At 64.9% G+C, this 111,443-nt stretch carries 106 protein-coding genes and 2 pseudogenes (1 of these 108 only partly in view); 41 read left to right on the top strand and 67 right to left on the bottom strand.

What is annotated here, in order from left to right:
* Positions 1–8: 8 nt before the first annotated feature.
* From AC2JAJ_RS12630 to AC2JAJ_RS12595, 8 genes are all read right to left on the bottom strand, one after another.
* Positions 9–260: a hypothetical protein gene (locus tag AC2JAJ_RS12630; protein ID WP_221386285.1), complete on the bottom strand. Its 252-nt coding sequence runs from the start codon at positions 258–260 to the stop codon at positions 9–11.
* 115 nt (positions 261–375) lie between these two features.
* Entirely contained in the window at positions 376–1,047 is a 672-nt protein-coding gene (locus AC2JAJ_RS12625; protein WP_486415605.1) for a TetR/AcrR family transcriptional regulator, read from the bottom strand.
* A gap of 69 nt (positions 1,048–1,116) precedes the next feature.
* Positions 1,117–1,347 (bottom strand): hypothetical protein, encoded by a 231-nt coding sequence (locus AC2JAJ_RS12620; RefSeq protein ID WP_473696506.1) that lies wholly within the window; start codon positions 1,345–1,347, stop codon positions 1,117–1,119.
* 73 nt (positions 1,348–1,420) lie between these two features.
* Complete coding sequence (locus tag AC2JAJ_RS12615; RefSeq protein WP_486415606.1) at positions 1,421–2,746, bottom strand: S8 family serine peptidase; 1,326 nt, start codon at positions 2,744–2,746, stop codon at positions 1,421–1,423.
* Positions 2,747–2,786: 40 nt separating this feature from the next.
* Positions 2,787–4,370, bottom strand: coding sequence for an esterase/lipase family protein (locus AC2JAJ_RS12610; protein WP_501053144.1), 1,584 nt, complete (start codon positions 4,368–4,370; stop codon positions 2,787–2,789).
* Between the two features lie 56 nt (positions 4,371–4,426).
* Complete coding sequence (locus AC2JAJ_RS12605) at positions 4,427–5,158, bottom strand: AfsR/SARP family transcriptional regulator (protein ID WP_486415608.1); 732 nt, start codon at positions 5,156–5,158, stop codon at positions 4,427–4,429.
* 223 nt (positions 5,159–5,381) lie between these two features.
* Positions 5,382–6,044 carry a hypothetical protein gene (locus AC2JAJ_RS12600; protein ID WP_486415609.1) on the bottom strand — a complete coding sequence of 221 codons (663 nt, stop codon included), beginning with the start codon at positions 6,042–6,044 and terminating at the stop codon, positions 5,382–5,384.
* 2 nt (positions 6,045–6,046) lie between these two features.
* Positions 6,047–7,000, bottom strand: a complete 954-nt coding sequence (locus AC2JAJ_RS12595; RefSeq protein WP_486415610.1) for a hypothetical protein — start codon at positions 6,998–7,000, stop codon at positions 6,047–6,049.
* A 238-nt stretch (positions 7,001–7,238) separates the two neighbouring features.
* Between AC2JAJ_RS12595 and AC2JAJ_RS12590 the strand changes: the two genes are divergently transcribed.
* Positions 7,239–7,520: a hypothetical protein gene (locus AC2JAJ_RS12590; protein WP_486415611.1), complete on the top strand. Its 282-nt coding sequence runs from the start codon at positions 7,239–7,241 to the stop codon at positions 7,518–7,520.
* On the opposite strand, the gene AC2JAJ_RS12585 is transcribed toward AC2JAJ_RS12590, so the two are convergent.
* The 4 genes from AC2JAJ_RS12585 to pdhA (AC2JAJ_RS12570) all read right to left on the bottom strand — a co-directional run bounded on the left by AC2JAJ_RS12585 (position 7,517) and on the right by pdhA (AC2JAJ_RS12570) (position 12,820).
* On the bottom strand, positions 7,517–8,746 hold the full coding sequence (locus AC2JAJ_RS12585) for an acyltransferase family protein (RefSeq protein ID WP_486415612.1): 1,230 nt from the start codon (positions 8,744–8,746) through the stop codon (positions 7,517–7,519). The two genes, AC2JAJ_RS12590 and AC2JAJ_RS12585, sit on opposite strands and share 4 nt — an antisense overlap.
* 239 nt (positions 8,747–8,985) lie before the next feature.
* Positions 8,986–10,461, bottom strand: coding sequence for a dihydrolipoamide acetyltransferase family protein (locus tag AC2JAJ_RS12580; RefSeq protein WP_486415613.1), 1,476 nt, complete (start codon positions 10,459–10,461; stop codon positions 8,986–8,988).
* Between the two features lie 2 nt (positions 10,462–10,463).
* Complete coding sequence (locus AC2JAJ_RS12575) at positions 10,464–11,591, bottom strand: alpha-ketoacid dehydrogenase subunit beta (protein ID WP_486415614.1); 1,128 nt, start codon at positions 11,589–11,591, stop codon at positions 10,464–10,466.
* Positions 11,588–12,820 (bottom strand): pyruvate dehydrogenase (acetyl-transferring) E1 component subunit alpha, encoded by a 1,233-nt coding sequence (pdhA, locus tag AC2JAJ_RS12570; protein ID WP_486415615.1) that lies wholly within the window; start codon positions 12,818–12,820, stop codon positions 11,588–11,590. Before pdhA (AC2JAJ_RS12570) ends, AC2JAJ_RS12575 begins: the two co-directional genes overlap by 4 nt.
* A gap of 347 nt (positions 12,821–13,167) precedes the next feature.
* On the opposite strand from pdhA (AC2JAJ_RS12570), the gene AC2JAJ_RS12565 reads away from it, so the two are divergent.
* Entirely contained in the window at positions 13,168–13,512 is a 345-nt protein-coding gene (locus AC2JAJ_RS12565) for an Hpt domain-containing protein (RefSeq protein WP_486415616.1), read from the top strand.
* A 33-nt stretch (positions 13,513–13,545) separates the two neighbouring features.
* Here the strand turns inward: AC2JAJ_RS12565 and AC2JAJ_RS12560 are convergent.
* Positions 13,546–13,914 (bottom strand): annotated as a pseudogene (locus tag AC2JAJ_RS12560) (response regulator transcription factor); the annotation flags it as partial.
* A gap of 245 nt (positions 13,915–14,159) precedes the next feature.
* On the opposite strand from AC2JAJ_RS12560, the gene AC2JAJ_RS12555 reads away from it, so the two are divergent.
* Positions 14,160–14,624, top strand: a complete 465-nt coding sequence (locus AC2JAJ_RS12555) for an Lrp/AsnC family transcriptional regulator (protein WP_221386269.1) — start codon at positions 14,160–14,162, stop codon at positions 14,622–14,624.
* A gap of 24 nt (positions 14,625–14,648) precedes the next feature.
* Here the strand turns inward: AC2JAJ_RS12555 and AC2JAJ_RS12550 are convergent, their stop codons facing one another.
* On the bottom strand, positions 14,649–15,581 hold the full coding sequence (locus AC2JAJ_RS12550; protein WP_486415617.1) for a lipid kinase: 933 nt from the start codon (positions 15,579–15,581) through the stop codon (positions 14,649–14,651).
* 306 nt (positions 15,582–15,887) lie between these two features.
* Between AC2JAJ_RS12550 and AC2JAJ_RS12545 the strand changes: the two genes are divergently transcribed.
* Complete coding sequence (locus AC2JAJ_RS12545; protein WP_501053143.1) at positions 15,888–17,054, top strand: EAL domain-containing protein; 1,167 nt, start codon at positions 15,888–15,890, stop codon at positions 17,052–17,054.
* An 86-nt stretch (positions 17,055–17,140) separates the two neighbouring features.
* Positions 17,141–17,722 (top strand): NADPH-dependent FMN reductase, encoded by a 582-nt coding sequence (locus AC2JAJ_RS12540; protein ID WP_486415619.1) that lies wholly within the window; start codon positions 17,141–17,143, stop codon positions 17,720–17,722.
* A 99-nt stretch (positions 17,723–17,821) separates the two neighbouring features.
* Here AC2JAJ_RS12540 and AC2JAJ_RS12535 read toward each other — a convergent pair whose 3' ends face one another.
* The 15 genes and pseudogenes from AC2JAJ_RS12535 to AC2JAJ_RS12465 all read right to left on the bottom strand — a co-directional run bounded on the left by AC2JAJ_RS12535 (position 17,822) and on the right by AC2JAJ_RS12465 (position 36,385).
* The gene (locus AC2JAJ_RS12535) at positions 17,822–18,220 is read right to left on the bottom strand and encodes a hypothetical protein (RefSeq protein WP_486415620.1); all 399 of its coding nucleotides are present in this window, start codon (positions 18,218–18,220) and stop codon (positions 17,822–17,824) included.
* Entirely contained in the window at positions 18,217–19,458 is a 1,242-nt protein-coding gene (locus AC2JAJ_RS12530) for a serine/threonine-protein kinase (protein ID WP_486415621.1), read from the bottom strand. The genes AC2JAJ_RS12535 and AC2JAJ_RS12530 overlap by 4 nt, the downstream gene beginning before the upstream one ends.
* A gap of 79 nt (positions 19,459–19,537) precedes the next feature.
* Entirely contained in the window at positions 19,538–20,707 is a 1,170-nt protein-coding gene (locus AC2JAJ_RS12525; protein WP_486415622.1) for a MinD/ParA family ATP-binding protein, read from the bottom strand.
* Between the two features lie 241 nt (positions 20,708–20,948).
* Positions 20,949–21,866 carry a peptidoglycan DD-metalloendopeptidase family protein gene (locus AC2JAJ_RS12520; RefSeq protein WP_501053142.1) on the bottom strand — a complete coding sequence of 306 codons (918 nt, stop codon included), beginning with the start codon at positions 21,864–21,866 and terminating at the stop codon, positions 20,949–20,951.
* 247 nt (positions 21,867–22,113) lie between these two features.
* Positions 22,114–22,305 (bottom strand): annotated as a pseudogene (locus tag AC2JAJ_RS12515) (SGNH hydrolase domain-containing protein); the annotation flags it as partial.
* A gap of 914 nt (positions 22,306–23,219) precedes the next feature.
* Entirely contained in the window at positions 23,220–23,378 is a 159-nt protein-coding gene (locus AC2JAJ_RS12510) for a hypothetical protein (protein ID WP_486415624.1), read from the bottom strand.
* Positions 23,379–23,664: 286 nt separating this feature from the next.
* Entirely contained in the window at positions 23,665–24,495 is an 831-nt protein-coding gene (locus AC2JAJ_RS12505; RefSeq protein WP_486415625.1) for an MBL fold metallo-hydrolase, read from the bottom strand.
* A 1,488-nt stretch (positions 24,496–25,983) separates the two neighbouring features.
* Positions 25,984–27,060, bottom strand: coding sequence for an acyltransferase family protein (locus AC2JAJ_RS12500; protein ID WP_486415626.1), 1,077 nt, complete (start codon positions 27,058–27,060; stop codon positions 25,984–25,986).
* A 210-nt stretch (positions 27,061–27,270) separates the two neighbouring features.
* Entirely contained in the window at positions 27,271–28,782 is a 1,512-nt protein-coding gene (locus tag AC2JAJ_RS12495) for a tyrosine-protein kinase domain-containing protein (RefSeq protein ID WP_486415627.1), read from the bottom strand.
* A gap of 890 nt (positions 28,783–29,672) precedes the next feature.
* On the bottom strand, positions 29,673–30,905 hold the full coding sequence (locus AC2JAJ_RS12490; RefSeq protein WP_501053141.1) for an MATE family efflux transporter: 1,233 nt from the start codon (positions 30,903–30,905) through the stop codon (positions 29,673–29,675).
* The gene (locus tag AC2JAJ_RS12485) at positions 30,902–31,822 is read right to left on the bottom strand and encodes a glycosyltransferase (RefSeq protein ID WP_486415630.1); all 921 of its coding nucleotides are present in this window, start codon (positions 31,820–31,822) and stop codon (positions 30,902–30,904) included. The genes AC2JAJ_RS12490 and AC2JAJ_RS12485 overlap by 4 nt, the downstream gene beginning before the upstream one ends.
* A gap of 269 nt (positions 31,823–32,091) precedes the next feature.
* Positions 32,092–33,330, bottom strand: a complete 1,239-nt coding sequence (locus AC2JAJ_RS12480) for an O-antigen ligase family protein (protein ID WP_501053140.1) — start codon at positions 33,328–33,330, stop codon at positions 32,092–32,094.
* A 29-nt stretch (positions 33,331–33,359) separates the two neighbouring features.
* A complete protein-coding gene (locus AC2JAJ_RS12475) occupies positions 33,360–34,316 on the bottom strand; it encodes a polysaccharide pyruvyl transferase family protein (RefSeq protein ID WP_486415632.1) in 957 nt (318 codons plus the stop codon).
* 118 nt (positions 34,317–34,434) lie between these two features.
* Positions 34,435–35,505: a glycosyltransferase gene (locus tag AC2JAJ_RS12470; RefSeq protein ID WP_501053139.1), complete on the bottom strand. Its 1,071-nt coding sequence runs from the start codon at positions 35,503–35,505 to the stop codon at positions 34,435–34,437.
* 67 nt (positions 35,506–35,572) lie between these two features.
* Positions 35,573–36,385, bottom strand: a complete 813-nt coding sequence (locus AC2JAJ_RS12465) for a WecB/TagA/CpsF family glycosyltransferase (protein ID WP_486415633.1) — start codon at positions 36,383–36,385, stop codon at positions 35,573–35,575.
* Between the two features lie 317 nt (positions 36,386–36,702).
* On the opposite strand from AC2JAJ_RS12465, the gene gmd reads away from it, so the two are divergent.
* From gmd to AC2JAJ_RS12435, 6 genes are all read left to right on the top strand, one after another.
* Positions 36,703–37,731, top strand: a complete 1,029-nt coding sequence (gene gmd / locus AC2JAJ_RS12460; protein WP_486415634.1) for a GDP-mannose 4,6-dehydratase — start codon at positions 36,703–36,705, stop codon at positions 37,729–37,731.
* A complete protein-coding gene (locus AC2JAJ_RS12455; RefSeq protein ID WP_486415635.1) occupies positions 37,731–38,702 on the top strand; it encodes a GDP-L-fucose synthase family protein in 972 nt (323 codons plus the stop codon). Before gmd ends, AC2JAJ_RS12455 begins: the two co-directional genes overlap by 1 nt.
* 46 nt (positions 38,703–38,748) lie before the next feature.
* The gene (locus tag AC2JAJ_RS12450) at positions 38,749–40,185 is read left to right on the top strand and encodes a sugar transferase (RefSeq protein WP_486415636.1); all 1,437 of its coding nucleotides are present in this window, start codon (positions 38,749–38,751) and stop codon (positions 40,183–40,185) included.
* A 199-nt stretch (positions 40,186–40,384) separates the two neighbouring features.
* Positions 40,385–42,247 carry a DUF4012 domain-containing protein gene (locus AC2JAJ_RS12445; RefSeq protein ID WP_486415637.1) on the top strand — a complete coding sequence of 621 codons (1,863 nt, stop codon included), beginning with the start codon at positions 40,385–40,387 and terminating at the stop codon, positions 42,245–42,247.
* 177 nt (positions 42,248–42,424) lie between these two features.
* Positions 42,425–43,024: an LPXTG cell wall anchor domain-containing protein gene (locus tag AC2JAJ_RS12440; protein ID WP_486415638.1), complete on the top strand. Its 600-nt coding sequence runs from the start codon at positions 42,425–42,427 to the stop codon at positions 43,022–43,024.
* Between the two features lie 175 nt (positions 43,025–43,199).
* Positions 43,200–43,733 carry a VanZ family protein gene (locus AC2JAJ_RS12435; RefSeq protein ID WP_486415639.1) on the top strand — a complete coding sequence of 178 codons (534 nt, stop codon included), beginning with the start codon at positions 43,200–43,202 and terminating at the stop codon, positions 43,731–43,733.
* 9 nt (positions 43,734–43,742) lie between these two features.
* Here AC2JAJ_RS12435 and galU read toward each other — a convergent pair whose 3' ends face one another.
* The 3 genes from galU to AC2JAJ_RS12420 all read right to left on the bottom strand — a co-directional run bounded on the left by galU (position 43,743) and on the right by AC2JAJ_RS12420 (position 49,294).
* The gene (gene galU / locus AC2JAJ_RS12430) at positions 43,743–44,633 is read right to left on the bottom strand and encodes a UTP--glucose-1-phosphate uridylyltransferase GalU (protein ID WP_221386241.1); all 891 of its coding nucleotides are present in this window, start codon (positions 44,631–44,633) and stop codon (positions 43,743–43,745) included.
* Between the two features lie 84 nt (positions 44,634–44,717).
* On the bottom strand, positions 44,718–47,561 hold the full coding sequence (locus AC2JAJ_RS12425) for an FAD-binding and (Fe-S)-binding domain-containing protein (RefSeq protein ID WP_486415640.1): 2,844 nt from the start codon (positions 47,559–47,561) through the stop codon (positions 44,718–44,720).
* Positions 47,561–49,294: an L-lactate permease gene (locus AC2JAJ_RS12420; RefSeq protein ID WP_486415641.1), complete on the bottom strand. Its 1,734-nt coding sequence runs from the start codon at positions 49,292–49,294 to the stop codon at positions 47,561–47,563. Before AC2JAJ_RS12420 ends, AC2JAJ_RS12425 begins: the two co-directional genes overlap by 1 nt.
* Before the next feature lie 163 nt (positions 49,295–49,457).
* Here AC2JAJ_RS12420 and AC2JAJ_RS12415 point away from each other — a divergent pair, with 163 nt between their 5' ends.
* Positions 49,458–50,150, top strand: coding sequence for a GntR family transcriptional regulator (locus tag AC2JAJ_RS12415; protein WP_486415642.1), 693 nt, complete (start codon positions 49,458–49,460; stop codon positions 50,148–50,150).
* Positions 50,151–50,155: 5 nt separating this feature from the next.
* Here AC2JAJ_RS12415 and AC2JAJ_RS12410 read toward each other — a convergent pair whose 3' ends face one another.
* The 3 genes from AC2JAJ_RS12410 to AC2JAJ_RS12400 all read right to left on the bottom strand — a co-directional run bounded on the left by AC2JAJ_RS12410 (position 50,156) and on the right by AC2JAJ_RS12400 (position 54,229).
* Positions 50,156–50,881 (bottom strand): FadR/GntR family transcriptional regulator, encoded by a 726-nt coding sequence (locus AC2JAJ_RS12410; RefSeq protein ID WP_486415643.1) that lies wholly within the window; start codon positions 50,879–50,881, stop codon positions 50,156–50,158.
* A 98-nt stretch (positions 50,882–50,979) separates the two neighbouring features.
* Positions 50,980–52,350: an FAD-binding oxidoreductase gene (locus AC2JAJ_RS12405; RefSeq protein ID WP_486416693.1), complete on the bottom strand. Its 1,371-nt coding sequence runs from the start codon at positions 52,348–52,350 to the stop codon at positions 50,980–50,982.
* The gene (locus tag AC2JAJ_RS12400; RefSeq protein WP_501053138.1) at positions 52,274–54,229 is read right to left on the bottom strand and encodes an L-lactate permease; all 1,956 of its coding nucleotides are present in this window, start codon (positions 54,227–54,229) and stop codon (positions 52,274–52,276) included. Before AC2JAJ_RS12400 ends, AC2JAJ_RS12405 begins: the two co-directional genes overlap by 77 nt.
* 227 nt (positions 54,230–54,456) lie before the next feature.
* Here AC2JAJ_RS12400 and aceB point away from each other — a divergent pair, with 227 nt between their 5' ends.
* Complete coding sequence (aceB, locus tag AC2JAJ_RS12395; protein ID WP_486415644.1) at positions 54,457–56,073, top strand: malate synthase A; 1,617 nt, start codon at positions 54,457–54,459, stop codon at positions 56,071–56,073.
* A 137-nt stretch (positions 56,074–56,210) separates the two neighbouring features.
* On the opposite strand, the gene AC2JAJ_RS12390 is transcribed toward aceB, so the two are convergent.
* From AC2JAJ_RS12390 to paaA, 7 genes are all read right to left on the bottom strand, one after another.
* Positions 56,211–58,319, bottom strand: a complete 2,109-nt coding sequence (locus AC2JAJ_RS12390) for an excalibur calcium-binding domain-containing protein (RefSeq protein ID WP_501053137.1) — start codon at positions 58,317–58,319, stop codon at positions 56,211–56,213.
* Positions 58,320–58,620: 301 nt separating this feature from the next.
* Positions 58,621–59,409 carry an enoyl-CoA hydratase/isomerase family protein gene (locus AC2JAJ_RS12385; RefSeq protein WP_486415647.1) on the bottom strand — a complete coding sequence of 263 codons (789 nt, stop codon included), beginning with the start codon at positions 59,407–59,409 and terminating at the stop codon, positions 58,621–58,623.
* Positions 59,410–59,433: 24 nt separating this feature from the next.
* Positions 59,434–60,660, bottom strand: coding sequence for a 1,2-phenylacetyl-CoA epoxidase subunit PaaE (gene paaE / locus AC2JAJ_RS12380; protein WP_486415648.1), 1,227 nt, complete (start codon positions 60,658–60,660; stop codon positions 59,434–59,436).
* A gap of 9 nt (positions 60,661–60,669) precedes the next feature.
* Positions 60,670–61,176 carry a 1,2-phenylacetyl-CoA epoxidase subunit PaaD gene (gene paaD, locus AC2JAJ_RS12375; RefSeq protein WP_486416694.1) on the bottom strand — a complete coding sequence of 169 codons (507 nt, stop codon included), beginning with the start codon at positions 61,174–61,176 and terminating at the stop codon, positions 60,670–60,672.
* A 5-nt stretch (positions 61,177–61,181) separates the two neighbouring features.
* Entirely contained in the window at positions 61,182–62,024 is an 843-nt protein-coding gene (gene paaC, locus AC2JAJ_RS12370; protein WP_486415649.1) for a 1,2-phenylacetyl-CoA epoxidase subunit PaaC, read from the bottom strand.
* Positions 62,021–62,413 (bottom strand): 1,2-phenylacetyl-CoA epoxidase subunit PaaB, encoded by a 393-nt coding sequence (gene paaB, locus AC2JAJ_RS12365; RefSeq protein ID WP_486415650.1) that lies wholly within the window; start codon positions 62,411–62,413, stop codon positions 62,021–62,023. Before paaB ends, paaC begins: the two co-directional genes overlap by 4 nt.
* Positions 62,410–63,417 carry a 1,2-phenylacetyl-CoA epoxidase subunit PaaA gene (gene paaA / locus AC2JAJ_RS12360; protein WP_486415651.1) on the bottom strand — a complete coding sequence of 336 codons (1,008 nt, stop codon included), beginning with the start codon at positions 63,415–63,417 and terminating at the stop codon, positions 62,410–62,412. The genes paaB and paaA overlap by 4 nt, the downstream gene beginning before the upstream one ends.
* Before the next feature lie 414 nt (positions 63,418–63,831).
* Here paaA and AC2JAJ_RS12355 point away from each other — a divergent pair, with 414 nt between their 5' ends.
* The 7 genes from AC2JAJ_RS12355 to AC2JAJ_RS12325 all read left to right on the top strand — a co-directional run bounded on the left by AC2JAJ_RS12355 (position 63,832) and on the right by AC2JAJ_RS12325 (position 70,596).
* Positions 63,832–64,518 (top strand): GDSL-type esterase/lipase family protein, encoded by a 687-nt coding sequence (locus AC2JAJ_RS12355; RefSeq protein WP_501053136.1) that lies wholly within the window; start codon positions 63,832–63,834, stop codon positions 64,516–64,518.
* A 190-nt stretch (positions 64,519–64,708) separates the two neighbouring features.
* Positions 64,709–65,677 carry a metallophosphoesterase gene (locus AC2JAJ_RS12350; protein ID WP_486415653.1) on the top strand — a complete coding sequence of 323 codons (969 nt, stop codon included), beginning with the start codon at positions 64,709–64,711 and terminating at the stop codon, positions 65,675–65,677.
* Between the two features lie 213 nt (positions 65,678–65,890).
* The gene (locus AC2JAJ_RS12345; RefSeq protein ID WP_486416695.1) at positions 65,891–66,781 is read left to right on the top strand and encodes an aldo/keto reductase; all 891 of its coding nucleotides are present in this window, start codon (positions 65,891–65,893) and stop codon (positions 66,779–66,781) included.
* A gap of 2 nt (positions 66,782–66,783) precedes the next feature.
* Entirely contained in the window at positions 66,784–67,812 is a 1,029-nt protein-coding gene (locus AC2JAJ_RS12340; RefSeq protein WP_486415654.1) for an aldo/keto reductase, read from the top strand.
* A gap of 32 nt (positions 67,813–67,844) precedes the next feature.
* Entirely contained in the window at positions 67,845–68,675 is an 831-nt protein-coding gene (locus AC2JAJ_RS12335) for an oxidoreductase (RefSeq protein ID WP_486415655.1), read from the top strand.
* Between the two features lie 194 nt (positions 68,676–68,869).
* Complete coding sequence (locus tag AC2JAJ_RS12330; protein ID WP_221386225.1) at positions 68,870–69,127, top strand: SHOCT domain-containing protein; 258 nt, start codon at positions 68,870–68,872, stop codon at positions 69,125–69,127.
* Positions 69,127–70,596 carry a multicopper oxidase family protein gene (locus AC2JAJ_RS12325; RefSeq protein WP_486415656.1) on the top strand — a complete coding sequence of 490 codons (1,470 nt, stop codon included), beginning with the start codon at positions 69,127–69,129 and terminating at the stop codon, positions 70,594–70,596. Before AC2JAJ_RS12330 ends, AC2JAJ_RS12325 begins: the two co-directional genes overlap by 1 nt.
* Before the next feature lie 81 nt (positions 70,597–70,677).
* Here AC2JAJ_RS12325 and AC2JAJ_RS12320 read toward each other — a convergent pair whose 3' ends face one another.
* On the bottom strand, positions 70,678–70,866 hold the full coding sequence (locus AC2JAJ_RS12320; RefSeq protein ID WP_486415657.1) for a DUF6480 family protein: 189 nt from the start codon (positions 70,864–70,866) through the stop codon (positions 70,678–70,680).
* A gap of 116 nt (positions 70,867–70,982) precedes the next feature.
* On the opposite strand from AC2JAJ_RS12320, the gene AC2JAJ_RS12315 reads away from it, so the two are divergent.
* Positions 70,983–71,132, top strand: a complete 150-nt coding sequence (locus AC2JAJ_RS12315) for a hypothetical protein (RefSeq protein ID WP_486415658.1) — start codon at positions 70,983–70,985, stop codon at positions 71,130–71,132.
* Positions 71,133–71,297: 165 nt separating this feature from the next.
* Here AC2JAJ_RS12315 and AC2JAJ_RS12310 read toward each other — a convergent pair whose 3' ends face one another.
* From AC2JAJ_RS12310 to AC2JAJ_RS12300, 3 genes are read right to left on the bottom strand one after another with little or no spacing between them, the layout of a single operon-like run.
* Positions 71,298–72,056, bottom strand: a complete 759-nt coding sequence (locus AC2JAJ_RS12310; protein ID WP_501053135.1) for a hypothetical protein — start codon at positions 72,054–72,056, stop codon at positions 71,298–71,300.
* Positions 72,057–72,070: 14 nt separating this feature from the next.
* The gene (locus tag AC2JAJ_RS12305) at positions 72,071–72,817 is read right to left on the bottom strand and encodes an ion transporter (protein WP_486415660.1); all 747 of its coding nucleotides are present in this window, start codon (positions 72,815–72,817) and stop codon (positions 72,071–72,073) included.
* A gap of 15 nt (positions 72,818–72,832) precedes the next feature.
* Positions 72,833–74,074, bottom strand: coding sequence for a cation:proton antiporter domain-containing protein (locus tag AC2JAJ_RS12300; protein ID WP_486415661.1), 1,242 nt, complete (start codon positions 74,072–74,074; stop codon positions 72,833–72,835).
* 174 nt (positions 74,075–74,248) lie between these two features.
* On the opposite strand from AC2JAJ_RS12300, the gene AC2JAJ_RS12295 reads away from it, so the two are divergent.
* The 3 genes from AC2JAJ_RS12295 (at position 74,249) to AC2JAJ_RS12285 (ending at position 76,866) form a co-directional block, all read left to right on the top strand.
* The gene (locus tag AC2JAJ_RS12295) at positions 74,249–75,124 is read left to right on the top strand and encodes a potassium channel family protein (RefSeq protein ID WP_486415662.1); all 876 of its coding nucleotides are present in this window, start codon (positions 74,249–74,251) and stop codon (positions 75,122–75,124) included.
* Positions 75,125–75,198: 74 nt separating this feature from the next.
* Positions 75,199–76,281 (top strand): YihY/virulence factor BrkB family protein, encoded by a 1,083-nt coding sequence (locus AC2JAJ_RS12290; RefSeq protein WP_486415663.1) that lies wholly within the window; start codon positions 75,199–75,201, stop codon positions 76,279–76,281.
* A gap of 150 nt (positions 76,282–76,431) precedes the next feature.
* Entirely contained in the window at positions 76,432–76,866 is a 435-nt protein-coding gene (locus AC2JAJ_RS12285; protein WP_486415664.1) for a hypothetical protein, read from the top strand.
* A gap of 153 nt (positions 76,867–77,019) precedes the next feature.
* On the opposite strand, the gene AC2JAJ_RS12280 is transcribed toward AC2JAJ_RS12285, so the two are convergent.
* The 6 genes from AC2JAJ_RS12280 to AC2JAJ_RS12255 form a co-directional block, all read right to left on the bottom strand.
* Positions 77,020–77,553, bottom strand: a complete 534-nt coding sequence (locus AC2JAJ_RS12280) for a DinB family protein (protein WP_486415665.1) — start codon at positions 77,551–77,553, stop codon at positions 77,020–77,022.
* Positions 77,554–77,647: 94 nt separating this feature from the next.
* On the bottom strand, positions 77,648–78,952 hold the full coding sequence (locus AC2JAJ_RS12275; protein ID WP_486415666.1) for an FAD-dependent oxidoreductase: 1,305 nt from the start codon (positions 78,950–78,952) through the stop codon (positions 77,648–77,650).
* Between the two features lie 12 nt (positions 78,953–78,964).
* Positions 78,965–79,111 (bottom strand): hypothetical protein, encoded by a 147-nt coding sequence (locus AC2JAJ_RS12270; protein WP_486415667.1) that lies wholly within the window; start codon positions 79,109–79,111, stop codon positions 78,965–78,967.
* Positions 79,112–79,160: 49 nt separating this feature from the next.
* A complete protein-coding gene (locus AC2JAJ_RS12265) occupies positions 79,161–79,571 on the bottom strand; it encodes an arsenate reductase ArsC (protein ID WP_486415668.1) in 411 nt (136 codons plus the stop codon).
* Positions 79,568–80,269, bottom strand: coding sequence for an aquaporin (locus AC2JAJ_RS12260; RefSeq protein ID WP_221386219.1), 702 nt, complete (start codon positions 80,267–80,269; stop codon positions 79,568–79,570). The genes AC2JAJ_RS12265 and AC2JAJ_RS12260 overlap by 4 nt, the downstream gene beginning before the upstream one ends.
* Complete coding sequence (locus tag AC2JAJ_RS12255; protein ID WP_486415669.1) at positions 80,266–80,616, bottom strand: metalloregulator ArsR/SmtB family transcription factor; 351 nt, start codon at positions 80,614–80,616, stop codon at positions 80,266–80,268. Before AC2JAJ_RS12255 ends, AC2JAJ_RS12260 begins: the two co-directional genes overlap by 4 nt.
* A gap of 119 nt (positions 80,617–80,735) precedes the next feature.
* Between AC2JAJ_RS12255 and map the strand changes: the two genes are divergently transcribed.
* Entirely contained in the window at positions 80,736–81,509 is a 774-nt protein-coding gene (gene map, locus AC2JAJ_RS12250; protein ID WP_486415670.1) for a type I methionyl aminopeptidase, read from the top strand.
* Here map and AC2JAJ_RS12245 read toward each other — a convergent pair whose 3' ends face one another.
* Complete coding sequence (locus AC2JAJ_RS12245) at positions 81,510–82,028, bottom strand: GNAT family N-acetyltransferase (RefSeq protein WP_486415671.1); 519 nt, start codon at positions 82,026–82,028, stop codon at positions 81,510–81,512.
* A 134-nt stretch (positions 82,029–82,162) separates the two neighbouring features.
* On the opposite strand from AC2JAJ_RS12245, the gene AC2JAJ_RS12240 reads away from it, so the two are divergent.
* On the top strand, positions 82,163–82,612 hold the full coding sequence (locus AC2JAJ_RS12240; RefSeq protein WP_486415672.1) for a hypothetical protein: 450 nt from the start codon (positions 82,163–82,165) through the stop codon (positions 82,610–82,612).
* On the opposite strand, the gene AC2JAJ_RS12235 is transcribed toward AC2JAJ_RS12240, so the two are convergent.
* The 4 genes from AC2JAJ_RS12235 to AC2JAJ_RS12220 all read right to left on the bottom strand — a co-directional run bounded on the left by AC2JAJ_RS12235 (position 82,581) and on the right by AC2JAJ_RS12220 (position 88,868).
* A complete protein-coding gene (locus tag AC2JAJ_RS12235; RefSeq protein WP_486415673.1) occupies positions 82,581–84,557 on the bottom strand; it encodes an APC family permease in 1,977 nt (658 codons plus the stop codon). The genes AC2JAJ_RS12240 and AC2JAJ_RS12235 overlap by 32 nt on opposite strands.
* A 141-nt stretch (positions 84,558–84,698) precedes the next feature.
* Complete coding sequence (locus tag AC2JAJ_RS12230; protein WP_486415674.1) at positions 84,699–85,382, bottom strand: response regulator; 684 nt, start codon at positions 85,380–85,382, stop codon at positions 84,699–84,701.
* Complete coding sequence (locus tag AC2JAJ_RS12225; RefSeq protein WP_486415675.1) at positions 85,379–87,952, bottom strand: DUF4118 domain-containing protein; 2,574 nt, start codon at positions 87,950–87,952, stop codon at positions 85,379–85,381. The genes AC2JAJ_RS12230 and AC2JAJ_RS12225 overlap by 4 nt, the downstream gene beginning before the upstream one ends.
* A gap of 460 nt (positions 87,953–88,412) precedes the next feature.
* The gene (locus AC2JAJ_RS12220) at positions 88,413–88,868 is read right to left on the bottom strand and encodes a universal stress protein (protein WP_486415676.1); all 456 of its coding nucleotides are present in this window, start codon (positions 88,866–88,868) and stop codon (positions 88,413–88,415) included.
* Positions 88,869–89,086: 218 nt separating this feature from the next.
* Between AC2JAJ_RS12220 and AC2JAJ_RS12215 the strand changes: the two genes are divergently transcribed.
* Together AC2JAJ_RS12215 and AC2JAJ_RS12210 are read left to right on the top strand one after the other, a co-directional pair.
* The gene (locus AC2JAJ_RS12215; protein WP_486415677.1) at positions 89,087–89,554 is read left to right on the top strand and encodes an Hsp20/alpha crystallin family protein; all 468 of its coding nucleotides are present in this window, start codon (positions 89,087–89,089) and stop codon (positions 89,552–89,554) included.
* A gap of 80 nt (positions 89,555–89,634) precedes the next feature.
* Positions 89,635–91,020: an MBL fold metallo-hydrolase RNA specificity domain-containing protein gene (locus AC2JAJ_RS12210; protein ID WP_486415678.1), complete on the top strand. Its 1,386-nt coding sequence runs from the start codon at positions 89,635–89,637 to the stop codon at positions 91,018–91,020.
* A gap of 29 nt (positions 91,021–91,049) precedes the next feature.
* Here AC2JAJ_RS12210 and AC2JAJ_RS12205 read toward each other — a convergent pair whose 3' ends face one another.
* Positions 91,050–93,014 carry a hypothetical protein gene (locus AC2JAJ_RS12205; protein WP_486415679.1) on the bottom strand — a complete coding sequence of 655 codons (1,965 nt, stop codon included), beginning with the start codon at positions 93,012–93,014 and terminating at the stop codon, positions 91,050–91,052.
* A gap of 172 nt (positions 93,015–93,186) precedes the next feature.
* Between AC2JAJ_RS12205 and AC2JAJ_RS12200 the strand changes: the two genes are divergently transcribed.
* The 8 genes from AC2JAJ_RS12200 to AC2JAJ_RS12165 all read left to right on the top strand — a co-directional run bounded on the left by AC2JAJ_RS12200 (position 93,187) and on the right by AC2JAJ_RS12165 (position 102,209).
* Positions 93,187–93,933 carry an ABC transporter permease gene (locus tag AC2JAJ_RS12200; RefSeq protein ID WP_486415680.1) on the top strand — a complete coding sequence of 249 codons (747 nt, stop codon included), beginning with the start codon at positions 93,187–93,189 and terminating at the stop codon, positions 93,931–93,933.
* A gap of 151 nt (positions 93,934–94,084) precedes the next feature.
* Positions 94,085–95,383 carry a TrkH family potassium uptake protein gene (locus AC2JAJ_RS12195; RefSeq protein ID WP_486415681.1) on the top strand — a complete coding sequence of 433 codons (1,299 nt, stop codon included), beginning with the start codon at positions 94,085–94,087 and terminating at the stop codon, positions 95,381–95,383.
* Between the two features lie 46 nt (positions 95,384–95,429).
* Entirely contained in the window at positions 95,430–96,542 is a 1,113-nt protein-coding gene (locus tag AC2JAJ_RS12190; RefSeq protein ID WP_501053134.1) for an FAD-dependent monooxygenase, read from the top strand.
* A 2-nt stretch (positions 96,543–96,544) separates the two neighbouring features.
* Positions 96,545–97,750, top strand: coding sequence for a cation:proton antiporter domain-containing protein (locus AC2JAJ_RS12185; protein WP_486415682.1), 1,206 nt, complete (start codon positions 96,545–96,547; stop codon positions 97,748–97,750).
* On the top strand, positions 97,743–99,191 hold the full coding sequence (locus AC2JAJ_RS12180; protein ID WP_486415683.1) for an amino acid permease: 1,449 nt from the start codon (positions 97,743–97,745) through the stop codon (positions 99,189–99,191). The genes AC2JAJ_RS12185 and AC2JAJ_RS12180 overlap by 8 nt, the downstream gene beginning before the upstream one ends.
* Positions 99,188–100,372: an FAD-dependent monooxygenase gene (locus tag AC2JAJ_RS12175; RefSeq protein WP_501053133.1), complete on the top strand. Its 1,185-nt coding sequence runs from the start codon at positions 99,188–99,190 to the stop codon at positions 100,370–100,372. The genes AC2JAJ_RS12180 and AC2JAJ_RS12175 overlap by 4 nt, the downstream gene beginning before the upstream one ends.
* 62 nt (positions 100,373–100,434) lie before the next feature.
* Positions 100,435–100,923 (top strand): CBS domain-containing protein, encoded by a 489-nt coding sequence (locus tag AC2JAJ_RS12170; RefSeq protein WP_486415686.1) that lies wholly within the window; start codon positions 100,435–100,437, stop codon positions 100,921–100,923.
* Positions 100,920–102,209, top strand: coding sequence for an ArsB/NhaD family transporter (locus AC2JAJ_RS12165; RefSeq protein WP_486415687.1), 1,290 nt, complete (start codon positions 100,920–100,922; stop codon positions 102,207–102,209). Before AC2JAJ_RS12170 ends, AC2JAJ_RS12165 begins: the two co-directional genes overlap by 4 nt.
* 36 nt (positions 102,210–102,245) lie before the next feature.
* Here AC2JAJ_RS12165 and AC2JAJ_RS12160 read toward each other — a convergent pair whose 3' ends face one another.
* A complete protein-coding gene (locus tag AC2JAJ_RS12160) occupies positions 102,246–102,791 on the bottom strand; it encodes a YceI family protein (RefSeq protein ID WP_486415688.1) in 546 nt (181 codons plus the stop codon).
* A gap of 227 nt (positions 102,792–103,018) precedes the next feature.
* Here AC2JAJ_RS12160 and AC2JAJ_RS12155 point away from each other — a divergent pair, with 227 nt between their 5' ends.
* The 3 genes from AC2JAJ_RS12155 (at position 103,019) to AC2JAJ_RS12145 (ending at position 104,764) form a co-directional block, all read left to right on the top strand.
* The gene (locus tag AC2JAJ_RS12155) at positions 103,019–103,414 is read left to right on the top strand and encodes a DUF1622 domain-containing protein (protein ID WP_486415689.1); all 396 of its coding nucleotides are present in this window, start codon (positions 103,019–103,021) and stop codon (positions 103,412–103,414) included.
* A gap of 100 nt (positions 103,415–103,514) precedes the next feature.
* A complete protein-coding gene (locus tag AC2JAJ_RS12150) occupies positions 103,515–103,940 on the top strand; it encodes a hypothetical protein (RefSeq protein WP_308287885.1) in 426 nt (141 codons plus the stop codon).
* A gap of 77 nt (positions 103,941–104,017) precedes the next feature.
* Positions 104,018–104,764: a CDP-alcohol phosphatidyltransferase family protein gene (locus AC2JAJ_RS12145; RefSeq protein WP_486415690.1), complete on the top strand. Its 747-nt coding sequence runs from the start codon at positions 104,018–104,020 to the stop codon at positions 104,762–104,764.
* Here AC2JAJ_RS12145 and crcB (AC2JAJ_RS12140) read toward each other — a convergent pair.
* From crcB (AC2JAJ_RS12140) to AC2JAJ_RS12125, 4 genes are all read right to left on the bottom strand, one after another.
* Positions 104,761–105,138 carry a fluoride efflux transporter CrcB gene (crcB, locus tag AC2JAJ_RS12140; protein ID WP_486415691.1) on the bottom strand — a complete coding sequence of 126 codons (378 nt, stop codon included), beginning with the start codon at positions 105,136–105,138 and terminating at the stop codon, positions 104,761–104,763. The genes AC2JAJ_RS12145 and crcB (AC2JAJ_RS12140) overlap by 4 nt on opposite strands.
* Positions 105,135–105,635 (bottom strand): fluoride efflux transporter CrcB, encoded by a 501-nt coding sequence (gene crcB / locus AC2JAJ_RS12135; protein ID WP_486415692.1) that lies wholly within the window; start codon positions 105,633–105,635, stop codon positions 105,135–105,137. The genes crcB (AC2JAJ_RS12140) and crcB (AC2JAJ_RS12135) overlap by 4 nt, the downstream gene beginning before the upstream one ends.
* Complete coding sequence (locus AC2JAJ_RS12130) at positions 105,635–106,183, bottom strand: universal stress protein (RefSeq protein ID WP_486415693.1); 549 nt, start codon at positions 106,181–106,183, stop codon at positions 105,635–105,637. Before AC2JAJ_RS12130 ends, crcB (AC2JAJ_RS12135) begins: the two co-directional genes overlap by 1 nt.
* Positions 106,184–106,265: 82 nt before the next feature.
* Positions 106,266–106,937 (bottom strand): haloacid dehalogenase type II, encoded by a 672-nt coding sequence (locus AC2JAJ_RS12125; protein ID WP_486415694.1) that lies wholly within the window; start codon positions 106,935–106,937, stop codon positions 106,266–106,268.
* A gap of 246 nt (positions 106,938–107,183) precedes the next feature.
* Between AC2JAJ_RS12125 and AC2JAJ_RS12120 the strand changes: the two genes are divergently transcribed.
* Positions 107,184–107,594, top strand: a complete 411-nt coding sequence (locus AC2JAJ_RS12120; protein ID WP_486415695.1) for a hypothetical protein — start codon at positions 107,184–107,186, stop codon at positions 107,592–107,594.
* A gap of 58 nt (positions 107,595–107,652) precedes the next feature.
* Positions 107,653–108,060, top strand: a complete 408-nt coding sequence (locus tag AC2JAJ_RS12115) for a four-helix bundle copper-binding protein (protein ID WP_486415696.1) — start codon at positions 107,653–107,655, stop codon at positions 108,058–108,060.
* A 111-nt stretch (positions 108,061–108,171) separates the two neighbouring features.
* Here AC2JAJ_RS12115 and AC2JAJ_RS12110 read toward each other — a convergent pair whose 3' ends face one another.
* The 4 genes in view from AC2JAJ_RS12110 to pdhA (AC2JAJ_RS12095) are tightly spaced (at most 47 nt apart) and all read right to left on the bottom strand, a layout consistent with a single transcriptional unit that may run on beyond the window.
* Entirely contained in the window at positions 108,172–108,414 is a 243-nt protein-coding gene (locus AC2JAJ_RS12110) for an acyl carrier protein (RefSeq protein WP_486415697.1), read from the bottom strand.
* A 47-nt stretch (positions 108,415–108,461) separates the two neighbouring features.
* A complete protein-coding gene (locus AC2JAJ_RS12105; RefSeq protein ID WP_486415698.1) occupies positions 108,462–109,871 on the bottom strand; it encodes a dihydrolipoamide acetyltransferase family protein in 1,410 nt (469 codons plus the stop codon).
* Positions 109,868–110,845 carry an alpha-ketoacid dehydrogenase subunit beta gene (locus AC2JAJ_RS12100; RefSeq protein WP_486415699.1) on the bottom strand — a complete coding sequence of 326 codons (978 nt, stop codon included), beginning with the start codon at positions 110,843–110,845 and terminating at the stop codon, positions 109,868–109,870. The genes AC2JAJ_RS12105 and AC2JAJ_RS12100 overlap by 4 nt, the downstream gene beginning before the upstream one ends.
* A protein-coding gene (gene pdhA, locus AC2JAJ_RS12095; protein ID WP_486415700.1) for a pyruvate dehydrogenase (acetyl-transferring) E1 component subunit alpha crosses the window boundary here: on the bottom strand, positions 110,842–111,443 show its 3' portion. It continues 469 nt past the right edge of the window; the window shows 602 of its 1,071 coding nt (coding positions 470–1,071); its start codon lies beyond the right edge, outside the window — the gene reads right to left on this strand; its stop codon occupies positions 110,842–110,844. Before pdhA (AC2JAJ_RS12095) ends, AC2JAJ_RS12100 begins: the two co-directional genes overlap by 4 nt.

Below are 111,443 nucleotides of genomic sequence, written 5' to 3'. Positions count from 1 at the left end.
GTGCAGTCTCAGACCAGGCCCGGGTAGCTGGCCAGGATGTAGTCCGCGGCCGCGGGTCCTTTCATGCGAAGGCACTGCCCGGGATCCATGCGCTGGCGCATAGCAGCCCAAAACACGTCCTCTGCCTGCGGCGCCGTGCTGGAGACGTAGCACCAGCTGGTGTACAGGCCGTAGAAGGAGTCATCGTCGAGTGCCCGGTCGTACTCCGGATCATGGAAGGTTGCTTCCTGGAGGAACTGGTCGAACTGCGAGTGTGCCATGGTGGTTTCTTTCAACAAGGTGCATTGTTCGCCGTGCGGCTACAGCGGTTTTGAACTTGGCGGGAGCAGCGGTTCCCGGCGCGGAGGCCGCCGGTGAAGCACATGTCAGCAGGTGCTATTTATCCGGTTGAAGGCCAATGGCGGCGCTGCCATCGGCGAGGGTTGCGGCACCTCCGTGGTGGGAGATGAGGGCGGCGGCCATACGTTTGGCCAGCACAGCCGCCTCCTTGTCTCCTTCGACCGCTGAGATGATGGAGCCTTTTGTCAGGATGTGGCAGGAACGGGCAAAGACCTCGGGCTGTTCAAGGCCCGCTTGCTCGGCGAGCGTTCGCATGAAAGCCCTTACCTGGGCCAAGTAGCTGACGGACGCCTGTCCCAGGGTATGTGTGGGCCCCATCTCCAGCATGGTTTTGACGAAGGCGCAGGCCTGGAAGTCATCTTGCCGGAACCACCCGTCAAGGACGTCGAAGATTATCAGCACCTGCGCCGTCGGGTCGTCGGATCTCCGCCGGCATTCGGCGATGATCGCCTCCACAGTGAGGTCTTGGTGGCAATGTTCCAGGAAGGCCAGAACCAGTTCATCCTTCGAGGAGAAGTGGCCGTAGAACGTGGCCTTGGCCACCCCGGCGCGCAGAATCAGTTCTGATATACCCACATCGCGGATGCCACGCTGCCCGAATAACTCGTAAGCGGCCGCCAGTATGCGCTCCCGGGCACCGGCGGATGCCGGCCGTGGAGGCCCGGAACTGGCTATCGGATCAGCTAAAGAGCCTGTGGAGTGTCCCATTCCCCGGACTCTACACGAAAAACCAGACAGACCGGTCGGTACGGGCCGTTGTGAAAAACCGTTTTCCGGCTACTGGATGTCTTCGTCCGGGGGCGGGAGCTGGTAGCCCAGCTCCTCGTCCACGGACTGCACTCCGCTCACGGACTTCAGGTCCTGCAGGCTGTCATCCGGGGCGGAACCGGTGATGAAGCCCATCGCCAGGACCTGTTCCACCTGCATGCCGCGGGCGCGCAGCGCGTCCGCGACATCGGCGATGGCGGACAGGTAATCCTGGTGCACCGTTACATTGATGTTGACCATTCCTCAGGATATTCCTCTTCGCGTCGCAGGCGGTTCCTATCAGCCGTCCCTAAGGCGGCCGTACACGCGGCTCCTACACAGGGGCGATGACCAGGCCGGAGCCAACGTCCAGCGACGGTGCAATGAGCCGGTCGCATTCCTGGACCAGCGAGGACCAGAGTTCCCGTCCGCGGAAGCCAGTGGCCTGCGCCCAGAGGGCGGCAACGCCGGCGGCGTGCGGGGTGGCCATGCTGGTGCCGCTGATGCTCCGGTACCGGGTGGGCATGGGCCAGGACGAGTAGACCTGCCAGCCGGGGCCGGCAACGTCCACCTGCCCGCCGCGGACCGGCAGGCTTCGAGCGGAGAAAAAGGCAACGTCCAGCTGGTGGTCCAAAGCGCCCACCGCCATGATGAACGGGCTGTTGGCCGGGGTGCCGACGAATCCGAAGTTGCCCTGGAGGCGCCGGGCGTTGTTTCCGGCGGCTGCGATGATCAGCGTCCCGGCGTCCAAGGCCCGCTTGCCTGCTGCCACGTACGGCGGGTGGATCTGCGGCACGTCGGCCCCGAGGGACATGGAGACGATGTGGCAGCCGCTGGTCAGCGCCCAGTCGATGCCGGCCAGGATGCCGGCGTCGCTGCCGGAACCGGAGTTGCCCAGCACCTTGCCGGCGAAGATGTCGGCTTCGTAGGCCACGCCGTAGCGCGGCCCGGTGGACGGGGACTTGGAGCCGCAGGAGGTGCCGATGCAGTGCGTGCCGTGCCCGTGCCCGTCCTCGGGCCCCTCCCCCTGGACGAAGGAGCGGGTGGTGATGTTCCGTCCGGCGAAGTCAGGGTGGGTTGCGTCGAAGCCGGTGTCCAGGACTGCCACCTTGACCCCAAGCCCGGAGTACTGGGACGAGGTGGCCTGGACGGCCTGCAGCCCCCACGTGAACTGGGCGGTGTCCTGGAAGATCGGCACGGTTGGCGGTGCCGCTGCCCCCGCGCCCTGGCCGTTGCCGTTCAGGCGGGTGTCCAGGTCCAGGACGGCGTCGCGGTAACCCCTGACGTATTCGGTGGTGCCTGCCGGGAGGACATGGTGGATCAGTTCCGGCGATACGGACAGTACTGCGTTCTCCGCCGCTTCCGTGGTCTGCAGCGCGCCGATCTGCTCCGGGGCGGCCGAAACCACGGCGATGCCCAGGGAGCTGAAGTACGTGGCGTCCGCGCCGCTGCTTTCCGAGACGTCCACTTCGCGGTCCCCGAAGTCCCGCGAGTCCGCCACGTTGGACAGGCCTGCCGATTCCAGCACCGAGGACGGGCTGGCGGCGTCCCTGGCAAAGACCACGATGAACCGGCCGGTGGTCTCGGCCCCGGAATAGTCCGCCGCCGGGACGGTCCCAGCCGAATTCTCGGACGTGGGGAAGGAATTTGGGTCGATCATTTCAAGTCTCCTTTGCTGGGTTGGAGGGTGGTGCGTGGTTTCAGAGGGCCAGCGTCCTGGGGGTGACCGTGAGGCGCAGGCCTGCGTTGGTGCCGAGAAGGTGCCTGGACACCTCGGGAACGGGAATGAATCCCTGCCACCGGTTTGGGGTGGGGTCCGTGTCCTTCAGCAGGTCCCCATCGCCGGCACTCCAGTCGCGCAGGGCACTGGGGATCGTGCTGTTCCACGCGGCCCAGGCCTTGGGCAGGGGCCGGTCTGCTGATGGTGGCTCAATTTCCACCAGCAGGGTGTCCTGCCAGTCCTCGGTTTGTTCCAGGTGGTCCGCGAAGAAGAAGTGTCCGTCCTTTTCCGTGATGGACATCAGCCTGAGCTTGAGGGCCTGGCGGAGCCGGGGCACCACCTTCCCGTTCAGGAGCGGCCGAGGTGCCTTGGAGGAAAGGAACGTGGTCAGCAGCGGGACCGGCGAGTCGATGGGGTCCCCATCCTTCCAGTGCTCGATCTGGACCGGGCAGTAGTGGGCGGCGGTTTGTTCGTGCACCAGGACCGGCAGCCCCCGGATGGCCAGGCCCACGTCCAGCTGGAACTCGACCTCCGGCGGATAGGACTTGCCCACCGTGAAGCCCACCAGTTCCACCTCGACTTTGAGGTCGCCGAACAGGAACCGCTGGAGGTTCTGGTAGCCCTCTTCGGAGTTGACGATTCCGTAGCGTCCGCTGTGGCTGCGGTGCACCACTGCCACCACCGCGCCTTTGACGGCGGCGTTGTCGATCTGGACCAGCCCGTCGCTGCGGGCGCCCACCGCTTTACTGGACAGGCCCAGGGCGACGTCGTAGTCCTCCGGGTTGGAGCCCACCAGGCAGAACAGGTTGCCCAGGGGGAACCCGTCGCCGGGCATCTCGGTGGCGTGGAAGTTTTCGCGCGTCAGGGTCCGCCGGAGCGCCGGCGGCGTGAGGTATTCGTACATCCGGTCGGGTCCGAAGATATCGGCCCCCTGGATCCGGGTGGCGTCCCGGAGCCTCTCGAGCAGGCCGAGTCCGACGGCGAATTTGATGCCGCCGTGGGGGGTGGCATACGTGAAGACGCGGGCAACGTATTTGGCCCCCGCGGCGGGATCGATCCCGCCGTCGTCGCCGGCCAGGCTTTCCGGAATGATCCGCTGCAGCAATGAGCGGCAGATGAGCCCGCCCATGGAGTGCGCCACCAGGAAGACCTTCGGCGCTCCGGTCTTTTCCAGCACGAGTTTGATCATGCTGAACAGGTCCCGTGCCGCTTCCTCGAACGAAAAGTTTTCGGGGTCCGCGTCGAAGGTGTCTGCCGCGTCGTCGTAGAAGCGGTGGATCCAGATCGATGCCGGATTCACGGAGTCGGCGTCCGCGCTGTTGAGGAACGCCAGCTGGTCCCCGTGGACCGGCACCTCGTACTGGTGGTCTGCCACCAGGCGCAGCATCGGGGACTCGAACTGGTGGAACCTTGCCCGTCCGCTGCCGTCGGCACGGACATGGACGGAACCCTGGCTGAAGCCGTAGAAGGGATCGTCAACAGCGCTGTTGACGGCGGCACCGGTGCCCGCGAACCCGCGGACGTAGATCACCGGCAGGCGGCCGTCGTGAAGGGCATTTCCCATGGGGAGAGTGCAGCACGGGTGCCGTTACGGCCGCGTTACTGCTTACCGTGGAAGGCTTAGAGGGGGCGGAACGCCGGCCGGACGCCCAGCAGGGAACCGGCGGCGGACACGATGCGGTCCGCCACCGGATGCTCTGCCGCCGTTTGCCGGTCCAGTAGTTCGGCCACGAGGCCCGTGAGGGACGCGGAGGGCTGCAGGCCCATGTCCGTCGCGAGCTGCTCCCGGTACCGCTCGTAGGCGCGGAGCGCTGCGCCCGGGTTTCCGCGCTGGAGTTCGCCTGCGACGAGGAACGACACACCGCCCTCGTACAGCGGCTCGATTTCCAGGGTGGCGCGTGCAGCCTCCGTCGCTGTTTCGGGGTCACCGGCGGCAAGGGACTTCCGTGCCACCACGGCGAGGGCCTGGAGGCGGTCCTCCGTCAGGCGGTTCTGGGCGAAAACCACCCAATCCTCATACCAGCCCGGAAGCAGTTCAGCGTCGCGCAGCTCACGCAGCAGGGAGGCGGCGCTTCCGCTGTACCGGTCGTCCTGCAGCGCCTGGATCTGGGACCGGATCCGCTGCACGTCCACCTCAACCCGCTCGTCAAGCGACAGCGTTGCCCCGCCGTTGACGATTAGCCCGGGCACCTCGCGGGAAATGAGGTGGACACTGACCCGCAGGCTTTCCAGGGCCCTGGCGTCCGGGTACTCCGGCCATAAAAGACCGCTGAGATGGGCCCGCAGGCTCGGTCCCCGGATAGCCAGGGATGCAATGAGCCGCTGCTGCCGTGTCGCAACATGGAGAGTCACATCGTCCCGGCGGAGCCGCCAGGACCGAAGTAAGTCCAGTTTCAGTTCCCCATAATCGACCGTGCCCATCGAAACCTGATTTCCGATTTGTCAAAAAGATGGAGGAGGTATGAATGAGGATCCACAGTACGAACGGTACTGTCAATAAGCTATTTCTTCTTTTCCAAAGGAGAGAGCGCGCTCTCCTATAGCGGTAAAAAAGTGTCATAGGGGGCCCGGGGGTTTACTTCAACGTTGGGACCAGGGGTTTAAGGGGTGTGCCAACCGCAGGTCCGGGCAGGGATTTGAAGGTTGACGGCGTCGGAAGTGGCGGTGTTGCCGTCCCGGAAGTTCCCGACGGAGTGGGTGGGGGCGGCGTCGTCGAGGTCGACGGCGAGGGCTCCGCCGTCGAGCGTGTGGTGGGTGGCAGGGTTGCTTCGGGGGCCACGCCGGCAGCCATCCCCAGCGGGATTGAAATGCCCTTTTTGGGCGATGCCGTAGCAGCGCCCGGCGCGGCGACGGACACTTCCAGGTTTGCCTCCCGCACCTTGGTGGCTGTCCATTCCCCGCGGACAACACAGGCTTCGCCCGGCTTCAGGATGCCGGTGCAGCCGTTGAAGATGACACGGAAGGCGGTGTTGTTGATGCCGGCGTCGGGCACGGTCACGTCGGCATCGGTGCCATTGGTGATTTCTATCGACTCGACCGTGCCGGCCTCAGCGAGGGGGCCTGCCTGTCCGGGCTGGACGATCCAGTTCTCCTCGCCGATCCGCACGCGGTTCTCAACGACTGGTTGGGTGTCCCCGGTCCTGGCGCTCCCCGTGCCGCCCGGAGTCCCTGTGCAGGATGACAGCACTCCCAGGCCAAGCAGGCAGGCAATGCATTTTCCTATTGCTGGATTTCCCATTTTCAGCCTCCCGGAAGGAATTCCACCCTGTATTCCGGATTGTCGTCCAGAATAATGGCCACCCCAGTATCGCGCCGCCAGCCTTCGGGAAGGAGAAAGAACTTGTCTGCGCTCCTGGTGACGAATTTCAGCCCTGTGTATTTGAAGTGGTACTTCGCATCCGGGTCGGAAATCCTGTCCTCGCGGACCGGGCTCGCGAGAGCCAGCGACTGGACGCTGTAAACCACCACGGAGGGGCGTTTTGCAAGCTCACGGGCATATTCACGGGATCTGCCGGTGCCTAAAGCCCCTGCGTACAGGGAGCAGGCCCAGAACAGTGCCAGGACCACCAGCAGCACAGCGCACACGTAGCCGAGCTTTTCCCACAGGGGCAGGCGCCTGGGCCTGTCGCCGTCGGACGTGGCCAGCCTGCGGAGCACCCAGAAAGCGTAGGCGCTGGCCGCAACGCCGCTGCCCAAAGCCGCCGGCTCGAAGAGGAACGGGGTTGCGAAAGGCGGTTCCTCGAACATCACCCACACGGCGAGCGCGGTGATGAGGACGCCGGCGCAGAGGATGGTCCACGCACCGAAAAGAAGGTACCGGTAAAGGCTGGAACGGCCGATGATGCTGGCCGTAAACGCGTGGATGCCGATGCACGCCAGGGTGATGAGAAGGATGGATATCGCAGGGACGATGATCGCGTCGGCGCTGCGCAGCAGGTAGTCGACGGTGGAGTATTCGAGAATGCTTTGGTCTATCCCGAAATAGGCGGTGCGGGTGGCCGTCATGGTCCAGCCGAACCAGAACGCCAGCGCCGTGGCCACAGTGCTCAGGGGCGCGATGATCGCGAACCACTGCACAATGGAGTGGCTCAGGTCCGCCCCCGTGGTGGCTGCCGCAGGCCCCTTCCGCCGCGCGGTCCATGCGCGGCTGCGGTGAGCGTCCGGCCGGCGTGCCGGACGCCTGCCCGGGTTCACTGCTGCTCCTCGTGCCTGGTGGGCATCTCGCATTTGCGCACATCGGCCGTTACTGCGGCGTTACTGCCCTGTGCCCCCTCAGAAAGGAGGCGTACGCGGCGGCGCGCGGCCGCCGTCGTACGCCCTAGTTTGGGAGGTGAGAGAAGGGTTGCAGAAACGTAACCAAAGGGTCGTTCCTTGCCCGCACTCCAGCCACTACTGTCAGGTGCACCATCCGGGGCACAACGGAAGAGGCACGATGAGCATCGACATCGAAATTGGCAGCGGCCTCAGTGACGGGGACGCGGCGCATTTTGCGGCCAAGACTGAAGTAATCACCACTGCGATGCAACGAGTACAGGAAAGCCACCCCGCCTACAGCTGGGTGTGGACGGACGAGATCCGCTGCCGGGGCTGCAATGCCAGCCTGGACATACCGTTTATCGCCAGCACGAACGCCAACGCGGACAGGGCCTTCAAGGCACATCAGTCAGCGCAGTTGGACTACCTGCTGGGAGTGGACGGGAGAAGCCTGCCCTAGGCGGGATGCGGCGCAGAAGTACCGCCGGCTGCCGGCGGCCGCTCCCTTCGCGTACCCAGCACCAGGCCCAGCCCGGGCACGGTGCGCGAAAAGTGGCCGATGCCGAACGAGAGGGCCACGCCTGCCACTGCCACCGCGAGGAATTTCACCCCTGCGGGCCATGGGTACTGGAGGACGGCAACCTGCAATCCCACCACTATGTAGACGTGGAGAATGTAGGCCGCATAGCTGGCTGTCGCCATGGCTGCCAGCAGCCGCGAGGCCCGGTGCGACACCTCGCGGAACAGCACGATCAGTCCCACGGACAGGCCGATGCACACGAGCGTCTCCAGCGAGACACGCACCAGCGAAGGCCAGCCGAACCCGCCGGTTGCCGTCAGGGTGAACCAGAGGTTGAAGGCTTGGAGCGAGAAAATGGCCACGGTGGCAAGGAACCCCACAGCCAGCCAGAGCAGGCCCACGGCTCTGGGGATGCGCGTGAACCACTGGTTCCGGTAGGCCAGGATGCCCAGCGCGAACAGGCTCACGTACTGCGCGAAATTCGCGGGCTCTGCGGGCACCACGAAGAAGAGCGGCAGCCAGGAGTCAACGGGAAACCACCACCTGATGATCCAGGTGACCAGGATCAGGACCGTGGCGAAACCCAGGAGTGCGGCATGGCCCGGTGGCGGCAACAGCGTACCGGTTTCCCCTCCCCCGGCCGCACGTTCCGCTGGGGCGCGTGACCGCCTCCGCCCGGCCCACAATGCATAAACGGCCGTGTAGATCAGGAGGTGTCCCAGGAACCACAGGTGGAAGTAGGCGCCCTGCCATGCATCCCCGTAAAGCCCTTTGATGAATGTCCATGGTTCGGGACGCCCGGAGGCCAGGTAGGCGAGCGGAATGTTCACAAACACCACAAAGACCACCAGCGGGATCCCGATCCGGGTCCACCGCTCCCGCAGGAACCGGCGCGGACCCTTCCGCTCGTAGGAGGCCGGCGTGAAGTAACCGGCGATCAGGAACAGCATCCCCAGGCCGACGGCGGCGTTCACCGTATAGAACGGACGGAACCATTCGCTCGTGGCGGCATCCTGCACCGGCCAAAAGCCGCCAGTCGGACCATAGGCCTGCGCGGCGTGGTGAATGATCACCATGGAGATGATCAGGACCCTCAGGACGTCCAGGAAAACCAGGCGCCCCTCACCGGCCGCTGCCGGCAGTCCCGGCCTTGCTGCATGGGGCATCTCAGGGCCTCCTTGCCTGCTGGTGGTCACCCCTTTGTTTGATCGTCTTGTTTGATCGTCGTCCGGACCCGGCCCGCCCTCCAGAGCCGAAAGACCCGCCTGAAACGGGTCAGGCGACCGCCGTTCTGGATTTTCGACGCGCAAAGTGGATGACGCTACCGATATATGGGTGGCGCCATCCACTATCCGCGTCGGGAATGGATTTGCGCGTCGAAATGACGGCAGCCCGACGGCCCAGGCTAGATGTCGGCCAGGAGGCTGGTGGGGTTTTCGATGGCGTCCGCCACGAAGCGGAGGAAGCCGCCGGCCGTGCCGCCGTCGCAGACGCGGTGGTCGAACGTCAGGGTGAGCTCGGTGACCTTGCGGACGGCCAGCTCGCCGTTCACCACCCACGGCTTGTCGATGATCCGGCCCACCCCCAGGATCCCCACCTCCGGATGGTTGATGATCGCCGCCGACCCGTCGACGCCGAACACGCCGTAGTTGTTCAGCGTGAACGTTCCGCTGCCCAGCTCAGCCGGGGTCGCCTTGCCGTCCCGGGCCACATTCGTGAGGCGGCGGATCTCCCTGTCGAGTTCACGGGCACTGAGCTTCTCGGCGCCGCGCACGGAGGGCACCACCAGGCCGCGGTCGGTCTGGGCGGCGAAGCCCAGGTTGATGCCGTCAAATGCCACGATCTCCTGCGACCCGTCATCCGCCGTTTCAATCCGCGTGTTCAGTTCCGGGTACTTCTTCAGCCCCGCGGTGACGAACCGGGCAATGAACGCGAGCAGGCCGGGCACCTCCCTGCCGTTGGCCTTCATCCCCTCGCGCAGCTCCACGAGCGCCGTGGCGTCGACGTCCACCCACACCGTTGCCTCCGGGATCTCCGAGCGGCTGCGCGCCATGTTCGCGGCCACCGCCTTGCGGACTCCGCGGACCGGCGTGCGGGCGGAGATGGGAAGGCCGGTGCGGGAGTCGCGTCCCTGGGCTTCGACGGGCTCAACCACCGGACTTGGCTTGGCTTCGACAGGTTCTACCACCGGGGCAGAGATGGCAGCCTCCACGTCGCGGCGCATGATCAGGCCGCTGTCGCCGGAGCCGGAGATGTCGCCCAGGTCCACGCCGTGCTCCCGGGCCATTCGGCGGACCAGCGGCGAGATGACGGCCCCCAGTTTGCCGGGCACCCGGGTGCGAAGGAGCGTGAGCTCGTCCTCCTTGGTTTCACCAGGCTTGGTTTCCTGCGGCTCCAGCACCGACACCGAAGCTTTGGGAGCACGGGTCCGCCGCGCCTGGCCATGCCCGCCCGGAGTTCCATAACCGATCAGAACATTGCCGGATCCGGCCTTCTCTTCTTCCCGGTAGGCCTCGGCCTCAGGGTGCGAAGCAGGCTCGGCCCCGGACTCGCCAAGCTCGGTCTCTGCCGGCTCAACCTCGGGCTGGTCCGGCGAAGGGGCGGGGGCGGCATCATCCGCGGCGGGAACCAGGGAACCAAGGGGCATGACAGAGATCAGCGGCTTCCCCACGTCCAGGGTCTCCCCCGGCTGCCCGTGCAGCTCGGCCACAATCCCGGCGTAGGGAGACGGCACCTCCACCGCGGACTTGGCGGTCTCAACCTCGGCGATCGGCTGGTCGACGGCAATCTCGTCGCCAACGGCAACATGCCAGGCCACCAGTTCGGCTTCGGTCAGGCCCTCGCCCAGGTCGGGCAGCAAAAACACGCGTGGTTCGCTCATGGTCAGTTCTCCCACTGAAGGTCGTCAACGGCGTCGAGGATGCGGTCCACGCCGGGCAGGTAGTACTTCTCGAGTTTGGGCGCCGGGTACGGGACGTCGAACCCGGTCACGCGGCGGATCGGCGCGGCCAGGTAGTGGAAGCAGCGTTCCTGCACCCGGGCCACGATCTCGGAGGACACGGACGCGAACCCGTGCGCCTCGGCGATCACCACGGCCCGGCCGGTCTTCCGCACGGACGCGGACACAGTGTCATCGTCAAAGGGAACAATGGTCCGCACGTCGATGACCTCCAGCGACCGTCCCTCCAGGGCGGCCGCCTCCGCTGCAGCCAAGGCCGTGGGGACGGACGGGCCGTAGGCAATCAGGGTGGCGTCGGTGCCGGGACGCGCGACGGCGGCACGCCCCTCGGAGCCAAGTCCCGCCGTCGTGCCTTCCGCACGAAGCCCTTCCTCATGGACGCGCCGCAGCTCCGAAAGGTCCACGGAGTCCTTGGTCCAGTACATCTTCTTGGGTTCCATGAAGATGATGGGATCGTCCGAGTCGATGGCTTCGCGGAGCATCCGGTAGCCGTCCGCCACGGTGGCCGGGGTGTAGACCTTCAGGCCGGCGGTGTGCGCGTAGTAGGACTCGGAGGAGTCGCAGTGGTGCTCCACTCCCCCGATGCCGCCGCCGTACGGGATGCGGATCACCAGGGGCAGCTTCACGGCGCCGCGGGTGCGGTTGTGCATCTTGGCCACGTGGCTGACGATCTGCTCGAATGCAGGGTAGGCGAACGCGTCGAACTGCATTTCGATCACCGGGCGCATGCCGTTGATGGCCATGCCCACGGCCATGCCCACGATGCCGGATTCGGCCAGCGGGGTATCGAAGCAGCGCTGCTCGCCGAAGGTGGCGGTGAGGCCGTCGGTGATGCGGAAGACGCCGCCCAGGGTGCCCACGTCCTCGCCGAAGACCAGGACGGAGGAGTCGGCGGACATGGCGTCGGCGAGGGCGGTGTTGAGGGCCTTGGCCATGGTGACCGGCTGGGGCCCGGCGGCCTCGGCGGACGCTGCGGCCGAAGCGGCAGCCCGGGCGGTGGCGGCGGACACGTTGCCGTTGGCCTCGGACGAGGTGGTGATGGTGGGGCTCACTTGCCGGCCTCCTTCGAAGCTGGGTTCTGCGCCGACGAGGCGTCACGGGCGATCTCGTCGGCGAGCATGGCGGACTGTTCCTTCAGCTGCGGTGTCTGGCGGTCGAAGACGTGGCGGAAAAGGTCCTGGGGGTCCACGGGCACGTCCTCGCCGAGGCCTTCGCGCAGCTGTGCGGCAACCGCTTCCGCGTGCTCACGGATCCGGGCCTCGCCGTCGTCGTCCAGCAACCCGCGGTCGGTGAGGTAGGTGCGCATCCTGTTGACGGGGTCCTTGGCCCGCCACTCGGCAACTTCGGCGCTTTCCCGGTAGCGGGTGTCGTCGTCGGCGTTGGTGTGGGCTTGCATGCGGTAGGTGTTGGCTTCCACCAACAGCGGGCCGGAGCCTTCGCGGGCGAGTTTCACGGCGCGGTCCAGGACGGCGAGGAGCGCCACCACGTCGTTGCCGTCCACGCGTTCGCCCGCCATGCCGTAGCCCACGGCTTTGTGGGCGAGCGACGGCGCCACGGACTGGTGTGCCAGCGGCACCGAGATGGCGTACTTGTTGTTCTGGACGAAGAAAATGACGGGCAGGTGGAAGACGGCGGCGAAGTTGAGGGCTTCGTGGAAGTCGCCTTCGCTGGTGGCGCCGTCGCCGCACATGGCCAGAACCACGGTGTCCTCGCCGCGCAGCTTCGCGGCGTGGGCCACCCCGACGGCGTGCAGCAGCTGGGTGGTGAGCGGGGTGCACTGGATGCCCACCTTGTATTTCAGGGGATCGTAGCCGCCGTGCCAGTCGCCGCGGAAGATGGTCATCACCTGCACGGGGTCCACGCCCCGGGTCATCACGGCGACGGCGTCGCGGTAGGTGGGGAACATCCAGTCGCCCTCGGACAGGCACAGGGCGGCGGCCACCTGGCAGGCCTCCTGCCCGTGGCTGGAGGGGTAGACGGCCATGCGGCCCTGCCGGACCAGGGCGGAGTTCTGGTCATTGACGCGGCGGCCGACGACGAGCTGTTCGTACGCTGCCAGCAGTTCAGCATCGCCGGGCACGGGGTATTCGTGGCCGGGCTGGGTGCCCTGCTCAGCCTCGGGCTTGAGCCGGCCGTCCGGGTCCACCATCTGGATCTGGTGCCGGGCGGGGAGCATGTAGTCCTCCACCGTGATGCCGAACTTCTTCACAGCTTCCGTGAGCGCATCCTCTGCGGGCGCGGGGCTGGTGTGCGGCGCGGTGTGGTCTGCGGAGATCGTCATTGGTCCGTCCTTCGGTAGCCACTATTCCCTCCCAGTATTGTCCCGGGGCCGGTTTCGTATCCAGCTTCTGCGCAAATCGTGGAGAAGCTGTTCCGATCTGCCCAGGATGGGAGACGAATTGTCACTGTGATGTGGATTACCGACGGGAGCCGTGGACGAAATGGCGGGCATGTTGTGCTTCCCCGAATCCCAGTAACCGCAGGGAAAGCCTTGGATTGTGAAAGGATCCGCCCAAGCCTGGGTCCAGCGGGGAGGAGGTGGCATAGCGTTGAAGCATGCCTCCTGTACCTCCTCCGATCGCTGACGTAGCTGCCGCGGCCGCCCATGGCCATGCGGATCCGCTTCCCTTGCTGGACTTGGCTGTTCTTCGTGATCTCGAGGACCATCTTGACGTGCCGTTGGTCCGCAATTTCGCGCGCGATTACGTGGGCATGTGGGAATACCGCTGCCGGCGACTGGCGGAGGCAGTGGCCCGCCCTGATGGTGCGGACGAGGCGTTGGATGCTGTCATCAGCCTCAAGGTCACCTCCCACATGATCGGCGGCCTGCGCCTTGCCGGTCTTGCCGGGACACTGGAAGACCAAATCCGGAAAGGGGCCCTGCGGGAATCCGGGGTGCTGCTAAGTGAAATACGGGAATGCGGGCAAGGGACCGTTCAGGCGATCAGGCGGCGCTACTGCGGCCAGGCCTGAAAGCCATTGTCAGTTGGCCATCGGCCGGGCGCTCCTCGGCACTTGCATCATCGCTTCGATCCGCGCGCGCATCTCTTTGGGACGGAAGGGCTTCGTGATGTATTCATCCGCTCCAGCCGTCAAAGCCTTCAACACATCAGACTCGGCAGTCCGCCCCGTCAGCATGACGATGTAGGCATCACTTAGCCCGCGGATGCGGCGCAGGAGCTCAAACCCGTCGAGGTCCGGCAGTCCCACGTCCAGGGTGACGAGGGCGGGCTGCATGGCCCGTACCGCCTGAAGTCCGGAGCGGCCGTCGACGGCGGTGCATACGTCGAACCCGGCTTGGCACAGCACGCCCACAAGTAGGTTCCGCACGTCCTGATCGTCTTCGACAACCAAAGCGACGCCCAAAGTGCTCATGGCTCCCCCAGAGAATCCATAGTTCCGTGGACCCAGCGCCCACGGCCATTCACACCCCCGCCCCAACCGTATAGCGTGCCGGGAATTTTTGCATTCCACGTGCTGGATTCAACGCCATCCAGGCCACTTGCCTGCCATTCCGTACGCAGATTTGGCCAAACCAGCGGGAAGCTGCCTCGGGCCGCCCTAGGATGGGAGACAAATTGTCATTCTGATGGGCATTACCGGGCAGGAGGCGTACACGAATGGCTGGCAAAGATGCCGGCACTGGAGAAGTGCCACTGGACGAGATCGACCGCGCCATCATCGCCGAGCTCACCCGGGACGGCCGGATGTCCGTGACGCAGGTGGCCGAAAACGTGCACATCTCCCGCGCCCACGCCTACACCCGGATCGCCCGGCTGACCGGCGACGGGGTGCTGACCCGGTTCACGGCGCTGGTGGACCCGATCAAGGCGGGACTGAAATCCTCCGCTTACGTGACGCTGAAACTGAAGCAGGACTCCTGGCGGGAACTGCGCGACCAGCTGGGCGCCATCCCCGAGGTGCACCACATCGCCCTGGTGGGCGGGGACTTCGACGTGATCCTGCTGGTCCGCGCCGTGGACAACATCGACCTGCGCCGGGTCATCTTCGACCAGCTGCAGACCATGCCGGGGGTTCTGGACACCCAGACGTTCCTGGTGTTTGAGGATGTGGATACGCGTTAGGGGGCTCCCCAGTAAAGGAACGCGTTAGCCGTCGAGCGACGCGGCGGTGCTGTGCCGCGGCACCACGACGTGCACCGCGTTGCGGTCCACGGTGAAGTCCGCGGGCGTGACCGTGGCGATCTCGCCGTCGAGGTTCACCGGCATCGGCGGCTCGGTCACCAGCCGGACACGTTGAGTGGTCAGGTGGTACACGCCCTCGCGCTCAACAAAGCTGCCGCCCTTGAGAAGCCGGGCGATCCTCACGTGCTCCCGCAGCGGCGCCCCGGGGATGGCATAGATATCGAGGGTGTGGTCATCGATTCCGGCCGTGGGTGAAACCGCGTTGCCGCCCCCGTAATGCCGGCCGTTGCCCACCGCGACCTGCAGCATGTCCTCCAGCTCCAGCACTTCATGGTCCCCCTCCGGGAACTCGAGCCGGGCACGGAAGGGCTTGTGTTTGGCATACGCGCGGACGGCGGCGACTCCATACGCCAGCGGCCCCAGACGCCGCTTCAGCCGCGGGCTCAGGCTCTCGGTAACACCGACCGACAGGCCAACGGAGGCGACATTGAGGAACGGCTGGCCATTCGCCCGCCCCAGATCGATGTCCCCCACTTTCCCGTCGGCGAGCGCAGCACACGCCGCGTCAAGGTTTGTGGGGATTTCCAGCGTGCGGGCAAGGTCATTGGCTGTCCCCAGCGGAAGGACCCCCAGCACGATCCGGGTTCCGGCGAGCCTGCCGGCGGCAAAGGACACAGTGCCGTCGCCCCCGCCCACTACCACCAGGTCATGCCCGTCGGCAGCCACTCTGTCCAGGGTCCCGGCCAGTTCCGCGCCCGACCGGATGTGGTGCACGGCGGAGACAGGAAGGCCGGCCCTTTCCAGCCTGTCCAGAACGAGGTCGGCCGCTGCCGCTGCCCGGCGCGCTCCCGCATTGATCACCAGGGCAGCAGAGTCCGCTTCTCGGGCAGCCTTCATGGGGACCATCCTAGGTGCACGAACCTGGGAGATTTCCGACGCGCATGGTCATCCCCGTCTTATTGCCGCTCCGCTTCATTGATCACGTGGCGTGGCAGTATGGATGTAGTCAGTAGTTAGGTCGCTGATTTTCGGGGGGAATTCATGGCTTCGATCTTCAGTAGATGCATACCGTTCTTTCTCAACGTTGTGAGACCTTTCCGATTCCAAGGAAACAGCGGCCCGGAACGCAGGTCCTGGCCCGTCCTGTCGCGTTGGTGGGCGCTGCTGCGCAGGCAGCGCCGTCAATCCCCCCAGGCAACTGAGGTGTCCGGCCTTCTGGACGTGGTGCTGGCCACCAGCCGGGAATGGTTGTGGACGATCGGACCGGAGGGCACGTTCACTTTCTCCGGTCCGATGTCCCGGGAACTTGTCGGTTATGACCCGTCCGAACTGGTAGGGCGGCACTACAGCCAGGTCATCGGACCCGAGGACCTGGCGGAAGCACTCCGCAATCGGGCAAAAACGGAAGGTCCTGACGCTTCCTGGTCCGGCCTGGTGACCACATGCCGGCACCGGGACGGCAGCCGGGTACTCGTTGAGGTGTCCGGCCGGCCAATCGTTAACGGACAGGGCCGTCTCCGCGGCTTCGAGGGAACCACCCGCGCCCTGGACGTACCCACAGCCAGCGACCTTGCAGCGAAGGAAACCCGTGCCGGGGTTGAGGCAATGCTCACCTCCCGCACGCTGTTGACAGCATTCCAGCCCATCCGGGCCCTGGATTCTGGCACCGTGATCGGGGCGGAAGCGCTAACCAGGTTTCTGAGCACCGATGATGGCCGCATGTCCCCCGACGCATGGTTTGCCGGGGCCGCGGCCGTGGGTCTTGGGGAGGACCTGGAACTGCTGGCGCTGGAGGCCGCCCTGTCCGCTGCCGCGCACCTGCCGGAAGACCTATACGTGGCCTTCAACCTTTCCCCCAGGACATGCCTGAGCGGCCGGGTGTCCCCTCTCCTTCGGAATGCATCGATTCCCCCCGAACGCATTGTGCTGGAGCTGACGGAGCACCATGAAGTGGGCGACTACGGCCCCCTGGAAGAGGCACTCGCACCGCTACGGCGAGAGGGTTTGAGGATCGCAATAGACGACGCCGGCGCCGGCTTCGCTTCCATGCGCCACATCGTCGAGCTTAAGCCGGATGTGATCAAGCTCGACCGGAAAGTCATCACCGGCATCAACGCCAACACCAGCCTGCGGGCCTTGGGCGCAGCAATGGTCCGGTTCGCCCGGGACATCGGGGCTTCACTGGTCGCCGAAGGGATTGAAACCGAGGCTGAACTTGATGCGTTGCGAACGCTGGGGATGGACGCCGGCCAAGGCTACTTGCTCGGCCGCCCCACCGTGGCAACGGAGGAATGGAAACTCTGGTCCAGTGGGAGCCACGTGGGCCACCACCCGTCCGCCGGCTCACCGGGTCATCACGAACTCCCGTAGGAGTGTCGCCGGAGCCGGTGAAATAACGGCGGCGGTGGTTGCGTTTTTCCATCAAGGGTTTAGCGGTTCACCTGCAGGAGGACTCCATGACCAGGATCCAGGTCATCATGGGAACAACCAGGACCGGACGCTTCAATGAACGGGTGGTCCCCTGGGTGCTCAAGCGGCTGGGGGACTACGGGTTCGAGGTGGAGCTGGTGGACCTGCGCGACTACCCGTTGCCCTTCTTCGACCAGAAGCCGCCGTCCGTGACGAAACGCAACTACCCCAATGAGGACGTGGCACGGCTGGGCCGCAAACTCGACGAAGCCGAGGGGTTCGTCATCCTGACCGGCGAGTACAACCACGGCTACCCGGCTGTACTGAAGAACGCCATCGACCACACGTTCGTGGAATGGCAGCGCAAACCGGTGGCTTTCGTCGGCTGGGGCGGTGTGGGCGGGGCCCGCGCCATAGAGCAGCTGCGGATGGTGGCTGTGGAACTCGAGATGGCCCCGGTGCGCCATGCCGTGCATATTCTTCCGGAGATCATCCGCCCTGCCATGCAGTCGAAGGATCCCTCCGACTTCAGCGTGTTCGAGCCGATCGAGCCGAAGCTCCAGGCCCTCGCGGAAGGGCTGGCATGGTGGGCGGAAACCCTTGCCAAGGGGCGGGCGGCTTCTGGTTAGGCAGTTCTGCGTAGCCCTTGGGGAACTTGGCAGTGTCCTAAGGAGGCATTCTGGAGCCGCTGCTGCAGGCTCCCCGCTGCGGGGCGCTGGTTCCGACGTTCAGTCGTCTTTGTCCTTTCCTTTGCCCTTGGCAGGCGGTTTGGGTGCTGCGGGGGCGGGCGTCTGAAGGGTCGGCGTGGGGCTGGGGGGCGGTGTCATGGCGGCCAGGTCGGCGTTGACGAGGTCGATCGCCGCCTGGATGTCCTGGCGGCGTGCCGGTGAGATGTCCCCGTTTGCGGCGGCAGCGGAGACGTCACTGGCGAGCAGGTCCAGTTCGGCCTTGGCGGCAGCCAGGTTGTTGTCGGCGGCGGCCTGGGCCACTGACTGGAGCCGGGCATTGAGCTTCTCCGCGGCACCGGGCTGCAGGTCAGGAGGAGTGTTCGCGCACCCGGTCAGGATGCCCGCCGTCAGCAGGGCCGCGGCCGCGACGCTGGAGAACGTGGTTGGTGTCTTGATCATGGTGTGATGCTTCGCTTCAGCTGCTCGATGTGCAGGCCCAGGTCCCCTGAAATGCTTGGCAAGGGTTGCGGCGCCTGCGGCGACGGGGCCTGGATATTGAGAACGGCAACAACCACGAGCGCAAGCACGGCCAGTGCGACGCCTCCGGCGGCGAACACTTGTACCTTGCGCGATACGCGGCTCAACAGCTTCCGCAGCCCCTGGCCCCCGGCCGGCGTACCTGGCGCTGCCGCCACGCTCGCGTATTCATCGGTGTCGCCGGGGAGGCTGGGGATCAGGACCCGCGTCCGGCCCGGGGATGCTCCGATACGGGGCGGACGGTCCGGCATGCCGGGCATTCCCTGTGTCCCCTGCCCGGGGGTGACGGGCAGCACCCCGGGCGTGCCGGATCCGGCTGCAGCCCGAAGCGCTGTTTCGACTTGGCCCGCCGTGGGGCGGGCGGAGGGTACGGTTGCGGTCATGGCGGTGAGGAGGGCACCCCACCGCGGGCCGAGACTGGCCGGAACCCGGGGCGGGCGGTTCATGCGTGCCACAGCTGATTCGATGCCGGTCCCGGGGTACTCAACCGCCCCGGTGAGGCACTCGAGCAGGACGAGTCCGAGGGAGTAGATGTCGCTTTCCACCCCGAGGTGGGTCCCGGAGACTTGTTCCGGGCTCAGGTAGGCCGCGGTGCCGATAGTAGTTCCCGTGGCGGTAAGCCGGGAGCCTTCGAGCAGGCGGGCGATCCCGAAATCCGTGAGTTTGGCGTGGGCAGGGCCGCCTGGCATGGACGCTGGCAAGAGAATGTTGGCGGGTTTGATATCCCGGTGGACTACCCCGCGCCCGTGGATGTAGTCCAGGGCCGAGGCCAGCTCGGCCCCAATCCTGGCAACATCGGCGGCGGGCAGGGGGCCACGGCCCAGCCTGGTGTGCAGGTCGGGTCCGTCGATCAACTCCATGGACAGGAAGGTCCGGGGCAGGCCCGGCGCCGTGGTGTCCGTCCCGGCGTCGTACAGCGTTACCAGGGCCGGGTGGTTGAACGTGGCCAGGAGGCGCATCTCCGACTCGACCCGTTCCCGGCCGCCGACGGCGCCGGGCTGGGCCTGGAACAGTTTGAGCGCCACCTCACGGCCCAGCTGCTCATCCCGCGCCCGGTACACCGCTGCTGTTGCGCCCTGCCCGATCAGGTCAAGGAGCCGGTACCTTCCGGCGATTGGAAGATCCGCTTGTCCAGGAAACGAATGCTCCGACGTTGCCACTCTCACCTCCTGTTCCTGGACCCGGGCTAAAACCGAGGCACGGCTTCGCCCAGGTTTCACAGCTTCTGCTTTGCGTGGCCTATTGGTACCCGTCCACAATAGCGGCGGCGATCTCTTTGTAGGCCCGCCGCGTCTCCGGCTTCAGCACGTCAAGGGTCACCAGATCCCCGTCGGCCACGCCCCGGTCGTGCGGCACGGCGATGAGTTCGCGGCAGATGCCCGACAGGTGCTCCTGGATTGCATCCTTGTCCACCCGGGAGGACACCTCGTCCTTGTCCGTGATCACCACGATGGCGTTCCGGGCCAGGTCCTCGTAGCCGTGGCTGGCCAGCCAGTGCAGGGTGCTGCGGGCACGCTTGGCGCCGGACACCGCGTAGCCGGCCGCGATCACCAGGTTGTCGGCCGACTGCAAAATCCCGCTCATCGCGTTGTGGGTCACGCCGGTGCCGCAATCGGTCAGCGCCACGGAGTAATAGCTGGAAATGAGCTTCCGGATGCGCAGGTACTCCTCCGCGGTCAGCGAGTCCGAGACCTCCGGGTCCTGCTCCCCCGCGATCAGGTGCAGCCGGCCAGCGTGGTGCATGTACCGCGCCAGGGCCGTCAGCGAATCGATGGATTCGATGTTCCTGAGCAGGTCCGTGATGGTCCGCGGGCTGGACTGCTGGTAGATCCCCTCGCCCAGCGCGCGCTCCACCAGGTCCCCCGAGTCCGGGTTGGCGTCGATGGCGCAGGGCGCATCGCCACGGTATTCGGCCAGGGTCAGGCCCACGCCCACCGTGGTGGAGGTCTTGCCGATACCGCCCTTGAGGCTCAGGATGGCGGTGTTGTAGCTGCCCTGCAGCTGCCGCGAAATCCGGCGGCCCAGCTCGTCCTCCTGGCGCTGCTTGGGACCGGGCCCCAGGTTCCACGCGCCGCCGGTCAGGTTGTACAGCGCACCGCGGAAGCCGCCCACGGGACGGGGCTTCTGCTCCTTGACGAACAGTCCGGGCGAGCTGATGAAGTCCGGCATGGGGCTTTCGGAGATCGCCTCGGCCACGGTGGGCCGGCTGCGGCGGAAGGAAGGCTCCTGGGCGGGGGCTTCCGACGGCGGCACAGCGGCTTCGGGGGCCGCCTGCACAGGGGCGGCGGACGGCGCCCGGGTCGGCTTGGTCACGTCGGCTGCGGCGGCCGCCTCCGCCCAGGACGTCCGGCGCGTCGCCGGCCCTCCGGCGTCGTTCTGGCTGGGCATGTTGGGGCTTACGGCTGGCATGGTTCCTGTCCAGGCATCCTGAACTGAGCCGTCGGCACGACGGAGGTCGCGGCGTCGGCGCAGTTGCGGCTGCCCTGCATCCTCTGTGTGGGCGCCTGCATTCTGATCCGCCGGATCTGGCATGGTCTGTCCCCCCGGACGTTTCGGCAAACGGTTGTGCGGCACTGGTTCAATCAGTAAGTCTAGGCTGGTCAGCGCAGGAGTACCTGCCCGGAGGCCACCGAGGCCGCCTGGGCTGGGGCTATTTAGTGTCCGCGCCCTGTTCCTGTGCCTTGTCTTTTGCGGGATTCTGGGCGTGCTCCTTCGCTGCACTGCTGTTCAGCTGGGAGGCGCTCGGCACGGTCCAGGGGGCCGAATTCGCTGCCGGGTTTGCCTTCTGGTAGTCCGTCATCGGTGTGGTGGCCGGGACCTCGCCATGGCGGAGCGGCTGCAGCGGCCATTTGGCTGGATCGGTGTAGGTGCCGTTCAGGATGGTTTCGAAGTGGAGGTGGCAGCCTGTTGAGGCACCCGTGGTCCCCACCTGGGCCACAAGTTCCCCGGCCTGCACGTGCTGGCCGGTACGGACACCGATTCCCGCAAGGTGGTTGTACGTGGTGATCAGTCCGTTGCCGTGGTCGATTTCCACCCTGTTGCCGCCGCCCCAGGGATGCCAGCCCACTGCCCGCACCACGCCGGCGTCCGCGGCATAGACTCCCGTCCCGCAGGCTGCGGAGAAATCGAGTCCCCAGTGGAACTCCCCCGCCGATCCGGTGATGGGGCTCGTCCGGAGACCGAAGGGCGAACTCGGCGCAAGCGAGTCCAGCGGCGCCTCCAGGGTCCCGGCAGCCGGCCGCACCGGGGCGGAGGACACGTTGACTTTGGCGGTCTCTTTCCTGGCTTCGGTACGCACCATTGAACGGGTGTAGGCCAGCCGGGCATCCGCCGAAGCCGACAGGGCCGCCGACTCCACTTCGGGATTCTGTGCAACCGCCGGGCCGGCGGTTGGTGCGGTCCCCGCGCCGCCGGGCGTTTGGCCGGAGGCGGAAAAGGAGCCATCTGCCTGAAGCCCGACAGCAAGGACGGCGAGAACAGCGGTGCCTGCGCCGATGGCCAGGCGAGCGGCACGGCGCCGGTGCTGCCCCTTACGGCGGACAGCAGCGCGCGCCAGATGTTTAGCCAAGATGAATCCCCCAATAGTGGCCGCCCGGGTGCCAGGAAGTCGGCGGCAGTTTAACCATGGGAACATGGCGGGCAGGCCCGGAAACCGGAAAAACCTGGATATGTGAATAACCTATGCAAACCCTCGCGCGGGTCTTGCCGAATGGTGCGAGTCCTTGCAGAATGCTGGGGTCAGTTGAGGAGTCCGGTGGGCGGGTGCTTTCCTGGCGCCGCGGGTCCTAACTGCGACGGGGTCGCGGTAGCAATATCTATCCGGCTGCAAGGGCCTGCGCGAGGACCGGTCCGAGTTTCTGCGCGTATTCCACCGATACATGTCCGGAATCGACGCGTATCGGTGTCTGCCCCGAGAATCCAGGGCAGTAGCCTTCTTTGTTACAGAACCAATAAGCGGTATCTATGTATGTCGCATTCCGGTCTGTCGCAGCTTTCCAGGAGGAGAACTCAGCACTGCGACCCGCCCGCTGCTCCCGGCCACCCGGCTCAAAGTCGTAGCCAAGCCATTGGCTATCTCATCAACCGCGTCTTGGCCCTTCTTCCCTGAAGATAAGCGCCTCATGGTGCTGTCCTGAGCAGAGGCCAGGATAGTTAGATCGGGATAGATCAATTTGACTCGGTCCATCGCCCATTGCAGGTGAGCGTCGCAAACGGAAAACGCAGCACCGCCTTCTTGATTCACTGAAACCGCTGCCGCGGGGCACTGCCCCATCGTGAGAGCAAGCGTCGCCGCGGTACTCGGCGAGGGTAAACCCACACCCCCTGTGGCTGATGTCTTGCCGATGCTCTCTTTTGGCTAGGTACTGCGGTGTTGTAGCTCCCCCCGAACTGGCGCGAGATCCGGCGGGCAGCGTCCCGGGTGACGCCGCCGAGGCCTACCCTTCGTTGGGCCGATGGATCCGCAGAGGCTACGGGCGGTGCATGTGAGGTTCTTGCGGCATCCACTGCAGCTGCGCGGCCTCGGCCCAGGAGCTACTGCGCGTTACAGCATCTCCGGTTCCAATGTGGTCAAAGGGTTGGTGTTCACGGCTGGTAGGGTTCATGTCCAGGTATCCCGCGGTACATCGTGGGTACACAACTGTCGTGGCGTCGACGCAACTGGGGTCGCCCTGCATCCTCTGCTTGGGCGACTGGACTCTGATCCGCCGTATCTGCATGTCTGTCCCCCGGACGTTCGGCAAACGGTTCTGCAGCACGAATTCAAACAGTAACGCTAGGTTCCAGAGCAGAAGACCTGATCAATGGTGCATCAGGGCAGCAGAAACAACACCCGCTGTAAGGATGAGCAAAATGGTCAAAATGGTGTAACCCTGCCACTTAGGCCGGTTCTTGTGCGGGTTGATATCGACGTAGGGCACGATTATTGCTGCTTTTCCAGGGGGGCAGGACGAGCCGACACCCTGACTAAGCGCCGCTTGATTCTCAGCACCTGGTACAATACGCCAAAAGGAAGCAGCAACGTGCCCAATAACGCAAAAAGTGCGAGGGCGAAGTCAGAAACAGCCACCAGAATCTCCATCGGTCATAAGCATCCTTATTGCCTAAGACATAAACACGTGAAGCAGCCCATTGACAAGTCAGCTCAAGCGATGCTCGGTGACACGGCGTTGATTAACGATCGATGGCGTACCACACCGTCACGGCTGTTGCCATCCCCAAAGCGGCTAGCGCGACAAAAGAAAAAAGCTGCAATCTCCTCTTGCGCAGCTTACGCCGCCCGTAGCGCGCATCACTGACTCCCCCATATCGGCCCATATGCACATGCTAGGAATGGCAGCTCAAGATTTCCTCAAGTCAACGAATTGTTACGAGACTTGCTGCTGCATCGGTTTGCGAGTCTCCTGCAGGCGCTTGATGAACCAGCGAGACTGTTCCGGACCATAGGGCAGCACGGGGATAGCCTTGGTGGCGTCGTTAGGAGTATCCCGGATGGATTGGAGCGCTTGACGTACTGCCGTAGACATTGTGCTGGCCATAGTTTTGACAAACTGGTCACTGCAGCATTTTCCGTGTCCCGGAACGAGGAACTCGTAGCGGTGGCGCAGTGCTGAGATGTGCCTCAGCACGTCAGCCCACTCCTCTGGATAGGAGTCCTCGAAGGAGGGGTGGGCGCCCTGCTCAACGAGGTCGCCCACGAAAAGAGTGGTTGGGGTACCGACCAGGAGATCGCCGTCCGTGTGGCCTCGCCCTAGGTAGAAGAGGGTTGCTGTGAGACGACCAAGGTCGACCAATACCGGTTGGTCTTTGACGATGGCATTTGGAACCACGAGCTCCACGTTCTCGCCTGCACCAGCCGACATCTCAGGTTCGATAGTTGCGACTTGGCGTCGCTGGAGGTCACCACGTTGATCGATCTCGGCGGCACAGTTCTGATGGGCCCAGAATTCGCTGACGCCCGATTCGGCGAACACGGCGTTGCCGAAAAAGTGGTCATAGTGGGCGTGGGTGTTCACAACGACGAGGGGCCTGTCGGTCTTCCCTCGCACAGCGTTCAGAATCTCACGTCCTTGACGAGGTCCACTGCCAGTATCAATGACCATGGCCCGCTCGGAACCTATTATCAGCCCGGTGTTTAGCAGGGCACCTTCAGTGACTAGTACGTAGTTATCCATGCCGACCTCGAGCCATTCCGACATTGTTTCTCCTACCTCCAGCAGAACATTGCGTTCGTCTTGGTCCCCGATTCTATCCAGAGGCAACCTTTGTTCCGGGGAGGCAACTCGCAGCGCAGGGTGGCCACGAGCGATTCGCAAGCTTCGCCGCCAGGTTACTTATCGGTTCCCAGCTTTTTCAATCACCGGCAAAGGAAGCTGCAAGGGACCTCCGCGTAGGCGGTGGGTACACCGGTAGAGACTTCAGTGCCGCACACTCAGGCATAGGACCGGAGGGATCGAAGAGGGGGACGCCAGGGAGGCATTGAGCTGCCCGGGCGTGGCCCTAAGTTCAGGCACAGGCCACGTCAGAGCGTTGAGTCCAGGGGCACTTGCCGTAAACTTGACCGAATGCCTCTCGCGTAACCGACCGATTACAAATCCCACAGTTCGAGGACTCCAGTGCAGTCGGTCCTTAGACCTACTTTGCGCTCCTCTTCGGCACTTTCGCTACTAACCGAAACAACTCCCAGTAGCCAGGAACCCTGAGACCCTCGGGAAAATGGACCTCCCTGTACTGCCAACTCTCGGAGCATGCACGCGAGCAGAACGGCGACGGCGCCGTGTGCCGGACGTGCAGCCCGCAAAAGGTACATTTAGGCCCAATCCCGAAGGCGCGGTTGATCGTCTTAAACATGCACGGAGACTAGCTTCCTGCACTCTACCGATCACCAGTATTGACTACCTGTCTTCCCTGGTCTTCATACTTGGAGTAATAGGATTTGCGAGATTCTTGCGTGAGCTCCGCAGTCGATTAAAGTCAACGCTATTTCCAGCCTCTTCGACCATGACTTCACAGGTACCGGACGTCCTCTAACAACAGCAGACACGGATCAACGTCTAAGTCCTCGGCGAGGTCTGCCCGAGCTGTCTTGGAAAGCGTCCGTTCATTTCAGGTGGGGCCAACTTTTTCGACGGGAACCTTTCAGTAGTCAAACCCAGCAACCGGAGGTCAGGAGCGTCCTCCGTTCCGCCTGGTCCAACCAGTTGCCTCTATCTTCCTGAGCACTCGTCTTTGAGCGAAGACGAGTACTCACGATTTTCGCCGGCCGGTCGAGAGACATTTCCCATTATCCAGCGGCCAGTCCCCCGTGAGCCCATGTCGTTTCGGCGCCAGCACGCCATATCGGTAAAGCGGCCCTCGCACTACAAGGAGTAAGTCCTCAAAGGTTTGCATGCTCGGGATTCTTTGCTCAGCTCCACCGAAGCTATGCCCACCTGCGCGCTTCGCTCACAGCATCCGATACGGCCTACAGATCACTCCCCATGTGTGAGACCGAAAGACGGAGACGCCGGCGACGAGAAGGAATCCCGAATTAGAGCCCCTCGTTTGCATAAGCTGCGCGACAACCTCCGCATCAGACTGAGCCAAACCTTGCCGACAAAAACCCATGAGCGGGCCTCATGGTCGCGGTCTCCGCTCGGCAGCGTCGAACTACGCCTCTATCCGGGGAGGGGACAACTGGTCGCCCGCTAGTTAGCTGCCGCCGACTGCGTAGGACGTGTTAGTAATTGCGACGTAAACCGTATCAACGGTCGCTCCACCAAGAAATGGAAAAGTATCCCACCCCCAACCGCCAGTAATCCCAAAAACGCCACCGCAAACTCAAACCCAAAACTGCCCAGCACCTTGACCCAGGCAGCCGCTCCTACAAGCAGGAATATATTGTGCGTAAGGTAAATAGAATAAGACGCGTTACCGAGCATTTCCCAGAAACGTGCCAAGCGAGAACTGTCGTTGGGGGTCATAAGGCCGACAATCACTGTCAACGACGCAACGACAGCCACTACCGCCGTACTAAGGAAATCGCGAACCAGGAATGCCGCCACGGTGACGCAACCAAGGGCCGCCCATGCCAGCACCGGGCGACCCTGGGGGGGCGCTAATAGGAGTCCATAGCGCCTGCTAACAATACCCACTAGAACGCCACATCCGAAAAGAATATTGGCGCGATTGAAAAAGAAGCTCAGCAATTCATCTGAAGCCATGGACCAACCGAAGACGCTGCTCATTAACCAAACCACTATAGGGGCCACACACCAAGCATAAAGAACGTACGGCATCCTCCTTTTGAGCAGGTAAGCAATCGCAAAGAGGATATAGAAAAGAGCTTCGTGTCGCAGAGACCAGACTACATTTGGACGAACCTCTCCCAGAGGTATAAGGAACATTGCGTTGACATAGGGCAGCAGCTCAAATTCGTGAGCACCAATGTACCGCACTGTCGCATACAAGATAACTGCTACCCACAAGAGCGGAACAATTCGTATGAACCGCTTTTTGAGGAAGCTTGCTATCCCCGTCTTCGCTTCCAGCGTTGCAGCTCGGAGCGATACATGCACAATAATAAAGCCACTGAGAGCGAAGAATAAGTCAACTCCCACCGCGCCCTTGTTGAAAAGACCACCAAGCAGGGCCCTATCAAAATACGGCGGCAACCCAAGCACCGCGGCGGAGTGACATAGAACGACAAGGAGAACAGCGTTAGCTCGCACAAATTGCAGGCCTTGGAATTGCGCCGGGCGCGAGCTCACAAACAGTTGCGTCATAATTACCCCCAAAAAAAGAGCAACGAGCTCCTCGTTTACGATTAGGCCAAGGTGTTATGCCGCTCCTCCTCGGCCCTTGTATCACTAATTGACAGATAGGGCATTCAGAACTGGAATGCCCCGAGGAGGATGCCATCGAGAACGGCCTAGGAACTAACCCGCCGGAGGTATGCCCTAGCCAGAGTCAACGTCAACCGGAGCGCACTCTTCTCAGGGCTCCAGCCCCCGAACGGGAAAGGGCCTGGGAGGCCGTTGTAGATTCTGCATCGCGGCAGGTTCCAACAACGGGATATCATCCAGCTGCCGCCACTCATCGCTCCGAACTTTTTTGCCAGTCCGAGGGGAGATGCCTGTCCCGCCGTTAGAAGGGTCACTATCGCTCGAGTAGTAGCTATATGCATAGGCGTCAGGACCTCGGGTTGGCAGCATATTGAGCACCACTCCAAGGACATTGGAGCCCACCATGCGCAGAGCATCTATAGATTTCTCTAGATCCTGTACACGGAGTTTCTGGGTACCAACTACAACAACAACTCCCCCAACGTGCTGCGAAAGCACCGCGGCATCAGTAACTGGCAAGAGGGGAGGCGCATCAACGATGATCACATCAAATGCCTGTTCCAGATTCTCAATGAGGAACTTCATTTCATCTGACCCGAGCAATTCGCTCGGATTCGGAGGAACTCGGCCGGAGGTCAGAACGAACATACTGTCCTCCCCCCATGGCTGCAGTAAGTCGTTGACCTCGGCTGAACCGATCAGGGCGGTTGTCAGCCCAGCATTTCGGTCGAGCCCGAGATACTCATTAACCATGGGGCGTCGAAGATCGGCATCGATCAGACATACAGACTGACCAGCCTGAGCCAAAGCAATCGCAAGGTTAGTTGCAGTTGTACTCTTACCCTCTCCCGGGAGTGACGACGTAACGAGGACGGTCTTGGCTCGCTCCGCAATGTTTGCAAACTGCAGATTGGTCCTCATCTGTCTAAAGGACTCTGCTCGAGGGCTCTGAGGGGGCGCTTGAGTGAGCAGAGGTTTTCGTTTGGCATCTTGGTCGAAGGCTATGCCTCCTAGGAGGGGCGCGTCGGTAACCCGCCGCAAATCGGCCTCTCCCCGGATTTTGTTATCAAGTTTGGTCCTGAGAATTGCGACGCCTAAGCCGACGATGACACCGCCGAGCAAACCAGCGGCAAGATTGAGCCTGGTGTCAGGCGCCGATGGCACTGTCGGGGCGGCGGCCGGCTTGATGACAGAGAGACTGATAGGAGACGTGCCACCCGACTTGGGCTTCTCCAGGGAATCCACCACGCTTATGAGGCTGTTGGCCACCCCCTGAGCTATGGCGGCAGCCTGTACCGGCGAGTGGTCGACTACCGAGATATCCACCAGCACTGTATTGAGATCTGTGGTGGCCTTGACGCGGCTTGCCAGTTCTTGTGCCGTGGTTTCCAGCCCAAGGGAGTCAATCACCGGCTGCAGTACGATCGGCGAGCCGACCGTCTTGGCGTAAGACTGAACGCGCGCTTGGCTAAAGGTGTTTCCTTGCTGCAATTCTTGGACGGAACCGGAACTCTGAATTGCAACGAAAAGCTGCGTTTCAGAGGTGTAAATTGGCTTAGTGAATATAGAGACGGCGGCACCGAGCAAAAGGCCCATAAGTGTGAAAGCCATGATTACGGTCCAATTCCGACGCAGAACGCGCAGGTAGTCGCCAAGTTCCAAACCGGGTCCCCCAGTGTCAATTATGCAAACGCAGTCGGTTGGTTGTTCTCCAGCCGCAGCGCTCCGTGTTTACGTCGATTGTACCCGGACTCCGTACCAAGCAAGGACTTCATCGGCTCTGGGCCGGTCCTCAGCAGTCAGCGGCGGTACGACCGTTGGCCATAGCTTTAACACTCACCCGCTCGCGCAGCGGACGAGCTGGCTCCAGGACCTTTCAAGAGCGCAGATTACGCAGTACGGCATAAGGCCACCCATGAAAAGATAGCGATAGTAGGCTTGCCTCTAGCCGAGGAGATCGAGATCCTGCTAACGGCTAATACGATCAGTGCTAGACACCCGGGTAATCGGCCTCATGCCGCCCCCGCAGCGATCGAGCCTAAGCCTACCCAGTATTCGCCGCTACTATTTCAAGCATGAGCCTACTTTCAACCCTCCTCAGTGACGCAGAGCGCTTAGCAGGGTCTCAACCGAACCTACTCACTATCGTCAAGATGGCGATTACGTCGGCGCCGTTTCGTTGCGTACTTCTTTATAGGGCATCGGCAAGCGCCTACAAGGTGGCGCCGCCACTCGGACGGATGTTGTATCAGGCTAATCTCCTTCTTCATGGCGCCGACATAGATCCCAGAAGCACCATAGGCCGAGGATTACTACTACAGCATCCCGTAGGAGTCGTAATTGGCGGAGGAGCTTCACTAGGAAAGCACTGCACGTTAATGGGTGGGGTCGTCTTAGGACGAAGAGAGGTCCAGGGCGGACCCTCTCCTCTGGAGTATCCGCAGGTCGGTTCCAGAGTCCTTCTGGGTTCCGGCGCGTGCGCTCTCGGTCGTGTCCAGATCGGCGACGATTCTGTTGTCGGAGCACTGGCCCTGGTCTTGCATGATGTTCCGTCAGGTTCTGTCGCTGTCGGTAACCCTGCGACGCCTCGAACGAGACAGTGCCAAAGCCAATAGCAGATATGTGGCCGTAACCGTGGTGGCTGACCCGATTGCCATGGCCCAGACAAAAACCTCGATGTTCCTGTAGGTAGCCAAAATACTAAGCACAAGGGTCACCACTATGCCGACAGACTGTCCTAAGAAACTAATTCCTCCGAAACGAAAGACCTTTATTACGGCACCCCCAGGTTGCCCAACAACAACCAGGGACAGCAAGACCGCAGTGGGAAGCAAAATTGCGTTAACGGCATCAACCTGCTCTTCAGGTATTACAAACTTTCCTAGGAAAGTCACTGCTAACAGTGCCACGACAGTCATTGCCAAACCAACAGCTAGGGATAATCCCACAGTGATAGCTACGGCCTTTGCCAGGCCGCCGGACTTTCTACGATTGGCGTAGAGACGGATCAGGGAGGGCTGAAATGCAGACGTAAAGAGCGTCATTGGCGATAGAACGCTTTGCGCAAGGCGGATCGCGCCGTAGTTTGCAGCGCCGAAGGCGCTGAGAGCCAAGAAGGGAATTGCCTGCGATAAGCCTGTCCCTGTTAGAAACTGGAGCGTCATCAGGCGTTCAAATTTCTCCCTTCGGCGTAGGAAAAGAGCCGCGCGGCCGATTTTTGGCATACCTCCAACGACAAGTCCAAATACGACCCACGTCGCCGATGATAGGAAGGCAAATACTGTGGGCCAGGGAGCCAACGCGCTGGTCAAGGCGAGGCACAGGGCAATCAACCCAAACGCCAGACGAATGAACTCCATCGGCAGAAGCACGAACCTCTGGGGCCCTGAGACACGCCCTCCAGCCATTTCGCTGTACCTCACCATGTCGGAGGTAACAAATAAGCCAACACACATGAGAGCGGGAATGAGTTCGACACTATTCAAGAAGCAGGCGACAATAGCCGCCAAAATTAGGCCGAAGGCGGACCACATAAAACCAAAATCAAGATAGCCATGCCGTATTTCGGGATCATGGGACTGAGCAATCAACTGCTCCCCAAACACAGCTCTGTTCATCGACATTAAAAGCATCCAAATCGCCCAGAATGCAGCAAGAACGCCAAATTCTGCTGCATCAAGGACGTGGGAAAAGGTTAGAGTCAGCATCAGGCTAGACGCGGCTTGTCCCAGCTGAGAAACGATAGAGTCCACCGAACGCCAGAAGAAGACCATTCGCTCATTCATGCGAGCAATTTTTCAACAGCCAACGATAGCTTGTCTTCAGTGCAGGCATTAGAAAATTGCAGGCCTTCCGAAGGATCAAAACCTGCTTCCAGGATTCTGCCCATAGCGGAGCAAAGGCCGAATGCATCTGGATACGAAAAAGTTTCACCCAACGAATGGCGCCGGGTACGCCATCCCACGAGACCGTGATCCGAAGCGACAACCGGCGTTGATGAGGCGGCAGCACGGACCAAGACCCCGGAAGTTGAGGTAAAGGCTGCGTGATATGGCAACAGTACTAGGGAACTAGCGGCGAAGTACGTTGCAAGATCTTCATCACTAACGTATTCAGAAACATGGATGAAAGAGTCTCCGTAGGTGGTGGCCAAGTCCTCCAGTTCGGTCAACAGTGGAGACGCGACTCTACCGACGAGAGCCACGTGAAGATTGTCCCTCTCGGACCGCAGCTTTTTCAGCGCACTTACAGCGACGTCGAACCCTTTTCGCTCATCCTGCCCACCCACCAGGAGCACGATATCGATGTCATCGGGCCATCCCAAGCGCTCACGCGCAGTGGAACGTGTCATAGATCCGAAGGGCCCGGTCCAAGGATCCGGAAAAACGTGCAGTCCCGCCTCTCGGCGGACCCGCTCATCGAATATCCCAGTCTCTGGCCGGATGATCCTGCCTAGTAGCGCCAATACCAAACGTTTCTGGATCTGCCTAAAAGACCATTTGCCTGCCGGCAAAAGATCCGCAACCCGATAACGTACTACTATCAAGCGCGTCCTGGGAAACAGGCAGCGAATAAGAACGGCGAGCCAGGGCAGGGCACCAAAGTAATCGTCTATAGCGGTGAGTACTAAAGTTCGTGTCTTATAGCGTCTCAGCGCTTTCCTGGCCGCGAACAGCAGGCGGACAAGCAGGGAGGAAGTCACACGCGAACCTGCCGCCACCGGAGTCTTTGTTCGGATGTTCCTAAATAAGACCTGGCTGGGGACTCCCTCTTGGAAGTCCCGGAGGTCGGCCCCATCAACCCGGTGAGGGGCACAAAGGAAGACGTCCTGGCCCGACGCAACGGCGCCCCTCAGCATTGGGCCCAGGACATGAAGCCGTGACGCGAAGGGGTTTGCTTCTATAAATACAACAGCCCGACTTCCGCTGTCCCCTTCAGATCTAACCTTCACCGCCGAGCAGCTCGCTTTCTTCATCGTCGGACACCCCTACTGATCTTTCTGGAACCTGCTCCTGACGCAAGGTACGGAGCGGAGCAGAGGACAAGTGCGTACAGAGGCAGGGCCGTTCCCAGCCTCTCAAGGACCGGGTTAACTGACATAGTTATCACCCCGGCAAACAAGGCCGGCATCCAGATCAATGCACCTCTAAGCTCTCCCGGCGAGGACGCCAGACAAGCCAAGAGGGCAGCACTTAGCAAAAGTCCAAAAAGGACGACGGCAACAATCCCAGCGCAGAAAGCAAGGGTTAAAAATGAATTATGGAATGGCACCGGCTGGATGATGCCGCGAATATTCGCTAGGCCAGTTATACGCTCTGAAGCTGCCGCGCCCGTTATAGGGCTTTTCGCGATCGTCGCAAGGGCTTGGTCCCATAGTCCCAGTCGCGTGCTGGTATTATCCACCCTTCCAGTCGCAGAATAGAACTGAGACACCCACCTACTTGCGTTGTAAGAAATAATGGCAAAACACAGTACTAGGCCTCCCGTACGCAAAACGAGAGAGCCGCGAGTCTTTGCTGAAAGCAACCAGACGCAAATACCGGCGACAAGTCCTACGAAGGCTACAGTTGCCGACGGGTATTTTAGAAAGGCGACAATGAGCGCGATAACGACAGTGGTCTTCATCACAATAACGCCGCTGAACCGGGGGGCAGCTAGGGCAACGACGGCGAGATACGCCTTCTCATGCCCCAGAAGAATAGGTTGAGAGCCTGCTGGCGTTAAGATGCCGTCCACAAGGGCCGCACCTGCGAAACAATAAGTCGCCCATTGGAAAAATCGTCTTGCAGGAAGATGCCAACCTGGCCGCGCTGGTAGTGCATAGTAGGCTACGGGGGCAATCACAATAGCGATCACGCCTGCCAGCACTACAAAACTGTCCGCCGCCCAGTGCTTTGTAAGAATCGCGTAAGTGAACACCCCGGCAACCCAAAGACCGAACAGATAGATGGAAAAAACGACTCCGATGTGAAGCCGACGTCGGTCTCCAGCCAAAGATCCGTCAATTGCAAAAGCAAGAGCTAACCAAAGGATCGCGATCAGGTATCGATAAGAAGGACCATCTGACGTCCAGGAAAAGACATCGAGAGTGGCAAGCAACAAGGCGGTCCCAATGGTGGCGGGACAGCGCGGCCCTTGTCTCGGAATGGATAGTTCGCCAAGCGGACGTACGCACTCTTCACGCTTTCCAAGAAAGTTATGGCGCGTCATTGAGCGCGCAGAAGGACGAGTGCCTTCGTCTAGTTGGCGGACCAATTTACTAGGTTCTCTTTCCACTTTTCAATAGCGGCATGGGGAATGGTCAGCTGCACAGATTTCCGGTCGTCGACTTGTTGCCAGTCGGACTCCGTCAGGGCATTGGACATCACGGGGAGACCTATGTCCCGCGAAATTTCAGTAGCACGATTGTCTATCGCGAGAATGGTCGAACGAACACCGAACTGGAGGGCCCTAATCCCCGCATGCAACCGCGTACCAACGTAATCCACATGTCCTGAAGAAAGCGCATCATCAAAATCCTTCAGGGCGGGCCCTAAAAACGTCAGGTCTCTGCCGAGGCTAGAAAGATACTCGCGGTCACGGGCGCCTTGCGGCCAGATCAGCACCTCATCGTAACGATCTTGAAGTCCCTTGATAAGGCGAGCATCCCGGGCTGGATTTTTATGATAGTCAGTTATAGTCATCAGTACGCTCGATGGCGCGGCCGTCGAAAAGGTTATCGTCGGTGGAAGCTGCCAAACAGTGGGGCAGCTGGTATTGATTGCCTGAACACCCATCTCACCTAGACGCTCGGCAGTGTACGTATCACGCACGCTGTTCGTTCCGGAAGCAAGCAGGCCCTTCCACACGCGTCGCGAGATCTTATTTACAGCGGGCTGATATTGCCACCACCCAACGCCCATGGTCGATACACGGTCTTTGTAGGCAGTATAAGTGCCGGGGTCGAGCTTCCACTGAATATATCTTGGGATATTTCCATTCAGAATATTCGTTCCCCCGACGATGAACTTATCGCAAGTGCGGACCAGGGAGCGCTCCGAACGGTTGAGAAATGTCTGCGTTGGTAGCCGGACAAGTTCTGCTCCCACGAGCGTCTGCGATAGCTCACGGGACACGGCATCAGCGATAATCTGGTCGCCAGTATTGCGACTGTTTACACTCGGGTCCAGCCAACCGACACGAATTGAATTTGCCATTGCAAGTAATCCTTCTGATTAATCTCGGACATCAAACGCTTCGCTTCCGATGGGTTCGAGAAAATCGGTACGCATGATTGAAAACTAATATGTAATCATAGAAATCCGCGCCGTACTATTACGAGCGGCGGCCTGCAGTAAATGGGCCCTCGGATGCTGCGTGTTGGATACCCAGTACTTGAGCCCATCGTGATTCATAAACGCATCGGGAGAATTCGGCCTCAAAACGATCGCGGGCTTCCGCGCCAAATTTCGCAAGAACATCTGGATTGATAAGTAGCCTATGCATGGTCCTGCGAAGAGCCTCTTGGTCGCCGGCGCGAACCAATTGGCCACTGACCCCCGGCTTTATCAGGTCTCGAATGCCACCAACATCATAAGCGATGGTCGGAAGACTCATGGCCATAGCTTCCACAATCGTTAGCGGTTGCGCTTCAAACGAGTACGTACTCGGAAACACCAGGGCATGGCAGGTTTGCAGTAATTTCCATTTGCTCTCCTCGTTTGCTTTTCCGAGTAGCTTAATTCTTTGTGCGTGTGAGGAGTGGTCGATGAGATGCTTGATCTCATCATAGGTGCCAGCGTCAGGGGCGGCTCCGGCTATGGCGAAAGACACGTTCGTATCCAACTCGCACAGTTCCAGCGCAGCGCGCACAAAATCCTTAACGCCCTTTTCGGGTAGGAGATTGGACAGAAACAGAAAAAGCGGCTGACTACTACGGCGGTGGGTAACTGCGGGAATGTTATGCGGAGTGTTTGCAATGGTCGTTAGACTACTGGAGACAAACTCGGTTACGTCCCAAGCCAACGACGGACCAAGGCACACCGTGGTGGCCGCGGATTCCAGGGCCCGTCGGACCAAAATACAGAAAACTCGGTTTCTATTGGCTAGACGCGTAAAGCCGCTGGTATGAATATAATTTACGATAGGGCACCGGAAGAGACGTAGGATCTCCGTTAGCAGCCAATCGATAGAAAAAGACCCAGGACGATTCGTGATAAACAAAACGCAAACGGTTGGTCTTAGGCGGATCAAGCTGAATACAAGCCTGAAGATTAAACCGAACGACTTGAGTATTTTGCTCGCAGAGAAACGCCCCACATCACCTACGGTCTTACTAAACCTACGGTCAACCAAGTGCGCTTCAACGCCAAGCGAGTCGAGTGACTCTAAGAAGACTTGCGTCATAATAGTTGAGCCATGATGCGGCGGGGGTACCTGGCTGATAACAAGAACTCTGGGTGACGACATCAGCCTAACGGTATCCACCGCTGCCCGCTCCTTTGTGGGCAATTGAGTGCAACGCTATCCTCAGAAACTTGATGTTCCCGAACAAGTAGCGACGCCAAAGTCTACGCGGCTCGGAAAGCAAACGGAACAACCACTCTAGGCAAAGGTTAGTCATCCACCTTGGAGCCTCCCGAACGGTGCCGGCGGCAAAGTCGAAAGCAGCACCGACCGCGATACAAGTGAGACCGGTTGACTCGGCCAACCGTCTCGCTTCCTTATCCTGCTTGGGGGTACCTAGCCCGACCCAAACGATATGTGGCTCGGCGGCGCGAATGCGTGCATCTTGTTCTGCTAACTCCACCTGCGTCAGTGCGCGGTAAGGCGGACTCTCTACACCCACGATCTCGCAACCAGGAAATCTCTCTGAAAGTTTCGTTTGAAGTTTGCACAACACGGCATCAGATGAGCCCAGCAGATAATGGCGAACTCTAAATTGCCGACCCACATCAAAACAATCCAGGAACAGCTGAGGTCCTCTGATCTGGTTGAGGCGTGGGGCGTGTCTGACGAGCTTGGAGACTATGGAGAGGGGCTTACCGTCAGGAAGATTGATGGATTCTCCAGACAGAAGATTGGCGTAGGAGTCGTCGGCATCAGCCAAGGCGAGAGTGTAAGCGTTCACTAGGTGAACATGTCGGGCACTCTTCTCGCTATCTGTCGCCATTCGACATAATTCGAGCACAGCCTCGCCTGGCGTCGTTGCGACGACAGGAACACTTCCAAAGAGTTGGGCAGTAGCTGGCCAAACAGTATCGTTCTTTACTTCTTGAGAAGTCATAGGTCCCCCAATTCTTGTCACACCCCGATCCCAGCCAAGAGTATCGTGGCAGGCTCGCCCCCCTTTACGACCGCGCACTATAGCCGAAGAGGCACGGCGCTGACCGGCGCGTGACGATAGAGATGGGGTGGAATTCCGCAATTACTAGGATACCGGACGGGGCCCGCCGCCTTCGGCCTGGGCCAGCGATCTGTAACCTAGCAGATCATTCGGTGTTCAGAGAACTTTTGACTATGCTTACTGCGAACCAAGCTCGCAACGCTGCCCGCCCCAGTGGGGTCGGGCTATTTTACATTTCGCACCTTTGGGGGGACATCATGTCTAAGCGCGCACTTATCACAGGGATTACGGGGCAGGACGGGTCCTACCTGGCCGAGCTTCTGTTGAAGAAGGGCTACGAGGTTCACGGACTTATCCGAAGGGCCTCCACGTTTAACACCGCCCGGGTCGATCATCTTTATGTCGATCCTCACGACCCTAAAGCAAAGCTGTTTCTTCACTACGGTGATTTGAGCGATGGTGCGCGCCTAGTGACGCTCTTGGCCGAAATAAATCCTGACGAAGTCTATAATCTGGCTGCACAGTCACACGTTAGAGTCTCCTTCGATGAGCCCGAACACACAGCAGACACGACCGGCGTAGGAACGATCCGTCTTCTTGAGGCCGTGCGGATGTCCGGAATCGACACGCGTTTTTACCAAGCATCATCTTCAGAAATGTTCGGGGCTACGCCTCCACCGCAGAACGAAGAGACTCCTTTCTACCCGCGCTCGCCCTACGGCGCTGCGAAGGTTTACAGCTACTGGATCACGAAAAACTACCGTGAGGCTTACGGCATGTTTGCAGTGAACGGGATCCTCTTCAATCATGAATCGCCTCGCCGTGGCGAGACCTTTGTCACGCGTAAGATCACCCGCGCTGTCGCTGCTATCAAAGCTGGCAAGCAGGATCTTCTCTACATGGGCAACCTGGATGCAGTCCGTGACTGGGGATACGCCGCTGAGTACGTCGAAGGCATGTGGCGGATGCTCCAGGCTGACGAGCCTGACGATTTTGTTCTGGCAACGGGGGGTAATTACACAGTTCGTGACTTCCTTCAGATCGCCTTCGAGCATGCAGGTCTGAACTGGGAAGACCACGTGCGTTTCGACGAGCGCTATCTTCGTCCGACTGAAGTAGACGCACTTGTTGGAGATGCCTCCAAGGCGCAGGAAAAGCTCGGATGGAAGGCCTCAGTTCACACACCGGAGCTCGCCCGGATCATGGTGGATGCTGATGTCGAAGCCCTGAAGTTCTCCGGCAAGGAATGGATCGACACCGTCAACCTCGAGAGCTGGAAAAACTAGTGGCTGGGGTCAACTTCAAACCGTCAAAGCTGGACAGAGAGTCGACGTTTTATGTTGCCGGACACCGGGGGCTTGTAGGCTCGGCGATTTGGCGGAATCTCAAGAAGGCCGGATTCGTCAATCTCATCGGACGATCATCTGCCGACCTTGACTTGACCGACCGTCAGGCGGTTTTCGCTTTCTTCGCGGAGTCGAAACCGCGCTATGTAGTTCTTGCTGCGGCCAAAGTGGGTGGCATACTTGCAAATAAGACCTACCCACTCGATTTCCTCAGTGAAAATTTGCGTATCCAGGTAAATGTGCTGGATGCAGCACGTGAGCACGGAGTTGAACGTTTACTGTTCTTGGGTTCCTCCTGTATCTACCCTAAATATGCTGATCAGCCCATCCAAGAAGACTCGCTCCTGACCGGTCACCTGGAGCCAACAAATGATGCCTACGCGATTGCTAAGATCGCTGGCATCATGCAGGTTCAGGCGGTCCGCCGGCAATACGGATTGCCTTGGATCTCGGCTATGCCTACTAACTTGTATGGCCCTGGCGACAACTTTTCGCCTGACGGCTCACACGTCTTGCCAGCGCTTATTCGCCGATACGATGAGGCAGCGAGTGCCAAAGAAGCTAGTGTCACCAACTGGGGAACAGGTGCCCCCATGCGGGAATTCCTGCACGTGGACGATATGGCGGATGCGTGTCTCTATCTTCTAGAAAACTACGATGGGGACTCTCAGGTCAACGTCGGAACCGGTTCAGACGTTTCCATTAAAGAACTTGCATCGCTGGTCGCGGCGGCTGTTGGCTACGACGGTAGAATTGAATGGGATCACAGTAAGCCGGATGGCACGCCCCGGAAACTTCTGGATGTTTCGAAATTAAATGCTGCTGGCTGGAGTGCATCAATCACGTTAGAGGAAGGAATTCGCTCCACGGTGGACTGGTACCGTGCGAACCGCGCGAGCGTACGCGGCTAGGAGCCTTCAGGCCTATATTTTTTAGCTCTAAAATGGGGGACATATTGTGAAGGAAGCGCGTGATTGGCGAGCCCGCTGCAGTCGTCAATTACGACTTGTTGACGGTTTCGTAATTGCGTGGGCCGTCGTGGGTGCGTACGTCATCCGCTTCGGCTGGGCATCAGACTTCGTTGTTGAAGGTCAGGATGCAATCTACGCCTGGCTGTCAATTGTTTTGGCACTGGCTTGGTGGATTATGCTCGGTGCTTGGAACAGCCGGCAGAGCCGCATCCTAGGCGCTGGCCCTGACGAGTATAAGCGCGTTGCTGCCGCCTCGCTTTGGCTTTTCGGTCTTGTCGCAATAGTCTCCTATGTGCTCCGGTTGGACACTGCTCGCGGTTATGTCGGCGTCGCCTTACCCGCCGGCCTTTTCGGACTTCTGCTTGCGCGGTGGCTCATTCGACAGCATCTCAATGTCAACCGCCAATTAGGTCAAAGCATGTCTCGTCTGCTTCTAGTCGGAGGTCCGAGTGCCGTAGCGCACCTTTCCAGGTCCCTCCGATCAGCCAAACATGCAGGATATCTACCCGTCGCCGCCTATACTCCCAACACCTCGGAAGATCCACCATTCGACCCAGCCTTTAAGCTTCCCGTAATCGGGCATTCTCCAGATGCCTATGCGATAGTCGAGGCAATATCGGCCTGCAATGCTGATGCAGTGGCTGTCTCGGCCGGCGTCCAACTGCACCCCCAAACATTGCGGCACTTGGGGTGGGAGTTGGCCTCTCGTAATATTGGGCTAATCATGGCTCCCGCGCTCACCGATATCGCAGGTCCACGGATCCACACGCAACAGGTTGCTGGCCTTCCCCTAATACATGTAACCACTCCCACACTTGAGGGCGGCCAGCGTGTGGCCAAACGACTCTTTGATATTACTGTTTCTGGGATTCTTATACTTCTCCTTATGCCTTTTATGGTTCTCATCGCTGCATTGATTCGGATCAATGATAAGGGACCCGCACTCTTCCGACAGGACCGTGTCGGCATAGAAGGAGCACGTTTCCGGATGTTGAAGTTCCGGTCAATGGTGGTCGATGCCGAGGCTCAACTTGGTAATCTCAAAGCAAAGAATGATGGCAGCGGTCCACTTTTCAAAATGAAGAATGATCCGCGAATTACTCCTATTGGGCGCGTCCTGCGAAAATTGAGTTTGGATGAACTCCCTCAACTTTTCAATGTCTTTTCAGGATCGATGAGCCTGGTTGGCCCGCGTCCTCCACTTCCCTCCGAAGTTGCGGCATACGAGCATGACGTACGCCGAAGACTGCTCGTGAAACCTGGACTGACCGGGCTGTGGCAGGTGAGCGGCCGTTCAAACTTATCGTGGCAAGATTCGGTTCGACTCGACCTCTACTACGTCGAGAATTGGTCCCTCGCCGGGGATCTACTCATCCTGCTAAAGACGTTTCGTGCCGTCTTCCGCGGTGCCGGCGCCTACTGAATTTCTGGCTAACAAGGAACCACGTTTAGAAAGGTTTACGTCTAGTGGGAGCACTCGAGATGGGCTATGAGGAGGATTCTGATCGAAACGCTCCAGACCCGGCTCCGAAGCCACGGACTGTTTCTGTCAGAGGTAAAGCGCATGCAACTGAGCCGCGCGCGGCGCACGAGCAAAACAGCGGAGTTGGGTGCTCCCCGCTATGAGTGACGATATCTTTGACGGGTCCACCCAAGCAGGTCAGCATCGAAAGAGAATCCGACGGGCGGGACGTAAGCCAGGCCGTTTCCTTGGAGCGACGCTAACAATTGGCTTCTTTACAGTTCTGCTGGCAATGGGAGCCTTGCTTGGGGTCCAGGCATACTCTCTGAAAGACCACCTCGAGGCGGCGTCTGGGCTCGTCCCGCAGCTGAAGCGCGAGATTGAGGCTTCAGATTCGGAAAAAACACAGGCAACAGTAACTGCCATACGAAATCACACGTCAGCTGCCCGATCAGTGGCCAACGACCCTCTGTGGACTTTGGCCTCAGGACTACCGTGGGTCGGGTCTAACTTCAGTGCAGTGTCAGAAGTGGCGCGTTCCGCGGATGACATTTCGACGCTCGGATTGGCCCCTCTTGCCGCTGTTTACCAGACATTGGATTGGGACAAGCTGCTGCCAACAGCCGAAGGCACCGACCTTGAAGCCTTAAAGACCGCGGCCCCCAAGATTAAGGCCGCCGCCTATGCCGTTCAGGTATCTTCGCTGCGTCTCGATGGAATAGAACCCTCCGAGCTTCTTCCCCAAGTCGCAACGCCTCTAAAGCAAGCCACTGAAGAACTTCGGAAGGCAACGGTAGCGCTCAATTCAGCGGCAGATGCTGCCAGCATCGCTCCGACCATGCTGGGGGGCGAAGGCCCCCAAAACTACCTACTCATGATTCAGAACAACGCAGAGTTGCGCGCCTCCGGTGGGATACCAGGTGCCCTAGCAGTTGTATCGGTTGACCGAGGAAAAATCACGTTTGGCGCGCAGAGTAGCGCCAACGCTCTCGGCGTAATGTCTCCCCCGTTGGCAGTAGACCAGCAGCAGCAGCACATTTTTTCCACGCGCCTAGGGAAGTACATGCAGGACGTGAATCTGACTCCTGATTTCCCCACAGCGGCTGCTACTGCCACTGCCATGTGGGAGAACAAGCATAGTCAGCGGGTGGACGGTGTAATCGCCATTGACCCGGTCGTCTTGAGCTACATACTGCAAGCAACGGGCCCAGTCGTCATGAATGGAACGGAGTTGGCTGACGCTAGGGCGGTGGGCCTTCCGTCAGAGCTCAATGGCAACAACGTCGTACAGACATTACTCTCCGACGTCTATGCAAAGATTCATGAACCCAGGTTGCAAGACCGCTACTTCGCCGCCCTAGCAAAAGAGGTCTTTTCTGCCCTTTCCAGCGGCAGGGGGGAGGCAAAGGGAGTCATCACGGGCATTGCGAAGGGAACTGATGAGAGGCGCGTGCTGGTTTGGTCGGCCAACCCTTCTGTGCAGTCTGTGATTAGTCAATACGCACTCGGAGGGTCCGTTGAAGGACCGAGCGTATCCCCTGCCCAGTTTGGCGTCTACTTTAACGACGGCACCGGAGCGAAAATGGACTACTACGTCCAGCGCAAAGTCCAGCTCGTCAAGGCGTGCCCCGCCGACGGCTATGAAGAGACGACAGTACGCGTAACCAGCACGAATACCGCCCCTGCGGATGCAGCAACATCGCTGCCAGAATACGTCACCGGGGGCGGTATTTTCGGTGTCCCCGCAGGGACGGTTCAAACCAACATCGTGGTCTATGGACCGGCGCAGGCAAACATCGAGTCTGCCAAGGCGGACGGCCAGCGGACAGCGTTTGCGCCCTACCAGCATGGGGACCGACCGGTCGGCGTCCTGGCCCAGCGGCTTGCTCCGGGAGAAAGCAAGACAGTTGAATTCACCTTCGGGAAGATAGTCCAGCACGCGGAACCTAACGTAGTTGTCACGCCAACAGTTCAACCTGTAAAAGAAGTTACAGTGCCCACGGAAAATGCATCCTGCGGCTAGGGTAGCGGCCACACGTTAACACTCTGTAAACCGAGTTGATTGAGATTGCTCACAAGGAAGAGCAGATGGTAACGTCTTTTTGGGATATCTATCCGTAGTTCTGCACACGGTCTCGTGCAGAGGGGGCACTCCCCAAAATCGGGTATCAAAACTTAAACGTCTCCGGGGGGACATCGCATGAAGAAAACAATGGCTGCACTCGCTCTTGCAGGTTCCATCGCACTGATCGGCTCCGCGCCGGCAATGGCCGCTACCTACCCGGCCCTGCCGCCGACTGCTGCCGTTTCGGACGGCACTGTGGGCCCGGGTGAAACCTTCGTCTTCCGTGGCCAGGGCTTCCGCGCTGGCGAACCGCTAATCATCCGCGTTACGCCGGGCCAGGCTCCTGCTTCTAGTGGCGCTGGCGTTGGTAACCGTGCGGTCGCAACTCGCATCGCCGTTGTCACCGAAGCTCAGGACCTGTCCGCTACTGCTGACGCCCAAGGCGCCGTGGCACTCCCGATCGCCATCAGCGAGGCCGGGACTTACTCCATCACCGCTACCGGCACCCAGTCCGGCGTAACGGTCGGCCCCGTTACGGTCACCGTTGCAGCTTCCCTGGCAAACACCGGCGGCAACGCAGGCGGCGCTCCGCTGGCCAACACCGGCGGTCTGGCAAACACCGGCGCCGACTCCGGCCTGGTTCTCTGGACCCTGGTTGGCGCTGGTGCACTTGCTGCCGGCGCTACCTCGGTCGTCGTGGTTCGCCGCCGCGCCAAGGCCGAGGCAGCTGCCTAAGCGCACCGCTTTCTAGCACCAAAGAAGGTGGGTGGTTCTCCGGAAAACGGAGAACCACCCACCTTCTGCTTTTAAGAAGTTGTGGTATCTATTTGATCTATGGGGAGACATTGGCGCAGAGCACCACGGGAGTACGACCTATCAATCCCACTCCCCCGCCCGCAGGTGTTGCACTATGCCTTTCTCATCCTCCTGGCCGCCGCAGCCCTTGGGACTGCAGCGTTCGCCCTCCTGCGGGCGTCGTGAGGGCCCTTTGAGGATTCTTTACGAGCAGCGGCTGTGGCGCCTCGTCCTCGCTGCCATGATGGTTCCCCTCGCGTTGATCGCATTCTGGCCCAGCCCCGTGGACCAGCCTGTCGCAGGGCAACTCGCAAGCATCCTGGAGGTTCTCCACCGTCATGGCATTCCCAATTGGGTCAATTACCAATTCGTGGAAGCATCCGCCAACGTCGCACTTTTTATCCCGTTCGGAATTGTTAGTGCGCTCGCATTTCCCGAAAAGACTTGGTGGCAAATCGGAGCATTGGGACTCCTGGTCTCGGGTTGCATCGAACTGGGGCAGTTCCTGTTTCTCCACGACCGCTTTGCAAGCCCGTCAGACATCGTGACAAATACGTCAGGAGCCGTCATCGGGGCGCTGCTGGTCGCCTATTCTGTCAAAAAAGAGAGGCCCGCTGCCTTCCGGCAACGGACCTCCCCCAAGCAATAGAACCCCAGACTAGCCCACGAAGCTCTTCATCCAGGTCTTCAGGTCCTCACCGAACTCCACGCGCTCGGACGCGAGGGTGATCACGGCTTTGAGGTAGCTCAGCTTGTCGCCGGTGTCGTAGCGGCGCCCCTTGAAGACCACGCCATACACACCGGAGCCTTCGCCTTCGCCGGCGGCAAGGGTCTGCAGGGCATCGGTCAGCTGGATCTCGTTGCCGCGGCCGGGTTCGGTGTTCTCGAGGACCCCGAACACGGAGTGGTGCAGCACGTAGCGGCCGATCACAGCCAGGTTGGACGGCGCTTCACCGACGGCGGGCTTTTCCACCAGGCTGTTGACGCGGACGTAGTCCTCGCCTTCCACAGCCGTGATGTCAGCGCAGCCGTAGGCGCTGATCTGCGACGGATCAACTTCGATCAGCGCGATCACTGAACCACCGGTCTTCTGCTGCACCTCCATCATGGTGCTCAACAGGTCCTCAGCCTCGTCAATGAGGTCGTCACCCAGAAGCACCGCAAAGGGCTCATCTCCAACGTGCTGCTGTGCACACAGGACAGCGTGGCCCAGGCCCTTGGCCTCACCCTGCCGGACGTAGTGGATGGGACCCAGGTGGGAGGCGTGCTCCACCATGCCCAGCTTGTCCTTGTCCCCCTTGGCCTCCAGGGCGCTTTCCAGGCCCGGCTCGCGGTCAAAGTGGTCCTCAAGGGCGCGCTTGTTGCGGCCCGTGATCATCAGCAGGTCCGTGAGGCCGGCGTCCACCGCTTCCTCGACGACGTACTGGATGGCCGGACGGTCGACCACCGGCAACATTTCCTTCGGCATTGCCTTGGTGGCGGGCAGGAAACGTGTCCCCAATCCGGCAGCAGGAATGACGGCTTTGGTGATAGTTTTCCCCGTAGTCATAGCTGAACCTTAACAAATTTGGTGGGCTAACCGGCAATCCGATCTGGAGCCGGACAAGGCTGAACGACTCCCGCCACCCCTCCCCTACCGCGTAACTTCCTCCAGCAGTTCCAGGACGTGCCGGTAGTCCTGGCCCGTCGCGCGGGTCATGCCGAGCTCGCAGGTGCGGTTGCAGGAGGCGTGCGCGGACGCGTCCAGCTGCCCCACTTCCGCGGCCTGCTTCCGGGTGGCGGACTCCGTGAGCTCGGGGTGGAGCATTCCGCGGTCCCCCGCGAAGGCGCAGCAGCCCCAGTTCACCGGCACCTCCACCGTCTCCGCCACGGCCTGGGCCACCGATTCCAGCGCCCCATTGATCCCCATGCGTGTGGAGGAGCAGGTGGGGTGCAGGGCCAGCGACTCGAGCTTTGCGTGCTCCGGCAGCCTGGGCAGGATGTGCTCGGCGGCGAAGTCCACGGCATCCACGATCCGCAGCGGCCGCTGGCCCACCCCCGGGTCGTCGGCCTCCACCACCTGCCGGAGGCCCTCGGTGCAGGACGACGCATCGCAGATGATGGCCAGCTCGCCGTCCCGGGTTGCCTCCCGCAGTGCCGCCAGGGTCTTCTCCTTCATGGTTGCCTGCCCGGCCGCCATGCCCTTGGAGGACCACGGGGTCCCGCAGCACAGGGAATCGATGCCCGCCGGCACCAGCAGGGTGATCCCGGCCCGTTCACACAACTGCTCGAAGCTGTACTGGACGCCCCGGCCCGAAGCGGGCCCGGAACCGGATCCATCAGGTGACGTACCCGCCCCAGCCGGCCCGAACATCGTCCCCACGCAGGCGGGGAAGTAGACGGCGTCCGGTGCCCGGTCCGGCGTCGGACGCTTCCTTACGGAACCGCCGCCGGGCAGCTCCGGCGAGTACAGCGGCACCGTGTCCGTGCCCAGCACCGCCCGCGCCGCCTTGTTGGGCGCCGCGACGGCCGGGGCGGGCATCTTGTCCACCACGGTCAGGGCCAGCGAGGCCCCGCGCGTGACGCCTTCCCAGTGCTTGGCCGCGGCGTTCCAGGCACCGTTGGCCACCGGCCCGGCGTCGGAACGCCGGATCCGCTTGACCAGCAGCCCGGTGTTGATGTCCACGGGGCAGGCCGTCTGGCACATCCCGTCCACCGCGCAGGTCTGCACGGACTCGTAGTCGTAGTCCTTCTCCAGTTCCTTCACCAGCGCCGTGTCGCCGGCGAGCCGTGCGGCTTCGATGGCGCGCAGGGTGACGATGCGCTGGCGCGGCGTCAGGGTGAGGTCCTTGCTGGGGCACACCGGCTCGCAGTACCCGCAGGAGACGCAGCGGTCCACTTCCTCGGCCACCGGCGGCGCGGTCTTGATATGGCGCAGGTGCGCCTGGGGATCGTCGTCCATGAGAACGCCCGGATTGAGCATGCCGGCAGGATCGAACAGCTCCTTGATCCGGCGCATCACGCCGTACAGCTCGTCCCCGTACTGCCGCCGCACATACGGCGCCATCACCCGGCCGGTGCCGTGCTCCGCCTTCAGCGAGCCGCCCTCCCCCAGGACCAGGTCCACCATGTCCTCGGTGAACGCGCTGTACCTGTCCAGCTCCTCCGCCGTGGCAAAGCCGTCCGTGAGCATGAAGTGGACGTTGCCGTCCTTCGCGTGCCCGAAGATCACGCTGTTTTCGTACCGGTACTTCTCGAACAGCCGCACCAGTTCACGGCACGTGCCTCCCAGGACCGGGACCGGCACCACAATGTCCTCCAGCAGCGCCGTGGTCCCCTGCGGCCGGGCACCGGCCACCGAGGCGTACAGGCCCTTGCGCAGGTGCCACAGCTGCGCCCGCGCGGACGCATCAGCGGTGAACTGCGCCGGGGCTGCCAGCGTCAGGCCCGCGAGGGCGCGTTCGCCCACCTCCCGCAGCGCCGCAACCTCGTCCTGCTGCCCGGCGGAGTACTCCACCAGCAGCGCCGCGTGCTCGCGGACCGCCAGGTCGCGTACGACGGCGGGAGTCCCCTTCAGCGTCTGGCCCACCTTGAGCGAGAGCGCGTCCAGGAGTTCCACCGTGGCGGCGCCGGTGTCCACCAGCGCCGGCAGGGCCGCGTTGGCGGCCTGCAGGTCCGGGAAGACGAGGAGTCCGGTGGCGGCATGCGGAAGCCGCGGGATGGTCCGGAACACCGCCTCCGCCACGAAGCCCAGCGTGCCCTCGCTGCCGACGATCAGGTGCGCCAGCATGTCCACCGGGCGCGTGTAGTCCAGCAGGGAGTTCAGTCCGTAGCCCATGGTGTTCTTCATGCTGAACTGCTGCCTGATGCGGTCCACGGAATCGCTGTTCCCCCGCACCCGTGCCGCGAGCTGCGCCAGGCCCGCATACAGTTCCGGCTCCAGGGTCCGCAGCCGGGTGTCCGCGTCCGCTGCCCCGGTATCGACCACGGTCCCCGACGGCAGCACCACGGTGAGGGACTCGAGGGTGCGGTACGCGTTGTCCACCGTGCCGCAGTTCATGCCGGAAGAGTTGTTCGCCACCACGCCGCCGATGGTGCACGCGGCCTCGCTGGCCGGGTCCGGCCCGAACTTGCGTCCGTAGGGTGCCAGCCGGGCGTTCAGGGCCCGCACCGTGACCCCCGGCTGCACGCGGACCCGCGCGCCGCCGTCGAGCACTTCCACGTCCCGGAAGTTGCGCCGCACGTCCACCAGCACGCCGTCCGTGACCGCCTGCCCGCTGAGGCTGGTGCCGCCGGAGCGGAGGGTGAGCGGGACGCCCTGCGCCGCACTGGCCCGGAGCAGGGCGCCGACCTCCGCGGCGTCCTTGGCCATGACAACGGCCTGCGGGATGAGCAGGAAGTGCGAGGCGTCATGGGCGTTGGCGTGCAGGTCGATGGCGCGGGTCTTCACCTGCGCGGGATCGGCCACGGCCTGGCGGAAACCTTCGAGTTTAAGCATCAGGGGACCATCCAGCCGAGTACGGGGGTGGACTGCAGGACGATCAGCACCGTGATGAGGGCCAGCAGGCCCAGGCTCCAGCCGACCAGCTTGCGGAACAGGGTTCCTTCCGAGCCTTCCATCCCCACCGCGGCGGAGGCAACGGCCAGGTTCTGCAGCGAGAGCATCTTGCCCATCACGCCGGCGGAGGAGTTGGAGGCGGCCATCAGCACCGGCGAGAGGCCTGTCTGCGCGGCGGCGGTGGCCTGCATCTGCCCGAAAAGGGAGTTGGACGAGGTGTCAGAGCCGGTCAGCGCCACGCCGATCCAGCCGATCAGCGGCGAGAGGAAGGCGAAGAAGCCGCCGGCCGAGGCAAGCGCGAATCCCAGCGTGGTGGTCTGCCCGGACAGGTTCATGACGAAGGACAGCGCCAGGACGGTGGTGACCGTGACGATGGTCCAGCGCAGCTGCTTCAGGGTCTCCACGTAGATGCCCAGGCCCTTGCCGGCAGAGATCCTGTACAGCGCCATGGTGAGCAGGCCGGAGAGCAGCAGCAGCGTCCCGGTGGACTTGAGGTGGTCCAGCTTGAACTTGGTGGCCGCCACCGCCTTGCCGGCCGAGTCCTCGATGTGCAGTCCGGGCCAGGCGAACGTCACAGTGCCCACCTGCCCCAGCCAGGTTTTGATGAACGGGATCTGGGCGATGGAGAACACGGCGATGATGATCAGGTAGGGCGCGACGGCGAGCCACACCTCGCGGGGCGCCGGGCGGGTAGTGTCCGTGGGGACTCCGGAACGGTCCGGAACGCTCCCCTGCCGGCCGCCCGCCGTCGTGCCTTCCTGCGTGCCGTTGCCGCCCGCACTCTTCCCGCCCGCACTCTTCCCGCCGGCCATGGCCGGAACGGACATCTCCTGGACCGATGCCTCCACGCGTACCGACTCCTTGGGCTGCCAAACCGTCAGCATCGTCAGCACGGCGGCCACGGTGACCACGGCAGCCACGACGTCGGTCAGTTCGACGGCGATGAAGTTGGAGGTGACGAACTGTGCGGCGGCGAACGCTGCGCCGGCCACCAGCGCGACGGGCCAGGTCTGCTTCAGGCCGCGCCTGCCGTCCACGATGAAGACCAGCAGCAGCGGCACGATCAGGGCGATGAAGGGGGTCTGGCGGCCGGCCATCGAGGACAGGTCGTGCAGCGGCAGGCCGGTCACGCCGTTCAGGGCGATGATGGGCGCTGCCATGGCGCCGAAGGCCACCGGGGCGGTGTTGGCGAGCAGCGAGACGACGGCGGACTTGAGCGGTTTCATGCCCGCGGCCATCAGCATGGCCGCCGAGATGGCCACCGGGGCGCCGAAACCTGCGAGCGATTCGAGGAGCGCGCCGAAGCAGAACGCGATCAGGATCGACAGGACCCGGAGGTCGTTGGAGATGGAGCGGATGGTCCGGCCCAGGGCATCGAACCACGGCGTGGCCACGGTGAGCTTGTAGATCCAGAGCGCGTTGACAAGGATCCACAGGATGGGGAACAGCCCGTAGAAGATGCCCGCCGCGGTGGCGCTGAGGGCCTGATCCAGGGGCATCCGCCAGCCTGCGACGGCCAGGACGAAGGACAGGACCAGGCTGGCGATGGCAGCTTTGGCGGCCTTGACCCGGAAGACGCCCAGCAGGACGAACAACAGGGCCAGGGGAAGGGCCGCGCACAGGGCGGAAAGCAGGAGGGACCCGGCGATGGGGTCAAGGATCTGCTGAAACATGGGACTCCAGATGGTGAGCAGCGCCACACCGGCGTGACGACCCATCGATTGTCTAACAAGTACACATGTAGGTCAAGAGGTGTGAATACTTGTCTGGCAAAATGGGAGGACACGCCCCTTGTTGGTATTTTTTTGGTGGAACTGTTTGGTGGAACGGAGATCTGTGGCCGGCCGTATTGCAGCTGTCTCGATTGTGGAAGCGGTGGCTTCGGACCTGCGGCAGCGCATTTTCTCCGGCGAGCTGCCCTCCGCCCACGCGCTGACGGAGACCGAGGTGGCCACCTCCTACGAGGTGGCACGCCCCACCGCCAAGGCCTCCATCGAGAAGCTGGTGGCCGAGGGGCTGCTGGTCCGCGGCGTGCACAAGACCGCGCGGGTGGCGGACCTGGGCCCGGAATCGGTGCGCGACATCTACCTGGCCCGGGCGTATCTGGAGAGCGAAGTGCTCCGCCGGCTCGCGGCCGCGCGCACCGTGCCCGGCGGGGCGGTACAGGCCAACCGGGATATCGCTGCATTGGCCACCGGAGCGCCGCTGGATGTGGTGGAACCGGACATGCGGTTCCACACCAGCCTGATCGACGCGGTGGGGAATGAGCGGATCAGCAGGATGTACTCCTCCCTGGTGGCCGAAGTGCGCCTGTGCATGTCCCGGGTGCAGTCGCTGCACCTCCTCGACACAGCCCTGATCCAGGCCGAACACCAGAAGCTCCTGGAGCTGATCGAGGCCGGGCAGGGCGAAGAGGCCGCCCAACTGCTCGACCAGCACCTGGGCCGTGCCCGCGAACGGCTGGTGGCGGCGATGGGCGGCGAGGCGGGCCCGGAGGCGGACCTGCCGTCCGGGCTGGCAACCCAGTAACCGGCTCAGCGGGCCTTGTTTGCCGCCTGCTCGTACAGCCACACAATATGGCTCCGCAGCAGTTCCGCGGCCCGCTCGGCGTCCTTCGCCTCCACGGCGTCGAAGATCGCATGGTGGTGGGCCCTCAGCTGTTCGAGCACAATGGGCCACTCTCCCAGGGCATCGAGGGCGTCCTTGATGTAGCCACGGATGGAGCCGCGGAGCGAATCCATGATTGTTTCAATCACCGTGTTGCCGGCCAGGGCGCTGAGGGCCAGGTGGAACTGTGCGTCGAGGGCGTGGAAGGCTTCGGGCTCTATGTCCGGGGCATCCATGGCCTCCAGCAGTTCCCTGGCGCGCTGGATCCCGGCCGGATCGTCATGCTGGGCCGCGGTCCTGGCTGCCCACGTTTCCAGGAGGATCCGGGCTTCGACAATCTCCGCCACCGGAAGCCTGCTGCTGGCAATGTGCAGGCGGAGGGTGGCGGCAAGGCCGGCTGACGGCTCGGAAACGATGACCGCGCCCGACTTGGGGCCGGACCTGTTATTACTCCGGAGGACCCCCATCGCATCCAGCAGGCGCATGGCCTCACGGACTGAAGCGCGGGAGATACCGTAGCTTTCCGCCAGTATCCGTTCACCGGGGAGCTGGTCCCCGATTTTGAACCGGCCTGAACGCAGGCCCGCCTCAATGTCCTCCACCAGGACGTCATACGTCCGCTTGGATGCCGGTTCCTCCGAAGGTGTGGTCATGGATCCATCCTGCCCTACCAACCGGCACCTGCGTCCTGTCCTGCTGCGCCGCGGAAAACCGGCGCAGCAGGACAGAAGCGGATGCAGGGTTGTCCGGCTCAGATTGCCTTGCCGGGGTTCAGGATTCCCTGCGGATCGAACACCTTGCGGATGGAGCGCTGGAGTTCCACCGAGATGCCGCCGAGTTCATCCTCGAGCCAGTCGCGCTTGAGCAGGCCGACGCCGTGTTCCCCGGTCAGGGTGCCGCCAAGGCGCTGCGCCAGGTAGAACATGTCACCAAGGGCCTTTTTGGCCGGTCCTTCCGTGATGGACTGGTCGGGTTCGACGACGATCATCGGGTGCAGGTTGCCGTCCGCCGCGTGTGCCACGTTGAAGATCCGTACCCCCGTCTTCCGGGAGATGTCCTCCAGTCCCGCGAAGACGTCTGCCAGCCGGTTCCGCGGCACGCCGATGTCGCAGATGGACACGCGGCCCATTTTCTCAAGGGACGGAATCGCTTCCCGCCGGGTGGCCACGAGCGCATCCGCTGCCGCCGGGTCCACGGCTTTCTCGACGTGGCTGGCGAAGGGTGCAATGGCCTTGAGCAGGACGTCCTGCTCAAGGAACGCGCCGTAGCCGTCGGTCTGCGCCAGCAGGAAGGCCCCGCCCTTGGACCGGTGGTTGGTGCCGTGCACGGTATCGACGGCTTCCAGCGTGGGGCCGTCCATGAGTTCGAGCACCGAGGGCTGCAGCCGGGCGGCGATGATGGCGGAGGCGGCCAGCGCGGCGGCGTCCACATCCGGGAAATAGGCGGCGACGGTGGCGGTCTGGACGGGCCTGGGCCGCAGGCGGAGCGTTGCTTCCACCACCACGCCCAGCGTTCCCTCGGACCCGATCATCAGTGCATTCAGGTCGTATCCCGTGACGCCCTTGATGGTGTTCCGCCCGGTCCGCAGCACCCGGCCGTCGGGCAGGACCACGCGGAGGGCGAGCACGGATTCGCGGGTCACCCCATATTTTGCGCACCACATTCCGCCGGCGTTGGTGGCGATGTTGCCGCCGATGGAGCAGATCGCCGTGCTGGCCGGGTCAGGCGCATAGAAGAGTCCATGCTCCCTGGCGGCAGCATTCACCTCCGCGTTGAGGACGCCGGGTTCAACCACTGCCAGCTGCTCCACGGGGTCGATGTGCAGGATCCGGTTCATCCGGGCCAGGTCAAGGACCACTTCGCCGGCCTGGGCCGACGCTCCGGCGGCAAGGCCCGTTCCGGCTCCCCGGGGAACCACCGGGACGTTGTGGGCCGCGGCAAGCTTCATGGTTTCCACCACCTCTTCGGCACTGGTGGCATACACGACGCCGTCGGGAAGGCTCGGTGGTACGTACCCGGAACGGTCCGTGCTGACCCTGGCCCGCTCATCCAGGTCTGTCGAGGCGTGGGCGCTTGCAGCGAGGAGCGCTGCCGATGCTGAGACAGCGGTAGTTGTGCTCATGGGAAGGAAACCTCTTTGTTTTCTGGGGTGGGTTCTTGGGGCTCCCGGTCCGGCGGAACCGCTCCGCCCGGCCGGGTGCCCGGTGTGCAAAGGTGTCGCCGGCTGAGGGGACCATCCAGCCGAGGACCGGGGTGGACTGCAGGACGATGAGCACCGTGATGAGGGCCAGCAGGGCCAGGCTCCAGCCGATCAGCTTGCGGAACAGGGTGCCCTCGGCGCCTTCCAGACCCACTGCGGCGGAGGCGACGGCAAGGTTCTGCAGTGAAAGCATCTTGCCCATGACGCCGGCGGAGGAATTGGAGGCGGCCATCAGGACCGGCGAGAGGCCTGTCTGCGCGGCGGCGGTGGCCTGCATCTGCCCGAAGAGGGAGTTGGACGAGGTGTCCGAGCCGGTAAGGGCAACACCGATCCAGCCGATCAGTGGTGAGAGGAAGGCGAAGAAGCCGCCGGCGGACGCGAGGGCGAGGCCCAGGGAGGTGGTTTGTCCGGACAGGTTCATGACGAAGGACAGGGCCAGGACGGTGGTGACCGTGAGGATGGTCCAGCGCAGCTGCTTCAGGGTTTCCCAGTAGATGCGCAGTCCCTGGGCTGCCGACAGGCGGTACAGGACCATGGTGATGAGGCCGGAGACCAGAAGCAGGGTGCCGGTGGCTTTGAGGTGGTCGAACTTGAACTTCTGCGCGGCAACATGCTTCCCGCCGGCGTCCACGACGTCCAGGCCGGGCCAGGCGAAGCTCACGCTTCCGTTGGCGCCCAGCCACTCCTTGATTCCAGGCATCTGGGCGACGGAGAAGACGGCCATGATGATCAGGTAGGGCGCGATGGCCATCCAGATTTCCCGGCGGTCCGGCCGCTCCGCGGTGCTGGGCGGCACCGCAACGCGGGTGGTCGCAGCCGCGGAGACGGCCTCGGTCACCGACGCGGACGCCGGTATCCTTGCCGCACCGCGGCCGGATGATGACGGGCCGGATGGGCGGTCTTCCTCAAGACGGTCTTCCTCGAGACGTTCTTCCTCAAGACCGCCTGATCCGCCGGCCTGCCCGGACATATCGATGATCTCCCGCGGCTGCCAGACACGGAGCATCAGCAGCACGGCGGCCACGGTAGCCACAGCAGCAACGACGTCGGTCAGTTCCACGGCGATGAAGTTGGACGTGATGAACTGGAAGATGCCAAAGACTGCGCCGGCCACCAGTGCAACGGGCCAGGTCTGCTTGAGGCCGCGTTTGCCGTCCACGATGAAGACGAGCAGCAGCGGCACGATGAGGGCGATGAAGGGGGTCTGGCGGCCGGCCATCGAGGACAGGTCGTGCAGCGGCAGGCCGGTGACGCCGTTCAGGGCGATGATGGGTGCGGCCATGGCGCCGAAGGCCACCGGCGCGGTGTTGGCCAAGAGCGAGACGATGGCGGATTTGAGCGGTTTCATGCCCGCGGCCATCAGCATCGCGGACGTGATGGCCACCGGGGCGCCGAAACCGGCGAGCGATTCGAGGAGCGCGCCGAAGCAGAAGGCGATCAGGATCGACAGGATCCGCAGGTCGTTGGAGATGGAGCGGATGGTCCGGCCCAGGGCGTCAAACCAGGGCGTCGCCACCGTGAGTTTGTAGAGCCAGAGAGCGTTGATGAGGATCCACAGGATGGGGAACAGGCCGTAGAAGGCTCCTTCGGCCGTGGCGCTGATGACCTGGTCCGCAGGCATGCGCCAGACCACCAGGGCCAGGATGATGGAGAGTGCCAGGCTGGCGATGGCGGCCTTGGCCGCTTTCACCCGGAAGACGCCCAGCAGGACAAACAGGAGAATCAACGGCAATGCCGCGCAGAGTGCGGACAGGCCGAGTGAACCCCACAGGGGGTCCACGACTTGCTGGTAAGTGCTCACAAAAAACTCCTTTGTATTTGGAGCGGGGGGTGGGGCGCGATGGGCAGGGGGTCGCAAGCCGAACGGGGAATTCCACAATGTGAGATAGAGGTATTGTCTCGTGGACCACACTGTATGTATTGGTCTGACCGATAGTCAATGGTCTGACCGATTTATCTGAAGCCCTTGTTTTTTCATCCTGCAGAACCTAATGTCCGTATCGTGAAACTTCCCGAAAGGACTATGCAATGCCCCTGACCCGACCCGCTGACCTGCCCTTTGACCGCGCCGCCGAGATCCTGACCCCGGAAGCCCTTGAGTTCCTGGCCGCGCTCCATGGACGTTTCGCCGCCGAACGCGATGCTCGCCTTGCTGCGCGGCAGGAGCGCCGTGCACGAGCAGCAAAAACCGGAACCCTGGACTTCCTGCCGGAGACAGCAGCCGTCCGAGAAGGCGACTGGACCGTTGCCTCGGCGCCGCCGGCCCTCCAGGACCGTCGGGTGGAAATCACCGGCCCCTGTTCCCCGGCCAAGATGGCCATCAACGCCCTGAACTCGGGCGCGAAAGTGTGGCTGGCAGACCTGGAGGACGCCAGCTGCCCCACATGGTTCAACGTCATCGACGGCCAGCTCTCGTTGTACGACGCCGCACGCGGAACTTTGGCCTACACGTCCCCCGAGGGCAAGACGTACGCCCTTCGCACCGACGAGCCCACCGCCGTCGTCATCATGCGCCCCCGCGGCTGGCACATGGAGGAACGGAACCTGGAATTCGACGGCAGGCCCGCCATTGGCGCCCTGGTGGACTTTGGACTGCATTTTTTCCACAACGCCAAGCAGCTCCTCGAGAACGGCCACGGCCCCTACTACTACCTGCCGAAGATGGAAAGCCACCTCGAAGCCCGGCTGTGGAACGACATCTTCGTTTTCGCCCAGGACACCCTCGGCATCCCGCAGGGAACCATCCGTGCCACCGTCCTGGTGGAAACCATTCCCGCGGCCTTCGAGATGGACGAGATCCTCTATGAGCTGCGGGACCATGCCTCCGGCCTCAACGCCGGGCGCTGGGATTACCTGTTCAGCATCATCAAGTACTTCCGCGATTCCGGTTCAAGATTCACGCTGCCCGACCGTGCAGCGGTATCGATGACCGTTCCCTTCATGCGTGCCTACACCGAACTGCTGGTCAAGACCTGCCACCAGCGCGGCGCGTTTGCCATGGGCGGGATGGCAGCAGTCATTCCGAACCGCCGCCAGCCGGAAGTCACCGAGCAGGCGTTCGCAAAGGTGAAGGCTGACAAGACCCGCGAGGCCAACGACGGCTTCGACGGCTCCTGGGTTGCGCACCCGGACCTCGTTCCGATCTGCATGGAGGTCTTCGACGAGGTCCTGGGAGACGCCCCCAACCAGGTGCAGCGGACCCGGCCCGAGGTCCACGTCACCGCCGAACAACTGCTGGACATCGAATCGGCACCCGGCGACGCCACCGAGGCCGGTCTCCGCGGGAACCTGTACGTTTCCGTCGCCTACACCGCAGTGTGGCTGTCCGGAAACGGGGCCGTGGCCATCCACAACCTGATGGAAGACGCCGCGACGGCGGAAATCTCCCGGTCGCAGGTCTGGCAGCAGATCCACAACGGGGTGGTCTTCGCAGACACCGGCAACACGGCAACCCGCGAACTGGTGGAGCGGCTGCTGGCCGAAGAAACGGAAAAGCTCCGGGGCGAGGTGGGCGAGGAACTGTTCAGCCGGTACTACGCGCCGGCGGCCCGCATCATTTCGGAGATCTGCCTTTCCGAGGACTTCACCGACTTCCTCACCACACCGGCCTACGAGGTACTGGAATCAGAAGTGGCGGCGCGGTAGGGGTACCTGCCCCCAGCCCCATCCATTGCTCCGTGAACGCCGTTTTCAGCCTGAAAAGGGCAGTTTCGGAGCAATCGATGAAGCTTAAGCAAGAAAGCCCCACCCTCGAGATCGAGGGTGGGGCTTTCCACTGGTGCCTATTCGCAGGCGATACCGTCGGAATCCCGGTCCAGTGCGGAGCGGTAGCCGGGCTGCCACCAGTAGAGGGGCGCTGCCCCTGCAGCACGCACAGCATCGCAGTTCGCATAGTAAACCGGAGCCGGGGCGGGCGCCGGCGCAGGTGCGGGAGCGGGCGCAGGTGCAGGTGCAGGTGCGGGCTGGTAGGCGTCAGACGCGTACTCGATGCTGACGCTGCCGGAGCGCCACGTGATGCGGCCACCCTGGTAGTCCTGCGAGTACCCGCCACCGCTGGCACCATACTCATTGGTGGTCGGGTAGCCCAAGCGTCCTCCCTCGGAGCCCTGGCCGACCCACGCTGCCCTGATCCCACCGGTCATGACGCGTGCCCCCGATGCAGGAGACCAAACCACCTCTCCGCCTTGGAAGTACTGCTTTGCACCGCCGCCGGCAAGGCCACCGACCTCATCCGATGTGGGGTAGCCCAGTCCGCTGTTAGGGCCGCCGGCGTTGATCCATGTCTGGCCGATACCGCCCTTGATGAACCGGGAGCCCGTGGCAGGCGACCAGACGATCTGCCCGTACTGGAACGCCTGCGTCACGCCTCCGTTGGCGGTGGCGTACTCGTCCGTGGTGGGATAGCCAAGGCCGCTGAGCGGACCTCCTACCTTGTCCCACGTGGCACCGATACCACCCTTGGTGATGCGGGACCCGGTTGCAGCGTTCCAGGAGATCTTTCCGTACTGGAACCCTTGCATGACGCCGCCGGGCATCGGAGCGTATTCATCCGTTGTGGGATAACCGAGACCGCTGAGCGGGCCGCCTGCGTTGTCCCACGTGACGCCGATGCCACCCTTCGTGATCCTGGACCCGGTGGCCGGGTTCCACGAGATTTTGCCGAACTGGAAGTTCTGCATCACGCCGCCGGCCATCGGCGCGTACTCGTCAGACGTCGGATAGCCGAGATCGCTGTCTTGGGCGCCGATTGAATGCCATACGGCGTTGATGCCGCCGATGACCGTGTAGGCGCCGTACTGCTGGAGGTAACCGATAGTGCCACCCGCAAACAGCTGGTAGGCCCCGCCGAACCGCTGACCGCTGAATTCCTGGGACGTTGCAGCGCCCAGCACTGCTGCCGCCGTCGCGTACTTGGCACCGATCGCGCCCGACGTCGTGTAGCTACCTTCGGGTGCCGGGACAGGTGTTTCGGCCTTCGCCGGCAAGGCAATCGTCGCGCTGCCGCAGATACCTCCCGACAGGTGACGGCTCAGTTCTCCCTGCTCAAGGGTGTCAATGGTGAGGTTCCAGCGGTACTTCACGGCAACCCACTGCTGAGCGTAACGGCACTGGTCCAGGGCGGGGAGCCACGCAGCAAAGTCACTGCCGCCCTTGGCCTGGTTCACGTTGTCCGTTACGGCCTCCAGGCTGCCGCCGTACTGCAAATCGTTTGCGAATGCCTGGCGCTGTTCCGCCGTCCACGCCCACGCGCCCGACTTCCACGCCTCCGCCAGCGGCACAAAGTGGTCGATGTCAACGTCGCTGGGGTTGGTCCACGTCGCCCCGTCATACCAGGAGTTCCACTGGCCGGACGTTACAGTACAACCGGCTCCGACAGTACCTGGCACGAGGGACTCGGCGATGAGCACCTCAGCGCGCGTATCGCAACCGTTCCCGTCTGCGTCAATCCAGTGGTTGAAATTTGCCCGATCGTAAGCCAAGGCCGAAGGCGTTGCCACCGTCAGCTGGCCCAACAGCGATCCGGCGGTAGTGGTTGCTCCACCCGCTACGGCCTCAGGCCGGGCGATCTGGGTTGGCTGGGCTGCTTCCGTTACGGGAGCTGCCGAAGCTGTGGGCTCCGCTGATGCAGCGTTGCGGCCAGGCGCTTCGGTTGGTGCTTCCGTGGCTGCCGCTGTTGGTGTGTCCGTGACGCCCGCTGTGGGCGTGGCCGGTGCCGGGCTTTCTGCTTGCGGTGACGGCGCTGCTGTGGGTTGGGACGTTGGTTCCGTGACCTGGTCATTGGTTACGGTGGTTGTTGGTGCTGCGATGGCCGGTGCAACATAACCGAAGCTGCATGTTGCGATGGCAAGTGAAGCAGCGGCGGCGAGAAGCCGCCTCTGAGAGGCCCCCATGTTTGATTCTTTTCTCATTCGAGCTGCCGCAGCACATCGACAAGTGATCCAAGCATTCGTTGCGGAAGCAAACAGACGGATAACTTCCGGCGTCAATGCTGAAACGGTGACGAAGCGAGTCCTGCGCCACCCATCGAGTCGCCGCTTACCCCGGCCTGATTTTGCTTACCGACTCAGTGCAGCGTGCTTTGACCTGGTTTATCCAGGCTCGCTAACTCTCTCGACATTGAATCAAGGTAACCGCAGCTGGAACTCAAGATTGGCTCAAGATCAGGAGCCCTGCCATCCGGTGGCAAGCAGCTCACTCAACGCGGCCTGAGAATTTCGGCTCCCGCTTCTCCTGGAACGCCCGGAAACCCTCGGCGTAGTCCTCGGTCTTGCAGAGGCGCGCCTGCTCCTCGTTCTCCTCCTGCATGGCCTGCCACAGGCCCAGGCGCTGGTCGCGGATGTGCGCCACCAGCTCCTTCGACGCCACAAACGCGCCGGTGGCACCGGCCGCAACCCGCGAGACGATCTCCCGCGTGGACTCCAGCAAAGAATCGGCAGGCATCGCCCGGCTGAACATCCCCTGCGCCACGGCCTCGGCGCCCGAGATCAGGTCCGCCGTGTAGATCAGGTCCAGCGTCCGGTGCATGCCCAGCCGCTCCGTGAAGTACCAGTGCCCGCCCGAATCCAGCGTGGCGCCCAGCTTGGCGAACGGCGACCCGAACTTCGCGTTCTCCGCCACATACACCACGTCCGTGGCCAGCAGCAGCCCCAGCCCCACGCCCAGGCACGCCCCCTGCGCCGCCGCGAAGGTCGGCGCCGGGAAGGCAGCCATCTTCTTCAGCAGCGGCTCCACCAGCCCGCCCAGGTACGCCGCGGCGTCGTCGTTCTCCGGGGTGACCCCCGCGATGTCCCGGCCCGCGCAAAAGGCCCTGCCCTCTCCCCTCAGCAGCAGCGCCCGCACCTCGCCGCGGAAGGCGGCGGCAGCAGCGTCGTCGTACGCCTTGCCCAACTCCTTGAGCGCCTGCTCATCCAGCGAGTTCAGCTTCTGCGGCGCGTCCAGCACAACCTCGGCGATGCCGTTGCTGATGGAAAGGGAAATCATGAAGCTCCTTCTTGAAGAAAAGACTTAGACGTCGAAGTCGACCGTGACTTCCTTGCTGGTGGGGTGGCTCTGGCAGGTCAGCACGTAGCCCTTGTCCAGCTCATCCTGCTCCAGCGCATAGTTTTCGTCCATGGTGACGCTGCCGGTGACTACCTTGGCCCGGCAGGTGCCGCACACTCCCCCGGCGCACGCGAACGGCACGTCCGGGCGAACCCGAAGGGCCGCGTTCAGGATTGACTCGCGGGCATGCGTGGGGCTGGCCACCTCGCCCTGCAGGCCGTCCAGCTTGAACGTGATCTTGTACGTCTCCTGGCTCTCGTCCACGATGACGGGCCTGCCGGCGTGCCCTTCCGGGCGGTCCGGCTTCCCGGACGTGAACAGCTCGAACCGGATGTTCTCCGGCTTCACCCCGCGCTCGGCCAGGGTGTCCCGGCACAGCTGAACCAGCTCGAACGGCCCGCACAGGAACCACTCGTCCACGTCGTCCGCGTGCAGGGCGGTGCCCAGCAGCTGCTGCAGCTTCTCGGCATCGATCCGGCCGGACAGCAGCGGCGCGATCCGCTGCTCGCGGCTCAGCACGTGGTGGATGGCCAGGCGCTGCGGGTACTTGTCCTTCAGGTCCGCCAGCTCCTCCAGGAACATCACGTCCATGGCGGCCTTGTTGGCGTAGATCAGGTCGAACCGGGTCTCCGGGTTGGCTGCCAGCAGCGTCCGGGCGATCGCGATCACCGGGGTGATCCCGGAACCCGCCGCGATGGCCACGAAGTTCCCCGGTTCACCCGCGAGATCTTCCGGGTGGTTCATGGAGTTCATGACGTTCTGCTCCACAGCCACCCCGTCGCGGCCGTGCTTGGACACGAACGCGCCCATGGGGCTCATCACGTCCAGGGTGTCCCCCGCCTTCAGCTCGGCGTTGGCCCACGTGGAGAACAGCCCGCCCAGGTCCTTCTTGATGGCCACGCGGATCTCGCTGGTGCCGTCCGCGAAGCTGCGCGGCTCGGCGCAGATGGAGTAGCTGCGGCGGATTTCCTTCGGCTCGCCGGTCTCATCCGGCAGCGTGGTGCGCAGGGCCACGTACTGGCCGGGCAGGTAGTCGAACTTGCCGGCGAGTTCGGCCGGCACATGGAAGCTGACCTCAATGGCATCGTCGGTGAGCCGGCGCACCTCCTTCACGGCGAGGGTGTGGAAGGACGGACGACGGCGGCCGGTCACCTCAGCCTCTTCGGCGGCGGTCTGGCGGACAACAGGCATGGGGCTTCCTTACAGGACTTTGAAGTAGTCGAACGGTTCCTTGCAGTCCTGGCACACATAGAGGGCCTTGCAGGACGTGGAACCGAAGCGGGTGAGTTCCTTGGTGTTGAGGCTGTTGCACTGCGGGCACTTCACGGCCATCGTCAGCCGGATGGCACCGGTGTGGCCGCCGGCCCGGGAGTGCCCGGTGGGGGGCGCGATGCCGTACTCCTGCAGCTTCTGCTTTCCGGCCTCGGTCATCCAGTCGGTGGTCCAGGCCGGCGAGAGGACCAGGTCCACCTGGACGTCCTCATAGCCTTCTTTGGCGAAGGCCGTGTAGAGGTCGTCGCGGATGGCGTCCATGGCGGGGCAGCCCGAGTACGTGGGGGTGATGGTGACCCGCACGCCTCCGTCCGTGCCGACGTCGACCTTCCGCAGGATCCCCAGGTCCGCAATGGTGAGCACCGGGATCTCCGGATCCACGACCGTGGCCGCGATGTCCCAGGCCTGCTGCTGCGTTTCCTGTTCCGTGATCATGACGGTCACCAGCTCGCTCCGGGGTGCTCGCGGGCCAGCACCTGCATCTCCGCGAGGATGTAGCCCAGGTACTCGGAGTGCTTGCCGTGGCGGCCGCCGCCGGGGGCTGCCGGAACGTCCGGGACGTCGAGCTCGGCCTCGGTCAGGACCTCCGCGATGAGGCGGTCAAAGTCCCCCTTCAGTGTGGAAGGCGCGACGGCGGCACCCGCCTGGACGAGCCTGCCGGTCAGGTCGTCGTCGCGGAAGAGTTCCCCAACGTACGGCCACATGATGCGCAGGCCATGGATCATCCTGGTGCGCGATTCCTCGGTGCCGCCAGCGAGGCGCAGGACCCACTGGGCGCTGTGGTCGCGGTGGTAGTCCACTTCCTTCACGGCCTTGGCGGCGATGGCGGCAAGCGTCTCGTCGGTGGATTCGGTGAGGCGGCGATAGAGCTCGTACTGGTAGTAGCTCACCACGAACTGGCGGGCGATGGTGGCCGCGAAGTCGCCGTTGGGCTGCTCGAACAGCTGGACGCTGCGGAACTCGTGCTCGCGGCGGAAGTAGGCCAGGTCATCCTCGGACTTGTCCCACGCCGCTCCCGCGTAGGTGAGGAAGCTGCGGGCGTGGCCCAGCTGGTCCAGGGCGATGTTGCCCAGGGCGATGTCCTCCTCCAGCTCCGGCGCGCGGGAGATCCAGTGGCCAAGGCGCTGGGCGAGGATCAGGGCGTCATCGCCCATTCGGAGGGCATATTCGGCGACGTCTTCGCTGGGCTTGACCAGGCCCGTTTTGACCTCCAGGGCGATGTCCTCGGGGCGGAGCGCGTTGCCGGGGGTGATGCGGGTTGCGGAGGCGTTCGCTTCGCTCACAGGTGGTTCACTCCCTCGCTCTTGGTGTAGTAGGTGGCGTGGCGGTAGTCCTTGCCCTGCGGGGACTCGAAGAACGACCCCTTGGAGTCGGGGTCGCTGGCGGCGATGGCGTCGGCCGGGACAACCCAGATGGAGACGCCCTCGTTGCGGCGGGTGTAGAGGTCGCGTGCGTTGCGCAGGGCCATGGCGGCGTCCGGGGCGTGCAGGGATCCGGCGTGCACGTGGCTCAGGCCGCGGCTCGACCGGACGAAGACCTCCCAGAGGCCCCAGGCGGAGCGGTCGTGGTGGCCTGCGGGGGCTGCTTCTACGTTGGGGCTGGCCTTGGGGGCTTCGCGGTTGATTTCGGTGGCGGAGCTGGCCGGGGTTTCCGGGTTGCCGTGCGGGCTCATGCTGCGTATTCCTTCTGCTGCTTTGCTGACTGTTTTGCTCGCTGCTTGTCCGCATACGCGGCGGCTGCCTCCCTAACCCAGGCGCCGTCGTCGTGCGCTGCCCTCCGCCGCTCAAGGCGCTGGGCGTTGCAGGGACCGCGGCCGGCGAGGACTTCGTGGAACTCGTCCCAGTCCAGCGGGCCGTGCTCCCACTTCTTCGTGTCCTCGTTGAAGCGGATCTGGTCGTCGGGGAGGGTGAGGCCCAGGACCCGGACCTGCTCCACCATCATGCCGACGAACCGGCTGCGGAGCTCGTCATTGCTGAACCGCTTGATGTTCCAGGCCATGGACTGCTTGGAGTTGGGGGAATCGTCGTCCGGCGGCCCGAACATCATCAGGGCCGGGGCGTACCAGCGGTTCACGGCGTCCTGGGCCATCTGCTTCTGCTCGGGGGTGCCGTTGGAGAGTTCCAGCAGGATCTCGAAGCCCTGGCGCTGGTGGAACGACTCTTCCTTGCAGATGCGGACCATGGCGCGGCCGTAGGGACCGTACGACGCGCGGCACAGCGGGACCTGGTTGCAGATGGCGGCGCCGTCCACCAGCCAGCCGATGGCGCCCATGTCCGCCCAGGTCAGCGCCGGGTAGTTGAAGATGGACGAGTAGCGGGCCTTGCCGGCGATGAGGTCTTCCATCATCTTGTCCCGGGTCTGGCCCAGGGTCTCGGCGGCCGAGTAGAGGTAGAGCCCGTGGCCGGCCTCGTCCTGGACCTTGGCCATGAGGATGGCCTTGCGCTTCAGGCTGGGGGCGCGGGAGATCCAGTTCGCCTCCGGCTGCATGCCGATGATCTCCGAGTGCGCGTGCTGGGAGACCTGGCGCAGCAGGGTCTTGCGGTAGGCGGCGGGCATCCAGTCGCGGGGCTCGATACGGGAGTCCTCGGCGATGATCCGGTCGAAGTGCGCCTGGCCTGCGGCGTCCTCCTCGGGGGTTAGCTCAGCCGGCACTGACTGCAAGTTCTGCGCTGCCATGGTTGCTCCTATGCAAAGACCTGTCGGGCGGCTCGGAATTATTTACCGACCGTTCGTTCAGGATATGCGGAGCCGCGGGCGGGCGTCAAGCTTCCGGGCTGCTTTCGAGGGTTTGCCTTCAAGACCGGCCCTCAGCCGCATAACCGGCGCTGGCCCCCACCGGTCATGCGGCCCAGGGCCGGTTATGCGATCCAACCCTCCCCCCGTGACGCCCCATCACGTCCGGCCCGCTATTCCGCAACCCGCCATCACGTCCTGCCGCCTTTCCCGCGACGCCCCATCACATCCTGCGGGGTTTCCACAAACGCGCCATCACGTCCCGCAGCTTTCCCACAGAGCTCCCCGGACTCCCCCGTTTGCTGCCGGCTGGCGGCCTAGCATGGGCCCGTGGTTCCCGGCTTCCAGGTTGGAGGAATGGTGGACGGACGAGTTGCGCTTGCGGGCATGGCCGCCAGTGCCGCCCTGCTCCTTTGCGCGGCCACCGGGTGCACCCCGGCTGGAGCCAAGGAGCAGGTTGCAGGCGGCTCCGTCAGGGTTGTGGTGATCGGGGACTCGCTGAGCACCGGGTTCGGAACCTCCGCGGATGAGGCGTGGCCGGCCCTGCTGAAGTCGGTGCCGCTGCTCAACAACCGGACCATGCAGGTGACCAATGCGGCCGAGAACGGCAGCGGATACCTGGTGACCGGCGAGCACGGCGACACGTTCAGGGAGGAGGTCCAGGACGCGGTTGGGCCGGACACGGACGTGGTGGTCTTCTTCGGGTCCGACAACGATGAGGGGGCAGATCCGGAGGCGCTCCGGGCGGCCGCAGCCTCCACCTTCGCCGCCGCTTCCGCCATTGCTCCGAAGGCGGTGCTCGTGGCTGTGGGTCCACTGTCCGGCAGCGACGAGCCGGATCCGGAACTGACCGGCGTCCGCGACTCAGCCGCTGCCGCCGCACAGGACATGGACGTGCCGTTCATCGACCCCATCGCCGACGCGTGGCTGGCTGGCCGCGCCGACGTTCTGTTGGGACCTGACCGGGAACATCCCAGCGTCGCCGGCCAGGAGCTCCTGCGGGACAAGATGCGGGCAATCCTGAGCTCGGCGGTCCAGGGCTGAGCCGTCCAGGGCTGAGCCGTGCCGGGGGGAACTGCGGATGACCTGCGGGAACCCCTCTTGCCCGCGCTGGAAGCCCGACGCTAGCTTGGTGCTACCTAAAGCAGACTTGGGCACGGGGGGAAATTTGGCAGGCTGGTGGCGCAGTTCGCGGGTACAGGGGCGCGTGCCCGGGCGGAGGAAAGCCGCCGCCATGGTCCTTGCCCTCGTCACGGCCACCACGCTCGCCGGCTGCATCCCCGGGCCTAAGCCCCCGCCTGAGCGGAGTGTGCACTTCACCGCCGTCGGGGACATGGGCATGCAGGACGGCGCCAAGGCCGTGCTGGACAAGATCAAGGAACTCCAGCCCGAGTTCAACTTCCACCTGGGCGACCTCTCCTACGGACAGGGCACCGAGGAGGAGTTCTGCAAGATGGTCACCGACAAGCTCGGGGACCTCCCCTTCCAACTCGTGGCCGGCAACCACGAAAGCAACGGCGAGGGCGGCCACATCCGCAACTACGTCAAGTGCCTGCCCAACAAAATGCCGGGGCTGGAGGGCGAATACGGCACGCAGTGGTACATCGACATTCCGCAGGAGAAGCCCCTGGTCCGGCTGATCGCGGTGTCCCCGGGAATTGCCTTCGACCAAGGCGACCTGGACTACTCCGAGGACAGCAAGCGCTGGCAGTGGACCGAGGACGCGATCGACGGCGCCCGCACGGATGGCATCCCCTGGACCGTGGTGGGAATGCACACCGTGTGCTTCAGCATGGGCGAATACAGCTGCGAGGCCGGCCGGGCGCTGACCGACCTGTTGATCGAAAAGAAGGTTGACCTGGTCCTCACGGGCCACGAGCACCTTTACCAGCGCACGTTCCAGCTGGGCATGCCGAACGACTGCTCCAAAGTCCTGGCCCGGGGGAAGTGCGCGGTTGACGACGACGACTCGTTCGCCAAGGGCGCGGGAACGGTCTTCGCCACCTCAGGCCTGGGCGGCAAGAGCATCCGGGACATCAACACCCAGGATTCGGACAGGCCCGTTTTCGCGGCGTGGTCCGGCAGTAACAAGGATCCCGCCTACGGCACCCTCGACATCAAGCTCACCGGCTCCCGGATGGACGTGAAGTTCGTTCCCGCGGAGGGGTACAGCTTCACGGATTCGTTCAGCATCGCGAAGTAGGCTGCCGGTTTCCACCCGTCAGCTTCTGCTTCGTGCATTCCTGCCCAGTTACTGCTCCAACCCCGCCACGAACGACGGCGTGCCACCGTTTTTTGATGCGAGCGGCGGTAGGTAACTGGGCTGGAACGCACACCGGGCGCACCCCAAATCCGAGGGAGGGACTCGCAAACCCTCCCTTAAACGCCCAGACCCACATAGCGTGAGGGCATGGTTATGGAACTCACCCTCAACAACGGCGTCACGATGCCCGCGCTCGGCCTCGGCGTCTTCCAAAGTCCGCCGGAAGAGACGACGACGGCCGTCCAGACCGCGCTGGCCACCGGCTACCGGCACATCGACACCGCCGCCGCGTACGGCAATGAGCGCGAGGTGGGCGAGGGCATCCGCCGCGCCGGGCTGCCGCGCCAGGACGTGTTCATCGAGACCAAGGTCTGGGTCAGCGACTACGGCTACGACGAGGCGCTGCATGCATGGGACAAGGCCGTGGGCAAGCTCGGTGTGGAGCAGCTGGACCTCTTCATCCTGCACCAGCCGGCGCCGGACCGGTTCGAGAAGACCCTCGAAGCGTACAAGGCCCTGGAAACCCTGCTGGAGGACGGGCGCGTCCGGGCCATCGGCGTCAGCAACTTCATGCCGCACCACCTGGAACAGCTGCTCCAGGCCACGGATGTGCTCCCCGCCGTCAACCAGGTGGAGCTGCACCCCTATTTCGCCCAGCCCGCAGTCCAGGCGGCCAACGCGGAGTACGAGATCCTCACCCAGGCGTGGTCGCCGATCGGCGGCATCACGTTCTACCCCGGCTGGGGCGAGAACCGCAAGAACGTCATGCGGGACCCGGTGATTGCCGGCGTCGCGCATGGCCACGGCAAGACCCCCGCCCAGGTGATGCTGCGCTGGCACCTGCAGCAGGGCCGCTCGGCCATCCCCAAGTCCACCAACCCGGCGCGCATCGCGGAGAACTTCGACGTGTTCGACTTCGAGCTCACCGCCGCGGAGCTCGCCGCCATCGACGCCCTGGACACCGGCGTCCGCAGCGGGCCGGACCCGGACGTTCCCCGCCCGGAGCGGTTCGCCATGGTCATCCCCGAAGCCGAAGGAGAGTAGCAATGGAATACCGCCCGCTTGGCCGCACCGGCGTGCAGGTCAGCCCCCTCTGCCTCGGGGCCATGATGTTCGGCCCGTGGGGCAACGACGACCGGGCCGACGCCACCCGCATCATCCACCGCGCCCTCGACGCCGGCATCAACTTCATCGACACCGCGGACGTCTACTCCGGCGGGGCCTCGGAAGAGATCGTGGGGGAAGCACTCAAGGGAAAGCGCGACGACGTCTTCCTGGCCACCAAGTTCTTCATGCCCATGGACGACAAGGACCCCAACCAGCGCGGCGGATCGCGCCGCTGGATCATGCGCGAGGTGGAGAACTCGCTCCGCCGGCTGGGCACGGACTACATCGACCTCTACCAGGTGCACCGGCCGAGCCCGGACACCGACGTGGAGGAAACCCTCGGCGCCCTCACCGACCTGGTCCGGCAAGGCAAGGTCCGCTACATCGGCTCCTCGTCCTACTCGGGTTCGCAGATCGTGGAGGCGCAGTGGGCGTCCCGCGAGCGCAACCTGGAGAGGTTCGTCACCGAGCAGCCGCCCTACTCCATCCTGGTCCGCGGCATCGAGGAGGACGTGCTTCCCACCGTCCAGCGCCACGGCATGGGCACCCTCACCTACAGCCCGCTGGCAGGCGGCTGGCTTTCGGGGCGGTGGCGGAAGGACTCGGCGTCCCGGCCTACCTCGTCGGCACGCCCCAGCGCCCGGTTCGACATGAGCCAGCCCGCCAACCAGCGCAAGCTGGACATCGTGGAGGAGCTGGCGCAGGTGGCCGAATGGGCCGGGGTCACGCTCATCGAGATGGCCATCGCGTTCGTGATCAACCATCCGGGCGTCACCTCGGCCATCGTGGGCCCGCGCACCATGGAGCAGCTGGAGTCCTACCTCCCCGCCGCGGACACCAGGTTGCCCCACGAGGTGCTCGACCGCATCGACCAACTGGTGGCCCCCGGCGTCACCGTCAACCCGGACGACAACAGCTACGGCGCCCACGAACTCACACCAAACGCACGACGGCGGCACGCGGCTTAGGCGCCAGGCGTCACCCTACGAAAGGAAAACCAATGGCAACATGGCTCATCACAGGCTGCTCCACCGGACTCGGCCGGGCACTCGCGGAGGCCGTGCTCGCATCCGGGCACAACGCCGTCGTCACCGCCCGGAAGGTGGAAACCCTGCAGGACATCACCGCCGGCTTCCCTGACACCTCGCTGTCCCTCCCCCTCGACGTCACGGACAAGGCGCAGATCAGCGCGGCGGTGAAGCAGGCGGAGGAGAAGTTCGGCGGCATCGACGTGCTGGTGAACAACGCCAGGTATGGCTACCGGGCCGCCGTGGAGGAAGCCGACGACGCCGACATCCGCCGCCTGTTCGACACCAACTTTTTCGGCGCGGTGGACATGATCAAGGCGGTGGTGCCCGGGATGCGGGCCAGGAAGTCCGGTTCCATCCTCAACATCTCCTCGATCGGCGCCCGGATCACGCCGCCCGGCTCGGGGTACTACGCGGCCACCAAGGCGGCGCTGGAGGGCATGACCGGATCGCTCCGCAACGAGCTGAAGCCGCTGGGCATCAACGTCACTGCCATCGAACCCGGCGGCTTCCGCACGGACTTCGCCGGCCGCTCGCTTACGCAGTCCGCGACGGCGATCGGAGACTACGCGGACACTGCCGGCAAGCGCCGCAAGGAGCACGACACCGCGCACGGCAACCAGCCCGGCGACCCGGACAAGGCAGCCAGGGCGATTCTCGCCGTCGTCGAATCCGCCAACCCGCCGGGGCTGCTGGTCCTGGGGACGGACGCGTTCGGTGCTTTCGGCAAGGTGGCGGACGCGCAGCGCGCGGAACTGGAGCAGTGGGAGGAGCTGAGCACCAGCACCGACATCACGGACTGACCCCTCCGTGCGTTCCCGCCCACTTACTTTTCCCGCATCACCGTGGCACGCCGCGCACCCCGGCGCGCCGCGGACTTACGAGCCGGGCCGCCGGAAGTAACTGGGCTGGAACGCACGCCGCGGGACCTCGGACCCTACCTCCCGCCCCGGGACGGGCCAAGAATCGGAGGTACCAACGAGGAAAGGCTCCGGCCATGATGTGGGGTTACGGACAAGGCGGCGGGTGGTGGCTCTGGGGCGTTCTGCTGCTGCTCGGGATAGCGCTGCTGGTTGTGCTGGCGGTGTGGGCGTTTGTCGGGGGCATTCGCGGCGGCGGTACCCGCGGCTGGCAGGGACACGGCAGGCCGCCGGCATCGACGGCACGGCGGATCCTCGATGAGCGCTTTGCACGGGGAGAACTCACAGCCGATCAGTACCGCGAACAGCTCAGGGTGCTCGGCGAGGGCCCGTAGTGCGCCCCATCAGCCGCCGGCAGGCACTGCTGCTGGGTGGCGTAGGGGCTGCCGCAACGGCGGCCGGCGGGGCGGGCCTCATCTGGTCGCTGTCCTCCCGGGCCGGACCCACCGGCGGCGGCGAACTGGTCCAGCCGGACGAACTGCGGAGCGACGCGGGCCAGCTGCAGGTGCGGCTCGAAGCCGCGCCCGCGCAGGTCCAGCTGGGCGGACGGCAGGTCTCAGCGCTTGGCTACAACGGCAGCGTCCCAGGTCCCACGCTTCGCCTGAAACCGGGCGACACCCTGAAGATCGGCCTGGCCAACAACCTGTCCCAGCCCACCAACCTGCACGTGCATGGCCTCCACGTGTCCCCGGAGGGCAACGGCGACAACGTGTTCGTTGCCGTCGGCCCCGGCAGTACGTTTGACTACGAATACAGGCTCCCGGCAGGCCATCCGCCGGGGGTGTACTGGTACCACCCCCATCACCACGGCATGGTGGCCGACCAGATCTTCGCCGGGCTCTTCGGCGCGATCATCGTGGAGGACCCGGAGCCCATCGAGGCCAGCACGGAGCGGGTACTGGTGGTGTCGGACACCGCGGTGGACGGGTTGGGGAATATCCGCCCGGCCTCGGCCATGGACCGGATGGCGGGCCGCGAGGGCGACCTTCTCCTGGTCAACGGCCAGAGCAGTCCCCTGTTCAGTGCCCGTCCCGGGCAGCGGGAGCGGTGGCGCATCGTCAATGCCTGCGTGGCCCGGTACCTCCGGCTGCGGCTGGACGGCCAGCAACTGCAGCTGCTGGGCATGGACTCCGGCCGTTTCCAGGAACCGCGACAGGTGGAAGAGCTCGTGCTCACCCCCGGCAACCGGGCGGACCTGCTGGTCACCACGGCGGCCGGCGAGTCCGTCCTGCGCGCCTTCCGGTACAACCGGGGAAACATGGGCGGGATGATGGGCCAGGGGCCGTTCGGAGCCCCGTTTGGACCCACGGAGCAGGCCGACGGCGCTGCGCTGGCTTTGTTCCGCGTGTCCGGAGAAGCTGCGACTCCCCCGGGCGCACTGCCGGCCCAGGCCGCACCCGGGGACCTGAGGCTGGCAACGGTGGCGGCGCACCGGCAGATCAACCTGGCTGCGGGGATGGGAATGGGCGCCGCGGGCATGATGCGTTTCACCATCAACGGCAGGGAATTCGACCCGGCCCGCACCGACACCACCGCCGCGGCCGGGACGGTTGAGGAGTGGACGCTCACCAACTCCGGCCCCATGGACCACCCCTTCCACCTGCACGTCTGGCCCATGCAGATGATCCAGGACAGCGGCGTCGATCTTTCCCTCCCTGACTGGCGGGACGTGGTGAACATCCCGGCCAACGGACAGGTGAAGGTCCGGGTGGCCTTCACGGATTTCCGGGGGCGGACCGTGTACCACTGCCACATCCTGGACCACGAGGACCTCGGCATGATGGGCGTGATCGACGTCCGGTGAATGCAATTGCCATGGCTTTTTCAACGGCGGTGCGAGCCGGGGGAAGATCTTATCGAGTCCTTTTGGGAGGCTCGTGGCGCATCACTCTACCGCCGTCTGCGCAGATGCCGGTGGAGTTTCCCCCGGAGGAACCCCGCCTCCTTCGGTGAGTCCGGTAATGGTTTCATCGGCAGGGTTCGGATTCACCCCGTCGTATTCCCTTGACTTCTCGTCGTTCACCCGAGGTGCACCGGAATTGGACGGTTCTTCTTCCGAGTCGTGATTGCTCATACTCCTACACTCCTTCTCGCCCTGGGGGCCGCTGGTCAAGTAAACCTATGAAATTTTGCTTCAGAGCACGCCGAAGAGAGAAGCGATTATGAGAACCGCTGAAAGAAACCGGCTCAGTGCTCGTCGTAGTGGTCCTCGTGGGCTGCGTGTCGGTGCCCATCGTGAAGGTAGTCCAGATGCCCATCGTGCTCCGAGGTTTCGTGGCCGCATCCGGGGCCGTGCTGGTGGGAGTGGTCATGATTTGCTGGCGTGTGATCGGAACGTGAATCGTCGGGATCGACTGGTGTAGCGTGTTCGGGACTAATGGACATTTCTCTTCCCTCTTCCTCGTACCGTTCCTGGCTGACCGTCCCATAGTCATGTACGGCCACGCACCCCTGCCGGGGCAGGAGAGTCTACTCCGGTGGACAGGGCCTCGGAAGAGCGCCCTGCTACTCCTGCATGGTGGTGATAAGTGCGAGGAGCGCCGCGTAGAGCACCAGGCCAATGCTGAACCAAGCAAAGCTGGAGGACCGGTTGGACGGTACTTCCTCCTTGAAAACGTTCAGCAGTACCGACCCTCCAAGGAGTGCGGTGAGGAGAGCCACCACCAGGGTGCTGGTTGGCGCGAAGAGAGCGGCCAGCGCCCATCCGATGACAAGGGATGCCGCGAGCGCCAACCGGCCGTTCCTGCGGAACCTGCGTGGGTAGTGCTCTGTCAGGGTGCGGTCTGTGAGGACGAAGTGCAGCCCCATGGCCACGGTGAACAGCACGGCGAACAGCACCCCGGTGCGTACCCGCAGGATCATCGTGTAGGTAATCAAGACGTTGTAGACCATGAATGATCCCAGGTGCAGCCAGTACACCCCGGCGGACTCGGGGGCAGCATCCCTGTCCCTGCTTCCATGGGTAGTAGCCAGCCGCTCCAGCCCGTAAAAGGCGGTAAAACCGATCAGGGCAACCAGGAAAATAGCCAACTCCAGCAGCGGAGTGGGTTTCAGGGCATCCGAGAGAGCCTCACCAACCGCTTCATTCCCCTCAGCGATTTCCGGCAGGAGGTGCAGGAAGACATAGGCCACTGCAAGGCCGCCGGCGAAAGAACCTGTGTAGCGTTCAGGCACCAGGGGAAGCTTGCGGATGTGCGGAGCCAGGATGTGAAGGCCTGCCAGCACGACGGTCAGGACAGCGGCGATCCCGACGCTTGTGCCCATACTCAGTTCGGTATTCATTGCGTCCTCTTCGCCTGGCTGGATGGGAAGGGCGGGGCCGTCTCCTCCCCTTCCCGGTAGGAGCCATGAGGTCCGCCCAGGAAGTACGCCCCGAGGGATCCGGCCAGCGTGGCGAAGACAGCGACCGAATAGATTGCCAGTGCCACTTGAAGAAGGCGGGAGAAGGGATCGTCGGAGGTAATGCCGCTGCCGGTGATGGTGGCGAGGGCAGCCTCATAAAGGGCGGTCCCGTAATCACTGTGGGCCTCGGAGGCATAGAGCAGCTGGCTGGCGGCCAGGATGACCACCGCTGTCACGGCCGCAAGCCAGCCAATCCGGCTCGCCAGCAGTCGCCGAGCAGACCGGGAGCCGCGTACTCCTGCCGAGACGATGCCTCCTGCACGCGCCAGCCGGGCAATGCGCACACTCCGCAGTGCCTGCAGCGCACGGACAAATCGCAGAAAAGGCAACAATAAGAAAAGCACCTGCCACCAGTTGCGCCGCCAGAAAGCGGCTTGAAAGCCCGCTACGTAAGCGCGCAGCAGGAACTCCGCAACGAATATTGCCCAGAACACCCAACCGACGACGGCCAGAGCCTGAGTCCACCCGGGCTCGGTGACGAGCAGCTGCCCCAGCACCACAAAGAGAAAGACAATCCCCAGGAAACCCATGGGCCGGTCAAGACGCGCCGCGAGCAACTCAGCACCCGCCAGCTTCTCACCTTGCCGGCGCTCCGCGTCCCCACTGATCGGCGCCTCAGGCATAGCCCGTCCGCCTGCTCATCGGGACGTCTCCACCGTTTGCCGGCTTTGCATCCGGTGCAGCCAGGAGCTCAGGGGCGCGGCAGTCAAACCGTGGAGCAAGACAGAAGCCGTGATCGCCAAAGTAACGTAGACGAATACCTCATGCTGGCCCGTATGACGTTCAGCCAATGTGGCGTAGAACAGTGCTGAAACTCCGACCGGCCCGAACCAGCTTAAGAAGGCCACCTCCGACGGGCCGTGCAGGCGCTTGATAAGGGGTGCCACCGCCCACACCGCAATCATCCTTCGGGCGATTACAGCCCCTATGACAGCCATGACCGGCCACACTCCCATGCCTGTCCACTCCGTGATCGGCAGGGCAACGCCAAGCAGGGTGAAGACGGGCAGGATGAAGAACCGGTTCACGACGTCGTCGACTTTTCCCTCCTGTTCCTCATCCTGTTCCGGGATCAACTGCCCGAACACCGCTGCCGCCACGAAAACCGCAAGCACGGCGTCGGTGCCAAGTAGCTTGCACAACCCAAGAATGAGCAAGGCCGCCGGGATAATGAATCCGAGATAGGAGGTCTCCTCCATCCACTTCCGGCGCTGCGCAAGCAGGAACAGCTTTGCCAGCAGCCAGCCGATGAAGGCTCCGAGTGCTGCGGCACCAAGGACTTCCCACAGCAGGACCTTGGTAAACAGGTCGGTCCACGCGTGGTCCGGCTTGGTCAGCAGGAGCACGGGCAGCATCACGAAAAGGTACGCCAACCCGTCGTTAAGGCCCGACTCGGAGGAGATATTGAACCGGGTCCGGTTCGGCACCTTCGCCTTTGCCAGGGATCCGGTGACGATGGGAGTGCTGACAATTGGATCCGTCGGCGTAATGATTGCGCCCACCAGCAAGGCAAGAAGGAAGGGCAAACCCAGCAGGCCCCACAGGACCCCGGCCGCGACCATGAACATGAGCAACATGCCCAAGGTGATCATCACTACCACCCAACGCACGTTTGCACGCCAGTAGCCGTGGGGCAGGCGCAGGGCCACTCCGCTCAGGCCGACAGCGAGGGTAAGCCGGCAGGCCTGCTCAAGCAAGGTGCCTTGCTCGAGACCAAAATCCTGGAGGGACCCCAGGCCGAGGACGTGGGGCCCGGCCAGCGCTCCGAGCGCCAGCGCCACCAGCGGCCCGGGGAAGCTGCCCCGTTGCAGGACGGATGAGAAGGCAGAAAACACGACGACGCCGCCGGCGAACAGGGTCAGCACAAGGTTGATCCCCATGACCATCCTTCCAACTGTCGTCCTTACTCCAGCGGGGCATTCGTCCCGAATGGCCCCTGGGAACACGCCCGGCGGTGCGTCCGGATCCAATCAACAGTAGCCTTACCAATGCGGGGAGGGCCAACCCCAGGCAGCGATAACCGTGACAGCAGGTGTCAGATCAAAAGGAGAAATATGCGCTTAGTCCTGACGGCCCTTGGCCTGGCGGTAGTCATTCTCGGGTTGCGCGACATGTACCACAGCCTGTTGCACCCCAGCGGTAAGGGGTCTATCAGCCACGGCGTGATGACAGGAGTGTGGAAGGTTTCGAGGCGCATGGGGCATCGCTTTGGCTCCGCCGTCGGACCTGCCGCCATGACGGGCGTGGTACTGCTCTGGGTTGCCATGCAGGCTGTCGGCTGGGCGTTGGTCTACACCCCGCATATCCCTGACGGCCTTGCCTACTCCTCCGGAGTCGACCCGGCCCGGTACCCCGATTTTTTCGAGGCCCTTTACGTTTCCCTTGTGGCCCTGGCGACCGTGGGCTTCGGCGACGTGGTCGCCGTCGATCCCTGGGTGCGGATGGCGTCACCGGTCGAAGCCCTGGCTGGCTTTGCGCTGCTGACCACCGCCCTGACCTGGTTCACGCAGGTTTATCCCCCGCTGTCCCGCCGCCGGGCATTGGCGTTGGATTTGAAAGGACTGGCCGACGCGGGCTACGCGGACCAGCTTCCCCGGCTGGACCCGGCCGCTGCAAGCATCGTGCTCCACACGCTGGCTTCGGAAATCGGCAAGACCCGGATTGACCTGACCCAACATGCCGAGAGCTACTACTTCCAGGAGGAGGATCCCCGCCTGTCCTTGGCGCGGCAACTCCCGTATGCCATGTCCATTCGCGATGCAGCGGCAAACTCTCCTGCCCCGGAACTGCAAGTCGGTGCGGCCGTCCTGGAACAGGCGCTGGAACAGTTAGCCGCGAAGCTGCGGGACAACTTCGTAGACAACAGGGGAAACATCCAGGAGATATTCCACGCATTCGCAACTGATCACGCACGTTCAACCCGCACCTGACAGGATTCCGACGGGGGCGCTGCTGCAATCCGAAGGGTGGCCTGCCCAGCATGGCCCGAGAAGGAGGAATGTCCATGGCGAGCGATGAAGAGCCGAAGTCGAGCGCGGCCAAGGCACGGAGTGCGCCGGAGCCTGACGACGAACGCAAACCCGACAGCCCCACAGACCTCACCCAGCCCTCCTGGAAGTACATCGCACGGAAAACACTGAGAGAGTTCACCCAGGACCAGTGCCCCGACCTGGCTGCCGGCCTCACCTACCACGCGATCTTCTCGCTGTTCCCCGCCATTCTTGTCCTGGTTTCAATACTCGGGATCTTTGGACAGGCGGAAAAGACCACGGCGGCCCTCCTCCAGATCGTGCAGCGCGTGGCCCCGGGGCAAACGGCGGAGTTGATACGCGGCCCTGTCCAGGAGCTCACCAGCTCAACGGCAGCGGGCTTCACGCTGGTTGTGGGTCTTGCAACGGCCCTTTGGGCTGCATCAGGGTACGTGACGGCGTTCGGGCGGGCAATGAACCGGATTTATGAGGTCGACGAGGGCCGGGGCTTCCTCAAGCTCCGCGGCACCATGCTCGGCATCACGGTGATTTCGGTGGTCATCGTCGCCCTGCTGGCCGCCATGCTGGTCCTCACCGGCCCCCTGGCTGAAGCAGTCGGTGCCACCCTCGGACTCGGAGGGCTGGCGCTGACCGTCTGGAACATCGCCAAATGGCCAGTGATCCTGACGCTGGTCATCGCAGTCATCGCGATTCTCTACTACGCCACCCCCAACGTCCGCCAGCCCAGGTTCCGCTGGATCAGCATCGGCTCCTCCATCGCCCTGATGGTATTCATGCTTGCCTCTTTGGGCTTTGGCTTCTATGTGGGGAACTTCGGCAACTACAACAAAACGTATGGTGCGATCGGCGGCGTGATCGTCATGCTCTTATGGCTTTGGATCCTCAACCTGTCCCTGCTGTTCGGAGCGGAGGTTGACGCGGAGATCGAGCGGGGCCGCGAGTTGCAGGCGGGCATCAAGGCCGAGGAGAGCATTCAGCTCCCGCCGCGTGATACGAAAAGGAGCAAGAAGCTCCACGAGCAGGAAGAGGAAGATATCGAACGCGGCCGGAAGTTGCGTGAACAGGCCAGCTCGACGACGCACAGCACCACCGGCTGACCCGCACCTAGGCGTACAGCATCAGTCTTCGGACCGCCCCGGGCAACCCTGGCAAGGCGCGAAAATCGAGTACCAAATACTCATGACATGGCTCCCGCCCGGTGCGAGAGTGGATTCCTAACGTTCCACCACATCGCAAGAGGAACCGCCATGGCATCAAAACGGCGTCGCTCGGGCAGCAAGGGCGGCGGCACTATCGGGTGCGCCCCCTTCCTCATCCTGATCGTCATCGCCCTCATCATCCAGTACTGGTGGGTCCTGCTCATCGCTGCGGGCCTGGTGGCAATGACGGTGGCCCTGGTCCGCACCGCGAATGCCCCGGCCCGTCCGGCCAGGGTGCCCCCACCCAAGCCGCAACCCGCCGTGGCCCCGCCTCCACCGGTCCTCAGCGGCGATGACCTGACAGCCCACGTGCGCGCCAAAAAACGAGCCGGACGTGTACGGGATATGCAGGAGTGGGACTACGAGTGGATCCGGCTGAGCCACCCGGGGAAGAGCCTCCACGAAGTGAACGACATAGCGAACGCCCATTTCGCCAAAGGACGTTCCATCGGCATCAACTGGGAGGACCCGTCCGCCCCATAGGTCCGCAATGTGCGTTCCTGCCCAGTTACTCTTCCCGCCCGGCTGCGGCGCGCCGTCAGAACCGGCGCGCCGTGGCTCCCACCCCGGGGAAGGCCGGAAGTAACCGGGCTGGACCGCACGCCGCCTTGGGCAACACTCTGTTGGGCAACACTCTCAGGACGGCAGTGCGGTCAGGCTCAGCTGGGCCCGGTGGTGGCGGTAGTGCTTGGGCGCCCACTCCATGATGTCCCGGCGGTCCATCCACGGGGTGAAGTAGGGATCCCACCGCGTCGGCATCGTCATGCCGCGCCCCATCGCCCGGCTGTCCGCGCGGTCATACCAGGCCACGATCATCCGCGTGGTCCGGTCCATCATGCCCAGCATGGCCCGTGGCGTCAGGACCTTGCCGCCGGCGGCGCTTCCGGCCCAGTTCACCCAGTTGTAGGGCCCGGCGCAGGCATCGAGGAGCCGGCTCCAGTTGCGCGACGCCGACGGCGGAAGGTGCGAGAACAGGCCGAGGAGGGGTATCCCGGCGAGCGCGATGTTCTGCCCCAGCGCCATGTGGAAGAGGAGCTGCCGGTTGGTCCACCGCGTCCCGGTGGACGGCCGGTCCAGTTCGTCATGCGGAACAGCCAGGATGATCTTCCGGAAGTCGTCCGCGATCCACAGCAGGTCCTCCCGCACGGGGTCCTTCCCGGAAGCGTCCACCAGAACCTCCTCTCATTGCCGGCCCCTTGAAACCGTTATACCCCAGCCGTTTCGCCCGTTCGCCCGTGCTGGAAGCCTGTGGCGAACCCGATCGCTACCGGCACCGGGCCCGGGCTTCCGCAGCACGTGTCCCCGGCGTCTTCGGCATCGGCGGGATACTCGTCGAGCAGACGCCGGTCTCCGGGAGTTCGAGTTCGACGGCGCCAGCGGCCTCGGCGTCTCCGGCCAGGGCGGCGGCGATGGACCGGACCTGTTCGTAGCCGGTGGCCATCAGGAACGTCGGTGCCCGGCCGTAGGACTTCATGCCGGCGAGGTAGAAGTCCTTCTCCGGCTGCTCGAGGATCCTGGCGCCATGGGCCGGGACCGTTCCGCAGCTGTGGAAGTCCGGATCGATCAGCGGGCCAAGGGCCTTGGGCGCATCCACTGCCGGGTCCAGGTCCAGGCGCAGCTCCGAGAGCATGGCCAGGTCCGGGCGGAACCCTGTTGCGGGGATCACCCGGTCCACGGACACGGACCGGCCGTCCGCCGCGTGCACGGTGACGGCGCCGCCGTGCACATCAAGGAAAGCAGTGTGGAAGTTGGCCAGGAGCTGGACGGCCCCGCTGTCGACTGCGATGCGGAGCCGGGCCCCGAGCTGGCCGCGGGCGGGCAGCTGGTCCGCGTCCCCGCCGCCATAGGCACGGGCCGGAGTCTCGGCGCGGATGGCCCAGATGACCTCGGTTCCGGGATTGGAGCGGGACAGGCGGGCCAGGTCTAGGACCATGTTGGCGGCCGAGTGGCCGGAGCCGATCACCAGGGTGCGGCGGCCGGCAAAACCACCAGCTGCCACCTCGGGCAGCGGGCCGGTGACCAGACCGGCTGCACGCGCTTCCGCCTCGCCCGGAACAGCCAGCCCGCAGGATCCCAGCGGCGCCGGTGTGCTCCACGTTCCCGACGTATCGATCACGGCGCGGGCAAGCACCTCGGTGACCTTCCCGCCGTCGTGCTCTATGCGCAGGAGGAACGGGGCGCTGTCCCGGCCCTGGCTGCGGCCCTTGTCCATGCCCTGCCGGGTGACGGCCGCAACCCGCGAGCCGGTCCTGATCCGGTCCTTGAGCTCAGGTGTGGCGGCGAGCGGCTCCAGGTATTCGGAAACGATCTGGGCGCCGTACGGGAGGGCCGTGGGCCGGGGAGCTTCCCAGCCGTTCCGCTCCAGGAGCCGGACCGAGGCGGGGTCGAGGTTGTACTTCCACGTGGAAAATACCCGGACGTGTCCCCACTGCCGGATGGCAGACCCCACGGCGGGGCCGGCCTCGAGGACGAGCGGTTCCAGTCCGCGTTCCAGCAGGTGGGCGGCCGCGGCCAGGCCGACAGGGCCTGCGCCGATCACGGCAACGGGGAGGAATTCCTGGGATGTCATGCTGTCCTCATTTCAGTACTTGGTGGTCCTGGGGTCGCCGGGTCCGGGTGGCGCCTGCCCGCCGATGGTGGGGGCGGGCAGGCCAGCGGTTGAGTGGGCAGGGGTTTCAGCAGCAGCCTTCGTGGCAGCAGCCCTGCTCCTCATCACAGCAGCTGTCATCACAGCAACCAGTGCTCATGTGTCCCACCCCCTTCCCGTGATGGGGCGGTTATGCCGAAGCCGGGATCAGGGAGGCGATCAGGGCTTCGACGCGGCCCTTGATCTGGTCGCGGATGGGCCGGACCGAGTCGACGCCCTTGCCGGCGGGGTCCTCCAGGACCCAGTCCTCGTAGCGCTTGCCCGGGAAGTAGGGGCACTCGTCGCCGCAGCCCATGGTGATCACGACGTCCGAGTCCTGCACGGCCTCGGTGGTGAGGATCTTGGGAATTTCGGCGGACATGTCGATCCCCACCTCGGCCATGGCTTCGACGGCGGCGGGGTTGACCTTGTCCGCGGGCTGGGATCCGGCGGAGCGGACCTCGATGGCGCCCCTGGAGAGGGTGGTGAGGAACGCTGCAGCCATCTGGGAACGGCCGGCATTGTGCACGCAGACGAACAGGACGGAGGGCTTGCGGCTCATGAGAGCACCTTTCGGTCGGCCGTGGCGACGGCGGGAGTTGCGATGGTTGGGTAAAGGAAACGGACCAGCACGTACCCGGCGGCGCCGCCGAGCAGCTGGGCCAGGATGAAGGCAGGGGCCGACGGCGGTGCGATGCCGGCGAAGGTGTCCGTGACGGTCCTGGCGATGGTCACCGCCGGGTTGGCGAAGCTGGTGGAGCTGGTGAACCAGTACGCCGCCGTAATGTAGCCGCCGACGGCAAACGCGACGCGGTCCGCCCTGCCGGACCGGACGGTGCCAAAGACAATGAGCAGCAGCCCGATCGTGGCGATGACTTCGCCCAGCCAGAGTCCCGCCCCGGTGCGCTGGTGGGTGGAAAACGTGACGGCGTCCAGGCCGAACATCAGGTTCGCGGCCACGGTACCGGCCAGGCCGCCGGCCAACTGCGCAGCCACCAGGCCTGCCGCCGTCCTGGTATCGATCATCCCCAGCGCACGCTCCACCAGGGTCACCACCGGATTGAACGACGCCGACACCGGCTGCAGTGCCAGGATCAGCGCCACCAGGGCGGCACCCGTGGCGAGGCTGTTCTGCAAAAGCTGCAGCCCGGCGTCGTCCGGGGACAGCCGGGACGCCATGACGCCCGAGCCGACCACCGCCATGACCAGGAAGGCGGTGCCGAAAAATTCCGCCGCCGAGCGGCGGCCCAGCAGACTCACGCGGCCTGTCCCCCGATCAGGGCCGCCAGGTTCTGCAGCGCCTCGGTCCGGGCGCGGTAGTAGACCCAGACGCCCCGCTTCTCCCGGTCCAGCAAACCCACCTCGTGCAGGATCTTCAGGTGGTGGCTGATGGTGGGCTGGGACAGCTCGAAGGCGTCGTTGAGGTCGCAGACGCAGGCCTCGCCGCCCTCATGCGAGGCCACCATGGACATCAGCCGCAGCCGCACCGGGTCCGCCAGCGCCTTCAGCAGCGGGGCGATCCCTTCGGCATCCGCCAGGGACAGGGGCTCCCGCGCCAGCGGCGAACAGCAGGCGACCGCCTGGACCGGGGTGAGTTCCAAAGACATAGACACACGTAAATATTTACACTTATCTATGTCTCCCGCAAGAGCCCTCCTTGCTGCCGCGTCATGGACTCCGCATAGGATGGCCCCTACAGCAACTGGCCGCGAAGGAAGGGTGCCCCATGATCGAAATCCTGAACGCCGCCGAAGTGGAGCGCGCACGGGAGACCGGCGCCCTGGTGGCGGACATCCTGCAGGCCATGAAGAGCCGCGCGGCGGTGGGCACCAACCTGCTCGAGATCGACCAGTGGACCAAGGAGATGATCGCCGAAGCCGGGGCCGAGTCCTGCTATGTGGACTACGCGCCGTCCTTTGGCCGCGGCCCGTTCGGCCACTACATCTGCACGGGCGTCAACGATGCCGTGCTGCACGGGCTCCCCCACGACTACGCGCTGGCCGACGGCGACCTGCTGACGCTGGACCTCGCCGTCGTCAAGAACGGGGTTGCCGCGGACGCCGCCATCAGCTTTCTCGTGGGCGAATCACGGCCCGCGGAGAGCGTGGCGATGATCGAGGCGACCCAGCGGGCGCTCGCCGCGGGGATCGCCGCCGCCGGTCCGAATGCCAAGATCGGTGACATCTCGTACGCCATCGGCCGCGTCCTCACCGACGCCGGCTACCGCATCAACACGCAGTTCGGCGGCCACGGCATCGGCTCCACCATGCACCAGGACCCGCACGTGCCCAACATGGGCCGCCCCGGCCGCGGCTTCAAGCTCCGGCCCGGGCTGCTGCTGGCGCTGGAGCCGTGGATCATGGCTGACACCGCCGAGCTTGTCACGGACGACGACGGGTGGACGCTCCGGAGCGCCACCGGCTGCAGGACGGCGCACACTGAGCACACCATCGCCATCACGGCCGACGGCGCCGAGATCCTGACCCTGCCCAGCCGCTAGCTATTCCGTCCCGGCCACGGTGCTGCGGCGTTCCAGGAGCAGGGTGTCCTGCCAGTGCCCGGCTTTGGGGCCCTGGCTGATGCGCGCGATCCGTTCCCGGGTTCCCACCACCCGGAAACCGAGCTTCCGGTGCAGCGCCAGGCTCGCCGTGTTTTCGGGGAAGATGCTGGACTGGATGGTCCAGATCCCCGCGGCTTCAGTGGAGTCAACCAGGGCGGTCAGCAGCAGCCGGCCCACGCCCCTGCCCTGGATTGCCGGGTCCACGTAGATGGAGTGTTCGACGACGCCGCGGTACACCTCCCGCGACGAAACACGGGACACCGCGGCCCATCCCACAACCCGGCCCGCGTCCTCGGCGATGAGCCGGTGCTCACGCAACCGCACGGCGTCGAACGCTTCCCAGGTGGGCGGCTCACTCTCGAAGGTGGCCTCCCCCGTGGCGATGCCGGCGGCATAGATGGCGTGGACGGCCTCCCAGTCTTCCGGGCACATCGGACGGATTCTCACGGGACTGGTCATGGGCCCATTATGGCCGACGCCCCTGGTCCGCCCGGCCAGCCAGCTGCGTAAAGAATCCGTCAATTAACAGCACCTGCTGCCCCGCCCGCGCCGTTCCGGTCCTTTGATGAATGCATCAGAAGCAGGGAGTGCAGATGCGTTGGGATGAGGCACCTGAGAACCGCGGCAGGGTGCGGTTCGCCGCCGCGGCCGAATCCGTGGAGGGCTACGGCGGCCGCGGGCTGAACGGCCGCGCCCTGCATCCAGCCGCCGGCTACCTTTTCCCCGACCGGTACGGCGAGGGGTGGTGGGTCATCTTCCAGCCCTCGCCCGACCAAGGCGGCCAGGGGCACAAGGTCCCCGGCGACATCCTCGCCTGCAACGACTCCTACGGCGACATGGTGCGTGTCCTGGTGCTGGCGAGATGCGTGTGGGAGGACGACGCCGAGGCGGCCTTCCGCGCGAGGGTCCCGGTCAGCCTGGCGGACGCCGCGCGGGTGGCCGCCACGGTTGCGCACGTGGCCGCCCCGGCGGCACCCAGCCCCGCGGAGGCGCCGGCCCCGCGGCCCCCGGTCAGCCCACGTGGACCCAGGGCCGCTGGGTGACGTCCGGTACGGCTTCGCGGAGCACCTCGCGGGTCACCGGCGCAATCTCCCCCTCGCCCAGGAACAGGAACCGCACCAGGTTGGTGATGGGGTTGCCTTCGGTCCAGCGGAAGTAGATGTGGGGCATGAGCCCGGTGACGTCCCGGATGTGCAGCAGGACCGAGGCGATGGTGTTGGGGACCACCGGCCCGTGGACTTCGAGGATGTGGTAGCCGTGCCGGTTCACGCCGCGCACATGGAGTTCGGTTTCAAAGTCCGAGGAGTCATCCACCACCACCTCGAGGAACAGGGCCTCGCCTTCCAGCGGGAGGTGGCTGACCTCCACGGCCGATTCGAGCTTGTCCCGGTACGCCTGGGCGGACATCCGCAGCGGCTCGTGGGCGATGATCGCGATGGGCCCCTCCAGCGTGCTGGACATGAACTCCAGGGCCTGCTGGTCCAGGTGCACCCGGGTTGCGTGCAGTTCAAAGGAGCGGCGCACCCTGGAGAGCAGTGAGATGACGATGATGCCGAGGATGAAGATCCCGGCGATCCTGATGCCTTCGGGGCGTTCGAAGATGTTGGCAACGGTGGTGTAGGCGAACACCACGGTGATGGCACCGAAGCCCCAGGTCAGGTTCCGCTGGCCACGCCGGCGCGCCGAGAGTGTCACGGCCACGGCGGCGGAGGTCATCAGCACCAGGACGCCGGTGGCGTATGCACCGCCCTGCGCGTCGACGTCGGCCTCGAAGATGAACGTGATCAGGAAGCCGATCAGGGTGAAGACCAGCACCAGCGGCCGCACCGCCTTGGCCCAGCCCGGCGCCATGCCGTAGCGCGGGAGGTACCTCGGGACCAGGTTCAGCAGGCCGGCCATGGCCGAAGCGCCGGCGAACCAGAGGATGGCGATGGTGCTGATGTCGTAGACGCTGCCGAACCCGACGCCGAGGTATTCGTGTGCGAGGTAGGCCAGGGCGCGGCCGTTCGCCTGGCCGCCGGGCTGGAATTCCTGTTCCGGGATGAGGACAACGGTGATGAAGCTGGTGGTCAACAGGAAGCCGCTCATGATCACCGCGGCGGAGGTGAGCATGCGCCGGGCACCCCGGATGCGGCCCTGCGGATGATGTTCGGTATCGTCCGCCGCTCCCCGGACCTGCGGCATCACCGCGACGCCGGTTTCGAAGCCGGACAGGCCCAGGGCAAGTTTGGGGAACACGAGCAGCGCGATGGCCACAGCCATCAGCGGGTCGCCATGGGACGTCCAGAGATTCGTCCACCAGTCCCCCATGGCCGCCGGATGCGCCAGGACCTGCATCAGGGTGGCCACCACCACCACGGCGTTCAGGCCCAGGTAGAGGACCACCAGGAAAACGGCGACGCCGATCGCTTCCCGGAAGCCGCGCAGGAACACCGCGGCCAGCAACGCAAGCAGGATGAGCGTGACGGGGACGTTCTGGTCCTGCAGCCATCCGGGAGCCACGGGGTTGTGGATCAGGTGCGCGGTGGCGTCGGCCGCCGAAAGGGTCATGGTGATCATGAAGTCCGTGGCGGCGAACCCGAGCAGGACCAGCACCAGGAGCTTGCCTCCCCAGCGGGGCAGCAGCCGTTCAAGCATGGCGATGGAGCCTTCGCCGCGGGAGCTTTCGCCGGCAACCCTGCGGTAGACCGGCAGGGCGCCCAGCAGGGTCACCGCCACCAGCACCAGGGTGGCCAGCGGGGAGATGACGCCGGCGGCCAGCGCGGCGATGGCAGGCTGGTAGCCCAGGGTGGAGAAATAGTCCACGCCCGTCAGGCACATGACCTGCCACCAGGGATGCTTCTTTTCGTGCTGGGTGGGCACACCGCCGGGGCCGGGGTGGGCGCCCTTGCTGTCCTGCAGCCCGAACAGCAGCCAGTCCTTCAGCGCTTCCCGGCCATGCGGGTGGGGCGCGGACGGATCCGCCGGGGGCCTGCTCAACGTGGTCATGTCTGCCTTTCCGCGCTGCCCTTTGCACCGCGACCACTGTGAAGCTAGCACCGGCGAAAACGGCTGCCCCGCGGAAAGGGCCTTTATTGACGAATCCTTTACGCGTGATTTACGACGGCGGCCCGGGCCTTCCGCGGCACGTCAGGGCTCGAAGCGGTAGCCCATGCCGGCTTCGGTGAGCAGGTGCCGGGGCCGGGCCGGGTCCGCCTCCAGCTTGCGGCGCAGTTGCCCCATATAGACGCGCAGGTAATGGGTTTCGTTGTCGTAGCCCGGCCCCCAGATTTTCGCCAGCATCTGCTGCTGGGTGATCAGCCGTCCCGGGTTGCGCACCAGCAACTGGAGGATGGCCCACTCCCGCGGGGTGAGCCGGACCGGGGCTCCCCCTCGGGTCACCTTGCGGTTGGCCAGGTCCACTTCGAAGTCGCCCACGTCGATGGCGGGCATGTCCTCCGCCAGCTCCGGCGTGCCGCTGCGGCGACCGGCGACGCGGAGCCGGGCGAGGAGTTCGTCGAGCCCGAACGGCTTGGTCACGTAGTCGTCCGCGCCGGCGTCCAGGGCCCGGACCTTGTCCACCGACCCGTGCCGGGCGGAGAGCACGATGATCGGCGTGCTGCTGGTGCGGCGGATCCGGGTGATCACGTCCACGCCGTTGATGTCCGGCAGGCCGAGGTCCAGGACGATGGCATCGGGGTGGCCGCCCTCCGCGTGCTTGAGCGCACTCGCCCCGTCCAGGGCGGTGAGCACCTGGTACCCCTCCGCCTGAAGGTTGACCTGCAGGGCGCGCAGCAGCTGCGGCTCGTCGTCGACGATCAGGATGGTTCTCATACGGTGCTGCTGCCTGCTTCCCGGCGGAGGGTGGACACTGCCGGTCCGGTGGAGAGCGGCAGGCGGATCACCATGGTAAGCCCGCCGCCCGGGGTGGGTTCGGCCAGCAGCTGGCCGCCCATGGCCTCGGTGAAGCCTTTCGCGACGGCGAGGCCCAGCCCCATGCCGAGCCCTTCCGGCGCATCGTCGAGCCGCTGGAACGGCTGGAAGATGCCCTCGACGGCGGCAGCGGACACACCCTGCCCGTGGTCGACGATGCGCAGCTCGCCAAAGGGAGCCCCGCCGTCGGCCGCTGCATGCGACGCACCGGAGACGCCTACGATGACGACGTCCGACCCCGGCGCGTATTTCAGCGCGTTTTCCACGATGTTGGCGATGACCCGCTCCAGCATCCCCACGTCGGCGTCCACCACCGGCATGTTGGGGGCAAGCTCAACCCGGATGTGGTCCGCCGGGAGGCCGCGCAGCGCGTCCTCGATGGCATCTCGCCAGGTGACCGGGCCCGTCAGCGGCGCCGTCGAACCGCTGGAAATCCGGGACATGTCCAGAAGGTTGGAGATCAGGGCGTCCAGCCGCTCCGTGTAGGACTCGATGGTGGCGAGCATCTCGGCCTGCACCTCCGCCGGCAGCTTGCGGCCCTGGCGCCGCAGGGCCGTCACGGCCAGCTTTATCCCGGCCAGCGGGGTGCGCAGGTCATGGCTGACGGCCCGGAGGATGGAGGTGCGCACGCTGTTCCCCTCGGCCAGTTTCGTGGTGCTTTGCAGCGTGCGCTGCAGGGCATGGCGCTGCAGCAGCAGGAGCAGGTGGGCTCCGTGCGCCGTAAGGAGGAGCCGGTCGCCCGCCGTCAGGGTCCGGCCGGAGAGGACCAGCGCCGTGCGCGGGTCGGCCAGTTCCACGCTGTCCGCCATGGCTGCCGCATCCGGAGGGGCTGGCGGCCGGTCCCCCGAGAAGGCCTGGAGTTCCCAGCCGCCTTCACTGTCTCCCGGCCTGGTGAAAAGGCCTGCCGAGGAAACCTGGAACGTCTCCCGGACCTTGGCCATGAAGGCCGCGACGGTGTCGTCGGCGAGGAGGGCGTCGTTTGCCAGGTCCGCAAGGGTGGCGGCTTCGGCGCGTGCCCGTGCCGCGGCGCTGGCACGCCGGGCGGACAGTCCCACCACGAGCGACACCGCCACCGCCGCGCTGAGGAAGACCAGCAGCGCGAAGACGTTCTGCGGATCGCTGATGTTGAACGTTCCCACCGGGTCGGTCTGGAAGTAGTTGAGCAGCAGCGAACCCAGGACCGCCGCAAGCACCGCCGGCCACAGGCCGCCGATGAACGCCACCGCCATTACCCCCGTGATGTGGACGAGCGCGTGCGTGGCGAGATTGAGTTCCGGGCTGGCGGACATGGCTGCCGTCAGCAAAACCGGAAGCACCACGGCAAGGATGAAGCCTGCCGTGGTCCGGGCACGGCCGAGCGCGGCGGGTGCCGGCCGGGGCAGGCCTCGGCCGGCCTGCGGATGGGACACGATGTGCACGTCGATGTCACCGGATCCCCGCACCACTTTGGCGCCGACGCCGGCGCCGAGGACCCGGCTCCACAGCCCGCCGGGCGAGGCCCCGATCACGATTTGTGTGGCGTTGACGCTGCGGGCGAATTCCAGGAGTGAATCCGCCGCATCCTCGCCGGACACGGTGTGGCAGGTGCCGCCGAGGCCGGTGACCAGGCGGCGTTGGGCTTCCAGTGCCTGGACGGACTCGGCGGTGCCCGTATCGGCACGGCGCACATGGACGGCGAGGAGGTCGCCGCCGTTGACCCGGGACAGGATCCGGGACGCCCGCCGGATAAGCACCTCCCCCTCGGGGCCTCCATTGAGTCCCACAACCACCCGTTCCCGGGCAGGCCACGTTGCCGTGATCCCCTGGCTTTCGCGGTAGGTGGCCAGCCCTTCATCCACCCGGTCCGCCAGCCAGATCAGGGCGACCTCGCGCAGCGCAATAAGGTTGCCCAGGCGGAACTCGTTGGCCAGTGCGGCGTCAATCCTGTCCTTCGGGAAGATCTTTCCGTCGGCCGCCCTCTGGCGCAGGAGGCCCGGGGAGATGTCCACCAACTCGATATGGTCCGCCCGGCGCACGATCCCGTCCGGGACCGTATCCCCGCCCGGTTCCCCGGTGATGGCGGCGACCGCATCCTGCAGCGAGGCCAGGTGCCTGACACTAAGGGTGGAGAGCACGTCCGTCCCGGCCGCCAGGAGTTCCTCGATGTCCTGCCACCGGTGTTCGTTCCGGCTGCCCGGGGCGTTGACGTGGGCGTATTCATCGACGACGGCAACGTCCGGGCGCCGCTCCAGCACCGCCGCCACGTCGAGCTCGGGTACCTCCGCCCCGGCGGCGTCCCGCACGAGGCGCGGCGCCACGGCGTCGAACCCTTCCAGGAGCTGCCGGGTGTCCTGCCTGCCGTAGTCCGCGGCGACGCCGATGGCCACATCCCTGCCGCCGGCCAGCAGCTGGTGGGCTTCCTGCAGCATGGCGTAGGTGGTGCCCGCCCCGGTGGCGGCCCCCAGGAAGATCCGAAGCGTTCCCCGTGCCATACCCACAGTCTTATCCCGTTCGGCCACCCGGACAAACCCGCCCCGGACGGGCTGTTCACTGCACGCAGCGTGGCCGCACATAGGGGAAGCCCCACCAGCAATGCTGAAGGGGCTTCGACTGTTTTGATTCCGTTATGACGAACATCATCTCCCGAACTTGCGGGAATCCCGGTGCTTCCTGCCTCGTCACCGGCAGACCACCGTGGATCAGATCCATGGTGCGTTCCAGGGTTCCCTGTTTGTTCGTTCCCGTCCTTCTTTCGAAGAACGTATTCACAGTGTTACGCCGGATTTTCCAGGGATGCAAGAGGGTCTTTAAACGCAGAACCTGCAGGTACCTTCGCGATCTCGCTAAGAGAAGGCTCGGACATTCGCATGTCCTGAACAACCCGGCGTCATCTGATGGTTACCTGCAGGCGGTTTAATTCTACGTCCCATCCGCCGCGTGCAACAGGGGCACTTATGCCTTGGAATGGACCACCAGCACAGGACACTGCGCGTGGTTGACCACCTGGGTGGAGACCGAGCCCAGGTGCAGCCCGGGGAATCCTCCGTGCCCCCTGGAGCCGACGATGACAAGACCCGCATCCTTGGATGCGTCGAGGATCGCGGAAGCAGGCGAGTGGGTTTTAACCAGCTGCGCCGTTGCCGTGACGCCCCCATCTGCAGCGGATTGCAGCGCCTCGGCCTGGAGCGTCCGGGCGGCCTGCTCCGGAGACTCCTCGGTGACTATTTCGCCTGCCGCCGTTTCCAGGACCGCGGGGTACCACGCCAGCTGGGGTTTGTCCCAGGCCGTGATGAGGCGGAGTTGGCCGTGGCGCCGGCGGGCCTCATCCATGGCCCAGTCCAGTGCTGCGCGGGAATGCTCGGACCCGTCAAAGCCAACGACTATCAGGAACGAATCGGTGCTGGTCATGGTCCTCCCTTTCGCTGGCAAGACTACGGCACGTTTTCCGCGCGTCGGCAGGGGCGAAAGCCCCTCTTTTCGGGACGGCACCTCCGGATCCAGCCCGTCTGCGAACCATCCGGCAGGAGGGTCTTTTGTCTCTATCCGCCCCGCCTGCAGGGGTATTAACTGGACTGGCGCCGGCCCCGACGAGGGCCCTCGCCTACATCGAATGCGGAGAATCTGTCATGTCTGATCTGCTCAAACGGTCCCCGTTCGCAACCACCCGGTGGACCTCCCCCTTCAACACCATATTGCGGTCCCCGGCGGAGCTGCTGGACTCCATGGAACGCATGTTCGACTCCGCAGCCGGCCCCGTCCCCATCCGGGTAGAAGAGTACGTCGATGGTAAAACCCTGGTGGTCCGCGCCGAGATGCCCGGCGTTGATCCGGACAAAGACATTGCAGTCACCATGGACGACGGGTTCCTGCGGATCCGCGCCGAACGCCAGGAAAAAGAAGAACACAAGGACAAAGGCAGCTACCGGTCAGAGTTCCGTTACGGATCCTTCAGCCGCAACATCCCGCTCCCCGAAGGGGTCAAGGAAGAAGACATCAAGGCCACCTATACCAACGGCGTCCTGGAAGTCCGCGCCCCGTTGCCCAGCGAAGCCCAGCCCGCCGAACCAAAGAAACTTCCCATCAGCCGCGGCTGATCCGGCCAGCCCCGTCCGGCACCTTTGACATCCCGCGCGGATTGCCGCGCTGCCGAAACCGCAGTATGTAAGGAGCGGCCATGAGGGAACAGCGTCCTGCCACACTGCGGTTTCTTGGCGCAGCGGACACGGTGACGGGTTCCAGGTACCTGATCCAGTCGCAGGGCCACCGGATCCTCATCGAGTGCGGGCTGTTCCAGGGCTATAAGAACCTCCGGGACCGCAACCGCGTACCGTTCCAGATCAGTCCGGCCAACATTGACGCCGTAGTCCTCACCCACGCCCATCTGGACCACAGCGGATATATCCCCGCACTGGTTCGGGACGGTTTCCGCGGGCCCGTCTACGCGACGCCGGGCACCGCGGAACTGTGCACGCTGCTGCTTCCCGACAGCGGCTACCTCCAGGAGGAGGAAGCCCGCTACGCAGACCACAAGGCGTCATCAACCCATCACCCTCCCCTGCCGCTCTACACCGCGGAGGACGCCGTCCGGTCACTCGACAGTTTCAAGACCCTGGACTTCGACTCCCCCTTTCCGCTGCCCGGGGGCATAGAAGCAACTTTCCTTCCTGCCGGCCACATCCTCGGCGCGGCACAAATACACCTCCAAGTCGTCGGCCGGACCATCCACTTCACCGGCGACCTCGGACGGGCCGATGACCCCCTGATGTTCCCGCCCCGGGCCCTGGAACGGGTCAATGTGCTGGTCGCCGAATCCACGTACGGCAACCGGACCCACCCGGTTGGCGACCCCGAAGCCGAACTCGGCAGCATCATCACCCGGGTGGCAAAACGGCACGGGGTCATCATGATCGCCGCCTTCGCCGTCGGCCGCGCCGAAACGGTACTGCTGCACCTCTCGCGGCTTCTCGCCAAACACGCAATCCCCCCGATCCCTGTCTTCCTGAACAGCCCCATGGCCATCGACGCATCCGACATGTACCAGCGCCACCGCGAGGAACACAGGCTCCAGGAGCACGAGTTCAAGGCCCTGTACAATGTGGCCACCCCTGTCCGCAGTGCCGACCAGTCCAAGCTGCTCAACCTCCGGGGCGGGCCCATGATCATCATTTCCGCGAGCGGCATGCTGACCGGCGGCCGCATCCTGCACCACCTCGCGGCGTACGGGCCGGACCGGCGCAACGCGATCATCCTCAGCGGATACCAGGCCGGGGGAACCAGGGGCGCCTCCCTCGCCGCAGGCGCAACGGAGCTCCGCATCTACGGACAGGACATCAGCATCGAGGCCGAGGTCATCCAGATGGAAGGGCTGTCCGCGCACGCCGACTCGGACGAACTGATCCAGTGGATGAAGACTGCCCCTGCCGCCCCTGCCATGACCTACGTAACGCATGGAGAAGCCGACGCCTCCGACGCCCTGAGGGCCCGCATCAAACGCCAGCTCGGGTGGAAAGCCCGCGTCCCCGAGCACTTGGAAACCATCTCCCTCGAAAACCCGCACTGAAGAAACCCCCGAAGGGGCGCCGGCGGGAATTAGCCCGCCGGCTTCAATGCCGTCCGCCAGGCCGCCGCTCCCCTGATGGCGCTGAAAGTCCAGGTGGCAGTGCCAGTGGCGCCGGCCGTCGCCTGCAGCAGGTCCGCCTGATCGGCGATCTGGCCGCCTGCCGACTGCCAGCGCTGGGTCCAGCCGCTGGGCGGGGAGAATACCGGCGAGGCGCAGTCGCAGATGATCGTGCTGATCTGCATGGCCCCGTTGGTGGCCGTGGTGATGCTGCCCACCGTGAGGCTCGACTTCGTCCAGCTGGTGTCCGTAGCCGTGGCCACGCTGCTGTCCAGTGGCGCGGCGTTGTTGACGCCCCGGTAGGCCGTGATGCCGCCGCCCCACTTCACGATTGTGTTGAACGTCCACGTGTAGCTCGCCGGGTCGGAGGCGCCCACCACGTGGTAGTAGCTGAACAGCCGCGCCCCGGTGCTGACCGAGAGCCCGCTGACGATGGGGGTCCACCCTGTGGGAGGGGTCATCGTGGGGTTCAAGTCGGCCGCAACGGAGGCCACCAGCACGTCGCCCGCAGCGGTGCCGGCCGGGACCGGCAGTGGAGCCGTGAGCGTGGCCGTCCCCGAGTAGGTAGTGCTGGAGTTCACCACCGTGATGCCTCCGGTGGCCGGCGGCGGCGTGGCCGTGCCGAGCGGGCGGTCCGAGAACCAGTACCGCTTGGCCACATGGTCGCTGGCAAGCACTACCAGCCCGGTGGAGCTGTCCACGCTCTGCTTGGTGGTGGTGGCGTTGTTCATGTTGGACGACGAGGCGCTCTGGATGATGGGCGTGCCCCGGCCGGACCCGAAAACGGGGTTGTCCATGGATGCTGTCTTCTCATAGATGGCGCCTGCCGCCCCCGAATAGGAGCACCCCGTGACAGAGGTGGGCGGCGCCGTCTGGAAGGCGTGGACCATGTTGTTCTGCGTATCCAGAAGGATCTGCGGGCGCGTGACGCAGTCGCCGGCCACGGAGATGGTGGACTGGGTAAAGGCGGCGGTGCCCGGCTTGAACACCAGGAGCACCAGCTGCGGGACGGCGGGGTCCGAGGAATAATCGTTCAGGCTGGTTTTCACCGCGGCGAACACGCGCCCCGCGGTGTCCGACTGCAGGGATTTGAGGTTGAGGTGGTCGTCGGCCTGGCCTTTCCCGCGCATGGCCGGCTGCAGCTGCCAGTTCGAGTCGGCCGCTTTGCCGTCCGGATGCGTGGCCCACCAGACGGTATTGGCGAGGTGGTCGCTCCACATGACGCCAATCTGGTTGCGGTTGAAAGCCACGACGGCGGAAATATCGTCGGGTGCCGGGTGCGGGCTGGCCACCGGGAGCACGAACGGCGCGTCCCAGGTGGCCCCGGCGTCGGCGGAGTGGTTGACATAGACCGTGTTCGTGTAGCCGGAGGTGGAGTTGCCGGCCACCTGGGTCCATGTTGCCCAGATGGCTCCGAGCGAGTCCTGGTCGATGGTCATGGATTCGCTGGAATTGTTGGTGACCGTGGTGGGGAAACCTGGATCGAGGGCGTAGGAACCGCCGCTGTAGCTGTACCGGTAGAGCTTCGCGGGCTGTCCGGACTGGGAGGGGTTCGGGGTTCCGTCCCCCGTCACGGTCACCACGTGGGACGCGATGTACAACTTGCTGCCGTTCCAGAGCACATCGGCAAGGGTGTTCGCGCGGGTGTCATTGACGATTCCGGTGTTGACCCACGTCTCCGTGGAGCGGTCCAGGCGGTAGATGCTCCAGCCCGACCCCGTGGTCCACATGTCCGCCCACCAGGACCCGGCATTGAACCACAGTTTGCTCTGCGGCTTGTCCGATGTGGGCGGGTTGCTGACCCCCGAGTAGGCGATGCTCTGCGTGCCATAGACCGGGTCCGCCTCAGCCCGGCCGGGAGCGCTTAGGACGGCGCCGGCCAGGACCAGGAGCAGGACCAGGAACTGGCCGGTACGGGAGGACGGGGTGGTTTTCATCGCACAACTCCTGGGCACAATCGCATGCGGCACCCTGTCCGCCGTCACCGGACGGGCCATTACTTCCACCCATTTACGCGCAAGCGTAGGCCGCCGTTTTGGCCAGGGGCAATGATCCGGAGTACTCGACTTCGACGAGCCCCAATACCCGTCCCCTCAGTAAGCTGAAGCGATGCCCGACATTGCCGCCTTGGCGCCGACCTTCGTGGCCCTTGCCACCCTGGTGGCACTCACGGTGGGATTCCTGTGGGGCTCGCGGACGCCGTCGTCCTTCTCCCCGGCCCTGGCCATCCTGCGCGGGGCGGCCCAGCTGGCAGTCATCAGCCTGGTGCTGGGCGGCATCATCACCAACCCGCTGTGGGTGGGCGCGGCCCTGCTGGTGATGTTCACCGTGGCGGCGGTGACGGCGGCGCGGCGCCTGGCCTGGTCGTGGCGGCGGTTCGCCGTGGTGGCCGCAGCCATGGGGGCCGGCATCCTGGTGACGCTTGCGGTCGTGTTCGGCACCGGGGCCATCGAGTTCGCACCCCGGTACGTCCTGGCCGTGGGCGGGATCGTGATCGGCAACTCCATGACCATCGCCGCGCTGGCAGGACGCCGCTTCTCCGAGGCCGTAGTGGAACAGTGGGACCAGGTGGAGGGGTGGCTGGCTCTCGGCGCCACGCCCCGGCAGGCCACCCTGGCCCAGGCCCGGCAGGCCGTGCATTCGGCGCTGATCCCTTCCACGGACCAGACCAAGACCACGGGGCTGGTCACCCTGCCCGGCGCTTTCGTGGGTGCCATCTTCGGCGGTGCCGCGCCCCTGGAGGCGGGCCGGTTCCAGGTGGTGGTGCTGGCGTCCATCATGGCAGCCGGGTCCATTACCGCCGTCGCACTCATCCGTTCGCTGCGCAACGTGAAGGTGCGGCCTCAACCGCTGTGAGCCCGCGTGCTGCTGCATTACGCTGAAGCCTGTGGAACAACGGACCAGAGCGGCTCGACCAAAAACCCGGGCCGACAGGCTCCCCGATCTTCCCGGACGACCCGGCGGGGGCAGCGAATTCAGCCGCGTACTGCTGCATCCGGTCAGGCTGGTGCCTTTGGCCTTTCTGGTCGTGATTGTTATCGGCGCCGGGCTGCTGATGCTTCCGGCCGCGCACAGGACAGTGCAGCCCGAGCCCTTCCTGACGGCCCTGTTCACCTCGGTTTCGGCGGTGTGCGTCACCGGTTTGGCCACCGTGGACACGGCCACCTTCTGGACCCCATTCGGGCAGGGGGTGATTCTGGGGCTCATCCAGGTGGGCGGCTTCGGGATCATGACATTGGCCACGCTGCTTTCGCTCCTGGTGCGGAAGACCATCGGCCTGCGCGGGCAACTGATCGCCCAGTCAGAGACCCATACCCTGAACTTCGGGGACGTCCGCTCCGTGCTGTTCGCCGTCGCCCGGATCATGCTCCTGTTCGAGGCCGGCACCGCCCTCATCCTCACAGGACGTTACTGGATCGAATACGACCACAACCCCGCAACCGCCCTGTGGCATGGCGTGTTCCATGCCGTTTCCGCCTTCAACAACGCCGGCTTCGCCCTCTACAGCGACAGCTTGGTGGGTTTTGCGGGCGATCCCTGGATCATCGTCCCCATTTGCGCCGCTGTCATGGCCGGAGGACTGGGCTTCCCGGTGCTGATCTCCCTGCTGCGGGGCGGCATCCGCGTGAAGGACTGGACGGTCCACATGCGCCTGACCGTCTACGGCAGCCTGCTCCTCTTAGCGGCGGGGGCAGCGCTGTTCGCCGTCTTCGAGTGGAACCGGGAACAGACCCTGGGCGCGATGCCGGCCAGCGACAAGGTCCTCGCCACCCTCGCCGGCACCGTCTTCCCCCGCACGGCAGGCTTCAACAGCATCGACTACGGCGCCGCATCGCCGGAGACCCTGCTGGTGACCGACATCCTGATGTTCATCGGCGGCGGCAGCGCCGGAACCGCCGGCGGAATCAAGATCACCACATTCCTGGTGCTGTTCTTCGCAATCTGGAACGAGGTCCGGGGCCGGGACCACGTGACCATTGCGCACCGCTCCATCAGTTCGTCCTCCCAGCGGCAGGCCCTGTCCGTGGCACTCCTCGGCGTCGCTGCCGTCATGGCCGGCGCCCTGCTGCTGCTCATGTTCACGGACCTGCCCCTGGACAAGGTCCTCTTCGAGAGCATCTCGGCGTTCGCCACGGTGGGCCTCAGCACCGGCATCACCCCCGGCCTTCCCGCCGACGCCCAGTGGGTCCTGATGGTGCTGATGTTCACCGGCCGCATCGGGACCATCACGGTGGCCTCCTCCCTGGCACTCTCCTCCCGCCCACGCCTCTACCAGCTCCCGGAAGAGCGGCCGGTCATCGGTTAGGCGGCCATGGCCCTGTTTGACCGGGCTTGGGACTACGCTGGGGCCTGTGGGACAGCCGACAGTGCTAATTTGCGGGGCGGGGATCGCCGGGCCAACACTTGCGTTCTGGCTGGCCCGCCAAGGGTTCAGGCCCACTGTAGTGGAACGGGCCCGGGGGCTGCGGTCCAGCGGCAACCCGGTGGACGTCCACGGCGCAGCCACCGGCGTCGCTCGCCGGATGGGCATCCTGCCGCGACTGAAGGAGGCAGCCACCCACGCTCCGGGCCTGACGTTCGTGACCCCGTCCGGCCGCAGGGTTGGCCCGTCCCGGCTGGGCCGCCCCCGTGGCGATGACGTCGAAATACCCCGCGCCGACCTCGCGTCCATCCTCTGCGAGGCTGCCCGGGACGACACAGAGTTCCTGTTCGGGGACTCGGTAGCCGCCCTGCGGGCGGATGACGGCGGGGTGGACGTTTCTTTTGAGCACGCCGGCCCGCGCCGTTTCGACCTGGTGGTGGGGGCGGACGGGCTGCACTCCACGGTGCGGGCCCTGGCGTTCGGCCCCGAGTCCACCTTCGTCCGTCCGCTGGGCCTGTACATCGCCACCCTCTCCCTTGGCCGCCCGGCGGCAGACCCCGGAAGCGTGCTGATGTACAACCGGCCCGGCCTGTCCCTGACCATCCACCCCATCCGGGGAAGCGCAGGCGCCGGGTTCATCTTCCGCGGCCCACGGCAACCAGGCCCCGAATACCGCGACCCCCGCGCGCAGCGGAAACTGGTGCTGGAGGCGTACACCCGCTACGACTGGTCCGTCCCGGAACTGCCGGACCTTCGCGGACAGGTGGAAGGCGCGGAGGACCTGTACTTCGACGCCGTCAGCCAGGTCCGGTTGCCGGCCTGGTCCAAGGGGCGAGTGGCCCTGCTCGGCGATGCCGCCTCCTGCGTGTCCCTGTTCGGCGACGGCTCCAGCATGGCGATGACCGGCGCAGCCACCCTCGCCGGAGCACTGGCGGAAACCCCGGCAGACCCCCTAGTCGCGCTGCGCCGGTACGAATCCCGCCACCGCAAGCTGGCCGCCTCCCGCCAACGCGGCTACCGGCTGGGAGCCGGCCTGCTGGTCCCCGCAACCCGCGCCGGACTGACCACCCGCAATCTCATCGCCCGCCTACTCCCCCGGTGACCATGGACACACAAACCGCCCTGCTGCTTTCCTTTGCCGTCCTGCTGCTGATCGGCGTGCTCATCTCCGAGCGCGCCCACCGCACCGTGCTGTCCACCGCAGTGCTCTTCCTGGTGGGCGGATTCCTGCTGGGGCCGGGTGCCCTGGGCTTCATCACCGTGTCCACGGGGGATCCCATCGTGGGCGGGCTGGCCGAGCTTGCCCTCTTCTCCGTCCTCTTCACGGACGGGATGCGCGTGGGCTACCGGAACCTGCGCGCGGCATGGCGGCTACCGGGACGTGCCCTCCTGCTGGGCCTGCCACTGACCCTGGTGCTCACGGCCCTGTTCGCCCATCTTGTCGCCGGCCTGCCTTGGCTGGAATCCTTCCTCCTCGGCGCCATCCTCGCCCCCACCGACCCCGTCTTCGCCGCGGCAATCGTGGGCCGGGAAGAAGTGCCCGGGCGCCTGCGGCACCTGCTGAACGTCGAGTCCGGGGTTAACGACGGCCTGGCACTGCCCATCGTCCTCATCCTGCTGGCGGCCGCCGGGGGCAGCGACACGCACGGGGAGCAACTGCTGTTCGAGATCATCCTGGGCATCGCGGTCGGCGTGGTGGTGCCCGTCATCGTCCTCTCCCTCGAAAAGCTTTCCTTCCTGCAAGCCATCCGGTCGCTGCAGCCCCTGCTGGCGGTCTCCATCGGCCTCCTGGTGCTGGCAATCTGCGAGGCGAGCCACGCCAACCTGTTCCTGGGCGCCTTCGCGGCCGGCATCACCGTGGCCACTATTGGCCCGGGCCTCCGGCACGAGTTTGAGCAGTTCGGCGAACTGGTCACTGAGCTGCTCAAGCTTGCGGCGATCATGGTGTTCGGTGCCTTGATCACACCGGCGTTCCTCTTCACGGAGATTCCCTTTGCCGGCTGGATCTTCGCCGTTCTTGCCCTGGTGGCGGCCCGGCCGCTGGCCCTGCTGGTGTCTTTCATCGGGGCCAAACTGTCCCTTGGCGAGCAGGCGGCGGCCATGTGGTTCGGGCCGAAAGGCTTCGCCTCGGTGGTGTATGGCCTGATCATCCTGGAATCCGGGATCGTGCGTGCCGACGAGATCTACCACCTGGTGGCCTTGGTGATCGTGCTGTCCATCCTGTCCCACTCCTCCACGGATGTGGTCATAGCCCGACGATTCGCCCGCAGCCCGGCGGAAGGCACCGACGAAAAAGCCGGCCATGGCTGACAGTGGGCCCGGACAGGTGCGCTCCCGGCGGGCGCAGTCCGCGCCGGCGCGCTCGCGGCGCACGCTCCTGGTGGCCTTCGCCTTCGCGGTGATGGCCGATCCGGTCTCCTCGGTGGCCTATGCGGTGGAGGCAGCGCTGCGTGCCCTGGACGGGGACCTTGGCCTGCTGGTGGCCACCATGGGCCTGGTGGTGGGAATCATCGCACTGATCGTCCTGAACTACCGGCAGATCATCGCCCGGTATCCGCGGGGACGCGGCGCCCCCGCTGCCACGGCGGAGGCCTTCGGCGACGGCTGGGCGTTCCTGCCCGTGGGTGCGCTGGTGGTGGATTTCACGCTGACCATCGCCATCAGCGTCGCCGCCGCGGCCTCGGCAGCCATCGCCTTCTTTCCGGCCCTGGCGCCCTGGCGCACGCTGATCGCCGTCGGGCTGGCCTGCCTGGTGGCCGCCGTGACCCTGCTGGGGCACCTGGGCCGGCTGGTGTTCGCTGCCCTGACCCTCGCGTTCGTCGCCACCGCCGCGACGGTCCTGGTGTTCGGGCTTTTCGCGGAACCCCCCGCTTCCGCCGCTGCCGCGGCAGCTGCCGCACAATCCGCCGGAGGGTCAGCTGGCTGGACGGCGGGTGTCGTGCCCGTCATTCTGGCCTTCCCGGTGGCCATGGCCCTGGCCACGGGCGTGGAGGCACCGTCCACGGCCATCGCCGAGCTGGACGAACTGGAGGACGAGGGGCGGCGGCGTTTCGGACGGCTGACCCTGTGGCTGACGCTCGGCATTGTGGGGACCCTGACACTGGGCCTGGCGGCCGAGGTGGCACACCTGGGCATCGGGATCCCGGAGGGCGAGAGCACGCAGATCGCGGAACTGGCCCGGCACGCCGCACCGCCGGCTCTCTTCGCCGTGTTCCAGCTGGTGACAGGCCTGCTGCTGCTCTCCGCCGCGTCCTCGTCCTTCCAGGCGGGCCCCGGCCTCCTGAAGGCCCTCGCCCGCGGAGGGGGCGGAAAGGAGGACGACGGCGGGCCGCTTCCGGAGGTGCTCGGGCGGACAAACTCCCGCCACGCCCCCACCTGGGGCACCCTGCTGTTCGCCATCCTCGCCGCGGTGCTGGCCGCCGCTGCCGGCGGAAGCGAGCAGAAACTGGTGCTGTTCTACGCGGTGGCCGTCTTCATGAGCTTCCTGGCGGGCCTGGCTGCGATGGCGGTCTTTTCGCACCGGGAGGGCCGCCGCGGCTACTTCGCCATGAACTGCGCAGGCGTGCTCATCGTGGCGTTCACCCTGGTGGTGAACCTCCTGCGCGGGCTTCCGCTGGTCAGCGTGGCCGCTGCCCTGGTGGTGGCCGGCATCTTTTACTGGATGTGGGTGCGCGCAGGGAGACCGCAGGGACTCCACGGCAGTGGACCAGGATCACGGGCAGCAAGCGGCCGTCAAAGGGAGGCGTCATGAAAGCCATCGTGGCCGGTGCAGGAATCGCCGGGCTCGTCACCGCCCGCCAGCTCGGCCTGGCGGGCTGGGACGTCGAGGTGCTGGAGAAATCGCCGGCCCCACGGCCGGACGGCTACATGATGGACTTCTTCGGCCCGGGCGTGGAGGCATCCGAACGGATTGGCCTCTACCCCCGCCTCGCAGCTGCGGCGTACCACATCGAGGCGGCCGACTACGTGGACGCTGCGGGCCGCCGCACCTGCAGCATCGACTACGGCCAATTTTCCCGGCTGGCCGGCGGGAAGGTCCTGAGCCTCCTGCGGCCGGACATTGAACGGGCGGCCCTCGCCGCGCTTGGCGACGTGCCGGAGGGCCGGGTCAGGCTTAGTTACGGGACCCATGTCCTGCGCGCCTGGACGGACGACGCCGGCGCAAGCGTCGCCGTCGTCGGCTCGCGGCAGGAGGTGCTCACCGCGGACGTGCTGGTGGGCGCCGACGGCATTCACTCGCAGGTGCGGGCCGGCCTCTTCGGTCCCGAAACGGACTGCCTGAGGCCCTTGGGGATGCGCGCCGCGGCCTTCATCGTCACCGATCCGGCACTGAACGCGCGCTTCCGGAACCGGTTCATCCTCACCGACACCATCAACCGGATGGCCGGGCTCTACAGCCTCCGCAATGATGAGGTTGCCTCGTTCCTGGTCTACCGGGAGCCCAACGACGCGGCCGGCCCGGGGTCCCGGACCGCGCGTGACCGTTTGCGCGCAGAGTTCACCGGCGTCAGCGATGCAGTTGACCGGCTCCTTGAGCTCTGCCCCGACCATCCCTACGACGACGTGGTGGCGCAGGTGGTCCTGCCGGGCTGGCATAAGGAACGCGCGGTCCTCGTCGGGGACGCCGCGGGCGCCGTCTCGCTGCTGGCCGGCCAGGGCGGCTCCCTCGCCATCGCCGGTGCCGCCCTGCTCGGCGACGTCCTGGGCCCCGTGAGCTCCTCCGACCAGATCGGCAGGGCCCTGGCGCGCTTCGAAAAGGAGTGGCGGCCAGTGGTTGAGATGGCGCAGGCATCCGGGCGGCGGGCGGCGGCATCGTTCCTCCCCAGGAACAGAACCCAGCGGCTGCTGCGCCGCTGGATCATCCGCGGCACCCGACTGCCCGGCATCGACCGGTTGGTGGCGCGGCAAATCCTGCGCAGCATCGCGAAGTAGTGGTTGGATGGGTCTGCACCCGTTTTGGACAGTTCCATCCCTTCAGGCTCAAAGGAGCAGCAGTGCGAGCTGACGACCTGAAAGTTTCCCTGCCGATAGTCCGCCGGGAAACCACCGCTGCCGAGGCCGGCCGCCTCATCGCGGAAAGCGGTCTCGTAGGACTCGTGATCGCCAACGAGCGGGGGACCCCCACGGCCATCGTCTCTGCCGTGGACGTACTCCGCCTCATGGTGCCCGGCTACCTCCTGGATGACGTCTCCCTGGCGGCAGTCTTTGACGAGGACGCGGCGGGGGAAGCCTGGGAACACATCGACGAGCGGACAGTGGGTGACCTGCTGGACGACGAGGGCGTTGCCGTGCACAGGATACTGGCATTGGAGTCGGACGCCACCCTGGTGGAAATTGCCGCGCGCATGGTCGATGCCCGGACGCAGATTGCCCTGCTGCGCGATTCGCCGCCCGGCTCCCCAAAGTTCATCACGCTGCCTGCCGTCATCAGCGCGGTCCTGGCATCGGCGGCCGGGACCGGTCGCGGGACAGGGGAACAGTGACCGTCCAGGTTGTCCTGGCGCTTGCGGTCTTCGTCGCGGCCTATGTCCTGATCGCCACCGAAAAGCTTCCGCGTGTGACAACAGCGCTGGGCGGGGCCGCGGCAATGGTCCTCATCGGCGCCACGGATGATGCGGGCATGTTCTTTTCCCAGGAGAGCGGGATCGACTGGAACGTCATCTTCCTGCTCCTGGCCATGATGATTATCGTGGGGATCATCCGGCAGACGGGACTTTTTGAGTTCCTCGCCATCTGGGCGGCGAAACGGGCCCGGGGCTATCCGTTCCGAATCATGGTGATCCTGGTCGTCATCACGGCGGTACTCTCGGCGTTCCTGGACAACGTCACCACGGTGCTGCTGACCGCCCCTGTGACGCTCCTGGTCTGCGAGCGGCTGGCTGCCCCGCCGGTTCCCTTCCTGATCGCGGAAGTCATGGCCAGCAACATCGGCGGCACCGCCACCCTCATCGGCGACCCGCCCAACATCATCATCGCCAGCCGCGGCGGCCTGTCCTTCAACGACTTCGCAGCCAACCTGGCGCCGATTGTCGCCGTCCTCCTGCTGGTATTCATAGGGCTATGCCGTGTCATGTTCCGCTCCGCCTTCCAGTTCCACCCGGACCGGGCGGCCCGGGTCATGGCGCTGAATGAAAAGGAAGCGCTCGGCGAGAAACCCTTGCTGGTCAAGTCGCTGGTGGTGGTGGGGCTGGTGCTTGCCGGTTTTGCCGCCCGCCCCGTGCTGGGCCTGGCGCCGTCGGTGGTGGCGATGCTGGGCGCCGGCCTGCTGGTGCTGCTGGCCCGGCTGGAAACGCGAAAAGTGTTTGCCGACGTCGAATGGGAAACCCTGCTGTTCTTCGCCGGCCTGTTCATCATGGTGGGCTCGCTGGTCAACCTTGGCGTTATCGAATCCGTGGGCAACGCCATGGCAGCACTGATCGGGGACCAGTACCGGCTCGCCTCCATGGTGGTGCTCGGGGGTTCGGCGCTGGTGTCGGGCATCATCGACAATATCCCGTACGTGGCCACGCTCGCCCCCATCACCCAAAGCATTGTCGAGGCAGGCGGCGATCCGGCCAAGCCCCTGTGGTGGGCGCTGGCCCTGGGAGCGGATTTGGGCGGCAACGCCACGGCGGTGGGGGCAAGCGCCAACGTGGTGGTCATCGGCATCGCCAGGCGCTACGACCATCCGATTTCCTTCTGGACGTTCACCAAGTACGGCCTGGTGGTCACGGCCGTGACCATCGGCCTCTGCCTGCCCTATCTGTACATCCGCTACTACATGTTTTGACCCGCCGGAAGCCGCTGCCGCCTCATCGTCCTGGCCTTAGCCCTGCTTGACCAGCGCCGCCTCGAGGTTGATCTTGACCTTGTCGCTGACCAGCACGCCGCCGGCCTCCAGCGCAGCGTTCCAGGTAAGGCCGAACTCCTTGCGGCTGATCTCGGTCTCGGCCGAGAACCCGGCACGCGTGGCGCCGAACGGGTCCACGGCAACACCGGTGAACTCGACCTCGAGCTCCACCGGCCGGGTGACCCCCTTGATGGTCAGGTCGCCGGTCAGGGTGTATTCCTCCCCGTCCCCTTCAATATGGGTGCCGCGGAATGTCATCTCCGGATACTTTTCGACGTCGAAAAAGTCCGCTCCACGCACATGGGCGTCACGGTTCGCATCCCCCGAATCGAAGCTGGCTGTGGCAACCGTTGCACGCAGCGAAGAGTCCGCCAGGGACTGCCCCACATGCGCCTCTGCCTGGGCCTCTTTGAACCGGCCCCGGACCTTGCTGATCCCGGCATGGCGGACGCTGAAACCAATCTCGCTGTGGGCCATGTCCAAGGTCCATGTTCCCGGCGTTAGTTCCTTCGGAAGGGTCATAGCCATACTCCTCACTCGTAAGTCCGCAGGCTCCGCTGCCCGCTACCGGCACAATACTTCAGCGGCCCGCAATTATTCCCGCCGCGTCCAACAGCGTCTCCGGCAAGACTAGTAAGCATACTGACCTTTCGGTACGGTGGAGACAGACACTCTGACTCGAGACCGGAGGGCTGACCCATCGCAACAACAGTACTGGTGCCCCAGCATTTCGCTGCGATGGAGAACGCATGAATTTCAAAGAAATCATCGAGACCGCCGGGCAGTACATGGACTTTGCGGGCGTAGCCATCATGGTTATCGGAGCAATCGTGTCAATTCCCCTGGCTGTCAGGGGGCGGAGCTTTCCGCGCAGCGGCACCGGGCCGGAGCGCGCGTCTGTTTACCGGCAGTACCGGCAACTGCTGGGCCGTTCCATCCTGCTGGGCTTGGAGCTCCTTGTCGCCGCTGACATCATCCGCACCGTGGCCGTGACGCCGACTTTCACCAGCGTGGGAGTCCTGGCGGTGATCGTGCTCATCAGGACGTTCCTGAGTTTCTCCCTGGAACTGGAGATCACCGGGCGGTGGCCCTGGCAGAAAGAACACCAGCCAACCAGCGTTTCGAGCAAGACGGCTCCGGGCTGAGGTGTGGAGTGGCCGCTCACTCGGCCATGCGCCAGAAATTACACCGCCTTTCGGTCGGATGAGATTGAACCGAAACCGGGCAGCGGGCGTATACATAAGCGTGGCACTACGACTGCTGACCGCACTGGCTTTGTTCATCGACGCCGGAGTACATCTCTTCCTGGCGCCCGGCTACAACAACGCGCCGCCCGGAGGCATCAGCCAGGGCACGCTGTTCCTGCTCGAAGCGGCAGCGGCGCTGGTGGTCGGCATCTATGTCCTCGTCCGCGGCAGCAGGGCCGCCTACGCCTTGGCATTGCTGGTGGCGGCAAGCGCGTTCGCCGCCGTCATGCTCTACTACTTCGTTGACATTCCCGCCATCGGGCCCATCCCGGCCATGTACGACCCCGTTTGGTTCTTCTCCAAGACCCTCAGCGCGGTCGCCGAAGGAATCGGGACCCTCCTGGCCATCGCGGGCCTGGTCCGGACGGCACCCCGGCGCCGGGGCGCCGTCGTCGAGCGTCCGACGCCGCGTCCCGGCACGTGAGGCCATCCTTCGGTCCCGGAGGTGGGCTGATGGCCGCGGCCGGGTGCCGTTGTTAGCATGCGGAAGGGAGGTGGCACATGGACAGCGCAGCTGAACGGGCCGTGCCGGACACGCTGGTTGCCGTTGCCGCGTTCGGGGTTTCGGCGCTGCGGCTTTCGTCCCTGTCCTCCCCTGCACTGGGGTTGCAGTTGGCGGGGCTGTGCGCGGGCGCATTGGTGGCCGGAGCCGCCGTCGCCTCTCTCCTGCGGCGCATCCCGCGTTTCTCCACCCCAGCGGACCGGGTGACCCTGCTGCGGGCCCTCCTCGCCGCCCTGTGCGCCGTCCTGGCTGTGCCGCAACTGCTCACCGGCCGCCCTCCGGACCTCCTTCTCGTGGTGCTGGGCGGCGCGGCCTTCCTGCTCGATGCGCTCGACGGGCCGGTCGCGCGGCGCACCGGAACGGCATCAGCGGCAGGTGCCCGCTTCGACGCCGCCACAGACGCTGCCCTGGTCCTCGTCCTGTCCACGGCGGCGGCCGGCGTCGTGGGTCCCTGGACCCTGGTGACCGGGGCCATGTACTACGTGTTCGTGGCCTTCGGGTTCTTCCGGCCACACCTGCGCGAACCGCTGCCGCCCAGCGCAGCACGCAAGGCAATCGGGGCGTTCCAGCCGTTCGCGCTGCTGGTTGCGCTGTTCCCCGGCGTCCCTACAGCCGCCGCAACCGCCTTCGCAGCGGCGGCCCTCGCGCTGCTCACGTTTTCGTTCGGCCGCGACACATTCCTGCTGGAACGGCGGCGCCACGCAAGGCCTCCGGCCGCGGGGGCGGTGGGAGCGGAAAGCGCCTAGAACATGCCGCCCAGCGCCAAGCCCGCGGCAGCAGCGCCCACGGCAACAACGGCGGTGCCGATACCGTTCAACAGCGCGAGGCCTGTGCGCCGGGACTGCACCAGGCGGACCGTCTCGAAGCTGGCCGTGCTGAAAGTGGTGTAGCCGCCGAGGAATCCGGTGCCGGCGATGGCCTGGAGTTCCGGGGGCGCGGCGCGGACGATGACGACTCCCGCGAGCAGGCCCAGGAGGAACGAGCCCGTGACGTTGATGGCGATGGTGGCAACCGGGAGGGCGGTGCGGAACCTGGCGCGGATGAGTCCGTCGACGACGAACCGTGTCCCCGCGCCGAGTCCGCCGGCAAGTCCGACCAGGACGATGACCAGGGCGTTCACCGCTTTCCTCCCGCGCGGCGGTGATGTCCTGCGGCCAGCGCGATTCCCGCCACCGTGGCTACTGCCCCGCCCACCAGGGTGGCGGCGATGTACAGCAGCGCATCCGTGCTGCGTCCGGCCGCGAGCAGGGTGTTCGTTTCCAGCGCCAGGGTGCTGTACGTGGTGAAGGCCCCCATGAAGCCCGTGCCGGCGAGCAGGCGGATGACCCTGCGCCGTCCGGCGTCCGCGCCCCGGCGCACCAGGGCCTCGAGCAGGGCGCCGAGCAGGAAGGCGCCGGCCAGGTTGATGGTCAGGGTGGGCAGCGGCCACCCGTCCGGGGCGGGCAGGACGGTGCCGAGTCCGTAGCGCGCCAGGGCGCCGAGGACGCCGCCGAGGACGACGACGGCCACGAACCCCGGGTGCAGATGGACCGGGCGGTGGGTCCTTGCTTCGCCGAGCGTTCCGGCGTCGGCGTCCTGGGTTGCGGGCCCGGCGGCGTCCTTGTCGGCTGGGAGCATCAGCGGCCCTCCTGCCGGCGGGGTTTGGGGTGCGCTTTGGGGTGCGGGGCGAGCGGAACCACCAGCACGGGCCGGTGCTGGCGGTGCGTCAGGTGGACTGCCACCGATCCCACCAGCAGTTCCTCAAGGCGTGCCCCGAGGCCGCGTTCACGCGTTCCGACCACAATGACCGATGCGTCCCGTGTCTCCGCCAGCCGGCCCAGCGCCCGGGCAGGGTCGCCCGCCAGGGTCATGAAGGACCAGCGGATCCCGGCGCCGTCGAATGCTTCCTGCAGCCGCTCCTGGATGTCCGCGCTGATGCCTTCGATGTCGTCGTCGATGCCGTCCGGATCGATCGGCAGCGCCTCGACCCGCCCGTCGGGTTCTTCGGCGAGGTACGTGGTGACGTCCACGTAGGCGCAGACAAGCTCCACGCCCAGGCTGAAGGCCAGTTCCGCGGCCCGGTGCGCAACGGCAAGGGGCTGGCCGGGCACCACACCCATCAGTACCGGTCCGGTGATCTTCCGCGGCACGTACGCTGCGCCGGGGTGATCAGCTGGCTGGTTCATGGGCTCTCCTGTCGGATCCGTGCGGGCACCGTTACAAGGCTAAGCCCGCCGTCTGCCCCGCGTTACCTGGAAGGGATTTCTTCTATGCGGCGAGAGCCGGGGGCAGGGCGGTCAGTGCGGGGATGACGATGTCCGGGGACCGGAAATAGGAGGGGTAGCGGGCGCCGGTCCGGTTGATCCAGGCCGTCCGCAGGCCGGCTTTGGCTGCCCCGTGGATGTCCCAGGGGTGCACGGCCACCAGCAGCATGCCGGAGGGATCCGCACCGGCAGCGGCGGCCGCGTATTCGTAGGCTGACCTGGCCGGTTTCCATGCAGGGGCGTCCTCAACAGAGAGGAGCAGCTCGAATTTGTCCCTGACGCCGCCGGCAACCAGCAGTTTGTCGGAATTTGCCCTGGCGCCGTTGGTCAGGGTGACCAGCCGGTGGCCGGCCGCGGCCAGGGCGCGGACCCCGTCAGGGACGTCCGGGTGGAGGGACAGGTTCTGTATGGCAGCCATGACGCGTTCGACGGCGGTGTCCAGGTCCCCGGCGATGCCCTCGGCTCCCAGCAGGGTACGGAGGGCGCCGGCGCCGATGGTGGCGAAGGGCTGCTTGTCGCCGCTGGCCGTGAGGGCGAATCCGTCCCGCAGGAGCGTGGCAAACCAGAGCTTGGCCAGCCCGCGCGGGGCACCAACCTGGGCGAACGCTTCGCCGAGCGGGGCCATGTCGGACAGCGTCTCGTTGACGTCGAAAACGATGACCAGGAGGTCGGACATATTCTCCCTTTCCGTTCCGGTTCCCGGCCCGCTGGGCGGCCGGGCAGGGTACTGCTCCCTTGATTTTCTGGACGAAAATAGTCAGTCTACTTAGTAGTAGATCACAAACGTCCCGGCAGAACCACGGGGACCAGCACGGGATGGAAGGACCAGGCCACGAGGCTACCGACGCTCGGCACGAGACCGATCCGCGCGCTTTCCCAGCCGTGCGTCATTCTCGCCTGCCTTCTTCCCGGGCTGCTGCTGGTGGCTGCAGTCTCGTACTTCCAGGGCACCAGGTATGCGCTGGTGCCGGAGCCCGGGGCGGCACTGTCCGCAGTCCACCACGCCGCCGGCGCCCACTCCCCCGGGCCCGCGGAAGCCGTGCTTGCAGCGGAACTGCGCCACCCGCCGTCGTCCGTTCCCACACCGGGACAGCCGCCCGCTGTGGACGGCCGCAACTCCCCGTGCCCCGACGATTCGCCGCAGCACCACCCATGCTGCGACCGCTACCCCGCGTCGCGCAGTGAACCAGCACCCACAAAAGCGGCAGCGCCCGACCCTCCTGCCCTGGCGTTGCCCGCCGGCCCGCAGTCCCTGCTGCCAGGCGGGCCCCCGCAAGCCGAACCCAGGCGGCAGGCCCTGACCCTGGACCAACTCTCCATCAGCCGGACGTAAACAGCGCCTGTTACCTCAGCCAACAACAGCCGTTCACAACCGGAAATGAGAGCCCACAATGACCCATGTACAGTCCATGCTGGACACCTACCCCAAAGACCTCGGCAACCTTGACAAGGACAAGCTCGCCGCATGCATCGCGGCCTGCTTCGAATGCGCCCAGACCTGCACCGCCTGCGCGGACGCGTGCCTCAGCGAGGACATGGTGGCCGAGCTGACCAAGTGCATCCGCACCAACCTCGACTGCGCCGATATCTGCACCGCCACCGGCAACGTCCTGTCGCGCCACACCGGATACGACGCGAACATCACCCGCGCCGTCCTGGAGGCCTGCCGGGCAGCGTGCAAAGCCTGCGGCGACGAATGCGGCGGGCACGCCTCCATGCACGAGCACTGCCGCGTGTGTGCCGAAGCATGCCGCCGCTGCGAGCAGGCGTGCGCCGAGCTCCTCGCGTCACTGGGGTAAGGCCCTCGGGCTGACTGCCCCCGCACCAGTTCAACCAGCGGCGGCAACGGCAACACGTGTGGTGTCCGTTGCCGCCGCGGGCCCCAGCGGCAACGCACGCAGCGCCGCTGCTCAGCCGTGCCCCGCGACGTAGCTGACCAGCCCGTCCACGGTGGCCACGGCTGGGTAGTCCGCCTCCGGGATGTCCACGCCGGTGGTCTCCGCGATGACCTCCACCAGACGGAGGAAGTCCAGTGAGTCCAGTTCCAGGTCCTGGCGCAGCCTGGCGCCGCCGTCGAGGTCTTCGGGCTCGACGTCGGGCGCCACCTTGCCGATCGCCGCCGCCACCGCCTGGCGTGCGTCCTGTTCGTTCATGGCTCCTCCTCGGCTGCGGGTTTCAAGGCTCAAAAGGGTTTCAAGGCTCACAGCTTGTCCGGGGCCTGCAGCAGTTCGTCGATGCGGGCCAGGAAACGGCCGCCGCGCAGCCCGTCACTCACCCGGTGGTCAGCGGACAGCGTGGCGATCGCAGCATGCCGGATCCCGAGCATCCCGTTGTGCGCCCATGGCTGCTCCAGCACCTTGCCGAAGCCCACCATCGCCACCTGCGGCGGGTAGATCACGCCGAACACGCTCTCCACGCCGAGGTCGCCGAGGTTCGTCACGGTGATGGTGGGATCCGCCATTTCCGCACGCTGCAGCCTGCCGGCACGGGCCCGGCCCACCAGGTCGCGCAGCTGGTCCATCAGCTGGTCCAGGGTCAGCGTGTCCGCATCGTGCAGGGCGGGGGCCACCAGGCCGCCGTGCCGCAGCGCCACGGCCACGCCCAGGTGCACGGCGCTGCTGGGCTGGAAGGCGCCCTTGGTGAAGAAGCCGTTCATGTCCGGCACCTCCTTCGCAGCCAGCGCCGTGGCCTTCAGCAGCAGCGCGGACGGAACCAGCCGCGACGAGACGGGCCGTTCCCGGTTCACCCCCTGCATCCACGCCATCGCTGCCGCCAGGTCCACGGTTGTGGACAGGTAGTAGTGCGGGATCTCCTTCTTGGAGCGGGACATCAGCGCGCCGACCGCCTGCCGCAGGCTGTCCGCCTTGCCGCCGGCCGCCGTCGGCTGCTTCCGCCTGGCTGCCGCTTCCTCGGGTGCGCCTTCCTTGGGTGCCGGCGCGGGTTCAGGTCCCGGCGCTTCCGACGGCGGTGCTGCCGCCGGCGGTTCCGTCCGGGTTTCCTTGGGCGGCACCGCGGACAGCACGTCGTCTTCCGTCACCGCGCCGCCGGGACCCGTCCCGCTGACACCCTTCAGGTCCACGCCAAGCTCGGCGGCCAGCCGCCGCGCCAGCGGCGAGGACCGGACCCGTGTGGCTTCAGCGGGTGCCGGCGCCTCCGGTCCTTCAGCCGGCGCTGCTGCCTCCCCCGCCGCTTCGGTGGCGTGCGCTGCGGCGGCGCGTTCGACGTCCGCCCTCACCACTTCACCGCCGGGCCCGCTGCCGCTGATGCGTCCGACGTCGACCCCCAGTGTGTGCGCAAGGTGCCGGACCGGCGGCGGGACCTTTGCGCCCGGCTCACGGTGCCGGGCGGGAGCTTCGGGTTGCGGGACTTCGGCGGGGGTTGCGGTGATGCGGGCGATGGGGGTGCCGACGTCCACGGTGTCCCCGATCTCCACCAGGAACTCGGCCACCACGCCTTCCTCGAAGGACTCGATGTCCATCACGGTCTTGTCCGTGTCCACGGCGGCCACCAGGTCCCCCTTGTGGACGTAGTCCCCCGGCTTGACCAGCCATTCCACCACCTTGCCGTGCTCCATGTCGGCGCCCAGGGACGGCATCCGGAACTCGGTCATGAGCTGCCCGCAGCCCGCCGCGCCGCGGCCACCACCCGCTCCACGGACGGCAGCGCCGCCTGCTCCAGGTGCTTGGCGTACGGGACGGGCACCTCCAGGCTGCACACACGCTCCACGGGTGCGTCCAGGTCGAAGAACGCCCCCTCGCTGATCCGGGCGGCGATCTCCGCCGAGATGCTGCCGCTGCGCCAGCCCTCGTCCACCACCACCGCGCGGTGCGTCCTGCCCACGCTGGCCAGGATGGCCGCCCCATCCAGCGGGCGGAGCGTCCGCAGGTCGATGACGTCGGCTTCGATGCCGTCCGCGGCCAGCTGTTCGGCGGCCTCCAGCACCATCGGCAGGGTGCCGCCGTACGTGATGAGGGTCAGGTCGTCCCCCTGCCGCCGGACCGCAGCCCTGGCGATGTCCACGGCGCCGGCGTCGTCGTCGAGCTCCCCCGCCACGTTGTACAGCGAGCCGTGCTCGAAAATCAGCACCGGATCCGGGTCCTGCAGGGCGGTCCACAGCATGCCGCGGGCGTCTGCCAGGGTGGCCGGGGCCAGGATGCGCAGGCCCGGAATGTGCGCGTACCAGCCCTCCAGGCTGTGAGAGTGCTGGGCCCCCAGCTGCCGGCCCGCGCCGGTGGTCATCCGGATGACGATCGGCACGTTGAACTGCCCGCCGGACATGTGCAGCAAGGTGGCGGCGTTGTTGATGATCTGGTCCAGTGCCAGCAGGCTGAAGTTGACGGTCATGATTTCGACGATCGGCCGCATCCCTCCCAGCGCCGCGCCGATGCCCGCGCCCACGAACCCGGATTCGGAGAGCGGGGTGTCGCGGATCCGCTCCGGCCCGAATTCCTCCAGCAGGCCCAGGCTCACGGCGAAGCTGCCGCCGTAGCGGCCCACGTCCTCGCCCATGAGGAAGACCCGGTCGTCCCGCTGCAGCGCGTCCCGGAGGGCGGCCCGCATGGCTTCGCGGTACGTGGTTTTCATCCTGCTCCCCCTTCTTTCCTGGCGCCTTCTTTCCCGGCACCGTGGCCGGCACTGCTGTCCGTGCCTGGGTTGCCGCCGTCCGCCGTGTCGCTGTACACGAACCGGGCGAGTTCGGATACCGGCTCCGGGGTCCCGGCCTCGGCGAATCCGACGGCGGTGCTGATCTCCGCGTCCACGTCCTCCTGCAGTGCCGCCCATTTTTTCTGCGGCAGCTGCCCTGCCGCTTCCAGGACGGACTGGAGCAGGCGGATGGGGTCCCGTTCCATCCACTGCGCCACCTCGGATTTCTCCCGGTACAGCTCGGGATCGAACATGGAGTGCGCGCGGAACCGGTAGGTGCGCAGCTCCAGGAAGTGCGGGCCGCCGCCGGAGCGGACCCCGTCCACTGCGCGGCGTGCGGCCTGCTCCACCGCCAGCACGTCCATGCCGTCCACGGCCCACGCCGGCATTTCATAGCCGGCGGCCTTGAGCGCAATGTCGGTCTGGGATTCCGAGCGGCCCAGCGCCGTTCCCATGGCGTAGAGGTTGTTCTCGCAGCAGAACAGCACCGGCAGCTGCCACAGGGCGGCCAGGTTCATGCTTTCGTGGAACTCGCCTT

The organism is Arthrobacter sp. MOO21 (assembly GCF_057369995.2).
Note: the sequence above shows the minus strand (reverse complement) of the source record. Positions and strands in the feature narration are given on the sequence as shown.

Excerpts from the sequence above, each read along its gene's own strand:
- AC2JAJ_RS12630 (WP_221386285.1), bottom strand. The coding sequence starts at position 260 with ATGGCACACTCGCAGTTCGACCAGTTCCTCCAGGAAGCAACCTTCCAT.
- AC2JAJ_RS12625 (WP_486415605.1), bottom strand. The coding sequence starts at position 1,047 with ATGGGACACTCCACAGGCTCTTTAGCTGATCCGATAGCCAGTTCCGGG.
- AC2JAJ_RS12620 (WP_473696506.1), bottom strand. The coding sequence starts at position 1,347 with ATGGTCAACATCAATGTAACGGTGCACCAGGATTACCTGTCCGCCATC.
- AC2JAJ_RS12615 (WP_486415606.1), bottom strand. The coding sequence starts at position 2,746 with ATGATCGACCCAAATTCCTTCCCCACGTCCGAGAATTCGGCTGGGACC.
- AC2JAJ_RS12610 (WP_501053144.1), bottom strand. The coding sequence starts at position 4,370 with ATGGGAAATGCCCTTCACGACGGCCGCCTGCCGGTGATCTACGTCCGC.
- AC2JAJ_RS12600 (WP_486415609.1), bottom strand. The coding sequence starts at position 6,044 with ATGGGAAATCCAGCAATAGGAAAATGCATTGCCTGCCTGCTTGGCCTG.
- AC2JAJ_RS12590 (WP_486415611.1), top strand. The coding sequence starts at position 7,239 with ATGAGCATCGACATCGAAATTGGCAGCGGCCTCAGTGACGGGGACGCG.
- AC2JAJ_RS12585 (WP_486415612.1), bottom strand. The coding sequence starts at position 8,746 with ATGCCCCATGCAGCAAGGCCGGGACTGCCGGCAGCGGCCGGTGAGGGG.
- AC2JAJ_RS12580 (WP_486415613.1), bottom strand. The coding sequence starts at position 10,461 with ATGAGCGAACCACGCGTGTTTTTGCTGCCCGACCTGGGCGAGGGCCTG.
- pdhA (WP_486415615.1), bottom strand. The coding sequence starts at position 12,820 with ATGACGATCTCCGCAGACCACACCGCGCCGCACACCAGCCCCGCGCCC.
- AC2JAJ_RS12555 (WP_221386269.1), top strand. The coding sequence starts at position 14,160 with ATGGCTGGCAAAGATGCCGGCACTGGAGAAGTGCCACTGGACGAGATC.
- AC2JAJ_RS12550 (WP_486415617.1), bottom strand. The coding sequence starts at position 15,581 with ATGAAGGCTGCCCGAGAAGCGGACTCTGCTGCCCTGGTGATCAATGCG.
- AC2JAJ_RS12540 (WP_486415619.1), top strand. The coding sequence starts at position 17,141 with ATGACCAGGATCCAGGTCATCATGGGAACAACCAGGACCGGACGCTTC.
- AC2JAJ_RS12535 (WP_486415620.1), bottom strand. The coding sequence starts at position 18,220 with ATGATCAAGACACCAACCACGTTCTCCAGCGTCGCGGCCGCGGCCCTG.
- AC2JAJ_RS12525 (WP_486415622.1), bottom strand. The coding sequence starts at position 20,707 with ATGCCAGCCGTAAGCCCCAACATGCCCAGCCAGAACGACGCCGGAGGG.
- AC2JAJ_RS12510 (WP_486415624.1), bottom strand. The coding sequence starts at position 23,378 with ATGGAGATTCTGGTGGCTGTTTCTGACTTCGCCCTCGCACTTTTTGCG.
- AC2JAJ_RS12505 (WP_486415625.1), bottom strand. The coding sequence starts at position 24,495 with ATGTCGGAATGGCTCGAGGTCGGCATGGATAACTACGTACTAGTCACT.
- AC2JAJ_RS12500 (WP_486415626.1), bottom strand. The coding sequence starts at position 27,060 with ATGACGCAACTGTTTGTGAGCTCGCGCCCGGCGCAATTCCAAGGCCTG.
- AC2JAJ_RS12490 (WP_501053141.1), bottom strand. The coding sequence starts at position 30,905 with ATGAATGAGCGAATGGTCTTCTTCTGGCGTTCGGTGGACTCTATCGTT.
- AC2JAJ_RS12480 (WP_501053140.1), bottom strand. The coding sequence starts at position 33,330 with ATGACGCGCCATAACTTTCTTGGAAAGCGTGAAGAGTGCGTACGTCCG.
- AC2JAJ_RS12475 (WP_486415632.1), bottom strand. The coding sequence starts at position 34,316 with ATGGCAAATTCAATTCGTGTCGGTTGGCTGGACCCGAGTGTAAACAGT.
- AC2JAJ_RS12470 (WP_501053139.1), bottom strand. The coding sequence starts at position 35,505 with ATGACGCAAGTCTTCTTAGAGTCACTCGACTCGCTTGGCGTTGAAGCG.
- AC2JAJ_RS12465 (WP_486415633.1), bottom strand. The coding sequence starts at position 36,385 with ATGACTTCTCAAGAAGTAAAGAACGATACTGTTTGGCCAGCTACTGCC.
- gmd (WP_486415634.1), top strand. The coding sequence starts at position 36,703 with ATGTCTAAGCGCGCACTTATCACAGGGATTACGGGGCAGGACGGGTCC.
- AC2JAJ_RS12445 (WP_486415637.1), top strand. The coding sequence starts at position 40,385 with ATGAGTGACGATATCTTTGACGGGTCCACCCAAGCAGGTCAGCATCGA.
- AC2JAJ_RS12440 (WP_486415638.1), top strand. The coding sequence starts at position 42,425 with ATGAAGAAAACAATGGCTGCACTCGCTCTTGCAGGTTCCATCGCACTG.
- AC2JAJ_RS12435 (WP_486415639.1), top strand. The coding sequence starts at position 43,200 with ATGCCTTTCTCATCCTCCTGGCCGCCGCAGCCCTTGGGACTGCAGCGT.
- galU (WP_221386241.1), bottom strand. The coding sequence starts at position 44,633 with ATGACTACGGGGAAAACTATCACCAAAGCCGTCATTCCTGCTGCCGGA.
- AC2JAJ_RS12425 (WP_486415640.1), bottom strand. The coding sequence starts at position 47,561 with ATGCTTAAACTCGAAGGTTTCCGCCAGGCCGTGGCCGATCCCGCGCAG.
- AC2JAJ_RS12420 (WP_486415641.1), bottom strand. The coding sequence starts at position 49,294 with ATGTTTCAGCAGATCCTTGACCCCATCGCCGGGTCCCTCCTGCTTTCC.
- AC2JAJ_RS12410 (WP_486415643.1), bottom strand. The coding sequence starts at position 50,881 with ATGACCACACCTTCGGAGGAACCGGCATCCAAGCGGACGTATGACGTC.
- AC2JAJ_RS12405 (WP_486416693.1), bottom strand. The coding sequence starts at position 52,350 with ATGAGCACAACTACCGCTGTCTCAGCATCGGCAGCGCTCCTCGCTGCA.
- aceB (WP_486415644.1), top strand. The coding sequence starts at position 54,457 with ATGCCCCTGACCCGACCCGCTGACCTGCCCTTTGACCGCGCCGCCGAG.
- AC2JAJ_RS12390 (WP_501053137.1), bottom strand. The coding sequence starts at position 58,319 with ATGGGGGCCTCTCAGAGGCGGCTTCTCGCCGCCGCTGCTTCACTTGCC.
- AC2JAJ_RS12385 (WP_486415647.1), bottom strand. The coding sequence starts at position 59,409 with ATGATTTCCCTTTCCATCAGCAACGGCATCGCCGAGGTTGTGCTGGAC.
- paaE (WP_486415648.1), bottom strand. The coding sequence starts at position 60,660 with ATGCCTGTTGTCCGCCAGACCGCCGCCGAAGAGGCTGAGGTGACCGGC.
- paaD (WP_486416694.1), bottom strand. The coding sequence starts at position 61,176 with ATGATCACGGAACAGGAAACGCAGCAGCAGGCCTGGGACATCGCGGCC.
- paaB (WP_486415650.1), bottom strand. The coding sequence starts at position 62,413 with ATGAGCCCGCACGGCAACCCGGAAACCCCGGCCAGCTCCGCCACCGAA.
- paaA (WP_486415651.1), bottom strand. The coding sequence starts at position 63,417 with ATGGCAGCGCAGAACTTGCAGTCAGTGCCGGCTGAGCTAACCCCCGAG.
- AC2JAJ_RS12355 (WP_501053136.1), top strand. The coding sequence starts at position 63,832 with ATGGTGGACGGACGAGTTGCGCTTGCGGGCATGGCCGCCAGTGCCGCC.
- AC2JAJ_RS12350 (WP_486415653.1), top strand. The coding sequence starts at position 64,709 with ATGGTCCTTGCCCTCGTCACGGCCACCACGCTCGCCGGCTGCATCCCC.
- AC2JAJ_RS12345 (WP_486416695.1), top strand. The coding sequence starts at position 65,891 with ATGGAACTCACCCTCAACAACGGCGTCACGATGCCCGCGCTCGGCCTC.
- AC2JAJ_RS12340 (WP_486415654.1), top strand. The coding sequence starts at position 66,784 with ATGGAATACCGCCCGCTTGGCCGCACCGGCGTGCAGGTCAGCCCCCTC.
- AC2JAJ_RS12335 (WP_486415655.1), top strand. The coding sequence starts at position 67,845 with ATGGCAACATGGCTCATCACAGGCTGCTCCACCGGACTCGGCCGGGCA.
- AC2JAJ_RS12330 (WP_221386225.1), top strand. The coding sequence starts at position 68,870 with ATGATGTGGGGTTACGGACAAGGCGGCGGGTGGTGGCTCTGGGGCGTT.
- AC2JAJ_RS12320 (WP_486415657.1), bottom strand. The coding sequence starts at position 70,866 with ATGAGCAATCACGACTCGGAAGAAGAACCGTCCAATTCCGGTGCACCT.
- AC2JAJ_RS12310 (WP_501053135.1), bottom strand. The coding sequence starts at position 72,056 with ATGGGCACAAGCGTCGGGATCGCCGCTGTCCTGACCGTCGTGCTGGCA.
- AC2JAJ_RS12305 (WP_486415660.1), bottom strand. The coding sequence starts at position 72,817 with ATGCCTGAGGCGCCGATCAGTGGGGACGCGGAGCGCCGGCAAGGTGAG.
- AC2JAJ_RS12300 (WP_486415661.1), bottom strand. The coding sequence starts at position 74,074 with ATGGGGATCAACCTTGTGCTGACCCTGTTCGCCGGCGGCGTCGTCGTG.
- AC2JAJ_RS12295 (WP_486415662.1), top strand. The coding sequence starts at position 74,249 with ATGCGCTTAGTCCTGACGGCCCTTGGCCTGGCGGTAGTCATTCTCGGG.
- AC2JAJ_RS12290 (WP_486415663.1), top strand. The coding sequence starts at position 75,199 with ATGGCGAGCGATGAAGAGCCGAAGTCGAGCGCGGCCAAGGCACGGAGT.
- AC2JAJ_RS12285 (WP_486415664.1), top strand. The coding sequence starts at position 76,432 with ATGGCATCAAAACGGCGTCGCTCGGGCAGCAAGGGCGGCGGCACTATC.
- AC2JAJ_RS12275 (WP_486415666.1), bottom strand. The coding sequence starts at position 78,952 with ATGACATCCCAGGAATTCCTCCCCGTTGCCGTGATCGGCGCAGGCCCT.
- AC2JAJ_RS12270 (WP_486415667.1), bottom strand. The coding sequence starts at position 79,111 with ATGACAGCTGCTGTGATGAGGAGCAGGGCTGCTGCCACGAAGGCTGCT.
- AC2JAJ_RS12265 (WP_486415668.1), bottom strand. The coding sequence starts at position 79,571 with ATGAGCCGCAAGCCCTCCGTCCTGTTCGTCTGCGTGCACAATGCCGGC.
- AC2JAJ_RS12255 (WP_486415669.1), bottom strand. The coding sequence starts at position 80,616 with ATGTCTTTGGAACTCACCCCGGTCCAGGCGGTCGCCTGCTGTTCGCCG.
- map (WP_486415670.1), top strand. The coding sequence starts at position 80,736 with ATGATCGAAATCCTGAACGCCGCCGAAGTGGAGCGCGCACGGGAGACC.
- AC2JAJ_RS12245 (WP_486415671.1), bottom strand. The coding sequence starts at position 82,028 with ATGACCAGTCCCGTGAGAATCCGTCCGATGTGCCCGGAAGACTGGGAG.
- AC2JAJ_RS12240 (WP_486415672.1), top strand. The coding sequence starts at position 82,163 with ATGCGTTGGGATGAGGCACCTGAGAACCGCGGCAGGGTGCGGTTCGCC.
- AC2JAJ_RS12235 (WP_486415673.1), bottom strand. The coding sequence starts at position 84,557 with ATGACCACGTTGAGCAGGCCCCCGGCGGATCCGTCCGCGCCCCACCCG.
- AC2JAJ_RS12230 (WP_486415674.1), bottom strand. The coding sequence starts at position 85,382 with ATGAGAACCATCCTGATCGTCGACGACGAGCCGCAGCTGCTGCGCGCC.
- AC2JAJ_RS12225 (WP_486415675.1), bottom strand. The coding sequence starts at position 87,952 with ATGGCACGGGGAACGCTTCGGATCTTCCTGGGGGCCGCCACCGGGGCG.
- AC2JAJ_RS12220 (WP_486415676.1), bottom strand. The coding sequence starts at position 88,868 with ATGACCAGCACCGATTCGTTCCTGATAGTCGTTGGCTTTGACGGGTCC.
- AC2JAJ_RS12215 (WP_486415677.1), top strand. The coding sequence starts at position 89,087 with ATGTCTGATCTGCTCAAACGGTCCCCGTTCGCAACCACCCGGTGGACC.
- AC2JAJ_RS12210 (WP_486415678.1), top strand. The coding sequence starts at position 89,635 with ATGAGGGAACAGCGTCCTGCCACACTGCGGTTTCTTGGCGCAGCGGAC.
- AC2JAJ_RS12205 (WP_486415679.1), bottom strand. The coding sequence starts at position 93,014 with ATGAAAACCACCCCGTCCTCCCGTACCGGCCAGTTCCTGGTCCTGCTC.
- AC2JAJ_RS12200 (WP_486415680.1), top strand. The coding sequence starts at position 93,187 with ATGCCCGACATTGCCGCCTTGGCGCCGACCTTCGTGGCCCTTGCCACC.
- AC2JAJ_RS12185 (WP_486415682.1), top strand. The coding sequence starts at position 96,545 with ATGGACACACAAACCGCCCTGCTGCTTTCCTTTGCCGTCCTGCTGCTG.
- AC2JAJ_RS12180 (WP_486415683.1), top strand. The coding sequence starts at position 97,743 with ATGGCTGACAGTGGGCCCGGACAGGTGCGCTCCCGGCGGGCGCAGTCC.
- AC2JAJ_RS12175 (WP_501053133.1), top strand. The coding sequence starts at position 99,188 with ATGAAAGCCATCGTGGCCGGTGCAGGAATCGCCGGGCTCGTCACCGCC.
- AC2JAJ_RS12160 (WP_486415688.1), bottom strand. The coding sequence starts at position 102,791 with ATGACCCTTCCGAAGGAACTAACGCCGGGAACATGGACCTTGGACATG.
- AC2JAJ_RS12155 (WP_486415689.1), top strand. The coding sequence starts at position 103,019 with ATGAATTTCAAAGAAATCATCGAGACCGCCGGGCAGTACATGGACTTT.
- AC2JAJ_RS12145 (WP_486415690.1), top strand. The coding sequence starts at position 104,018 with ATGGACAGCGCAGCTGAACGGGCCGTGCCGGACACGCTGGTTGCCGTT.
- crcB (WP_486415692.1), bottom strand. The coding sequence starts at position 105,635 with ATGCTCCCAGCCGACAAGGACGCCGCCGGGCCCGCAACCCAGGACGCC.
- AC2JAJ_RS12130 (WP_486415693.1), bottom strand. The coding sequence starts at position 106,183 with ATGAACCAGCCAGCTGATCACCCCGGCGCAGCGTACGTGCCGCGGAAG.
- AC2JAJ_RS12125 (WP_486415694.1), bottom strand. The coding sequence starts at position 106,937 with ATGTCCGACCTCCTGGTCATCGTTTTCGACGTCAACGAGACGCTGTCC.
- AC2JAJ_RS12115 (WP_486415696.1), top strand. The coding sequence starts at position 107,653 with ATGACCCATGTACAGTCCATGCTGGACACCTACCCCAAAGACCTCGGC.
- AC2JAJ_RS12110 (WP_486415697.1), bottom strand. The coding sequence starts at position 108,414 with ATGAACGAACAGGACGCACGCCAGGCGGTGGCGGCGGCGATCGGCAAG.
- AC2JAJ_RS12105 (WP_486415698.1), bottom strand. The coding sequence starts at position 109,871 with ATGACCGAGTTCCGGATGCCGTCCCTGGGCGCCGACATGGAGCACGGC.
- AC2JAJ_RS12100 (WP_486415699.1), bottom strand. The coding sequence starts at position 110,845 with ATGAAAACCACGTACCGCGAAGCCATGCGGGCCGCCCTCCGGGACGCG.